Origin of the sequence: Bacillus cereus group sp. MYBK14-1, from assembly GCF_051916885.1 — a bacterium.
Classification (GTDB): domain Bacteria; phylum Bacillota; class Bacilli; order Bacillales; family Bacillaceae_G; genus Bacillus_A; species Bacillus_A cereus.
The window spans coordinates 57,672-173,014 of the sequence record NZ_JBQAHM010000009.1 but is presented as its reverse complement, the minus strand read 5'-3'; the positions used below and the strand labels follow the sequence as shown (position 1 = coordinate 173,014).

The window sequence follows — 115,343 nt, the reverse complement described above, 5'->3', positions numbered from 1 at the left end:
GAACGCACCTTTAGGTGGTTGATGATCATGCCCTTTTTTCTTATGATCAAATGCTTTCCCGCGTCCCATACAAATCCCCCTTTCTTAAAAGAAATCCGTATTAGTATGGAGAAAAGTACGTCGATATATGCAATCTCTTGCTGTATTTCCAAGGAAATACTCGAACCTTGTTTTCTACTCTCCTTACAACAACTGATCAATCCCAATAAGAATTAATAACACTCCTGCGATAACTGTCGCCCATTTCCCTAGGTATTCTGCTAAAAATCGTTTCCCTACATACGCAAAACTACTAATACAAATAAAACTAAACACCCCTGAAATAGTTGCTGTAAGCCAAAGGTTCAGGTTTGTTACTCCAGCATCAAATCCACCTGCAATATTATTAATAGACAACGCAATCCCTAATACAATTGCTTCTGAAAAACTAATTGTTTTAGAACCATCAAAATCTGCTTTTTCTGGATCACGTAAAATTCCTATAAGTACATTACCATCTTTAGAGCCTACGGTATTTCTTTGCCCCAAGAAAGGCTGGCACAAAATAAACACCCCGATTATCCCTAAAACGATTGCTCCAATCAGGTTTGCTGTAAACTCTGAAATAAATAACGCAATCCAGTTCCCAAAAAATCCAGCTAATAAAGTAAATAAAAACCCAAAAAATGCGATGATAAAATTGTTGAACCACGAAATTCTAATTTTACGAATGCCATATGCAATCCCAACACCTGCATTATCTAAATTAGAAGCAATCCCGATTAAAAAAATTGAAAATAGACCTGCCGTACTCATAAATAGCCACCCCTTTTCCTCACTTTTCCATGCATCTTATGAAAATGTTGAGCAACTGTGCCTGTCTGTTTCATATACATGTAATAAATGCTCAACATTTTTTCAACAATAAAAAGGAGTGCCTTCGCTATGCCTAAAGAAAATCCAAATGAGCGGCTTAGTAGATTAATAAAAAAACTTTTAAAAGAACGTGCCTTATCTATGCGCCAACTCGGAATGCTTACAAATATTGATCCCGCAACAATCTCAAGAATTATGAATGGTAAACAACCGCCAAAACAAAAACACCTACAAAAATTCGCAGAATGTCTGCAAGTTCCACCCCAATTGTTATTTGATGAAATGTATCCTGATTCTCCTCACATTAATAAAGAAAAGACGGATATGTACACATCTCTTGATACCATTCAGCAAACTCTGCAATCCTCTAACTTATTCGATTTCGATTACACTACAACTCGCGTAAAACAAGAACTCGAAAATTACGAACGCTATGCCCAGACAACAGAAGGCGAAAAACGTATTCATGACAGTTTTGCAAGCAAATTAGAGCAAATTGATAGTGCTGGTCCTTTTATTGAACAATTAACAGATATGTATCAACAATTTTGTAATGAAACCATTTCAAAAGAAGAACGTGCAGTTCTTGGGAGCGCATTACTTTATTTCATATTATCGACAGATATTATTCCCGACTATCTCTTTCCAATTGGCTATTTAGATGATGCGATTGCCGTTGAATTAGCGAGAGAGAAATTAATTGAAATGAAACGAAAGACATAGAAAAATAAAGAACTATTTCAGTTGTTTATATTCAACACTGAAATAGTTCACTAAAAAATCGTACAAGTATACATACCTGTACGACTTCAACATACTAATCTATTTTTTCATATGACACCATTCATATATAAATGCTGTTATTACTTTTGTAAATTCAATTAACTGCTCTACTTCTACTTTCTCATTTATTGAATGAGCTTCCTCTAATGTGCCTGGTCCGTAAATAACAGCCGGAATATGAAATTCACTAAACCAACCACCATCCGTTACCGTTGCAGACATATCTAAAATTGCGTTTTTAGAAAGAATTGATTCATGTACTGAGCTAAGCGTTTTTACAGCTGTATGTTCACTATCTATTTCTAAAGAAGGGAAAATTTCGCCACGATCCACAATCATTGATTCTCCGCCCCACTTAAATTGTGGTGGATTTTCACTTAGCCATGGATCGGCAGCTGCTACTTTACCGATATACTCTTCAATTTCTTTTATTATTTGTTCATGTGTTTCATTCGGATAAAAGTGCACTGTTATCCATAACCGGCACTCATCCGCAATAAAAGCTGCATGTCTTCCACCCTCAATAACAGCTGGATTAATTGTTGTTGTTCCAGATGGATAGCCTTCATATGTTTTCATAACTGCCCAGTGGCGCTCTAATTCTTGTAAGCTTTGCACAATTTTCATCATTTTTTCAATCGCACTCGCTCCAAATAAACATCCTCCAGCATGGATCATTTGTCTGCGCGTTGCATCATGAAACGTTTGCGGACTTTTCACTGTAATCCATCCAGTAATGACACTGCCTTGTCCTTGCATATGTAAATCGCTCGTATCCACTACTACTGCAAAATCAGCATCGTAACCTCGCCTGCAGCATTGAAGTGTACCTGCCTCTCCAACTTCTTCTCCAATTACGGATTGAAAGATTAAATCTCCAGGTAATTCAATACCAGCTTCTTGTAAAAGTTGAATGGCAAATAGCGCTCCAGCCAGCCCACCTTTCATATCTGCTGCGCCACGTCCAACTAACCAGCCATCTTTTATAAATGGATCAAATGGATTCGTTTCCCACGCCTCATCTGCTGACACTTCAGCTACATCCATATGACCATTAATAATAAGACTTTTATATGAGTCACTTTTTATTCCTTTTTTAACTCCGACAACGTTCGGATCATTCGGATATACATCCCATTTATCAATACTAAAATTTCGTTTTCTTAAAAAATCTGCAACAAATTCTTGCGCTTCATTTGTATTTCTCGCTGGTGGTGCTGGTGTTTCAAAACGAATTAATGTTTTTGTAAGTTCTAACAATTCCTCTTTCCTTGAATCTATTTGTTTTAACAACTGCGAAACTTCTGGATTCATCGCTAATTCCCCTTTGCATACATAGTATGTTTCCAGCTTTATTTTCACAAAAAAAGAGACTGTTTACAAATCTTACAGTCTCCAAATTAATTCATATTATAAGCTCTCTACTTCCGTCGTATTTGTCTTTTCAATATGTTCTACTTTACGTGCCTTATTTCTTGTTGCACGGTAAAACAGTAAACAAACAATCATAAATGGAATACCACAATACAATGCCATTCTTTGTTCTGGAATAAAGGCCATTCCAACGATTACTGTTAAATTTAATACTAACGCAAGAAGTGGTACAAATGGATACAATGGTGTTTTAAATTTCAATTCTTTCACATCCCCGCCCTGCTTTATGTATGACCTTCTAGCTAATAAGTTAGATAGAGCAATAGATGCCCAAACTAATATCGCCCCGAACCCGGCAATAGAAAGTAGCCATAAATAAACTGTATCTTCCGCATAAATACCTGATAGTAATGAAAGGCAGCCTACAATTGTACTTACAATCAATGCATAAATAGGAACACCGTTTTTAGATAACTTACCAAAAATCGGACTAATCATTCCTTGATTAGACATAGACCATAGCATACGAGAAGTTGCATATAACCCTGAATTCGCAACGGATAGCACTGCTGTAATGATAACAAAATTTATAATATCTGCTGCATAAGGAATACCAATTTTATCAAATACAACTACAAATGGACTTTCAATTACTCCCGCTTGTTGCCAAGGGAATAGTCCAGCAAGAATAAAAATAGATAGTACAAAGAAAACAAGTATACGCCAAACTGTATTGTTAATTGCCTTCGGGATTGTTTTCTCTGGATTTTCACTCTCACCTGCTGCAATACCAACTAATTCTGTTCCTTGGAAAGAAAAATTAACTGCAATCATCGTAATTAAAATGGCTGATAATCCATTGGGGAACAATCCACCATAATCAGTAAAACTAGAGAACATCGGTGCTGGTTCATTTCCTTTCATATCTAGAAAACCAAACATTGCTGCCCCACCTAAAATAATAAATGCAATAATCGTAATTACTTTAATACTTGCAAACCAAAATTCAACTTCCGCAAAACTTCTTGAAGATAACGCATTAATAGCAAAGAGGAGTACCGCAAACACTACGCACCAAATCCATGAAGGTACATCAGGAAACCATCGTTTCATTAAAATACTAACTGCAATTAGTTCAATCCCTATCGTAGCTGACCAGTTTAACCATGACATCCATCCAACTACATAACCTGCTGCAGGGGAAATATGCTTCGTAGCATACGTTTGATAAGATCCTGCGTCAGGCATTGCAACAGCTAACTCTCCAAGACAGAGCATCGTTAAATACATAACAAATCCTCCAACAAGATATGCTACAATCGCTCCTCCAGGCCCAGCTTCATGAATTGTATACCCAGATCCTAAAAAAAGACCGGTACCAATAACGCCTCCAAGTGCAATCATAAATATGTGCCTGCTTTTCAATTCTCTTTTTAATCCTTGATTTTGATTCATCATATAAATCCCCCCTTTTCACTTTGTAAACCCATTTAATGTAAGCGTTTTTAAAATTATTCACCGTAAAAATAATGATTTAAAAGAGCAAAAATACACGTCACTTACATTAATCACTGCCTGTTACTAAAAGGTCATCCCTTACTGTTATTAATAACTTTTGATCAGCAATAGCTTGTCCTTCTACTACTTCTAATGATTCAATATAACCACTGATCCCTATCTTAATTTCTACTTTCTGTTTATCTATTGTTTCAATTAATGCTAATTTCTCCCACTCGTATACGTAAGAACTTTCCGTAACAAATAACTTCTCTACTTTCCCGTAACAAGGACTATACACGCATTCTATAACCGTCTTCACTTTATACACTCCTCCTTCTTATTAGTTGGTACTGAAACGTTGCATATCCCTCCTTTAGATATATCAATTATTATTTATGCAAAATGCGTACCAATCTCCAATTCCTATTTAAAATGAAGGTTTCTCAAAAAAAAAACTTCATAACCGCAAAATTTTTCTATCATTTCAGAGATTTTAAAAGGAAAATAGCAAAAAATTTTTGCGATTTTATAAGAATTTTAATAAAATTATAAAAAGTCAGTCTTCATAGGGTGGAATGAGGAGAAGATAATCTATGCGTACAGAAGAAATTAATTTAAAACAGATCATTGAAATGAATATGCTATATGAAACTTTACTCAATGAACTCGACATCGGAATTCATATTATTAATGAGGAAAGTAAGACGATTATCTATAACCGCAAAATGATGGAAATTGAATCAATGGAGCGCTCAGATGTGCTATATAAAAGTCCTTTAGAAGTATTCGCATTTGAGGAAAATAAAAATAGTACTCTTATAGAGGCATTAAAATTTGGAAAAACAAAGAAAAATATAAAACAAACGTATTTTAACAATAAAGGACAAGAAATTACAACGATTAACGATACTTTCCCTATAATAGAACATGGAAAAATTAAAGGCGCTATTGAAATATCAAAAGAAATTAGTAACTTAAAGCAAACGATAAAAATAGGTCCTTCTCGAAAACAAAGTACTAAATTTACCTTTGATCACATAATTGGTGATTCTGAAGCCATTCAATCAATCATTACAGAAGGAAAAAGAGTAATTCGTACATCTTCCTCCATACTTCTAGTAGGAGAAACAGGCACTGGTAAAGAACTATTTGCACAAAGCATCCATAATGAAAGTCAGCGTTCAACAAAACCCTTTATTTCACAAAACTGTGCCGCTATACCTGATACCTTAATGGAAAGCCTACTATTTGGCACAAATCGAGGTGCCTTTACAGGAGCAATAGATAAATCAGGCTTATTCGAAGAAGCAAACGGAGGAACTTTGTTATTAGATGAAATCAATTCATTAAGCCCAATACTTCAAGCTAAGTTGCTGCGGGCTATACAAGAAAAAACAATACGAAGAATCGGAGGTACACACGAAAAAGAAATTGATGTTCGCATTATAGCAACTATCAATGAAGATCCCTTTGAAGCCATCGCACATAATCGATTAAGAGAAGACTTATATTACCGATTAAGCGTCGTTACTTTATGTCTTCCGCCTTTACGTGAAAGAAAAGAAGATATTCCAGCTCTTGTTCAGCACTTTATTGAAAAATATAATACTCAATTCGGGCTCAACGTAACCGATGTAGATGTAAATGTAAGAGAATTTTTCTATGCCTACGATTGGCCTGGAAACGTACGGGAGTTGGAACATATAATTGAAGGTTCCATGAACTTGATAGAAGATGAAACCATCATTACAGCGTTTCATCTTCCTACTCGCTTTCGCGAACGAATAAAAACAGAATTCAATATGCAACATGCACTAACTACTCACAATACTGATGCACCTAAAACTTTAAAACACACAATAGAAAAAATGGAAAAGAACTACATTAACCAAATTCTTAAAGAGAATCATGGCAACATCTCACAAGCTGCAAAATTTTTAGGATTAAGTAGGCAAAACTTACAATATCGAATTAAAAAACTGCATTTACACATATGAAATAAACATGTCTCCAAGTGTAAAAATTACTTGGTAAAATATGTTATAATAAACATATAACATGCTAGAAAGGGGCTATATATATGAGTAATGATAAAAAATTAAAGTTATTACAATACTTATACTTTTTCCCTGCCATGCTCTGTATGATGTTATTCATTAATGCCGATGTAAGCAGCTCTCCTTATGCAAAGCTATTAGGAACAATTTTTGGCTCCTTTGCAGCTATTATGCTTGCTGCTTTTTGGAATTTGAAGATACGTATAAAAAACGAAAAATCTTCTTAATACTAAAAAAATCGAGCTACTTAGCCCGATTTTTTTATTTGCCATTAAAACTCAACATTCTCTAAATACAACCCACTTGCCTCAGCAAGACAATTAATTTGATTGCGCTGCTTTTCCTCTAAAATGTTTGGAATTGCTTCAGCATCTAATTGTCCTAATCCAACTTCAATTAATGCCCCGACAATTTTTCTTACCATATTATGAAGGAAGCCGTTACCACTTACTCTAATTTGTACAAACCCTGCCTCTTCCATCACATCAAGTGTATATACTTCTCGAACCATAGATTTTTTCTTTGATTTCGCATTTGAAAAAGCAGTAAAGTCATGTGAACCAACTAAATGTTTTGCAGCTGCTTTCATGCTTTTCACATTTAATTTTTTATTCACATGCATGCTGTATTTACGCATAAATGGATTTGTATGCTCTTCATTCCAAATTTTATACAGATATGTTTTTGCTTTAGAATTGTAACGAGCATGGAAACGATCATGTACTTCTTCCACATTCGTAATGCTAATATCGTTAGGTAAATATTGATTTAAATATTTTTTCACTTTATGTTCCACTAACTTCTCATCACTTTGAAAGTTAGCAACTTGATTCAAAGCATGTACACCAGCGTCTGTTCTACTACAACCGATAATTTCAATTTCTTTTCCGACCATTTCAGATATGACACTTTCGATTTTTCCTTGAATTGTATTATCGTTATTACCAAGACGTTGCCATCCTTTAAAACGTGCGCCGTCGTACTGAATCGTTAATTTATAATTATGCATAATATTCTCCTTCATAGAAAATATTCCCTCATACCATGAGGGAATATTAATAAACTTTACTTTCTAACAAGCTTCACTACATTTTCTACGTGAGCTGTATGCGGGAACATATCAACTGGTTGCACATACTCCACTTCATAGCTCTTCATTAATGCTTGTACATCACGTGCTAATGAAGAAGGATTACAAGACACGTACACAACTTGTTTCGGCTTCACTTTTAAAATTGTTTCCAGTAATTTATCATCGCAACCTGTACGTGGTGGGTCGACAACAATTACATCTGGACGCCATCCTTCTTTTACCCATTTCGGTAACCATTGTTCAGCTTTACCTGCTTCATATTTCGTATTTGTAAATCCGTGACGCTTTGCATTTTTTCTTGCATCTGCAATTGCTTCTGGAATTACATCCATACCACGTACTTCCGCTGCATCATTTGCAAGCCAAAGACCGATTGTACCGACACCACAGTACGCATCCACAATCTTCTCGTTTCCTGTTAACGCAGCTGCTTTTTTCGCTTCATTATACAAAACAACTGTTTGCTCTGGATTCAACTGGAAGAATGCACGTGCTGATAATTCAAATGATAAATCGCCAAGTGTTTCTTGAATGACTTCTTTTCCAGCTAATTTAAATGTTTTGTCGCCAAAAATAACAGATGTTTTACGCCAGTTTACATTTTGCATAATTGATTTAACCGCTGGCATCTGTTTTTGTACTTCTGCAATAAATTGTTCTTTATTTGGTAATTCTTCTTTTGTTGTAATAAGTGTAACTTGTACTTCCCCTGTTTGAACTGCAGTACGTGTTACAATTGTGCGTACTAAACCTTTTTGCTTTTTCTCATTGTAAATAGAAACATTTAATTTTTCTAAAATACGTCTTACAACTTTTGTCGCTTCATTCGTTGCTTTATGTTGAATCATACAGTGAGCGATATCAATTAACTGATGTGAGTTTTGTTTATACAGCCCTGTAATAACCTTTTCGTCTTTACGCCCCACTTGTAATTGACTCTTATTACGATAATGCCATGGATTTTCCATGCCAAGCGTTGGGCGAATTTTCTCTTCCATACTATTTTTCATGTACTTCTCAAATGCTTGTACAACGATATCACGCTTTTGATTCAATTGTTCTTTATAATCTAAATGTTGCAGCTGACAACCGCCACACTCCTCATATACTGGACACGGTGCTTTCACACGATGCGGTGAAGCTTTACGAACTTTTTTCACTTTCGCTTCAGCGAAGCCACGCTGAATTTTCGTTGTTTCTGCAACAACTTCTTCTCCTGGTAATGCCCCTGGAATAAAAACAACTTGTCTCTTAAAATAACCAACGCCTTCTCCGTTAATCCCAAGACGTTTAATTGTCACAGGAAACGTTTGACCAACTTCCAACTTACTCTCATGTTGCTTTTGTATCATTATTACACCTCTACTCTATACTTTTCCATAAATATAACGCTGCATAACTGCAGTATGGTTCACACTCTTGTTTCACTTTTTCTAAAAATGCATCATCAGGTTTATCATCTAATTGAAATATACCTTGCACTGCACGCTGAATCCCAATGTCCGCTTTCGGGAACATATTTTTCCGTCCAAGCCCAAACATTAAAAAGTTTTGCACTGTCCATGCACCAATTCCCCTAATTGGCAACAATTGTGCTGAAATGTCTTCTTCCGTCCCATTTTCTATACTCGCTAAATTTAATGTACCACTGACAATACTTCGACCTAATCCTACTATATATTCAGCCTTTCGCTGACTAAACTTCTGCTCTCTCAATTCTTCTATTGAAATATTTGCTACTATTTCCGGAGTGGGGAAAAAGAATACACCGTTCTTCTCTGTTCCATACCGTTTCACAAATTGTTCTGTTAACACAGTAGCAAATTTCAAATTTATTTGTTGGTGAATGATACAGCGAAGCAGACAAGCAAAATAATCAAATTCTAAAATAATTGGAGTATAAGCATATGTTTCAAATAGTGGACGTAATGATGTGTTTAAAAAATGATTTTGTATATCTTGAAACGGTTCATTCCAATGAAAAATGGCCCTCATTCGTTTCATGACTTTCTCTGGATCTCCTGTCTGACTAGAAATCCAAAACTGTGGATTTTGAACAGTACCAATCCCTTGTAAGCGAACAACAACCTGTTCCTCGTCTATACAAAGCGGGATATAAATAACTTTCTCATCTAATTGAATGACGTTAAGAGGATCAAAAGATAAACGTTTTAATACTTCTTCAAAATGATACGGATACTCTAACGTAACATGTTCGCTCCACATACGTTTCCCCATCCTTTTTACACATCATTATAGCATGAGAAAACCGTAAGCATACATGCTTACGGTTGATTGCCTTTTACTAAGTCATCTAGACTTTTAAAATGATACCCTTTCTCGCGCAAATCATCAATGATTTTCGCAAGTGCTTCTGCATTATCTTTTGATATTGCATGAAGTAATAAAATAGATCCTGGATGAATCATCGTCATAACATTATTATGCGCATATTGCCATCCTCTTTGCTGATCCACTTTCCAATCCAAAAATGCAAGTGACCAAAATACATTATAATAGCCCATTTCTTTCGTAAGAGCTAACGTTCTTTCACTAAATACACCGCGCGGAGGACGTACATATTTCACTTCTTTTTGCCCAGTTACTTTTTTAATTTCTTCCGTTACACTTGTTAATTCTTCACGAAGTTTCTCATCATTTACCGCTGTAAAATCAGGATGACTCCAAGAATGGTTTCCAATAATATGTCCTTCATCCTTCATTCTTAACAATAAATCTTTTTGTGTTTTAATGTAATGCCCCGTTACAAAGAAAGTTGCTGGTACTTTTTTCTCTTTTAATACATCTAATATTTTCCCTGTGTATCCATTCTCATATCCATTATCAAATGTTAAATAAATATCTTTTTTCTTCGTATCTCCTAAATAAAACCCGCCATTTTTTTGTAGTAAATCTGTATATAACTTTCCTGCATCTGGTACTGTTTCATTTTTAGGACGCGGGATTCCCCAGTTATGTGGAGTATTTGTATAAGCCAGTGCTGAAACTGGAACAAGTGCCATCATAATTGAAAAAATGAGACCGATATATAACCATTTATATTTCATAAATAGTCTCCTTTCCATATATAATCGTACTTGTAGTTTCTGTTGCTACACATTCTTTCATGCTGAACATGTTTTTCTATATATACCAAAAAAATGCATCTCGAATCATTCGAGATGCATTTTTTATTTACTTAAATACTGGCTCTTTAAAGCTAGCTAATTTTTCAAGTGATGTTTTATCAACATCTGCATGTAAGCTATTACCATGAGAGTCCATCGTTACAACTGCTTTAAACCCGTCGATACGTAAATGCCACATTGCTTCCGGAATACCAAATTGTAAGAAATCAACATCTTTCACTTCTTTAATACATTCAGCATAATATTGCGCTGCACCACCGATTGCGTTTAAATATACACCGCCGTGTTCTTCTAAAGCCGCTAATGTTTTCGCACCCATACCGCCTTTTCCAATGACAGCGCGAATACCGAATTTCTTCATAATATCGCCTTGGTACGGTTCTTCACGAATACTTGTCGTTGGACCTGCCGCTTTAATTTGCCAATTGTCATTTTCATCTTTCACAACAACTGGACCACAGTGGTAAATAATTTGTCCATTTAAATCTACTGGACAATCATTATCCATTAAATGCTTATGGATTGCGTCACGACCTGTATACATCATGCCATTAATTGTTACAACATCACCAACGCGAAGTTCACGAATTTGCTCTTCTGTAATTGGTGCTTGTAATACAATCTCACGTTGCTCTGTTTTTTCTTGTACTTCATGCTGAAGTGTATCTTCACCTTCTTGATATAGCCAATCCATAATGTCTCCTGTTTCAGGATGGATTTTCACACCAAGGCGACGATATGCCCAGCAATTATACGCAACAGATACATAGAAACTAGCTGGCAAACGATTATAGACGCCAATTTTACAACCAAGTAAAGTTGTTTCTCCGCCAAATCCCATCGTACCAATGCCAAGCTTATTCGCATTTTCTAATACGTACTCTTCAAGATGTTGTAACTCTGGTACTGGATTGACATCATCTAATGTACGGAATAATTGATTTTTTGCCAATTCATAACCTGATGTGCGGTCTCCCCCGATACCAACACCAATTACACCAGCGCTACATCCTTGCCCTTGTGCTTGATATACTGCATGAAGAAGGCATTTACGAATCCCTTCTAAATCACGGCCAGCTCGTCCAAGTCCTTCTAGTTCACACGGTAAGCTATATTGAATATTTTTATTCTCACAGCCACCACCTTTTAGGATTAAACGTGCATCAATATAATCTTTTTCCCATTGTTCAAACTTAATCACCGGTGTACCTGGTCCTAAATTATTTCCACTATTATCTCCAAAAAGAGAATCAACAGAATTGGGACGAAGTTTACCATCTTTTGTCGCCCGCTCAAGCGCATTATAGATAGCTTCCTTCAACTTTAATTGATTCACACCAACTGGTGTATAAATTTTAAACGTTGGCATCCCTGTATCTTGGCAAATCGGCGAGATGTTATCATCAGCCATTTTAATATTATTTGTAATTGTGCCAAGTGCCATCGCAGAACGAGTCCCTGCATTTTCTCGCTCTTTCGCTTGTTGAATCGCACGACGAACATCTTTCGGTAAGTTCGTTGACGTTTCAACAATTAGTTGATACATGCTTTCTTGAAGCTTTTCCATTGTTACTTCCCCCTCAATTGTGAACGCTACCAAAACGTTATGAGCTGAAAATTCAATTGTTATGCTCTTTAGCTATTTATTTGTTTCACGCTATTAGAGCATAAATGAAATTTTTCACAACTTGATTATACCTCTTTTTCTATCGTCCTTCTATTACCCGAACAGAAAAAGGCTACCAAATTGGAATTGGTAGCCTTTTTAATATATTATTCGTCTTTTTTAAATTGCTCACATTTTAATTCTAATTCATCTAACATTGCAAGAAGACGATCTACATCTTCTAATTCAACTTCTTCAGGTTCAATTGTATCAATTACTTCAATGAACATATTTAAACGTTCTTTTAAATATACTAATTGTGTATCTTTATCTTGAATTGCTTTTCCCATGAAGGCACTCTCCTTTTAATTCGAGTTGCTTTTATTATACCGCAAAAACGATTGCTATGGGCATGAAATTTCATCAATTTTGTCACAGTCATCCACTATAATGTAAGCCCTCTCTCTTTCCATGCTAAAAAGTTTCACTTTATAAAAAGCACATATTCTTCTATTATAGAGAATGGACAAATTGTTATTTCAATAGTCAAAGGAGTATTTCATATGACGATATCACAAAAAATGAAGCCGATTACTCCTTCTTACGATCCATGGGAAGCGTATATGGACCTTGAAGAGTACGGCAAACTACTATTAACAAATGTTGAATTTACAACGACGACGTTATGCAACATGCGCTGTGAGCATTGCGCTGTTGGTTACACGTTACAGCCGAAAGACCCAAATCCGCTTCCGATGGATCTTTTATTAAAACGATTAGATGAGATTCCTCATTTACGTTCTTTAAGTATTACTGGCGGCGAACCTATGCTTTCAAAAAAATCCGTCGACAACTATGTAACACCACTCTTAAAATATGCCCATGAACGAGGCGTTCGCACTCAAATCAACTCTAACTTAACTATAGATTTAGCACGTTACGAACAGATTATTCCTTATTTAGACGTATTGCATATATCTCATAACTGGGGAACAATTGATGACTTCGTTGAAGGCGGATTTGCAATGATGGAGCGTAAGCCTACTTACGAACAACGTGCAAAATTATTTGAAAGAATGATTACAAATAGTAAGGCTCTATCAGATGCAGGTGTACTTGTATCGGCCGAAACAATGCTAAACAAAAGAACTCTACCACATATTGAACATATTCACCGCCAAATCGTCGAAGAGATGGGCTGTAAACGTCATGAAGTTCATCCAATGTATCCAAGTGACTTCGCGAGTAATCTAGAGATTTTAACAAAAGCTGAAATTCGTGATGCGATTGAACATTTACTAGAAATTCGCGATGAAAATGTATGGATGCTATTTGGAACTTTACCTTTCTATGCTTGTAGCGATGACGAAAAAGACATAGCTACATTTAAAAAATTGCAAGAGAGCAAAAATGTAACTGTTCGTAATGATCCAGATGGCCGTTCTCGTTTAAATGTAAATATTTTCGATGGAAATATTATTGTGACGGACTTTGGTGATGTTCCACTTCTAGGAAACATACAAACAAACACATTACAAGAAGCGTATGAAAAATGGAGCACTTCAAAAACAGCAAAATCATTAAGCTGCCACTGTCCTGCAGTAAAATGTCTTGGACCAAATGTTCTTGTAAAAAACAGCTACTATCCGACAGAAGATTTCTTATCAAAAACAGCAAACATTACATTATAAAAAAAACGTCAGCTTATAAGCTGACGTTTTTTATGTTATTGCGAGTGAGAAGAAGAAATAAATTTAAAAAACAAATGATCATGAATTGGAATTGCCGCTCCAATTCCTTGAGAAGTAATATTTTTCACAACAAGTCTTTTTTGATTTCCCTTTAATACAAGATACACTTCTCCAAATGTTACTTTTCCCTTTTCATTTACTGCTGGTGTATAAGCGTATAAATATCCAAGTTGACTCGGACTAATATTATACACACGCTCATGTCCAGTACCATAACCAATAGTTGTCTTAAACGAAAGAGGTAATTGTACTTTTTCAAGTGCTTTGAGAAGCATCATTTTTTTCACATCTGCAGCATCTTTCATATCTGCTGTTAAATCGCCTTCAACCGTCTTTTGTGTTTCTTGCTTATAGCGAAGTGGATATAAACGGTCTCCTCCGCGATTATCATACACATTTCGATTCACTTGTTTATATTCCCAATTAATCGATGTGTCTACTGATTCATAATGTAAGGCCCATTGACCTAAATAAATTTTTGCCCGATACCCTACTGCAAGTGGCGCATTTGAAATTGTCGTTTCATTAAACATCCGAATTAAGTCTGGATTTTCAATTTTAATATTAGCCGTTTTCAATAGCTCTTGAGCAAATTTACTTGGTTGTAAACGTGGCAAATCTTGCGCATCATTTGGAAATGTATTGTCTTTTGAAATATTTAAAACAGATGAAGGCATTTTTGTTCCTACTGTTGTCTTTGCAAAACTCATGTTAGGAAATAATAAAATAAACGAGACCATAGTTGAAAGACATATGCTGTATACTCGTTTCACCTGTCTGGCTCCTTCCTATGTAGGTATATATACTACTTCGTTTATTGTTTTCTCTGAGCGCAATTGTTATGCCTATTTTTCATAATAAATAAAAACCAATTCCCATAATGACATACGCCGCTAGTAAAGTGCCTCCTTCAAACCAGTTTGTATCTCCATCATTGGAAATCGCAATCGTTAAGAAAACGGCTGTAATCATAGACACAAGTTCTGGTATGGTAAATACTAAAGGCATCCTTTGCGCGAAGAACATAGATAGTAATACTAATACAGGAGCAACAAACATGGCGATTTGTAATGTAGAGCCTATTGCAATTTCAACTGCAATATTTACTTTATTTTTATAAGCCATAATAATTGCAGACGCATGTTCCGCTGCATTCCCAACAATTGCAACGATAATAACCCCTATAAATAACTCTGACCAGCCAAATGACTTTGCAACAGTTTCAAAAGTATGCACGAGTGCCTCTGACACATAAGCTACCGCTAGTGTTGCTATCGCTAAAATAAGTAGCGCCTTCCCTTTCGACCACTCTGGCTCTTCTTCATGCGCTACTTCGTCACTTTTATGTTGATATACACCACGGTGCGTAACTAACTTAAATAGTAATGCAGCAAGGTACATGATAATCATAATAATAGAAACACCTATACTTAATTGATACGTCTTGCCAGCGTCCATCTTCATTGAAAAGATCTCTGGAATAACAAAGGCCACAACAACAGCAAATATTAATAAAGCTGAATTATGCCTTGCATCATATACATTAAAACTTTGTCTTTTGTATTTAAGACCTCCAACAAAGAAGGATAACCCTCCTACTAATAATAAATTTCCAAGTACAGATCCCGTTAAAGAAGCTAACACCACTTCAATTAACCCTGCTTGAAGTGCAAAAATTGAAATGATAAGTTCAACAGCATTACCGAAAGTAGCATTTAATAATCCGCCTATTCTAGGACCAGAAACAATTGCTAGACTCTCTGTTGCTCTACCCATAAAACCAGCTAATGCGATAATCGTAACACAATACACAGCGAACATAATTGTTTCTGGCCAATGAAGTGTTTTTCCAAGTACAGATAGTGGTACACCTATAAGCGCTACTATAAGAAATATTTTATTAAACATGTTTTTCATCCTTCCATCGTATGTATTTCTCCTCAATATTATTATTATTCTTCTCCTAACTTGTCCGATTTCATCACAATTACGTTTAAAAAATCGGATTGAAGAAAACAGTATGAAAGATATTTAAATTATCTTGTTTAAACAGACAGAATTATAAATTGTGAAAAGGGGTTAAAATTATGCACTTAAAAGAAAAAATCGCAACTATTATTCAAGGTCAACGTACTGGTGTATTATCTACAGTACGAAATGAGAAACCTCATAGCGCCTTTATGATGTTTTTCCATGAAGATTTTGTACTGTATGTTGCAACAGATCGACAATCAAAAAAGATAACAGATATTGAACAAAATCCTAATGTCCATGTACTACTCGGACGAGAAGGGAAAAAATTAGATGAAGATTATATTGAAGTTGAAGGATTGGCTTCAATTGAGGAAGACTCGACATTAAAAAACAAGTTTTGGAATAATAGCTTAAAACGTTGGTTACTCGGCCCTGAAGACCCTAATTACGTATTGATAAAAATCAACCCCGACACAATTTATTACATCGATGGTGCCGGTACGACGGAGCCTGAGTTTTTACGACTATAAAATAAAACAAGCCCCCCTTAGGTGGGCTTGTTTTGTCGAAAAGTTCTTTTGAAAAAAACAATAAAATAGGTGGAACTTTCTAAAGATTCTGTTATATAATAGCATTAACTTAAATAAACTGTATTAAAACAGATTGAGAGGAGAAATAAAATTGATGAAGAGAGAAGAACGCAAAAACATGATTGAGTTTATTGAAAAGAAAAAAGGGATTGAGCGTGACGAATTACTGTTTATGACAGACGATGAAGTAGAACATATTTATAATGTAACGTACTTTTTATATGAGGAAATTGCAGAGTAGTATAATAATCCCCACCTTATTAAAAATATAAGGTGGGGATTATTTCGCTATTTAGCCCACTATTTACAGGCAGTAAAACTCCCACCTTAAAATTCAGGTGGAGCAAGAAGTTAAGTTGAAGTCGTGCTTCCTATAAGCTCAATTGCTTCAACTTTATACATGAGAATCATTTTCATGTATAATACTGTAAGATTGGAGGAATTTTACTATGAGTTCGTGGCTCTTATTTGCACTATTATCAGCAATTGCTGCTGCCCTTGTATCGATTTTTGGAAAGTTTGGTTTAGACGGCATCGATGCAAACGTTGCAACAACAATTCGATCTATTATTATGGCATTATTTATGATAGGCGTTATTATCATACAAGGTAAATTTCAAAATATCGGCGACGTACTGCTAAATAAAAAAGCACTGCTATTTATCACATTAAGTGGGATTGCAGGTGCTTCTTCATGGCTATTTTATTTTCTTGCCCTCAAAACAGGAAAGGTTTCACAAGTAGCTCCTGTCGATAAATTAAGCGTCGTATTTTCTATCATTCTTGCTATGATTATCCTCGGTGAAAAGTTAAACTTTATGACCGGCGTTGGTGTAGTCTTTATTACAGCTGGTGTATTATTTATTGCTTTCAGCTAAAAAAACCGCTATTAGCGGTTTTTCTTTTTCTTTATGTACAACCATACAAAACATGTAACAACTGCTGAAATTAATAAAATCCATATTCCATAATGATGTAAACTATACTCAACGAAGCGCCACTTCTCGCCTAACTTCCAGCCAAGCCCAATAAAAACACTTATCCAAATGAGCGCACCACCGTAAGCGTACAAACAAAAACGCCAAAGTGTCAAATTTGATACCCCAGCAAAATATGCTGTTAAATGACGTACGCCCGGTATAAAATAACCAATCATTAAAAGAAATGGCCCATATTTTTCAAATAAAATATGTGTTTTTTCAATGTGATGTTCTTTAATTCTAATTTTCGGCCCATATTTCTTTAAAACAGGGAGCCCAAGTTTTAAACCTAATATGTAGCTTAACGTGATCCCTAACATCGCACCAGCCAGCCCACTTAAAAAAGCAGCAGTTCCTGACATAACTCCTTTTGAAACATTATAACCAACAAAGGTCAATAAAAACTCGTCTGGTATCGGTAATCCGACAATCCCACCAGCCAAAGCTATAACAATTCCAAAATAGCCATAATGCGCGATTAACTCGCCAATATGTTGTTCCATTCGGAAGACACATCCTATGCACGGTCGTTATTCCACATTGTACCCTTTCTATCTTTAAGGCAAACATGGTATACATATTCACTATACATTGTTTTTATAATGAACTCTACTTCTATTCTTTCCTTTAACAGAGATAAAGAAAAACTTTACTCAGTGGGAGTTTTGTTCATCCTCTACTAATTATTAACCTATGCCAATCTTGCTTTTACAGACATCCCGACTCCACATAACCCACTTACATTCACCAATTTTGAGATTAGATTCTTATTGCCCGCAAATAACCCGATAAAAAATAAAAATTCATATGCGTGTTTTTTTGTTACAATAAAGGAAAGTTACTTTTCGCAACGGTTTAACTCTCAAGAAAAATGATATATCTAGCAAAAACATAGTTTGGTCTATATAATGCAACTTCTACCTATTAAAAGAACATACACCCTTTTACATACAACATCATTTTTCTAAATTATACAGGGGGGAACGAACATGACCATTGAAAATCAATTTATTCAAAAAGTTTACTATAAAACATTTTTAACAGAAGAAACTTCTACTCCTGCATCGGAAGTACTCGGTGAAGCATATATAAATGAATCTAAAAATGAATTCTCCAACATTTCTAATATTCGATTTGCTCAAGGTGAATTTTATTATCAAAATAAAGATTTTGAAGCAGCTATATTTAAATGGGAAAAAGTAAATAATGCTCTTGCACTTTGGGCGACAAAAAATATTGCAGATGCTTATTTTGAACTAGGATTCTTACCAAAGGCAGAAGAAATTTATCAATCTATTCAAACGGAAGATACGACTCTTACGATGGAGGTTTCCTTACAACTTCTTTCTCTTTATATCGAACAAGATCGTTTAGGACTCGCTTTTAAGACGATTAGTGAAGCTGTTGCATTCCAACCGGATTACCCAAATATTACTGCAATTGCACGTTCTTTCTATGAAAAACAAGAAGATTGGAACAACGCTATCGAACTAGCTGTTCAAGAAGGTATCCGAACACAATCTTTACACTGGTTTGATACGTTAATAACTTACATAAACAAAGGATTTACAAAAAATATTAAGCCTGAATATTTCTATGAGTCTTTAAAAGCTCTATATGCTGTTGATCAAGCTCAATTTAAAGAACTTGTTATTGCTCTTTGGAATAGCTATCAACATGAATCCTTATACCTTCCTTGGATTCAAAGTATTAATCATTTATTCTTGCATATTGAAACAGACAATAATGACGATTGGAATGAAATCTCTACTCGCTACCAAGAAACATACTTTGCATTAATTACCGGAAATCATTTTATGCATGAATTAAACGGACTTGTACCAAATTTATTAACAAATTGGTTCAGTTTAACGAAAGCAAAAGATTCTCTAGTTGTCTCTGCAGCAGTGTTAGCATGGAATGAAGTCTCACCTACAACTTTAGAATCATTACTCGTAAAAAGTGCTGGATCCTTACTTTCTAATACATCAGCTGAAGCAGATGTAAATATGGAAACAGTTTCTCATTTATTCGAAACAATCGCTGTATGGGCTGAGAAAAATGATGTAGATTTAAGTCATCAATTTACGCTACTCGTCCATGAACTATGTGATTTAAATGTCACACCAATACTAATAGCTGGAACTAGTGACCATGATAAAACATCATTTGTTAATTCAATATTGGGAGAGAACATCTTAACTGAAACTTTAACAACTCCTATTCTATTTAAAGACGCTAGTCAAACTGAAATAACAGAATTTACCGAGTTAGATATAAGAAATATCCCTAACCTTGATGAATTCCATCAAATAACGGCTACATCTGCTCAGTCAGAACTTGAGAAAAAATGTATAGAAATTAAGCTACCAAGTAGGTTTTTAAGAAAAAATAAGTTTACATTTCTTATTACACCATCTATTCAAGGACAATTGGATAAAAACAATGCATACTTTGAATACTTACAAGCAGCAGATAGCCTTGTATACGTATTAAATTCTTCTTCACCATTGCATAGTCAAGAAATTGATACGTTAATTTATTTACGTGAACAAGTACCAAACTTACAAATTCACTTCGTATCACACACAAATAATACGACTACTGATGAAAAACTAATTAGTAAACTTAAAGTACATTTTCCAGATGCACAATTCTTCCCATACTCTCCTTCGCAAGAGAGTAGCCAGCAACTTGGAGATGTAACAGAATCTATTCTTTCTAATCTTGCAAAACGCGATATAGAAAAAGAACGTATAGAAAAGCTAATATGGTTTACGCAAAAGACAATTGCTTATCTCATAAATGAACGTGTGGAATTAGAAAATACATTAGTAAAATCCGTACGCTGGAATAAACACATCTCAGTGAAACTTACTGGATTTATTAATAACCTTACTGCTCTTGAAAAAGATAAAATTCGTTCTATTACCGAATCCTATCTTTTAACGAAAGAAGAAATTACACGAGATATACATTCTCAAATTCCTGAATTATTACAGAGCTGCTCTGATCTTGTTCAAGAAGATAGTGATTTCAAATTAGTTCATGAAGAATTAAATGCTGCAATGAATGAACGAGTTCAAAAGCATGTACAACAGGTACTTCTTCCTAAATTTACTGGGTCTATTCAAGAATGGATTGAAACAGCACATAATGAATTTATTCAAGCTCAAGCTTATTTAGATGAAATGAGTGAAACGTTTAATAAATTATATAAAGAAGAACGTATGAAACTTCCTTGCGATTTCAAATTATTAGATGATTGGAATCGAGATGTTGTACGAATGACAAATCGAATTACAGTAACGAACATCAATATTTTATTACGCTTTACACCGACACAGTTTTTCTTAAAAAGTGCCGGAAAATTATTTGGTAATATGCAAAAAAACCAATCTATGCTCGCCAACAAATATAAACAATATATTGAAACAGAAGACTATACAGAAATTGCTCACACAATTTCAAAACAATTCTTCCTTCAATTTGAAGTATTTGAAGGTGCATTAGAACGTGATATCATGATGTTCTTCAAAGATCCACTTAATATATTGAAACAAAATGTAGATGCAGCTCAACTTGAGATAAAGGAAGACGAGCAAACATTAGCAACGCTAAGAAGCAATCCAGAAACATATCATGATCCTTTGGCGTTATTTAAACTACAATTGCTACAACATAAATTCGTTTTAAGTACTACAAAGAAACATGAAGATATTTTTGTATCAAACGAATCTCCTACTGTTTAACCAAAAAAACCAAGCAAACTAAAATTTGCTTGGTTTTTTACTTTATTATTTTCATATGTTCAAACGGATAATAAATGCCTGCTAACTTTCCTAACACATCTTCTCTATCAATAAAACCTAAACCATTTCTACTATCTTTACTTATTAAGCGATTATCTCCCATAACAAAAATCTTATTTTCGGGAACTGTAATTGGTCCAAAGTCCTCTGTTAAATTCATAAGTTTTTTTTCTGCTTGTTTTTTATTACTATCCAAATACTCTTCATCTTTCACTTCAGAATTTACATATAATTGATCATTTCTCATCTCAATTATATCTCCAGGTAATCCAATCACTCTTTTGACATAAAAATTATCTGTTTTCATAACAATAATATCTTCTCTCCCATAGCTTTCAAATTGTTTTGCTAGCTTATTAACAATCACCTTATCTCCATCTTGCAACGTCGGCCTCATGGATGCTCCTTTTACATTCGTCGGAAAAAACACAAAAATTTTCGCCAAAAACACCAATAAACATGCAATTGCAATAGTTCCAAAGAATTCACGCCAACGTTTTTTCTTTTGCATCATTTCACCAACTCATCATCTTTTTACTTTCATTATAAATAATACGACCGATGATTTTCTACAAAATTCTGAATTATAAAATTATAATATTAGAAATTTCAAAATGGTAATACTGATCAAATTAAACAAGCAAAAAAGATACTCTCAAAATAGTCTATTCACTATTTTGAGAGTATCTTTTTATAATCCCACATATACAATACACATTTGAGCAGCTACATATGTAAACCAAATCCAAAGTGGCTCATACTTCAATTTACGTCCTCCGATATCTGTCACGCCAATAATAAAATCAGAAATCACAAACAGTAAACCACCAAACGCTGGTATCCACCATATTCCTGTATTTTCATAATATAAGGCGAATGCAAAGCAAGCCATTCCTCCAACCCACAATCCGTAAATTAGAGCTCCTATCGTAAACAATTTATCCTGTTTATCATTTCGGATAAAGAAGAACCATCCTACAATTAGAAAGAGCCCATATACGAGTAAGCCAATCCAAAAACCATTCCACGAAATTCCTGTTTGCAAAAATGCTTTTACATAAAAACAATGAGCAAGAGCGAAAGTAACCATCCCACCAATTAACCTGTGACCAATTGGAATCAGCCCAGCCATAAACAAATCTCCCACAGTCGATAAAGTCATACCAAGTGCAACCCACGTACTATACTCTACAGATGGATCTTGTAACCATATCCAAATTGCACTACCTGTTAAAGAAAAACTAAGAATAAGACGGATTGCTAAAGGTAACGGCATATTATCTTTCGTTCTTTTTGTCTGCCGCATTGCATAAATTGCACCAATTAAAAAAAGAAGTATTTGCCCAATTAACACCACGTAAAGTAGATTCATAATATGTTCTCCTCAATAAATGCTTTTTGTATCTTTTTTCGTTACACTTAGTCTATTATCCTTTTTCTATAAAAAAAGAAGAACAGTACTGTTCTTCCATTGTAATCGCTTTTCTGCTTTCTATGCTACTTGTTTTTCTTTCTCTATTTTTTGCTTAGCTGGCGTCCGATTTACCACAATAATTCCCGCGGCTACACATGCTAAACCGAGTAACACAAATGAATGAATTGCTTCACCTAAAATCATGCTCGATAATAACACACCAAATACGGGTATAAAGAACATATACATAGATACTTTTCCAACCTTATTGTACTTCATAATTGTATTCCAAATGCAAAAACCAGCTGCAGATAAGAAAGATAAATAAATCAGCATAATTAGTGCATGTAGACTAAATGTAAATGGCATTAATCCAACTTGTAAAGCCCCTATACATAATAATCCTATAGAACCAAACATCATTTGGTATGCTGTCATATAGCCAACATCTAACGTTTTACTACCTTCTTTCGCTAATATGTTTCCATATGAATACAGCATTGCTGCACTAAGAAGTAATAAGCTTCCAATTCCAAAATGAAATGATAAGCTACCATCACTCGGCACATTTACTAAAATGACGCCACAAAAACCAATCGATACCCCAATTATTTTTCTTATATTGAGAGCATCATCTTTATATAAAAAATGGGCGAGTAAAATTTGAAAGAATGATGATGTCCCTGAAATGATAGCTCCTTCAATTCCTGAACTATAACTCATTCCAATGTAAAAACAGATATATTGAAGAAACGTTTGGAATAAACCAATTTGTATTAACTGTTTCCCCGTTCCTTTTTTGAAGCTCATATCTTTTCCTAACACTTTAAAGAATAATAAGAGCATGACTCCAGATAACAAGAAACGATAACCGGCAAATAATATTTGCTCTCCAACTTCTTGTGGTTGAATTCCAAGTTCAACATAACTTAATTTAATAAAAGGAAATGCGCTTCCCCATAAAAAAGTTGCTACTATTGCAGCAATAAATACGCCAATCGGATGGGTAAAAAATTTCTCTGTCTTCACTTGTTGTCTTCCTTTCCGACCTTTTTATGAACAATATTCATATATACCAAAGGAATTGCGAAAACACAAGTTTTCCGTTTATACTTGAAACAAAACCGTACCATCTCATAAAAACATATGATATACTATAGAATAATTACAACATAAGAACGATTAAAAACAGATTCAACAGAAATGCTGCTATCCATTATGGATGGCAGCTTTCGTCGTTTTATAGGGGTTTCGATTTTGATTATTTTTCTCAATAAGAATTCGGAAGGAGCGAGTAGTAATGAACTCAGAAGTAAAAACGTTACACGCAAAAGAAACAATTTCTCATCCCTCTTTATGGGACACATTAAAAAAACATTATGAACTTGTATTTGCAGTGGCATCTGGTATTTTTATTTTAGCTGGCTGGCTATTCACAAAGAACGATGCAATGAATATAGGTATTACTTGCTATATCCTTGCTTATATAGTTGGTGGATATGCAAAAGCTAAAGAAGGCATTGAAGATACGATTGAAGAAAAAGAGCTAAATGTTGAAATGCTAATGCTCTTTGCAGCTATCGGTGCTGCAATTATTGGCTACTGGGCAGAAGGGGCTATTTTAATCTTCATCTTTGCGCTCAGCGGTGCTATGGAATCTTATACATTAAGTAAGAGCCAAAAAGAAATTTCCGCTCTTCTTGACTTACAACCCGAAGAAGCATTACGCATTTCCAACGGAACAGAGGAACGTATTCCTGTTGGAGAGTTACAAATTAACGACATTATTTTAATTAAACCAGGTGAACGTGTTCCTGCTGACGGTACGATTCATAACGGTGAAACAAATATCGATGAAGCAGCAATCACGGGAGAACCTATTCCAAATGAGAAAAGATATGGCGATGAAGTATTTGCAGGTACTGTAAATTTACGTGGTGCTATCGAAGTTAAAATTACGAAGCCGAGCGATCAAACATTATTCCAAAAGATTATCCGTCTCGTACAAAGTGCACAAAGTGAAAAATCACCATCACAACTATTCATCGAAAAGTTTGAAGGAACATACGTAAAAGGTGTACTACTCGTTGTTGCGCTTATGATGTTCGTTCCTCATTTCTTACTTGACTGGAGCTGGAATGAAACGTTTTATCGCGCTATGATCTTACTTGTAGTCGCATCTCCTTGTGCACTCGTTGCTGCCATTACACCAGCAACGTTATCAGCCATTTCTAACGGAGCAAGAAATGGGATTCTCTTTAAAGGTGGCATACATTTAGAACGTCTCGCTTCAGTAAAAGCAATCGCCTTTGATAAAACAGGAACATTAACAGAAGGAAAACCTACCGTAACAGATATATATGTTCGAGAAAATATGACAGAAAAAGAAGTACTTTCTATTACAGCATCAATTGAAAGTCACTCTACACATCCTTTGGCTGAATCTATTGTTAAATATGCACAACATGCGTACGACATTACATTAAAAAAACCAGAAAAGGTTGAAGATGTAACTGGTTTTGGGCTAAAAGGAATATTCGAAAACAACGCTTATAAAATAGGTAAAGCTGATTTTATCGGTGAAGAAACAAAAACATTTCATAATGGTATTTCTGCCTCACTTGAAAAGGAAGGTAAAACTGTCGTTTATATTAGTGATGAGGGAGGCATTCTTGGACTTATCGCTTTAAAAGATACGCTTCGCCAAGAAACAATAGCTGCTATTCGTGATTTACAAAGCATTGGTGTCGAAGCAATTATGATTACTGGAGATAATGAAGAAACGGCAAAAGCAATTGCCTCTGAAAGTAATATAAAGGAATATTACGCATCATGCTTACCAGAAACAAAAGTTGAAACGATTAAAAAGTTAAAAGAAAAATACGGTACAGTAGCAATGGTTGGAGACGGTATAAATGATGCACCTGCCCTAGCTACTTCTAGCATTGGTGTCGCAATGGGAGAAGGAACAGATGTAGCTTTAGAAACTGCAGATGTTGTACTGATGAAGAACGAACTATCTCGCCTTTCCCAAGCAATTCGTTTATCAAAACGAATGAACCGTATTGTGAAGCAAAACGTAATCTTTTCGCTAGCCGTTATTGCCATGCTAATTTGTTCAAACTTCTTGCAATTTTTAGCTCTTCCATTCGGTGTTATTGGTCATGAAGGAAGTACGATTCTTGTCATTTTGAATGGCTTACGATTACTAAAAGGAAGCAAATAAAACGGGTCCCTCATAGAGGACCCGTTTTTTTTAGTGATAGCTATTATGACCGTTCGCACTGCTACTCGTTTTATGCTTTGGATGCGAACTGCTCTTTTGTTTATTATTACTTTTATTATTATGGTTCTTTTTATTATTACTCATGAAATATCCCCCCTGTTCCTTTTTATTATGGAACAAGAACTCATTATTCATTACGGGAATTATTGTCACCGGTTCTATAATGGTGGAGTAAACCATTAATTTCACCGCCAAGTAAAATTACCCATCCAGTTAAATAAAACCATAACATTAAAATAATGATACCACCAAGACCACCATATGTATTGGCGTAATTTGCAAACTTATCTACATAATAAGCAAATGAGTACGATACCACAATCCATCCTACAGTAGCAAATAACGCCCCTGAAATAACTTCTCTTCTTTTTAACTTTCGATCTGGTGCAAATGTATATAAGAAACTAAACAAAGCAAATAGCACGAAGAAACTCGCTACTAATCGTGTAATGCTCCATACGAAAGAAAAACTATCTGATAAACCGAGTGCTTTAAACACTGCTGCTCCAATAACTTGTCCGAATACCGGAACAATTAACGCAAAGACAATCATAAAAATAATAGCTAATGTAAACACAATTGATAACGCTCTTGTTGTAATAAAAGAACGTGTTTCCTTCACGTCATAAGCACGGTTAAAAGCATTCATAACCGCATTAACACCATTTGAGGCAAACCATAACATGGATAATAAACCAAATGATAATAAACCACCATTTTGCTGGTTTACAACTTTATCTACATTTACCTCAATTAAGTTCATTGCATCATCTGGTACATAAACCTCTAATAAACTAAGCACATCCTCTGTTTGAATGGGAATAAATCCAAGAAGCGTAATTAAGAAAACGAGCCCAGGAAAAATTGCAAGCAAGAAGAAATAAGCGAGCTGTGCTGCCAAGCCCGCTACATCATCGCGCATCGTCCGGTCATATAAATCTTTACCAAACGAATAAGTACGATTTCTTCTCACCTTTTCTAAAATTTTTCTCATATATGTTTAAACGCTTTTCTTCTCTTCTTTATCTTGCTTTAACTCAATGTACGCTTCAGTTTTTTTTTCCACTGCATTTGAGTCTTTCATAAATAATTCACGCGCTTCTTTCATACCACCATCTTCAGCAACTATTGGCTCTTCTTCTACTTTCAACTCATCTACCTTTGGAGATACAGCTTGAATTTCAATCGTTTCTGGCTTTTCTTCTGGCTCAACTTTTTTCTTACTAAAAATTTCTTTCGTTTCTTTTAACGTCTCTACAACAGATGGCGTTAATTTTTTAATTTCTGCTACTTTCGCTTTTACCACATTGAAATCTGCAAGTTCGCGTCCTTTATCTGTAACAGTTTGCACTTTTTCTTTGATCTTTGCATTTTCACCAATTTCAATCATCTTTGTTTTTGCTTTTTCTGCTGTATTTTTTACTTTTTCGCGGTTTTCTTTCTTTAACATGGATACAGCTACACCTGCAGCTACACCAATCGCAATGTTTCGAGCAATATTATTTTTCTTTGCCATATTCCTTCACCCTTTCATTTCTTATGTTAGAAAGTATTTCTTTCTAAGCTTCCTCATATTCCTTGTTCATTTCGAATGAAAGCTAATAGCTTTGCACACCCTTCTGTTACAAGGTCATATACTTCTTGGAAATTCCCTGTATAGTAAGGGTCAGGAACGTCTGTCCAGCCACCGTCTGGAACAAAGTCGGACAGCCTACCAATATAGCCTCCAGTTTTACCTAAACTTTTTAAATCTGCTATATTCTTGTTGTCCATGGCAATAATATAATCAAACTTTGTTAAGTCTTCTTTTTCTACTTGCCTTGCTTTAATTCCTTCAAAAGTGACTGCATTTTCTTTTAAAATTTTTTGTGTTCCTTTATGTGGCGGATGACCAACATGCCAATCTCCAGTTCCTGCAGAATCAATGACAATTTTCTCTTCAAGTCCCTCTTTTACGACAAGATTTCGAAAAATCGCTTCTGCCATCGGAGAACGGCAAATGTTCCCAAGACAAACAAACAATACTTGAACCATGTTTTTGTTTCTTCCCTTCTTGGTGCATTTCTTCATATATACTTATAGTATAAACAACCAATTATGAAATATAAAGGAAATCCCTACTAATTTAATAGGATTGAAAAGATCCATTAACGAAAATGATAAAAAATGTTAAGATAGCCTTATGTTATTTTAAAGGGGGACACTTCGGTGGATTTATCCGTAAAGTCAGAAGAAAACGTTGAATACATGGTCGAAGCTATTAAAGAAAAATTACGTATGGTTAATGCTGGAGCGATGAGAGCTGCTAGTTTTAACGAAGAAATGTACGAAGATTTACGTGACATTTATGATCATGTTATGAAACGTGAAACATTCAGCATTAGTGAAATGCAAGCTATTACAGAAGAATTAGGTACATTAATTAAAAAGTAAAAAAGCCTCTCTTATTATGAGGCTCTTTTTTATTTCCAACAAATTCATGACAACTCTTCTCTTTCCCTCAACCAACTGTAAAATATTGTACAATAGAAGTAGAACCTCACCTTAGATTTTTTCTCCATACATACTACTCACAAATAATAGCAACACTACCATTGCTAACTGTTTTTACTGGAGGTGCTTACTTATGAGCAATTGGTACAGTAAGACGAAAGATCAAACATTGATTGACCTAGAAACAAACGAACAAAACGGTTTAACAGATGAGATTGTAAGTGAACGTTTAAAGCAATACGGTTCTAATGAATTAGCTACAAAACAAAAACGCACTTTATGGCAGCGTATTTTCGCCCAAATTAATGACGTCCTCGTATATGTCCTTATTATTGCTGCCCTTATTTCTGCCTTTGTAGGTGAATGGGCGGATGCCAGTATTATCGCGCTTGTTGTAGTTTTAAATGCTGTTATCGGTGTTGTCCAAGAATCGAAAGCAGAACAAGCTTTAGAGGCATTGAAAAAGATGGCAACACCTAAAGCTATCGTCAAGAGAAATGGTGAACTAAAAGAAATTCCATCTGAGCACGTCGTTCCAGGGGATATCGTTATGCTCGACGCCGGACGATATATCCCATGCGATTTACGCCTTATTGAAACCGCAAATTTAAAAGTTGAAGAATCTGCTCTAACTGGTGAATCTGTCCCTGTTGATAAAGATGCAATCTACCACCCTTCCATGCAACGTGATGAGCAAGTACCACTCGGCGATCAAAAAAACATGGCCTTTATGTCTACTCTTGTTACATATGGACGAGGCGTCGGTGTTGCTGTTGAAACTGGAATGAACTCACAAATTGGTAAGATTGCTACCTTGTTACATGAAGCTGACGATGATATGACACCACTTCAAAAAAGCTTAGCACAAGTCGGAAAGTATTTAGGCTTTGTTGCTGTAGCTATTTGTATCGTGATGTTTCTCATAGGCTTTTTACAAGGACGAGATACACTAGAAATGTTTATGACTGCAATTAGTTTAGCCGTTGCAGCTATTCCAGAAGGTTTGCCAGCTATCGTTTCCATCGTTCTTGCAATTGGTGTGCAACGTATGATTAAACAAAACGTTATCATTCGGAAACTACCAGCTGTTGAAGCCCTCGGTTCTGTCACAATTATTTGTTCAGATAAAACAGGTACGTTAACGCAAAATAAAATGACCGTTACTCACTTTTATAGTGATAACACATACGATCGCTTAGAAAGTTTAAATGTAAATAATGATGCGCAACGTCTATTGTTAGAAAATATGGTGCTATGTAATGATGCGTCTTACAATAACGAATCACAAACGGGAGACCCGACTGAAATTGCTCTTCTCGTTGCCGGAACCACCTTTAATATGCAAAAAGATCATTTAGAAAAAATACATGAACGTGTAAATGAGCTGCCTTTCGATTCAGATCGTAAAATGATGTCAACCGTGCATACATATGATGAAAGCTACTATAGCATGACGAAAGGTGCTATCGATAAACTCTTACCTCGATGTACCCACATATTTAAAAACGGTAAAATCGAGGTTCTAACAGATGCTGATAAAGATCAAATATTAGAAGCCGCTGGTTCAATGTCTCAAGAAGCTTTAAGAGTACTTTCATTCGCATTTAAACAATACGATTCAAACGATGTGGATATAAATCATCTTGAAAAAAATCTTATCTTTATTGGTCTTGTCGGTATGATTGATCCACCACGAACTGAAGTGAAAGATTCAATTAAAGAATGTAAAAAAGCCGGTATTCGCACAGTTATGATTACTGGTGACCATAAAGATACCGCCTTTGCAATTGCCAAAGAACTTGGCATTGCTGAAGAAATATCGGAAATTATGATTGGAACTGAATTAGATAACATTTCTGATACAGAACTAGCTAGCAAAATTAATCATTTAAATGTATTCGCTAGAGTCTCTCCAGAGCATAAAGTGAAAATTGTAAAGGCATTACGCGCGAAAGGAAATATCGTTTCTATGACTGGTGATGGTGTCAATGATGCACCATCTTTAAAGCAAGCTGATGTTGGCGTTGCGATGGGCATTACAGGAACAGACGTTGCAAAAGGGGCAGCAGACGTCGTGTTAACAGATGATAATTTCTCATCTATTGTGAAAGCCGTTGAAGAAGGTAGAAATATTTATCGTAACATAAAAAAATCAATTCTCTTCCTACTCTCTTGTAACTTCGGAGAAATTATCGCTTTATTTTTAGCGATTTTACTCGGCTGGGCAACACCACTACGACCTATTCATATTTTGTGGGTGAATTTAATTACAGATACACTGCCTGCATTATCACTTGGGGTTGATCCTGAAGATCCAGATGTGATGAAGGAAAAACCACGACATGCGAAAGAAAGCTTATTTAGTGGCAGCGTTCCTTTCCTGATTTTCAATGGAGTTATCATTGGACTTTTAACTCTAATAGCTTTTATCGTCGGAGCAAAATTCTATACTGGAGATACAAATTTATTTCCTCTTTTCCCAAAGCGAATTGATGACGATGCTCTATTACACGCTCAAACGATGGCATTTGTCGTTCTTAGTTTTTCTCAGCTCGTTCATTCATTTAACTTGCGTTCAATAACGAAATCAATTTTTTCAATTGGGATCTTTACAAATAAATATTTAGTTTTCTCCCTTCTTATCGGTGTTCTTATGCAAGTTTGTATCATCTCCATCCCGCCCCTTGCAAATATATTCGGTGTACATGCATTAACGATGCGAGATTGGGGATTTGTTCTCTTATTAAGTATCATTCCACTTATTCTGAATGAGATTATTAAATTAGTGAAGAGAAACTAAAAGGCAATGAGGAATAGTCCTCATTGCCTTTTCATTTATCCTACTATTTTCCGTGCAGTAAAACTCCCACCTCAAAATTCAGTTTGAGCAAAGAAGTTAGGTGATGGATTAACTGCCCATAAATGTCCAATTGGTGAAGGCTAATAATCGGTGGGGATGAACAAAACCCCACTGATTAAAGTTTCACTTTATCCTTGTAATTCTTTTTTGATATTCTCTGTTAATGTAGCCATACGCTTGCGGCTTTCTTCACGCTCACGTTTATTTTGTTCTTCAATTTGTTGTGTTTCTTGCATACCTCTTGAAATAATGTTCCAAGTTTCCTCAAGTGTTTCCATCTTAATACTAGAAGAACCTGATAATCTCGCTACTTCTACACTTTGCGTTGCGATATTTTGTGCATTTTTCTTAAGTAATTCATTTGTACGGCGATCCAGTTCAGCCATAGAATCTGCAACAAGCTTTTGGCGCTTGGCATTTACCGCTTGAATGATACCATTTTTAAAGATAGGAATCGTTGTAATAAATGCTGTATTGATTTTACCAATTAATTTATTATTACCACGTTGAATCATACGAATTTGTGGTGCTGTAAGTAACGCAACCATACGTGCTTTTTCTAAATCGTCAATACGCTGTTCTAAAATTTCAACAGAGTTTTTAAGCGACTCTAATTCAATACCTGCTAATTGATCATTATTACGTACACGCTCTTCATACATCGGAACTAACTCTGTATTTAAACGCTCTAATAACATTTCTCCTGCTACTACGTACTTCTCTAAGTCTAAATAATATTTTAAGTTTTGCTCATACAAGCCATCTAACGTACCAATTGATTTTTTCATCTCATCTTGGTACTTCGTAATTTCCACATAAACTTTATCAATTTCGCGGCCCATCGTTTGATATTTACTAAAGATTTGTTCTATCATTTTATCCGCTTTTTTGAACATACGTGAGAAGAAACCACTTTTTTCTTCCGCAAAGTCTTTACTATCAAATCGGTCCATAATTTTACCAAGCTGTTTTAATAATTCACCAGAATCTTCTATCTTTGATAATGACATTGTATGTAAAATTTGATCAGCAAAACGTGAAATTTCCATAGAAGGTTCTTTTCCAAGTTCAATTAATTCTAATTGATCTTTAATATCTACCGCATTATAAATACGTTGTACATCCGCATCTTGTCTAAGTTGTAAGCGAACATCTTGTGCTGTTTGTTCATTTAATTCTGTTTTCGGATCTAGTACGACTGGGTTATTCATATGGTATTCTCCCTTTCCTTATAAAAATGGACGAAATAGTCCTTTTATTGTTTGTGATAAATTTTTATAGGCTGATGAACCATGAAACTCAAGATCGAAATTAACCTCTTCAAGCCAATGTGAATCAAATGCCCCCGCTTCAATATACGGTTCAATATCGTTTCTTCCCGTTGGATTGAAATGGAATACATCTACTCCAATTTGATTCAAAAATAGTAATAAAACAGCGTCAGAACGAGTTAATTCTCCGCTCTTCTCATTATTAAATATAACAATTTTCGGTACATCTTGTGAATAATCAAATTTCTCAAGCTGTTCTAAAATATTCGGTGGTATTTGAGAAAGTTGTGCGAAAACATATAGCGCTACATCTTGTTTCGTCTCTTTCGCAATTGGTTTGCACATTTCACTTTCGCACGTATGGATAATCGCCTCTGCAATCCCATGCTGTAAACCTTCTGGTAAACGCTTATGCGGCCACCAATGGCTATTCATAATTAGATCAGGATGCAATTTTCCAGCTCGGTCCAATGCATCTCGATAATGATATTGGAAGTTTGCTTTTTGCTCTTTCGTAAACGGGAATGTATTAATTAATAAACTGTTATCAAATGATGTAACAGCCTTTAATCGTTGAAAATATTCTTTATCATTCTTTGAAACGCCTGATATTTTCGCAAATAAAGAAGGAATATAAATATGTTTATTTTCAACAAAGAATGTTGGGCGTACAAATGCCTTTTCTTTCGTAATTAAAAAGAGTTCATCATATGTCGTTTTTAACGTACGAGCTACAGGCGTATAGGAACGGAATTGCCACGGCTTGTACAGCAGTGAATTATCGTGGTGAAGTACTTGTTCAATTTCTTTCGAAGCTTGATACGCTACTGTTGCAACACGCTCACGGCGACGATCAGGGAATGGTTCAAGCGAAATGCGACTTGAATGAGATACAACAAAAGTTCTTCCCTCTTCATCAATATTTTCAAATCCATCTTTTCCTTCTGGGTGATAATAAAGCACATCACAACCGAGCATAATAAGAAAGTATAAGAAATATATACGGCTTTCCTGTGCATCACCGTACCAAATGATACGCGGCATTTGTTTCTTATAATTAATCGTAGAGAACCACTTCGCTACGTAATTTTCGCTTAGTTTAATTATGTCGATTAAGAAACGACGGAAGCCTTCTGTCTTTAACGACTGATTATGTTGCTTCTCATATAATTTCAATAGTGAAATAAACGTCGTATGTATGTAATGCTGTAAATCAGGATTGTCTACTTTCGGTAAAAGTTGTTTCCCAGATAAGTGTGCAACTAGCCTATTTACTGTCAGACCATTTGGTGCTTCTTGATGTAATCCGAACACTTCTTGAATATGACGAAGCTTTTCCGAATCAATCACTTTGTTTAAATTTTGTTCGTGTAAAACTTCGATTCCTTTCGCTTCACTATAATCAAACAGTTCATTAAAATATTCATCTACATCATTAGGAACGCCAAGGATTCGACATGCTATATAACTAAATTTCATCTCATTCTCTGTCAGCTCATATTGTGGGCGTTTTTCTAAAAGCGTTTCAAATTGCTTTAAATCTGATTCATCTTTTAATGCATATGGTTGAAGTGTAAAACGTGAAAACACAACAGTTCACCTCCAAAAACATTTACGTTTTTTCTAAGTCCTTCTTCTATTATAAACTATTTTTGGTTATAAAAAATGGGCGCTCGCAAAACGAGCAAACCCATTTCAATTATTTATTGTCTTCTTTAGTAGCTGCAACTTCTTCTCTAGCTTGTCCAGAATTCTTCATGTAGTGAAGTATAAATGTTGCTCCAAATGCTACAACTAAAATAATAAAGAATAGTGTATGACTAATCTCAATCTCGATTAAAGACAGTAACATTTTTGCTGCAATAATTAAGATTAAAATGTATGCTGTCGTTTCAAGCTCTGGAATACGCTCTAACAATTTTAAGAATACACCAGCAATACCACGCATCATTAAAATACCTAGCATTCCGCCTAATAGTAAAATCCAAACTTCATTAGATACACCAAATGCAGCAAGTACGCTATCTACAGAGAATGCGATATCCATTAATTCAACCATCGCAACTGTTCCCCAGAAGACACCAAACATTCTAAAGAGAATACTATTTTGATTCATACCGTGAGCTTCGTCTTCTTCACTTGCACCTTTACGCTTATCAATAAAGTATTTTACTGATAACCAAGCAAGGTAAAGTGCACCAAGAAGTTTTACCCACCATAATTTAATTAAGAACATTCCGATTCCAATCGCAATAAAGCGGAACACATAAGCTCCAATAAGTCCATAGAATAATGCTTTTTTACGTTTTTCTTCCGGAAGATGTTTTACCATTACCGCTAACACAAGTGCGTTATCAGCAGATAATAATCCTTCAAGTACAACAAGTGTACCAATTAATCCCCAAGATACTGGATCCTGCAACACTTTAATCCACATGTCCAAGTCGAAAAACTGAGCATACGTATCAAGGATTCCTTGCAAAATACTCATCTTACCTTTATCCCCTATTCTTTGCTAGATTTATAGAAAGGTCAAAAAAAGGAAACGAATATCGTTTCCTTTCTATGCATCCAAGCCATACGCTCTTACAAGCGCACCTAAACCACCTTGGAATCCACTTCCTACTGCATTAAACTTCCACTGTCCATTATGACGGTATAATTCACAAAAGACAACTGCTGTTTCGATGGAGAAATCTTCCCCTAAATCAAAACGAAGAACTTCTTCACTCGTTTCTTCATTCGCTAAACGAACAAACGCATTTCCTACTTGCCCAAAGTTTTGACTACGGCCTTCTGCATCATAAATCGTAACTGTAATAGCAATTCTGTGCACATCTGCTGGAACTTTCTTCAAATCCACAACAAGTTGCTCATCGTCACCTTCACCTTCACCTGTACGGTTATCTCCTGTATGTAAAACAGATCCACAAGGAGACTGTAAATTATTATAGAAGATAAAATCAGTTTCCTTCGCACATTTTCCGTTTGCATCTAATAAAAAGGCAGATGCATCTAAATCGAAATCGGCTCCGCCGTCATAAGATTTAATATCCCATCCAAGACCAATTACTGCTTTTGTTAAACCAGGGCTTGTCTTACCTAAATCGATTTTCTGGCCTTTTTGTAATTGAATAACCATCTATATTCACCTCTATATTTTTATCTTTAAAAATATATCCATCAGTAAACATACATTTCACCGATGGATATATAAATCAAATCTATTACTCTACATCTAAACCAAAGTTATTACATAGAGACGCTAATCCACCTTGGAATCCACTTCCGATTGCATTGAATTTCCAATCACCTGCATGACGATATAATTCACCTACTACTACGGCTGTTTCAATAGAGAAATCTTCTCCTAAATCGTAACGAATTAATTCTGCATTCTTTTCTTCATCAAGAATACGTACGAAAGAATTAGAAACTTGTCCGAAGTTTTGGCTACGGCCTTCTCCATCATAAATTGTAATTGTGAAACAAATACGTTCGATGTGAGCAGGAACATTTTTCAAATCTACTTTAATCGCTTCGTCATCGCCTTCACCTTCACCAGTGCGGTTATCTCCTAAATGCTCTACAGCACCATTCGCACCTTTTGGATTATTATAGAAAACGAAATCTTCAGCTCCTGAAACTTTACCATTCGCGCCTACTAAGAAAATACTAACATCTAAGTCGAAATCGTTTTGTCCGTCATAACGATTCGTGTCCCAACCAAGTCCTACAAGAACTTTCGAAAGACCTGGATTCGTTTTTGTTAAGTCTACCTTTTGTCCCTTTTTCAATGAAATTGATGCCATATACAATTCCTCCTCGGTTATTTTATTGATAACGTGATACAATCTCACTTAAGTTTTTATCTTGCGTGCCTTCTCCAACTGCTGAAAACTTCCATTCACTTCCGTGACGATACATTTCACCTGCAATTAGAGTTGTTTTGCCAGCATAATTATCCGATAAATTATAGCGTGCTAATTCTTCACCAGTTTGCGGGTTTTGAATACGAATATATGCATTACGAATCATCCCGAAATCTTGACGACGATTTACACAGTCATAAATATTTACAACGAATACTAAACGATTAATACGGCTTGGAACTTTATGTAATTCTACGAAAATTGTTTCGTCATCACCAGCGCCTTCACCTGTTAAATTATCTCCTGAATGAATAATACTACCACAAGTAGAAAGTTTATTTCCGAAGTAAACTAAATCATTTTTGTTTAAAAAACGATCTCCTTCTAACATAACAACAGATGCATCACAATCTACATTTGGTTTACTTCCAAATAATGAAGACAGAAATCCACCTGATTGCCCAATTGGATCCCAGCCTAAGCCAACCTGTAGTTTTGCTACTTTTGGTTGTCCTTTCGTTAAATCGATCTTTTGACCTTTTTCTAAAATAATAGGCATGAAGTTTCTCCCTTTCTACAAAGCATTTTCCGAATCGGAAAATATTGTATTCTTCTCTTATATTGTAGCATTATTTACCTAGCGATAAAAAGGATAAATTCTCAGTTATATGAAAACATTCATATAATTTACTTATGATGATGTAAGAAGTGGTAAATAGCACCAATCATTCCTGCACAATTACCGTTTTGCGCAAGTTCAATCTCACAATTATTATAAATCTCTTGATTTAAGTATTTACTGACCTCTTCTTTTACTTCTTTTAAAAACTCATTTCCTCTATCGGTAATTCCTCCACCAATAATAATCGTTTCTGGATTAAAAATATAAGCAAGATTACTAATTCCGATTGCCAAATGTTTAAAGAAAATCCCAACTGCTTGAGCAACTTCCCGATCTCCTTTATCATACAACTCGAAAATTCTTTTCCCATTCCACTTGCCTTTGCCTTTATATTTGCTTACAAGTCGAATTAATCCTGAAATCGAAGCAACCTCTTCAAACGTTTTTTCTTCTATTAACATATTCCCCCATTCACCAGCACTAAATGAATGTCCTCGGTACAATTTTCCATCTATAAAAATTGCTCCCCCAATCCCTGTTCCAAGGGTGAGCATAATAAAGTTATCTTTCTCTCTTCCACTACCATTCCACTTTTCTCCAAACGCTGCACAATTCACATCATTGTCAATCGATACTGGAACTTTTAATATCTCTTGCAATCTATCAATAATAGGAATAGTACTATATCCCGGAATATGATCCGCACCTCCCGTCACAATTCCTTTATTAATATCAACAATTCCCGCAGTGCTAATACCGATTCCGGCAATAGTATGTTCATTCATTATTTTTTTGGATACATATATAAGTTTTTGAATAATTTGTTCTCCGCCTAAATGAATTTCTGTTGCAACTGTTTGACGCTTTAATACTCTCCCTATTTCTGAAACAATACCATACTTAATTTGCGTACCGCCAATATCAAACGCTATATACTCTTTCATCTGCTGCCACTTCCTCTACCGTTATGAATGTAAATTCTCCCCCTCTACTATTTGTAGGAAATCTACATTAACCCTTTTCTGCTTTGACAAATACACCACCTTTTTCTATATATAGTTTTTTTTGCATAAAACTCTTTTTCCTAAGAAATATTACAAAGGGATGTATTTTAGATGGAACATTAATCTCTTAGGAGGAAAACCATGACGAAAATCTTCATTTTAGCATCAACACTCTCTTTATCTTTTTTTAGCGGTTTAAATATCGGTAATGCTGCAACTGAAAACTTCCAACCATTAACAAACGCTATTGTACAAAATAGCGATCATTTTGCAGAAGGAAACTCAAAGGATAATAATATACCTCCAGGAAATAACGGCTCTCAGGACGATGCTGGTTCTGGTGACAATGGTTCTGGCGGTAACGGTTCTGGTGGCAATGGTTCCGGCGGTAACGGTTCTGGTGACAACGGTTCCGGCGGTAACGGTTCTGGTGGCAATGGTTCTGGCGGTAACGGTTCTGGTGGTAGTGGCTCTGACGGCAGCGGTTCCGGTGGCAATGGTTCTGGTGGCAACGGCTCTGGCGGTAACGGTTCTGGTGGTAGTGGCTCTGACGGCAGCGGTTCCGGTGGCAATGGTTCTGGTGGCAACGGTTCTGGTGGCAACGGTTCTGGCGGCAGTGGCTCTGGTGACAACGGTTCTGGCGGTAATGGTTCCGGCGGTAACGGTTCTGGTGGCAATGGTTCTGGCGGTAACGGTTCTGGCGGCAACGGCTCTAGTGGCAATGGTTCTGGCGGTAACGGTTCTGGCGGCAATGGCTCTGGTGGCAATGGTTCTGGCGGTAACGGTTCTGGTGGTAACGGTTCTGGCGGCAATGGCTCTCAAGGCGGCAATCGTGTTAAAGGTGATAGCAGTTCTCAAGGGGGTAATGGCTCTCAAGGTGGCAATCGTGTTAAAGGCGATAGCAATTCTCAGGAGGGCAACGGTTCTCAAGGGGGGAATGTAAAAGATAATACGAAAAAACAAGGTGATAAATTACCTAATACTGCAACGCATTACCCTATATCTATTTTAATGGGGCTTTCAACATTCCTAATTGGTATGTTACTGTTTATTCGTCGTAAAAACGTAAAATAAGAACAACATCCTTCCATCTAAAAAGTACATGAAATACTGTATAAAACTAAAAAGGACTTTGGATTACATTTTATTATGCAGCCCAAAGTCCTTTTATCACCTATCAGAAAAAGTATTAATACGCTTTTCCCCAATACACCATTTGTTTAGCTTCTTTACCACAACAAATACATTCTTCAGCTAAATGCTCTTGCTCAAAAGGCATACAACGTGAAGATACGCCAACTTCTTCTTTTAGTTTTTCTTCACAAGCTAATTCCCCGCACCACATTGCCTTAATAAAGCCTTGCTTTTCATCAGCTATTTTTTTCATCTCTTCGAAATTTGTCGCAACATACGTATTCTCATCGCGAAATGCTTTTGCTTTATTAAATAAAGCAATATGAATTTCTTCAAGTAATGCTGGAATACGTTCTTCTAATTGATCCATTGGTACAAACTCTTTTTCCTTCGTATCTCTTCTTACAAGTACAACTTGATTCTTTTCAATATCTTTAGGGCCAACTTCTAATCGAATTGGAATCCCCTTCATTTCATACTCATTAAATTTCCAGCCTGGTGTTTTATTACTAGCATCTATTTTTACTCGTGCAACCTTTTGAATATGTGCTTGTAACTCTGTTGCTTTTGCTAAAACTCCTTCTTTATGCTGAGCAATTGGTACAATAACAACTTGCACTGGAGCGACTTTTGGTGGCATTACAAGTCCATTATTATCACTATGAACCATTATTAGCCCGCCTATCATTCTTGTTGATACACCCCAAGATGTTTGGTGCACATATTGCCACTTACCGTTACGATCTAAAAACTTAATATCAAATGCTTCTGAGAAATTCGTCCCAAAGTTATGAGAGGTTCCTGTTTGAAGTGCTTTTCCATCATGCATTAAACTTTCAATTGTATAAGTTGCCTTTGCTCCAGCAAACTTCTCTTTTTCTGTTTTTTGTCCTTTAATAACTGGTATTGCTAAATAATCCTCACAGAAAGAAGCATATAAGTTTAAAATATTTAATGTTTCAGCCTGCGATTCTTCTGCCGTTTCATGGATTGTATGACCCTCTTGCCATAAAAATTCAGTCGTACGAAGGAACGGCCTAGTTGTCTTCTCCCAACGAACTACTGAACACCACTGATTATATAACTTTGGCAAATCATTATAGGATTGCACAATTTTTGAAAAGTGCTCACAGAATAAAGTTTCAGATGTAGGACGTACACAAAGTCTTTCCGCTAACTTTTCATCTCCGCCATGCGTAACCCATGCTACTTCAGGAGCAAATCCTTCAACATGATCCTTCTCTTTTTGCAATAAACTCTCTGGGATAAACATTGGCATATATACATTTTCATGGCCAGTTTCTTTTAACTTCTCATCCATCACCTTCTGCATATTCTCCCATAAGGCATAACCATACGGACGTAAAATCATGCATCCTTTTACACTTGAATAATCAACAAGTTCGGCTTTTTTTACAATATCGGTATACCACTGCGCAAAGTCCTCTTCCATCTTCGTAATGGCTTGCACTTGTTCTTTTGCCATAGTCAGTCTTCCCTCCTTCTAGAAAATACAAAAAAGCCCGCGTCCCTAAATAGGGACCGAGCTTTGTCGGCGTTACCACCCTGATTCATGCACAAAAATTGCGCATGCTCTCTTTTTGATAACGGGAAATTCCCGCTGCATATGCAGAACTCAAAGGCAGGTTCCATATTGCCTTTTTAAGAATCTTTCAGCCTGACGGATTCTCTCTCTGCTAAAAAGGTTGAACATGTACTAGTCCTTTTTCATCGTTATAACGAAATAAATTTGTTGATTATCATAATACAAATTCTTTTTTAAAACAATAGCTAATTTTCTTATTTTTATATATTCTTTTCATTTTTTGCAGTTTTATACGTAGCTTTTCCGCGTAATTTTCACAAGTTGATGTGCAATCATACCGATAAGTGTACCAAGTAGGACGAAGAAACCAATAAATCCATATCCCATTCCTTCCCACCCACCAATAACAATCATTGTAACGGGAAAGGACGCTAAGCAAAGAAGTATTAAACTAAGTGCAAATATAATATCGAACTGTTTGTCTGGAAACCGTTTCTTTAGTAAATATGAAATAGCAAATACAAGGATAATCGTGATTCCGCCAATGATGTAAAAGATACCAAATCCATCTAACCAATCCATAGTGTTTCCTCCTTCCATAGATTCCCTTATACTTAATTATATGTTTAATTTTTCTGAAAATAAATAATAAATTTTCACATAAAAATATATTTTTATTACTAGGTATTAATAGTAATATATAAGAATAGGTTTTATATAATCAGGAGGGAACTTTATGGATAAAGCATTAACAAACCATGTCATTATTTTATCATTCGACTGTTTATCAGCTTTAGATTTTCCTATACTACAAAAACTACCTCATTTCGAATCTCTAATAAAAAAGGGCACGGTTGTCGAAAAAGTAGAACCAATTTATCCTTCTGTAACATATCCAAGCCACTCAACAATCGTAACCGGTAATTACCCTAACAAGCACGGTGTTGTTAGCAATACGTTACTTCAACCAGGGCGTGAATCACCTGATTGGCATTGGTACCGAAAATCAATAAAAGGAACAACATTGTATGATGAAGCGCGCAAAGCAAATTTAACGACAGCTGCCCTTCTATGGCCTGTTACTGGAAGAGCGAACATCGATTACAATTTACCAGAAATTTTTCCAAATAGACCTTGGCAAAATCAAGTGTTAGTTTCCTTATTTAGCGGTAGCCCACTATACCAATTAGATTTAAATCGTCGTTTCGGCCATATAAGAAATGGTTTATCACAACCAGAGCTGGATGATTTCGTCCTCGCCTCTGCTGTGCATACAATCCAGACGAAAAAGCCTAATATCATGTTCGTACATTTCACCGATCTAGACACACAAAGACACTATCACGGCTTTGAATCTAACGAAACAATAGCTGCTATCCAGAGACACGACGAACGTCTAGGGAAAATTATTCAAGCACTAAAAGAAAGTGACTTATACGAAGAAAGTACAATTATTGCCCTTGGTGATCATAGCGCTTTAAGTGAAAACAAATCCATACAATTAAATGTGCTATTCCATCAAAGAGGACTTATATCTCTTAATAAAAAAAGAAAATTAGTAGACTGGAAAGCCTATTGCCAAAGTTGCGACGGCTCTGCCTATGTATATGTAAAGGACAAAAATGATACGGATACAATTCGGGAGGTACAACTACTCCTTGAAGAGCTACTTCAAAATAAACAAAACGGAATTGAATTTATACTTCATGATGAAGCTGCGAAAGACTGCGGTGCAGACGGTAATTGTTTATTCATGTTAGAAGCACGAGAAGGGTATTATTTCACTGAAAACTATACAGGAGATTTTATAAAAGAAATTACCGAAAAAGATGTTACGCCTAGTAAAAAATATACATTTGGTACGCATGGATACTCTCCAACAAAACCTAACTATGAAACAATTTTTATCGCTGCTGGGAAAGGAATAAAAAGTGGCGTTACCGTCCCGTATATGAGACTTATTGATGAAGGTCCAACTATCGCTAGACTACTCGGTTTACACTTAGGTGAAACAGACGGAGCAATTGTAGAGGATTTACTCCAATTGTAAAGAACAGTGTATATATGTAAAAGTTATGTAAAATTCATCACTGTTTCTCTTTTTATAATTTTTATTTTTGTACACTGTTAGTAAAACAAATTTAAGGGGGAACATTATATGAAAAAAATGTCCAGACAAGAAAAAAGCTGGATATTATACGATTGGGCGAACTCTGTATACTCGCTCGTCATTACAACTGCATTATTTCCAATTTACTTTAAAGCAGCTGCAAAAGAAGCTGGACTATCTGGGGCAACTTCAACAGCATATTGGGGATATGCAAACTCATTCGCAACACTTTTAATTTCTATACTTGCTCCTATTCTTGGCACAGTTGCTGATTATAAAGGATTTAAAAAACGTTTTTTCACATTCTTCTTTGGACTCGGTATCGTATTTACAAGTATGTTAGCAGTCGTTCCAACCTCTCAGTGGTACTTATTGCTAGGGTGCTATATGCTCGCCTTAATCGGCTTTGCTGGAGCAAACATTTTCTATGATGCATTTTTAGTAGACGTCACTTCTGAAGATAGAATGGACCGAATTTCTACAAGAGGATTTGCATTAGGTTATATCGGGAGTACAATTCCTTTTATCGGTTGTATCGCTCTTATTATTCTTTCCCAAAAAGGAACTATTCCCTTATCGGTCGGCATTGCTAGTCAAATTTCCTTTGCAATAACAGCTCTTTGGTGGGGATTATTTACAATTCCAATGCTAAAAAACGTAGAGCAAACACACTATATTGAGCGTCATCCAAGACCTATTAGAATGAGCTTCAAACGTCTTGCTGATACTTTTAAAAATATTAAAGAATATAAAACTGTATTTATGTTTCTAATCGCTTACTTTTTCTATATTGACGGAGTCGACACAATTATTACTATGTCTACCGCTTACGGAACCGATCTCGGTATTAGTGCAACGAATCTATTAATCATATTATTTGTAACACAAATTGTCGCTTGTCCATTTGCTTTACTATACGGAAAATTATCTGAAACATTTACTGGTAAAAAAATGTTATATGTCGGTATCATTATTTATATCATTATTTGCACATATGCTTATTTTTTAAAAACGACACTTGATTTTTGGATTTTAGCAATGTTAGTTGCTACATCTCAAGGTGGTATTCAAGCACTAAGTCGTTCATACTTTGCAAAACTAGTACCTAAAGAATCTGCTAATGAATTCTTCGGATTTTATAATATATTTGGCAAGTTTGCCGCAATTATGGGTCCGGTATTAGTCGGTGTTACAACCCAATTAACAGGAAAAACAAACGCTGGTGTTCTTAGTATTATTGTTCTGTTTATTATCGGAGGATTCTTACTAACTAGAGTTCCAGAAAATAATACATCCGTTACACCACCTAGTCCAAAGACTAAAACGCTATAAGAAAAGATCCTCTTCTCATAAGAAGAGGATCTTTTTTATTTTTAAAGGTGCGACTTATAATGAACGACTCTACTGCTTGTACAAAAATAATTTATCAACAGTTGTTCCTAATACTTCAGCTAAACGGAATGCTAACGCTAAACTTGGATCATATTTATTATTCTCAATTGCATTTATCGTTTGTCTAGAAACCTTACATTTATCAGCTAATGCGCCTTGTGAAATATTATTTTCAGTGCGTAATTCATAGATTTGATTTTTCACACCATTGCTCCTAACCTGTAAAATCGTTTTTACAACATCAGTATATAATTGGCTCATATAGTTGTCAAAAGTTCCTCAAAGAAAAAGGGAGCAATATTGCTCCCTTACAATAGTTATTTCGAAGCTAACGAATTTGTTAGTGCCTCTTTATTAGCAACATCTTCTTTTTTTATTTGCATACGTAGAACTGGCCCTATCGCTAATAAAATAAGTGCCATTGCTATACAAAACACAGTAACTAGTGAAGTTAGTTCCTTTAATCCTCCAGCTAGTGAAGTTCCAATTAGCATTGCCCCCATAAACAGTGGTAAAATCGTCCCATTTACTCTTCCAACCATATTTTCTGGTACAAGTTGAATCATAAGCGTACCGACAACAATATTAACACAAGCTAAACAAATACCTGTTCCAAACCTCATGAAACTAGTAATCCAAAATGATGTAGATAGCCCTTCTACTAAAAATGACATTGCTAATATGCCCATACCGAATACAAACATTTTTTTCGGATTCACTTTTGAAGCGAAAATTGCAGCAACAATACCACCAATTAACATACCTATTCCATCAGCTGCAGCTAAATATTGAACTGCTTCCTTTTCCATTCCAAGGCGTTCTATTACAAGAAACACCTCTAATGGAGTTGTTAATCCAACAGCTAAGCCTATAATGGTGAAAGTGATCGTAATCATACGTAAATTTTTCGTATGAAGAACATACTTCCAACCTTCTTTTATATCATTTTTTAATGAATCTCTCGCCACTTGCTCTTTTTCAACCCATTTTGGTAAAAATGAAAGGGCGATAGCAGATAACAAAAATAAAATGATTAAGCTATATAGTGACGTAAATAAACCAAGTTGTGTATACACAAGCGATCCTACCACTGGTCCAAAAATTAGAAATAATGACTGTAATGTTTGGTTAAATGCAATCGCATTTGCTACCTGTTCTTCTTTTACATAGCGCTTAAATATACGCGAAGATGAGGGCTGAGAAAACTGACCTACAATCGCGGAAATGAGTGTTGCAAAAAATATAGCCTGCCAATAATCCAGCTTTAACAACAGGACAATTCCTATAATAGACAGTACACTCAACACATCTCCAGTGACCATTGTTCTTTTCGGATTCCAGCGATCAGCTAGCGCACCACCGATAAACGAGAAAATAAAAATAGGTGCATATTCCATAACTGATAACAAAGAAACAGAAACCGGATCATTATTCGTTCGCTCCATTATAAAATACAAAAGAGCCATATTTCTGATCCAAATTGCAAATTGTTGTAAAATATCAGACGCCATAACGAGCATAAATGCTCGGTTTTTAAATAAAGCGTTCATTTTCATTCCCCTTTCACAAACCGACCGTTCAGTCTAATTTATTTTGTAAGAAAAGCAACTGACCTATTATTCAGCTGCCATTCCTTTTAACAATACATCTATTGCCTTTTTATAAATACGCTTCAACTCTTTATAATCTAGCTCGTAGTAAAGTACTCCAAGCCCTGATAATAATCCATTCACAATATACATAAGATCACGAGTATTATCTTCACGGAACTCTCCAGACTGTATACCTGCTTCAATTAATTTCTCAAACATAACATATGATTCTCTAGTTAAAGCTAATAGTTCCTCCAAAATCTCTTTACTTACAACTTGACTCATAGAGAATTCCTCTATGGCATTTGAAATTGGTTGCTGTATGTCCTCTACATGATATTCCGCGAGACCATATAGTTTTTCAGTACTAGTGCTATACAACTTCTCTTTTTCATTCCATTTTTCAAGCCAATCATACGTATGCTGTTTCACTACAAATAAAAATAATTCTTCTTTACTTTTAAAGTGATAATAAATACTTCCTTTACTTCGCTCTGTAATTTCACAAATCTCTTCCATAGATGTAGCTGCGTAGCCCTTCTGTGAAAATAGACTTTCTGCTTTGTATGCAATTTCTTTCTTTATCTCTTCTGCGCTTCTTCTCATATTCACACCTCTTTAAACCGACCGTTCAGTCTAATAATAACAAATCAAAAACCTCTATCGCAAGAGGCTATATTCCTTATTTAAGAAAACGTACTTTCAAACCAAGTTCGAATCATATGTATTGTTCCAAATTTAAATGCTAATTTAACAAGAAATACGCCTCCCGCAGCTAATAAAAATAACACTACTTTCCCCTTATTTTTCACTTTCGGTTCCCTTTTCATTTCCATTCCCCTTAGTATGTTAAAAATATTAATCAAACGTTTGTTTAACTGTGTTTATGTATATGTAAGCCGACTAATCAAACGTTTGTTTAAAAAGAAATACGCCTATATAAGGCGCATTTTCATCAATCCCCACCGCCACCGCAGCTTCCTCCGCTATCTCCCCCAAAAGAGCCTCCACAATCATGTGAACCGCCATCATGCGAGCTATCATTATCCGATCCAGCAAAGAAAAATAATGGTGATGAGCTGTTAGATGAATTATGTATGTTATTTTGTTTCGCCAAGTTCACCTTCTTTTTGTTCGATCGAACTGCTGTTACGATTATTCCAACTACAACAAATAATAGTATGACAATAATAAATCCCATATAAAAGCCTCCCCTATTCCTCGAATAATTGAATGATTCTCTCTAGATTTTCAAGTGAAATGAAGCGTGATTCACGAAGAATTTCTTTTCCATTATGAAATAATAAAATTGTTGGCCCTGTAAATACTCCATATCGCCCCGCAATCTCTTGCATGTCTTGTAGTAATATCTCTATTTTCTCTACGTAATCATAATTCTCTAATACGCAATTTACTTTTCTTAGCATAACATCACAAACACCACAATTTTCCGTTTTAATAAACAGAAGTACCAATTGTTGTTCTTCGATATAGGTCGCTAATTCTTCTATCGTTTTAAATGTAGTCATCTTATCCCTCTTAGCGTAATTTACGAAATAATTTGCCTTGATACATACGAAAAGCTGAACTATCTTTAATCTTTCTCTTTTCCATTACCTGCTGAAAACGAAGAGTTTTTGCTGTAAACTCTTCTCGTAATTTCTTTCTCTCTTCTTCATCATAACAGCAAGCAATTAGATCCTCTATTTTTAATATATCTTTTTGTAGTTCCATTTCTGGTGGAATCATTCCCGCATTTTTTTAAATTTTATAACTCATTCTAAGTTCTGGAGGTACCATTGAAAGATCTTCTAATTGTAGTGGTTTTCCTTTTCCCGGAAGATAATCAAGATCACCATTCCGTATTGCTTGTCGAATTTTTTCTTCAGCAATGTTCAAAAACACATCCACACTATTCCCTCCTTTACATATTTTTACTATTATTTTACATGATATTTCCTGATCTTTCTACGTCTTTAATAATTGGCTCCATACAATTTTTTCTCAAATTTATTTATAATGAGCTTTTTCTTCCCATACCAATCTTTAGTTTTCATATATAGTTTGTATTCAAGCCTTTTTGTATTGAGAAAGTCTTTTTCAACTTAATAAAGCGTTTACACTAAATCTTACATTTGTTACGATTTAATCACCCCCAGCTCCCTTGTATAGACTTCGTGATGTCTGATCATTTTATCTAGATGTTTCATACGTCTAGATTCATTTTGGTTTATTGGCGTATGCCTTTAAATATATCTTTTATTTTGAAAGGAGAAATGGCTATGAGGTCTCAAAAATTCACACTGCTATTACTATCTCTACTACTTTTCTTACCTCTTTTTCTCACAAATTTTATTACTCCAAATCTCGCATTAGCAGATTCACCAAAGCAAAGTCAAAAAATTGTTGGGTACTTTCCTTCGTGGGGCGTTTACGGACGTAATTATCAAGTTGCTGACATTGATGCATCAAAGCTTACTCACCTTAACTATGCTTTCGCGGATATTTGTTGGAATGGAAAACATGGAAACCCTTCTACTCATCCTGATAATCCAAATAAACAAACGTGGAACTGTAAAGAATCTGGTGTACCATTGCAAAATAAAGAGGTTCCTAATGGTACTCTCGTACTCGGTGAACCATGGGCTGATGTTACCAAATCGTATCCTGGCTCAGGGACAACTTGGGAAGATTGCGATAAATATGCCCGTTGCGGAAATTTCGGGGAACTAAAACGATTAAAAGCTAAATATCCTCACTTAAAAACAATTATTTCCGTTGGTGGCTGGACTTGGTCTAACCGCTTTTCTGATATGGCCGCTGATGAAAAAACAAGAAAAGTATTTGCTGAATCTACAGTAGCTTTTCTTCGCGCATATGGGTTTGATGGCGTAGATTTAGACTGGGAATATCCGGGCGTTGAAACGATTCCTGGTGGTAGTTATCGTCCTGAAGATAAACAAAATTTCACTCTCCTTCTTCAAGATGTCCGAAATGCTTTGAATAAAGCAGGTGCTGAAGATGGCAAACAATATTTACTAACAATCGCTTCAGGCGCAAGCCAACGCTACGCTGATCATACAGAGCTAAAGAAAATTTCTCAAATACTCGATTGGATTAATATTATGACATATGATTTCCACGGCGGATGGGAAGCTACTTCTAATCATAATGCAGCTCTATATAAGGATCCAAATGACCCAGCAGCAAATACGAATTTTTACGTAGATGGTGCTATAAATGTTTATACAAATGAAGGTGTTCCAGTCGATAAACTAGTATTAGGCGTACCCTTTTACGGACGTGGCTGGAAAAGTTGTGGCAAAGAAAATAACGGACAATATCAACCTTGCAAACCAGGTAGTGATGGGAAACTTGCTTCTAAAGGTACTTGGGATGATTATTCTACCGGTGACACAGGTGTGTATGATTACGGTGATTTAGCAGCCAATTACGTTAATAAAAATGGTTTTGTACGCTACTGGAATGACACAGCTAAAGTACCTTATTTATATAATGCAACTACAGGCACATTTATTAGCTACGATGACAATGAATCTATGAAATACAAAACAGACTATATAAAGACGAAAGGTTTAAGTGGAGCAATGTTTTGGGAACTAAGCGGAGATTGCCGTACAAGTCCAAAATATAGTTGCAGTGGTCCAAAATTACTTGATACGCTAGTAAAAGAATTACTTGGTGGACCTATTAGTCAAAAAGATACTGAGCCACCAACGAATGTTAAAAACGTTGTAGTTACGAATAAAAATTCAAACTCAGTTCAATTAAACTGGACTGCATCTACTGATAACGTAGGAGTTATGGAATATGAAATTACTGCTGGAGAAGAGAAATGGAGTACAACAACAAATAGCATTACAATTAAAAACTTAAAACCTAATACGGAATACACATTTTCAATAATTGCCAAAGATGCTGCTGGAAATAAATCACAACCTACCGCTCTTACTGTCAAAACGGATGAAGCTAATACGACACCTCCTGATGGAAATGGTACTGCTACATTTTCAGTCACTTCGAATTGGGGCAGCGGTTATAACTTCTCGATTATAATCAAAAATAATGGAACGACTCCTATTAAAAATTGGAAATTAGAATTTGATTATAGCGGTAATTTAACACAAGTTTGGGATTCTAAAATTAGTAGTAAAACAAATAATCATTATGTAATTACGAACGCAGGATGGAATGGTGAAATTCCTCCTGGTGGATCTATTACAATTGGCGGTGCAGGAACAGGTAATCCTGCCGAACTTTTAAATACCGTCATTAGCGAAAACTAGACGTAATATCCATTAATTAATTCACTAAAGTTTGAATTTAGGTTTGAGCAATACCTCCTAAATTCAAACTTTTAATTTTACGAAAAATCAAAAATATCATAATAACCTATTATAATTATATTTAATTTCTAATATGAAGTTTATATGAAGTTCATTTGAATTTTACATGAATTTCCTTTAATTTCTATTGTCTTCCTATAATATCCATATTATCCTTTACATAAAGGAATTATTTTCATTCCATTTTGAACTATCTATATATATAAAGAAAGATAGTCACCTGTTAGGGAAAGGCTTTCGTATTATAAATATAACAAAAGAAAAAGCACGCTTATAAGCGCACCATAAGAGTGCTTCTTCATACAATTCTCATGTAAGAGTTCTCGAAAATCATGTTAATCACAAAGAAAAGGCATTAGCTCCTAAAAGCTAATGCCTTTTCTTTATTCATATTGTTCAGTATTCCAATCTTCTATATTCCATACTTTTGTTATCCACGATTCATAGAAAGAAGGTTCATGTGAGACAATTAAAACCGTTCCTTTGTATTGTTGTAACGCTTCCTGTAAAGCCATCTTAGTTTCTACATCCAAATGATTAGTCGGTTCGTCTAAAATTAAAACATCAGCTTTTTCTATTTTTTCATATAAGGAGCTAACACACTTAAAATCTCTTCTTTATCCTTTTTTAATTCGAGTGATGTTAACATATCCATCGTTCTCGGCCTAGGTAATTTCACTTGTACCTCGCCAACTATTGACGCTGGTCTTTGAGATAAAATAAATACGCGATCTGAAAGCAAGATTGCCTCATCTAAGTCATGTGTCACCATAACGATTGTTTGCTTTTCTTGATGCCAAGAGTTTAAAAGCCAGCTATGTACTTCCATTTTTGTAAATGCATCTAATTTACCAAAAGGCTCATCCAGCAGCATAATTGGCTTTTCACATAAATATGTGCGCAGAAAACTAATTCTTTGACGCATACCACCAGATAATTCATCTGGATAATGGTCTGCATATTCATCTAGTTGGAACTGCTTTAATGCTTCCATTCCTTCTGTCAGCCTTTGTTTTTTCGGCTTTCCTTCAATTTCTAACGGAAGAACGATATTTTGCAAAGCTGATCGCCACGGTAGTAATAAATCTTGTTGTGGCATATAACTAACAACATCTTGCTCTTGTACTTGCTTATCGTTATACGTTACGTTCCCGCTTGTTGGTTTTTCAACATTTGCAATCATGTTTAATAATGTGCTTTTCCCGCAACCACTTGGTCCTACAAAGGAAACAAACTCTCCCTCTTGTATAGAGGCACTAATATTCTCTAATACATTCTTTCCGTCAAAAGATTTCACTATATTTTTTATTTGTAATCCGCTCATTTTTCACTTGGAAGGAATTCATTTGTAAAAGCATCTTTTACATCGATTTTCTTTTTAATAACTTTGTTGTCATATAAGAAATTCATGTAATTCGTCCAAATTTCTTCCTTCTGTACTCCCCATGCTTTAGCATCATCTTGATACTTCGTACTTAACCATTTTTGGCTTTCTTGAACTAAATCTTTATTTACATCTGGAACAGCTTTAATTAAAATATCAGCAGCCTCTTTCGGTTCCTTAATTGCAAAATTATAACCTTCTGTCGTTGCACTCATAAACTTTTTCACAAAGTCTTTATCTTGCTTCGTATGTTTTTCACTCGTAATAATAACAGGACTATAGAAATCAAGCGCTGGATCTAAGTCCTTCACCATAATCGTATTTAACTCTTTTCCTTGGCGCTTCGCTTCAATACCATCCCAACCGTAATAAATCCATTCGAAATCTGCATCACGACCGATTGATTTAAAGAAATCTGTTTGTCCTAAGATGATTTTTTCAACTTTATTAAAATCAGCTTGATGTTTATCCATAATCGTCTTTAATGTCGCTTCTTCCGCTGGTCCTCCCCAGCCGCCGTAACGTTTACCTTCAAAATCTTTCGGTGACGTCATATTATCTTTCTTAAGCGATGCAAACGCTGAAGTGTTATGCTGAATAATCGCTCCTACAGATACAACAGGAATTCCTTCCACACGAGCTAACGTTACATTTTCTTGTGCGCTTATTGCGAAGTCTGCTTTTCCTGATGCTATCATTTGCTCTGCTGTTACATTGTCACCTGGTTGAATAATTTCTACATCTAATCCTTGCTTTTTGTAATAATCTTTCGTTTGCGCTACATACAAGCCAGTATGATTCGTATTTGGAAACCAATCTAATACTACTTTTACTTTTTGATCTTTACTTGCACTTTCTTCTTTCTTCGCCGGATTACATCCAGCCACACCTACCGCTACTAAGGCAGCTAACATAACTTTCAAACCTTTTTTCATTTTCTGCCGTCCTTTCTATATATCCATGGTGCTGTTATTCTTGCCATAAACTCTACGATAAAATACAGGCATAATGTCACCATAACGATGATTGCTGCAACACCAAATACTCGGGCAGTCAAAAAGGATTTTGTAGCCCTCGTAAGCATAACGCCTAATCCTTCACTTGCACCGAGCCATTCTCCGATAATTGCCCCCATTACACTATATGTAACTGCAATTTTTAAACCTGAGAAAAAGTATGGAAGCACTGCTGGAAATTTTACTTTCTGGTAAACTTGCCATTTTGTCGCCTTCATTGTTTGTAACAGTTTCAACATGTTTTTATCTACTGTTTGAAAACCTTCTAAAATACTAAGCGCAATTGGGAAGAAACAAACGAGTATTACGACCATTACTTTCGGCAACATCCCATATCCAAACCAAATAATAAATAGCGGTGCAAGTACAACAATTGGAATTGTTTGCGAAATAACGAGCAATGGATTTATTAAAATACGAAATAACGGTATAACGTCCATAATAATTGCGATGCTCGTCCCCAATAAAATTGCAAAGAATAGTCCAATTATAACTTCCTGCAGTGTTTGCATCGTATTTGGTAATAGTAAATCTTTCATCCCAATTAATTCTTGAACAATGGCAGAAGGCTTTGGTAAAATCCACGGTTCGATTTTAAATAATGAAACAGATCCTTCCCATATCGCAATGAGAAGGATAAGCCAAATAGTTGTAATAAGTTTAGATTGCTTCTGGTTTTGCATATTCATCACGGTACTTCCAAACCTTTTCATCTATCGTTACACCAGTGCTTGGACGATAATGGATTTTAATAGAAGTAATCACTTCTTCTGCTCCAGCATCGACGCAAGCTTGTTGCGCACGTTTAACGACATCAAGAAGTACATCTAATTCTCCTTCCAAAGTTGTTTCCATTGCCCCTACTTCATAACGAACTCCCGATTGTTGCACAACTTCAATTGCTTTATCGACAACAGAATATACATCTTTCGTTTTTGCTTGTGGTACTACTGAAAATGACATTGTAACTTGTTGTGACATAATAAAATCCCCCTTATAAAAATAAATTTCAAAAATAAGAAAAGGCTTTCCTACTGCGTAGGAAAGCCTTGTATGCAAGTTATTACAGAATAACATATGCTACATCACTTTAAGTAACTCCCTACGCTGGCATTATCCAGATCAGGTTGAGGGTCGATGTTTACTTACATCCTCTCAGCCAATTGGCTCCCCGGTCCTTAATTCGTTTTCATTGTAGCATGATTTATTTTATTGAACAAACAAAAGCATGCATAATCATTTCATTATTTTTGGAAAATAACCAACTTTTTCACCATGAGCTAATAACTGCTGAATAAATTCTTTATTAATTGCTGGTACTATCAATTCTTTTTTCTTAATCCATTTATTCGTTCTACGCGTACCCATTACAATTTCAGATTGCTGCGCTCCATCTCCTGCAACTTGAGAAGCAATTAACTCTGCTATTACTTCATTTCCCTTCGCTAATGCAAGTCCGGTATTTACATATTCTGAAAGTGGAACCATTTCAAGATTGTATCCACACTCTCCAATTAGCTGTATAAATTGTTCAAACTCAATTTGATGTGGATGACAAATATGTAACGTCTCTCCTATAATTTGCGCATCTTGCAAATACGATACAATTGATTTACTAGCAAAATCAATTGGTGTGAAATCAACTTTCCACTTCACATTTGGTGCTTTCCCAATTAATAGCATTGTTTTAATAAGACGATAAAATGCGTTTCCTTCAATATTTTGTTGGAACGAACCTGTTTCTGAATGACATGCTAAATTACCTGCACGATAAATATTTCCACGCAAACCATTTTTCATTGCTTCACGAACAATGTTTTCCGCTTGTAGTTTACTATTTGAATATACATTCTCTAAGTCTACACTGTAATTAAAATCACCAGTTTTCATGTATGTATCCCATTGATCTACCGCTAATTCTAACGGGATACCAATTGTAGAAATAAAATGGAATGTAGCACCTTTCTCCGCTAATGTTAGCATACGGCTAGTTCCTTGGACATTTATATTTTCAAATTGTTTTACATCTCCAAAATGTCTTACATCTGCACCGCAATGAATTATCGTATCCATCTTAGAACTGATGAACATAAATTCTTCTTCGCTCATCCCAAGATACTGTTCTCCAAGATCACCAGCTACGGCCTGTATACGCTGTAACCATTCTTCACATATATCATTAAAGTAGCCTGTTAATGTATCTATAATTCTTTGCTGCACATCTTTAGTTGGTCTTACTAAACAATAAATAGTAGCAGATGTATCTCTCAACAATTCATATAATATGTGTGATCCTAAATAACCAGTAGCTCCTGTTAAAAAGACATTTGAAATCTGGTTTTCTTCCAAAACGTTTGCATACGTGATAGTATCTGGTTCGTGAATCACTTTATATTCACGAAATACTTCTTCTTTCTCTACTTTTACTTCTCGCTCAATTCGAGCTAATCCATATATCGTTCTTTCTTTAAAGAAATCTTGAATTGTTAAATGTGAGAAATCTTCTTTTAACAATGTTAAGACTCGTAATACTTTTAATGAATGTCCACCAATTGTAAAGAAATCATCATGCACTCCAACTTTTGAAATTCCTAATACTTCCGCCCAAGCGTTCGCTATTTGTTTTTCTGCTTTATTAGAAGGTGCAACATATTCTTGTAGCCGAACCGGTTCATACTTTTCTTCTAACTGAGCTAACTTCTTAACATCAATCTTTTTATTAGGTGTAAGTGGTAATTCATTAATATAAATTAGTTTAGATGGCACCATATAATCTGGTAATTGCTCTTGTAACTGATAAACTAATTCTGTTATTTCTTTTTTATTTAAAGTTGTATAGAACGCGATTAAATATTGGCTACCTTCCTTACTCTTCTTAGCAAAAACAGCATTTTCTTTTATATTATGATTTTGAGAAATTTTACTTTGGATTTCGCCTAGTTCAATACGATGTCCTCTAATTTTTACTTGATCATCTTTCCGATGTAAAAACTCTATATTTCCATCCTCTAGCAACTTAACGATATCACCTGTTTTATATATATTAACTATAGGATTAAAAGGGTTCGGAATAAAAGCTTCAATTGTTTTATTAGGCTTATTAAAATACCCTTTTGCTAATCCCACTGAATCTATATATAATTCACCAGGTACACCAATTGGACAAAGATTCATATTCTCATCCAAAATCATAACTTGATAATTAGCACATGGTTTACCAATGGGAATACTCGCAACATCCTCATTTAACTGACTAGGTATTTTATAGGTTGTCGTCACTACAGTACATTCTGTCGGTCCGTATACATTATGAATTTCAACATTTGTACCTATTCTTTCTCTCCACAATTTAATAACCTCTACAGGCAACATTTCACCGCCAATCGCAATTCTTTTTAGGGAAGCTAGCTTATATATATCTTCTTCTGCTAAATAAGTTGCTACTTGTCGAACAAAAATTGTTGCTAATGCCAAGATTGAAGTTGCTTTCACTTTATAGATTGCATTTGCAAATGCTTCTACAGACAATCGCTCTTCCTCTAATAGTACATATAAGTTTCCTCCACAGAATAAAGAAGCAAATGACTCCCATACAGAAGCATCGAAACTAAAGGAAGGAAATTGGGCAAATACATCCTCTTCTGTCAATTCATATTGCTTTTTCATCCAAGTATACAGATTAACAACGCCTCTATGAGCTAACATCGTTCCCTTTGGATTCCCTGTTGAACCAGATGTATAAATCATATAAGCTACATCATCACAATGAATAGACAACTTTACATCTGTATCTTCATAAGTTTCACTATCATACATTGAAACTGTTTGAACCCCATCACATGTTATAGGCGTCTCTTTCATCAATATAACTTTCGCTTGGCTATCTTGAATAATGTACTGTATTCTACTTTCCGGATAATCTGGATCAATCGGAACATACGCTGCACCAGCTTTTAATATAGCTACCATACTTACTACTGTGTCTATGCTACGTTTCATAAATATTCCAACATAGTCTCCTAATTGGACGCCGTTTTTAATTAACATATGAGCTATTTGATTACTTTTTTTATTTAGCTCCTCATAAGTTAAAGTACCTTCCCTTGAAGATAAAGCTATACGATTTGGAAATTGAGTAACAGTATTATAGAACATATCGACGATACTTTTCTCAGGATATACTGCTGTCGTATCATTCACTTGACTATAAAGTGCCATCTCGGCCTCTGTAATAACATTAAAATTATTTATATGATTATTATTATTTTGTGATTTATTAATTAAAACACCTTGTATTTGTTGTGCATAACGAGTAATTGTTGTCTCTTTCCAATTAACACTATTAAATATTATTTCTACACTTTGCATATTTTTACTAAATACAAATTGTAATGTATTCGTGTCTTTTAGCTCATAATATGTTTCACCAATAATAATAGGTGACATTTCATATAACGTATTACCGTTTTGAAACTCTTCTATTTCTTCCTCATTCATTTCTTTAATTTGCTCCAGTTGCTCTTCAATTTGTAAATTTAAACTTTCATAGGAGAGAAAATTAGAAACTTCAATAGTAATCGGAAATAAACTTCCTCTTACATGATAAAGCACGACAATATGTTTTTCTTTAGAAATATGATATAACCACGTTGCAGTCGCTCCTATTAAATCTACAATGTGAGTCAAATTTGAAAACAGTTCCGTTTTCCTTTTTATCCTAAGTTCTGTTCCTTGCACATCTTTAGGTATTTTAATACTTCCTTCTACTTTTCCTAAAAATTCTTTTACCATCTCACTATAAGAAATTGCTAATTTCATATTTAGGTAAATTCCTCTCTTAAATATAATAAAGGTGTGAAAATTCACACCTTTTTTATCCCTTATTAAAGGGCAGATTCGTTCAATTCATAATCAGTAGCGGAGATACCCCCTTGATTAGAATTGAACTTTCTCCTTATTCGCTTTTAAACTCACCAATAAGCTCTTGTAATTCCTGAGAGAGCCAACTTAAAGAAGTCGCTAATTCTGCAATATCTTGTACTGATATTTCTTGCTCTTTCATGCTTTCTTCAACATTACTACTGCTGTTGGCATAAGTATTTGCAATATGTGATAATTCATTTACGACTTGAACGATATTCTGGCTATTTTGTAAAATATCACTCGAATTACCCGAAACAGCTTTTACTTGATCTGTAACAGATTGCGCTGATTTGGAGATTTTTTCGAAGAAATCTCCACTACTTTGAACAAGTGAAATTCCAGTTTCTACTTCTTTTGAACCTTTTTGCATGGAAACTACAGCATCTTCTGTCTCAGCTTGTGTTTCACCAATTAATTTCGCTATATCTTTTGCAGACGCTTCAGTTTGTTCTGCTAATTTTCGTACTTCATCAGCAACAACTGCAAACCCTCTTCCAGCTGCTCCAGCACGTGAAGCCTCAATAGAAGCATTTAAAGCTAATAAATTTGTTTGATTTGAAATACCTGTAATTACAGTTACGATATCACTAATTTCTTTTGACCTTGTTTCTAACGAATAAATGATGGAAGATAAATCTTGTACTGCATTTTGAATTAAACTCATTTGATTAATAATTTGTCCAATCACTTCATTACCTTCAATTGAATGTTGCTCCATACCTTCAGAAGCAACCGCAACTTGTTTCGCAGCCCCAGTTATCTCTTCTACCTTATCTTCCATTCCATGTACAATCCCTAAACATTGTTGTACTGAAGTTTTTTGAGACTGTGCCCCTACTCTTAAACCTTCAATAGAACTTGCAATCTCTTGAACTGCCATGCTGTTTTCCTCTGTACTCGCCGACAATTCTTGTGAAGAAGAAGAAACTTGCTCAGCAGTTTGCCTTACTTTATCTATAATCCCTTTAAACTTTTCAATCGTGTTATTGAAATAAACATTAATAATTCCAATATCATCTGGTCTTTCTTTTAATTTAATACTCAAGTCACCTTCACCAATTTTACGTAACCCTTCTCGTAAATCTTTTAATGGAGCTAGCGAGTGACGCACGATAAAGAATTGAGTAATAGTCGCAATTGCTAATGAAATAATGATAAAGAGTAAACCCTGTATCATAAACTTCTCTTTTGTAATAGGAACAATGGAAGCATCTAAGTCAGCGGCAACAATTGCAATAATATTGTTTTCTCCATCTGTAATTGGTTCTAATATTGTCACCCACGAACCTATTTCATCTTCATATACTTCTGTCATTTGAGCCTTTTTCGTATCAATCACTTTATCGTATGCCTTCATCCAATGAGCGGGTTGTTCATAATAATCTCCCGGCTTTATAGGAAACGCATTTGTTAACTCTGTAGTCAAACCAACGAGTTGTAATTCTCGCTTTTCATTCGGCTTTGCTCCTGTAACATACGTTTGTCCAACGCTTTTCAATTCTTTTGATACTTCATCTAATTTCTCTGTTAACTTTTCTTTTTTCACTTTTTCGGCTGTAGGATCTTTCGCCATGTCTCTAACTAATTCTACATCCAGTTTTTTCAATACTATTTCTCCTGTTTCAATAGACTGCCTTTCAAATAAAGACATCATACTATTTTGAAACATATTGAAACTTAGTGCACCCATACTTCCAACAAGTGTCAAAATAACTAATACGGTTAATAAGACGTTCTTTTGAAGGAACGATAACTTATGCCAATATTTTTTCATTAATATCCACCTTCCTTAATCAACACAAACAAAAAAACAAAATATATGGATATTTTGTTTGAAAATGTTTCTCAATATGTTCGAGAATAAAAAAAAGCCAATGTAAAAGCATTGGCCAAGACCAACCCTATCCGTCCGGTAACTGGCTAGCGTAGCCTTTCGACCTTAGCTCCTGTAGTTTTGCGTCCTCATGTTTCCATCAGTTTGCCTTTCTCGCTGAACGAGTTGAACGATATGGGAGTTCTATGAGAATTAATTTATTCTCTTTCAAAGATTACAACATATAAATCAAAATGTCTACTTATTTAGAGATATAAATACAAATTTTTAATGCATTGCTTTTTCGAAATAATTTCAAAAAGTACGTGAATGTTACTTTTTTTGTGTTATATAATAAAAAATGTATAAATAACAAGGATTTCTTCGGGTATTTATTTAATTTTCATTCAAATTAAACTATTCGAATATATCTTAACTAATGAATTTCGGAGGTAGTTTATCATGTTTTGGCTACAATTTCTTACCTTGTTACTCTGTATTTTTATTGGTGCACGCCTAGGCGGAGTTGGTTTAGGAGTAATGGGTGGAGTTGGTATGGCAATACTCGTTTTTGTCTTCCACCTACAACCAACCGCGCCTCCTATCGATGTAATGCTTATGATTTTGGCAGTAATTACAGCTGCTGGTGCTTTGCAAGCTGCTGGAGGAATGGACTATCTTGTTCATCTAGCTGAAAAGGCATTACGAAAAAATCCAAAGCGTATTACTTTTTTTGCTCCAATTGTTACTTATTTATTCACACTATGTGCAGGTACTGGTCACGTTGCCTATTCTGTACTTCCTGTTATTGCAGAAGTCTCTCGTGAATCAGGGATTAGACCGGAACGCCCAATGTCGATTGCCGTAATCGCTTCTCAACAAGCAATTACAGCTAGTCCAATTTCAGCTGCCACAGTTGCTCTTTTAGCAATGTTAGCTGACTATAAAATCACCTTATTAGATATTTTAAAAGTAAGTATCCCTTCTACTTTCATCGCTTGTATGATAGCTGCATTCGTTGCTAGTAAGATGGGAAAAGAATTAAATGAAGACCCTGAATACTTAAAACGATTAAAAGAAGGAATGATTCCTAAGCTTGAAGAGAAAAAAGCATTTGTAGGTGTAAAGGGCGCAAAATTATCAGTTATCCTTTTCCTAGTAGGAACCTTCCTTGTTGTACTTCTTGGTTCATTTGAAGCACTTCGTCCAGGATGGATAGTTGATGGGAAGTTAGCTCGTCTTTCCATGCCGAACACAATTGAGATGGTTATGTTAACTATCGCGGCTCTTATTATTATTTTCTGTAAACCAAATGTAGAAAGCATTGTGTCTGGTAACGTCTTTAAAGCAGGAGCAACAGCAGTTGTTGCTATTTTCGGTATCGCTTGGATGGGAGATACTTTCTTTAACGGAAACTTAAATATGATTCAAGGATCCATTCAGCATTTAGTAACAAGTGCACCTTGGCTATTTGCCATCGCACTATTCATTCTATCTATTTTACTGTACAGCCAAGCAGCAACAGTACGTGCCTTAATGCCACTTGGACTATCTCTTGGCATTCCACCAGCGCTACTGATTGCTATGTTCCCTGCAGTAAATGGATATTTCTTCATTCCAAACTATGGAACAATCGTTGCTGCTATTAACTTTGACCGTACTGGTACAACAGGTATCGGTAAATACGTATTAAATCATAGTTTTATGATTCCTGGCCTAATTGCAACATTTACTTCTATCGGAATTGGAATGCTCTTAATTTCAATTATGTTTTAAAGAAAAAGCACAAACCTTTATTTAAAAAGGTTTGTGCTTTTTTAATCAAATGTTTGTTTAAATTTTGGGGCAGTCTATTTCTCCATGTAGCACTTAAAATACTACACGTCCTTCCCTACAAACTTCTCTTTACTTCTTCAGCTAATTTTCTCGTACTTTCATACGCAGATTCAGCTAAACTAATTGCTGAAATAACTGAAACACCGTCCGCACCCGCTTCTATAACTGCCGCTGTATTTTCAATTGTAATCCCACCAATACCAACGATTGGCACTGTAATTCCTTGTTCTCTAAAATAGGCTAATCCTTTCGTTCCTTGAACCGCTTTCGTATCTTTTTTCGTACTCGTTGGGAAAATAGGTCCAACGCCTAAATAATCTGCTCCATTTTCGATTGCAAAGCGTGCTTCTTCAATTGTATGAGCAGATACGCCGATAATTTTATCTCCCATTTTTTCACGAACAGATGTAATTCCTTCATCATCTTGTCCTACATGAACACCATCTGCATCTAATTCAATGGCTAATTCTACATCATCATTTACAATGAAAGGAACACTATATTCCTTACAAAGCGTCTGCAATTCTTTTGCAAAGCGCACTCTATCTTCTCCGATTAAAGAACCTTCCCCCTTCTCGCGAAACTGAAAAATTGTCACTCCACCATCTAACGCTTCTTTCAATACAGCTAAAGGATCCCTCGTGCAGTTATTACTTCCCATAATAAAATACACTTGCAATAGCTTAGACATTTTATCTATTTCAATGCGTGCCATTTCTTTCACTCCCTCTTACTCTAACTCCTCAATCTTTCCATACTTCTCAATATCACTAGAAGTAGTATTCGCTAACTGATTTAAAAATTCAATTTGGAAACTACCAGGTCCCTTTTCCACGGTCTTAGCAGCTGCCAGTTCCGAAGCTACACCATAAAACGTTAATGCTGCTACTGCTGCTTTTACATAATCTTTTTCCACTGCTACAAATGCTCCTATTACAGAAGTTAGTAAACAACCTGTTCCCGTAACTTTCGTTAAAATAGGGTGACCATTTCGAATAACAATAGTTCTCTCTCCATCTGTAACAACATCTTCTTTTCCAGTAATGACCGCAACTGTATTTAGTTCATCTGCTGCCTGCCTTGCAATACTTACAACATTGCCATTTCCAGTACCAGCGTCTACCCCTTTAATTTCCCATCTCTCATTAATAACGTTCGCTATTTCAGCTGCATTTCCGCGAATACTCGCTAATTCAATTTCAGCCGGAATATGTCTCGCAACTTCTGTTCGATACGATGTTGCTCCTGCACCAACTGGATCAAACAGTACTGGTACATTGTTCACATTTGCTGATTTACCGGCAAGTAACATCGCTTCTACTTCTTCAGGACGAAGTGTTCCCATATTTAATACTAACGCTCCAGCAATGCTAGCCATTTCTGCCACTTCTTCTTTTGCATACGCCATTACAGGCGATGCCCCAAGTGCCAACAAACCGTTAGCAGTAAAATTTGTTACAACAACATTTGTAATATTATGAACGAGCGGATTAGATTCTCTCACCAAATCCACTACTTTACTAATTTCTTTCATATTCATCCTTTTCATCTCCTAACTATAATGATGGGAGATACACAAAAAGACACTTTGCGCGTACGCAAAGTGCCTGAACATGTGCTTTTACACTCTCCCTACGCTGGCATTATCCAACAGGTTCAAATGGTCAATGACGGACTAGTAGCCATACTCTCAGTTTGTATCCACAAACTCCCATGTGTTTCTTATTCATCTACTTCAAAGTCTACTCTTATTCTAGTAAAATAACAAGTTCTTTACTTTTCTATTTAATATAGAAGCAACTGATAAAGTGAAACTTTAATCAGTTGGGATTTTGTTCCCTCCATTAAAAACAACTCAAATATGGAGCGAAACTGAATCTCAAGAAGATGTATGCTATATTTAACTTATGGAAATTTGAAAGGATGTTTTTAATATGTCAAAAAGCGTTGTAATCGCTGAAAAACCTTCCGTTGCACGAGATATTGCTCGTGTACTGAAGTGTGATAAAAAAGGAAACGGCTATCTTGAGGGTAGTAAATATATTGTAACTTGGGCTTTAGGTCATCTCGTTACATTAGCAGATCCAGAAAGTTATGATGTGAAATATAAAAAGTGGAATTTAGAAGATTTACCGATGCTACCGGAGCGTTTGAAATTAACGGTTATTAAACAAACTGGGAAACAATTCAATGCTGTGAAAAGCCAGCTATTTAGAAAGGATGTAAATGAAATTATTGTAGCGACAGATGCTGGACGTGAAGGAGAATTGGTCGCTCGCTGGATTATTGATAAGGTTCGCATTAATAAACCGATCAAACGTCTATGGATTTCATCTGTAACCGATAAAGCAATTAAAGATGGTTTTGCAAATTTAAAACCAGGTAAAGCCTATGACAATTTATACGCTTCAGCAGTTGCGCGTTCAGAAGCTGACTGGTATATCGGTCTTAATGCAACTCGTGCTTTAACGACTCGCTTTAATGCCCAGTTAAATTGCGGCCGTGTACAAACCCCTACTGTTGCTATGATTGCTAGTCGTGAAGATGAAATAAAGAACTTCAAAGCTCAAACTTACTACGGCATCGAAGCTCAAACAATGGAGAAGCTCAAACTTACTTGGCAAGATGCAAATGGCAATAGCCGTAGTTTTAATAAAGAAAAAATCGATGGTATTGTAAAAAGTTTAGATAAACAAAATGCTACTGTTGTGGAAATTGATAAGAAACAGAAAAAGTCATTCTCTCCTGGTCTTTACGATTTAACTGAATTGCAACGTGATGCAAATAAAAAGTTCGGTTACTCTGCTAAAGAAACATTAAATATTATGCAAAAATTGTATGAACAGCATAAAGTACTAACGTACCCTCGTACAGATTCACGCTACATTTCATCTGATATCGTTGGAACACTTCCAGAACGTCTAAAAGCATGTGGTGTTGGAGAATACCGTCCCTTCGCACATAAAGTATTACAAAAGCCTATCAAACCTAACAAATCATTTGTTGATGATAGTAAAGTAAGCGATCATCATGCGATTATTCCAACAGAAGGATACGTTAACTTCTCAGCATTCACAGATAAAGAACGCAAAATTTATGATTTAGTTATAAAACGTTTCTTAGCTGTTTTATTCCCAGCATTCGAATACGAACAACTAACGTTACGCACAAAGGTTGGCAATGAAACATTCATTGCACGCGGAAAAACGATTTTACATGCTGGTTGGAAGGAAGTATACGAAAATCGATTTGAAGACGATGATGTAACTGATGACGTAAAAGAGCAGATTCTACCTCACATTGAAAAGGGCGATACATTAACTGTAAAGTTACTTATGCAAACATCAGGTCAAACGAAAGCACCTGCACGCTTTAATGAAGCAACTTTACTTTCAGCAATGGAGAATCCTACAAAATATATGGATACGCAAAATAAACAACTTGCTGATACGTTAAAATCGACTGGTGGATTAGGTACTGTAGCGACACGTGCAGATATTATCGACAAACTTTTCAACTCTTTCTTAATTGAAAAACGTGGTAAAGATATTCACATTACATCAAAAGGTCGTCAATTACTTGATTTAGTACCAGAAGAATTAAAATCACCTACACTAACTGGTGAGTGGGAACAAAAACTTGAGGCAATTGCAAAAGGAAAACTAAAGAAAGAAGTATTCATTTCGGAAATGAAGAACTATACGAAAGAAATTGTTTCTGAAATTAAATCGAGTGATAAAAAATATAAACATGACAACATTTCAACGAAGTCTTGTCCAGACTGCGGTAAACCAATGCTAGAAGTAAACGGCAAAAAGGGAAAAATGCTCGTATGCCAAGATCGTGAATGTGGTCATCGTAAAAATGTATCTCGTACAACAAACGCTCGCTGTCCGCAATGTAAGAAGAAGCTAGAATTACGTGGTGAAGGTGCAGGTCAAATCTTTGCATGTAAATGTGGCTATCGCGAGAAATTATCCACATTCCAAGAAAGACGTAAAAAGGAATCTGGAAGTAAGGCTGATAAGCGCGACGTTCAAAAATATATGAAACAACAGAAAAAAGAAGAAGAACCATTAAATAATCCGTTCGCAGAAGCTTTAAAGAAATTAAAATTCGATTAAACAAAAAGGTTCCTACCGCTCTCGGTAGGAACCTTTTCTTAGTGAATGATTTTACTTCCTTTTGCATTCTCAACAAATTTTTCACTTGATTTGTTAATTGGTGTTTTCAGTAATAACGCAGCAACAATCATAACTACTACGAAAGCACTTAACACAAGTAAATCTCGCGTTACGATATCCCATAGCATTCCGCCTACTGTTTCACGAATTGCACTAATTGCATATGTGAACGGTAAGAATGGATAAATTGCTTGGAAGAATGCTGGTGTCATTTGGATTGGGAATGTTCCGCCCGATCCTGCTACTTGTAGTACAAGTAAAATGATCGCCATCGATTTCCCAACGTTTCCGAAAATAGAAACGAGTGAGTATACGATACAAACGAAGACTCCACCAATAAATAAACTAAATAACACAAACCAGAATTTATCGACTACGTACGTACCGAGTAAGAATATATCTCCCATCGATACGATAAACGCTTGTGAAAGACCTATCGTTAAGAATGTTAATAAACGTCCGAAGTAAATTTCATGGCTCTTATAATTCGCGCCCTCTTCGTGTACTTCTACCGTTAATAATGAAACCATTAATAATGCGCCTACCCATAATGCAAGCACTGTATAGAATGGTGACATCGCTGAACCGTAATTCGGCATCGCAAATAATTTATTTTCTTTTAAATTTACTGGATTCGCAAAGTAATCGCTTTGCTTTTCAACATCATTTTTCAATAAACGTATGATGTCTTTTAAATCCTCTTCAGATTCAAAATCACGAATTTTATCTGCTAATTCTTTAATCTTTTTCTCAGTAGCTGGCATTTCAGCTTTAATGTCTGCTAATTTCTTTTTACCATCTACTAAACCTTTTGATGAATCTTCTAGTAATTTTTTAACATCTGGAAGCTTTTTGTCTGCCTCTTTTAAAATTTGAGATGTGTTTTTAGACATCTCTTTTGTGCGAGCAATTGCTGCATTGAAATTTGGAGTGATTTCTGAGTCATATTTAGCTAAAATGTCACCAATTTGGCCCGAAACACTTTTAGACACTTGATTAATACTTTCAATAACATCTGCTGCTGGTTTTTGACCTTTATTAATAGCGTCAATTCCTTTATCAGTTAAATCGATTCCTTTTTGGAAACCATCTTTTACTTTATTTAACTTAGCGATTGTGCCATTAAGATTTTTATCACTATTCACATCAGCTAACACTTTATTTGTACTTTCCAGAACTGGAATCATGTCATTAACTAAATTCCATCCTGCTTTGAACTGTCCATTCACATCATTTAAGGCTACTTTTGTAGAATCTAATCCATTAACACCTTTGTTACTTAAGTCTTCTCTTGCTTTTTCAAGCTCCGTTTTTAATCTACTGTAATCATTTACAGCTTTATCATATTTCTCTCTACCATTGTTTAATATCTCATTAGCCTTATTTATATCTTGATTTAAATTGCCTCTAAGCTGCTGTGCATTTTCTTGCGCATTTTCAGCCTTACTTTTCAGTTGCTCAGCTGTACTTACTGCTTTTTCAAAATCAGCTACAAACGTTGCATTATAATCCTTTTCAGCTTGATTTACTAAATTATTTACTGCATCTAATTTTTGATTTACAGCATCTCGCACATCTTGTTTAACTTCTTGTCCGGAACTAATTAAATCTCCTACATGCTTAACCCTATTGTTAGCATCCACCATAGAATTTTTAAGCACTGTTAAACTTTCCACTCTGTTTCCAAAGAACTGTTTACCGAATTCCGTGGAAGCTGATTCCTTGAAAGCTGTAAAGAAATCAATCAAATATGAAACACTATCGATACGCTCTTGGAGGAGCTTTGAAGCATCCTGCACATTTTTCTGTGCTACAGCTGGATCCACGCCTTTATTTTGAAGGCCATCCATAACACTCTTTACATATGCCGTTCCAACACGAGTAGAATTGAAAACAGTGTTTACAGTTTGATCAATATTTTTAGCAATATTTTTATACCCTTCACCATTCACTTGTGGTAATGCTGGAATCTCTGGTATTTGTGGAATAGTTATATTAGGTAAGACTGGTAATTTAGCTGGATCTGGCAATGTCAGATTAAAGTCAAATGCCGGATTTTTTAAGTAATCCGTAATTTTCGCTGCAGCATCCAATCCCTGCTGCATTACTGTTAAATTATTTTTAATAGTTCCCGGAGCGCGATTCAATGTTTCATCATTTCTAGCAAAGAATTTATCTAAATTCCCTAACGCTTCTTGCCCATCATTCATAACACTCTCTACAACAGGCAACTCTTTTTGCGCTACTTTCACAACATCCTCTGCTCGAGTCGCATCATCTAACGCCTTATCCATCAATGTATTCATTTCTGGGAACTGCGCTTCTAACTTAAAGACAAGATCTTTTACTTTCTCGATACTTGGTAAGTTTGTTTCTAAATCGATTCCAAGGTCATTGAAGATTTTAAAAATCTCACCGTTCGCTGTTTTAACGAAGTTTTTACTAATTTCTTCCGTAATACCTGATGCACCTTTTGCTGTAATTTTCGGTGCAATCGCATTTACCTTTTCATTTACATAGTAATCAAGTTCTGGTTTCTGTGGATTTTCATCCAGAACAGTTGCAATTTTTTCAGAGAAGTCTTTTGGGATTGTAATGCTTGCATAGTAATCCCCGCGTTCAACTCCGTAAATTGCCTGCTTTTCGTCTACAAACTTCCAACCAAGATTTTTGTTTTTCTTCAGAGAATCTACAATCTCGTCCCCGATATTGATATCTTTCCCTCTTAAATTAGAGCCTGCATCTTGGTTAGAAACTGCAATGGGAACCTCTTTTGTATTTCCATATGGATCCCAAGAAGCTTTAATGTTAAACCATGCATATAACGATGGTAAAATCATTAATCCTAAAACAATAACAATTGCAGCCCAATGTTTGGCTACATTCCGTAAATCTGTCTTATAAATACGCCAAATCTGTTTCATAGAAGTTATCACCTAATTATATATTTTTCCTTCTTTAGAAAATGATACATACATTTTGCAATTATATCACTTTCTACATCGTGTATTAACCAAAAACGTACTATTTTTTCCCATTAACTTTCACTTACTTCATTATATAACGAAGTGAGTCAAAGTATGAATACAAAATGACCAAATCGGTTTTACATTCAATAATAACAAATATATATGAAATGTCATAAAAAATACAAGTATTTTCTCTTGGAAATACTTGTATTCCTAAAAAAAATCCTCACAGCTTTTATTCTCTGTGAGGATTTCTTCTATTATATATCCAATTGAACCTCTACACCGAAATGATCTGAAATTACATTTCTGTTTGTACCATTAAAAATAACTTTTGAAGAATGAACTTTTTTACTTTGGTTACACAATATTAGATCGATTCGCAAATTATGTTTATTTTCATCCCAACCAGCAATCTCACCTTGGACAGTCGTTCCTTCATCCTTCTCTATTGCTAATTCATATGTGTCATACAACCCTTTTTGCATCATATACTCATAACCTTCGCCTTTCAATCGAGCATTATTATTAAAATCCCCCATTAAGAAGGCGAGCTTATTGCTATCTACACGCTCCATCAAACGATCGACTTGACCTTTGAATGACTCTTCTTCATCATTCCACCAACCGAGATGACAAGAGTAAAACGTTATATCCTTACCATTATAAGCAATTGTTGTACTTACAATTTTACGCGTTTTCCAATACGTTGTATCCTCGTTTTCTGAAATGAAGAACGTATCTTCTTTTATAATATTATGCTTCGTTATAATCGCTAATCCTTCTTCGTACACGTCATAACCAATATGAGAGAAATCCCAAGTAATATTGTAATCTTTTACATGTAGCGCTTTTAACTCTTCTAATAGTAAAAGTCCAAAATTATCTTCTTTCTTGTTACCGCATACATTTTCAGCTTGTATGGACTGACTTACTTCTTGCAATGCGATGACATCGTACTCTTCTTCTTGAATTACTTTAGCAAGGTATTGTATCTTTTCTATTTGATTCTCTTCTTGCCAAGAATGACAGTTTAAAGTTAGCAATTTCATATTATTACGCACCTAACATATCTTGAATGTCTGACTTTAATACGTCAGCTTTCGGACCATATACCGCTTGTACACCTTTATCTTTTACAATAAGCCCTAAAGCACCATTTTGTTTCCACTGTGCTTCTGGTGCAACAACATCTAAATCTTTTACTGTTACACGTAAGCGTGTCATACAAGCATCTACGTCAGCAATATTTTCTTTTCCACCTAATAAATCGATAACTTTTGTTGCTAATGAACCGTCTTGTACATTTCCTGTTCCTTCTGATGCCTCATCTTCATTATCAATATAGTTACCTGCACGCCCTGGTGTTGGTAAATTGAATTTTTTAATTAAGAAATTAAATAGTGTAAAGTTAAGACCGAAGAACACTAATGAAACAATAACAAAGTTGATTAAGTCTCTTGTTAAACCTGCGTTAACCATCATTGGCGTACGAGTAATTAACTCAATAAATCCAAATGCATGAACACGTAAGTTAATTAAATCAGCTAGCGCGAATGCAAGTCCTGTTGTAATAGCATATACAACATATAATACTGGAGCAATAAACATGAACATGAATTCAATTGGTTCTGTTACACCTGTTAAGAATACTGCTAATGCTGCTGATAAAAACATTGGTTTATATTTTGCACGCTTTTCTTTATCAACGTTACGGAACATCGCAAATGCAATTCCCATTAAAGCTGCTGTTGAGCCGATAACTTGTCCAGCTTTGAAACGAGCTGGTACAACGTTATTTAATAAATCGTTATATGCCTTCGTATCTCCATTTGCTAATAAATTATTTAAATCTGTAATCCATGCAAGCCATAATGGATCTTGTCCTGCTACAACTTGTCCAACTTTTGAACCAGTTAGCATCGTATATGTTCCGCCTAGCTCTGTATAGTTCATCGGAATCGTTAACATATGGTGTAAACCAAATGGTAATAATAAACGCTCTAACGTTCCATATACAAACGGTGCAACAACTGGTGCACTATCTTTTGAAGCTGCAATCCAGCGACCAAATTCATTTAACCCACTTTGGATGAATGGCCATAGAAGTGATAATACAATCGCAGTAACTGTAGACCAAAGAATTACAACGAATGGTACAAATCGTTTTCCATTAAAGAATGCTAATGCCTGTGGCAGTTTATTATAGTTATAATATTTGTTATATAAAGTAGCTCCTAAGAAACCTGTGATGATCCCTACGAACACTCCCATGTTTAATGCAGGTGCACCAAGTACAGAAGTAAAGTAATCTTTTACAATTAAATCTCCCGCTATTACTGAAGAAACTTTCGCTTTTGAATCCGCTAACATTTCAGCGTTTACCCCAAATATAGCTCCTGTAATTCGGTTTGTTAAGACGAATGCTAATAGCGCTGCAAATGCACCACCCGCGCGATCTTTCGCCCAAGATCCCCCAATTGCTACTGCGAATAAGATGTGTAGATTTGTAATGATTGCCCAACCGATGTCTTCCATTACGCGAGCGATTGTATGAACTGCGTTAACATCCCCAGCAGACATACCAATTAACTTACCGATGGAAATCATTAAACCAGCTGCTGGCATTACGGCTACAACAACTAATAACGCTTTCCCGAACTTTTGCCAAAAATCAAAAGACGTAATTTTCATCTGTTCTTCCTCCCCTTTATTTATAAAAACATAATGATTTAAATTATAATTTCTGTTCCCTTTATGAAAACGATTCCTTATGTTACTTTATTTTTATCCTTTACGCAACCGTTTTCATAAATCTATTTTAATAAAAGCGTTTTCACTTTGCAATAGAAATTTATTTTTTTTCATAAAAAAAGATGCTCAAAGAGCATCCTTTTTTATTATGAAATGCGATAAACCCTTGTTTCATAAGGCTTTAAAGCAATTGTTGTTACTTCTTCATGTTCCGCAACTTCATAGTTATTTAAAAGCAAACGTTTGCGTTCTAGTGCAAATGAACCCTCATTATACACAGCTTCCTCTTTTGAGATATTACTAATTACAATGACTTTTTCATCCTGTAACGTACGTGTATATGCATAAATTTGTGGATCGTCTTCTAAAAGTAAATCATACGTACCATAGTTCAGTACATCGTGCTCTTTTTTCAGGGCAATCATTTTCTTATAGAAATTAAAAATAGACTTTTCTTCATTTTTTTGCTTTTCAACATTAATTTCTTTGTAATTTGGATTCATGCTAAACCAAGGTGTACTTGTTGTGAAACCAGCATTCATCTCATCATTCCACTGCATAGGTGTACGTGAATTATCGCGGCAAGAAGCCCATATAATCTCCATCATATCCTGATGTGGTACGCCCTCTGCAATTTTCTCGCGATATAAATTTTTAATTGCTACATCATCGTAATCTTCAATATTTGGTAACTGAACATTTGTCATACCAATTTCTTGGCCTTGATAAATAAAAGGTGTACCGTGCATAAAGAAATACATCGCCCCTAGAGCTGTTGCACTTTCACGCCAATATTGTTTATCATCTCCCCATGTTGAAACGATACGTGGTTTATCGTGATTCTCAATATATAAAGCGTTCCATCCTTTATTTTCTAATCCTTTTTGCCATTTCGTTAATACTTTTTTCAATCCTACAACATCAAGGTCTTTCTTCTTCTCTGCATCCCATAAACTTAAATGTTCAAATTGGAATACCATATTGAACTTACCTTGCTCTTCTCCAACCCAAAGCTCAGCATCTTCAATCTTAACACCATTTGCTTCACCAACAGTCATAATATCGTACTTAGAGAATGTATTTTCTTTTAGCTCTTCTAATAAAGGTTGAATACCTTTCACATTCATATGTTTATCAAAAGATGGCACATATTTTAACCCTTTTGGATTTGGCATATCCTTGAGGCCTTCTTCTTTTTTAATATGACTGATCGCATCAACGCGGAAACCATCAATACCTTTATCAAGCCACCAATTAACCGTATCGTATAGTACTTCGCGAACTTCTTTATTCTCCCAGTTTAAATCTGGTTGTTTACGTGAGAATAAATGTAAATAATATTGTTCTGTTTCTTCATCATATTCCCATGCCGAACCATTAAAAATACTTTCCCAGTTGTTTGGCTCCGCACCATCTTTACCATCATGCCAAATATACCAATCACGCTTCGGATTATCTTTAGATGAACGTGATTCAATAAACCATGGATGTTCATCACTCGTATGATTAATAACTAAATCAATAATAAGCTTCATATCACGCTTATGAACTTCATCTAGTAAAGCATCAAAGTCTGCCATTGTACCAAACTCATCCATAATATCTTGATAATCACTAATATCATAACCATTATCATCATTAGGCGACTTATACATTGGACAAATCCAAATTACATCTATACCTAAATCTTTTAAATAATCCAGTTTTGCAATAATACCTTGTAAATCTCCAATACCATCACCATTTGAATCCATAAAGCTTCGTGGATAAATTTGATAAGCAACCGCTTCTTTCCACCATGTCTTATTCATAGTCATTCTCTCCTTTTGCATCCCATCGGAAATTTTATGCAAACGTTTTCGTAACACTATCATAACAAAATATGAACAGTTTGCAACTGTTTTCATTGAACTCTATGTAGATTCTTTATTCTTATGCTTTATTTATTTCTCACAAAGGTAAATCTCATTCTTCACCTCTCCTTGTCCACGCGTATTACAGACATTTTTCATATATTAATAAAAAACTCTGATTATTTTAGAAAGGAGTAATAAATTGAAGCAAACAAAATTAACAGGTCGTATCGTTGTTCCCACAGATCCTGACTACGACGTAGCCCGAATGAATTTAAATTTAAGTATTCCAAAACTCCCTTGTATTATTGTTTTTTGTCAAAATAACAAGGATGTCTGTAACGCCTTAAAATGGGCACGTGAACGTCATATACCATTTCGGTTAAGAAGTGGACGTCATAGCTATGAAAATTTTTCTCTTTTAAATAGAGGACTTATTATTGATGTGAGTGAAATGCATCGCATTACTGTTAATACAGAGAAATTAACAGCAACAATTGAGGCTGGTGCAAATCTTGGCACTGTTTATAAAGAACTTTGGAATTACGGTGTTACAATTCCTGCTGGTACAAGTGCAAGCGTTGGAGTTGTTGGATTAGCACTTGGCGGTGGTATTGGTATGCTTTCGCGCTTATTTGGATTAACATGTGATCAATTAATGGAAGTGGAAATGGTACAAGCGTGTGGAAAATTTGGTGCAAAACTCATTCGTGCAAATGAACAAGAAAACTCTAACCTTTTTTGGGCATGCCGTGGTGGCGGTGGTGGAAACTTCGGAATTGTCACTTCCTTAACTTTTCGAGTCCACCCGATAAAAAATGTATCAATTTTCTCAATTACATGGGAATGGGAAGACTTTATTGCTGCATTTCAAGCGTGGCAAAACTGGGCACCTTATATAGATGAACGTCTCACTTCATCGATCGAATTATTCGCCAAGCAACGAAATAAAATTGAAGCACAAGGCGAGTTTGTCGGTTCTCCCTCTGAACTCCATTCCCTATTATCCCCTCTTCTTGAAACTGGTAGCCCCTCTCTCTTTATAGAAGAAGTTCCTTATATAAAGGCTGTTGAATTTTTTAATGGAGGTAACATCCCTGAAAATTTTAAGCGCTCTGGTTCCTATGTCTATAAACCTATTCCCCTTAAAGGCATTCAAATCATGCAATCCTTTCTTTCTCATGCACCAAATAAAGATGCTAGTATTTGGCATCAATCGCTCATAGGTGCTGTTGAAAATATTTCGCCGAATGAAACGGCTTATTTTCATCGTAAAGCAATTATTGCTCAAGAATACATTACCTCTTGGAAATGCGATGATGAAGAAAATCGAAATATACGCTGGGTTAAAGGTTTACGAGAAAGCTTAGATCCTTATACACTAGGTGACTATGTGAACTGGCCCGATATCGACATTAAAAATTGGCAAACTAGTTATTATGGCTCTAACTTTCACAGATTACGTAAAGTAAAAACCATGTATGATCCTTGTGATGTTTTTCATTTCCAACAAAGTATTCCTCCTTTTCATACGTGAAAAAAGGGGATAACATAAAAAAATCATCCAATATACCGTTACCTCGCAGTATGTTGGATGATTCAAGTTGATTTTCTATATCGTTTCAAATTCTTGCTCCTACTCATAAACTTTTACTTACAGATTAATTGTATTTCGTATCATTTTCATGCAATGAATGTAATTTAATATTTGGTACTTTATCTTTTTCAATACCTCTATTATAAGAAACAGGAACTTGAAATTCAAATTGCTTTGTCTCATGTTTTTGTAAATAGACTGGTTTCGGTACTGGATAGCTTTTTGAATTCTCGTTTGCATTATCATATAAAACAACTTTTAATGCTTGTGAATGATTACGATAATTTTTTAAAGTAACAATGCACTTCGGTTGGATATTCTCTCCATTTTTCTCCATTCTACACTGGCTATCTTCTTTTTTATATTCTATTGCTTCTACCCCTGTTTTTCCTGCATAATACCATGTTTTATTCAATGTCTGGAGGATTGTATTTAAAATAAATGGCATCATTACAATCAAAATACTAGTACCTACTACTTTTATTTTATTCATTTTTCTAAATGTACTAGACTCCTTTTTTCCTAGCCATTTTAAAAATAATATAAATGCAATTACATGTAGTATGAAAGAAACAATCAATATATTTGAGACTTTATAATCCATATAAACATACGTATGTATCGGAATCTTATAGACATTGAATAGTTTTTCCCCAATTAATTCATTATCATTTGGAATTTTTAATAATAACAAAACCCCTATACTGTAACAAATAGCTACTAATCGATCATACTCAATACGAATCATTCTTTCTCCCCTTCACTTTGTATTTTATTATCGATTTTAGCTATTATTACCATACTATACAATCTTTTTATAGAGGATAACGTAAAAAAGTTCCTTATAAATATATAAAGAACCTTATTAATATACACTACGAATTAAAAAATCAATATACAATTTTCACATAGAGATTTCTTCAAAATATGTTGGATCATGTATTGTAATTTTTTTATCTAAAATTGTAACAATGCTATCATTTTTTAATTGTTTTAATACGCTGCTAACTGTCTCTCGAGATGTTCCAGATATTTTGGATATTTCAATTGTTGTAAGTGGACATGAAATTACAATCTTTTCTCCACTCTGTTCTCCTAAATCCTGCATTAAATAATTTAACGTTTGGATAACACGATCTTGTGCATTAGGAATTGTAATATTTTGCACTCGATTTTCGTTCAATTTTAATATAGATGATAATTGCTGAACAACGTACATCAATTGTGTTCTGCTGGACTTTACCATATCTTCAAAGATTACCGTTGGAATATAATATACCTCCACATCCGTCATTGCTTCTGCTGTATAGTTATATCCTCTGTCTGTAAACATACCACCATAAGGAAAAATAGAATACCGCTTTACATAGTCATCGTATAATAAGTTCCCATTTTGATTAACCCGCTCTAACTTTACAAAACCATCTAACATGAAGTAAATTCTTTCCCTTGAATCCCCTTCTAAAAATAAAAATTGACCTTTTTTATAAGTTCGCCAATAAACAAACTCTGTTAAGCCTTTCAATTTTTTTTCTGTTAAATGAGCAAATAATTCGAACTGCTTTAAGTCTTTCACTACGTTCCGTCTATTCATAAAATTCCCTCTCTCTTGCTGTATGTTGGAGCGAAAAATCAAGAAAGCGTATTCAATTTGAATTTTATCATAATTAACTTGTATATTCAGATTTCATCATGAAAACTTTATGAACAATGAGTACAAAAAATATTAATAAATAAAAAGAATGAAGTTATTAACCTCATTCTTTTTTTACTACTAAGTAGCGTACATAATAATTTAAACATACATGCATACATTCTGTTTTGAAATAATAGTACCGGCTTTTTCTTCTAGTGCTTCATATACTTTTTCTAAAGACGTAATAATCGTTTTTCTTTTTGGATTTGTATTAACAAAATTAATAGCAGCTTCGATTTTTGGAAGCATGCTTCCCGCAGCAAATTGTTGTTCTTCAATATATTCTTCTAATTGATTCACTGTGACATGCTCTAATTTTTTTTGATTCGGTTGATTATAATTTACATACACATAATCAACTGCAGTTAAAATAACGAGCGTATCGGCATCTACTAATTCTGCTAATTTCTGCGCAGCGAAATCTTTATCGATAACCGCTTCAGTTCCTTTTAACCCTTCTTCAGAATCAATTACTGGAATTCCACCTCCGCCCACAGCTATCACTATGTTTCCATCTTCGACCAAAGAATTAATCACTTTATGTTCATGAATACTTACAGGCTTCGGTGATGGAACAACACGTCTCCATCCTCTACCAGCATCTTCTTTAAACACTGCTTTTGTTTCATCCATTAATTTTCTGGCCTCTTCTTCTGTATAAAAAGGACCAATTGGTTTAGTTGGATTTTTAAATGCCTCATCTTTTTTATCCACAACAACACGTGTTATAACCGTTGCTACATCTTTGTTTATATTCCGTTTTTTCAATGCCTTTTCAATTGCATTTTCCATCCAATATCCAATCATCCCTTGGCTCATTGCCCCACAAGTATCTAATGGCATTGCAGGTGTCTTTTCCGTTTCTGCAGCTTTTTGCTGTAATAAAATATTCCCCACTTGTGGGCCATTTCCATGCGCAATTACTATATCCACATCATTTTCCATTATTTTCACAAGTTGTTCTGCCGTTTTTTCCAACGCTTCTTGCTGCGCTCCCGCAGTAGCTTCTCCAGACTGTATCGCATTTCCCCCTAGTGCAACTACAATTTTTCTTCGTGCCATATTCCAGCCCTCCAGTTGATTTCGCTTTCACAGCGCTTTATAAAGTAATACTGCCTGTAATTAATCCATAAATCGCAAAGAATGCTAAAGCACCAATTGCTACGGATGATGCTAATTCCACTCGAGTAAATATTTGCTTCGAACTCTTTTGCTTTTGAACATTGTAAAAAATAAAAATACCTGGCGCATATAAAGTCATTGTTAATAATAAATACTCTAAACCGGCTGCATAAACTAACCACACGCCATAAATACTTGCGATCAAGCCAATTATTATATTTTTATTTCGATCTGCTTCTTCAGACTTTAAGCTATGCTTCAGTTGATAAAATGCTGAAAAAGCATATGGGATTAAAATAGCTGAAGATGCTAAAGAGAATGCAAAGTTATACGCCTGATCAGAAACGACGAATGTTAACAAGAATATTTGTATTAAACCATTTGTTATCCATAATGAATTTACTGGAGCCTTATTTTTATTTTCTTTTGCGAACCATTTTGGAAATACTCCATCTTTAGCCGCTAAATATGGAATTTCAGAAGCGAGCAAAGTCCAACCTAACCAAGCACCTAATACAGAGATGACTAAACCTAAATTAATAAAGATAGCACCCCATTTTCCAACAACACTTTCAAACAAATAAGCCATAGCCGGATTTTTCAAACCTGCAATGTCTGCTTGCTGCATAAGTCCAAGAGACAATAATGTGATTAAAATGTAAATGATGAGTGTACCAATTAAGCCAATAACGGTTGCTTTCCCTACATCACTTCTATTTTTTGCTCGACTGGATAAAACAACAGCCCCTTCTACCCCAATAAATACCCATAAAGTTACAAGCATTGTACTTTTAACTTGGCTGCCAACTGCTCCCCATGAAAAAGAACCAGTTTGCCCCCAAAATCCATCTAAGAACGTATCAATATGAAACGCAAAGATTCCTATGACAATAAATACAAATACAGGTACTAATTTTGCGATTGTAGTTACTAAATTCACAAGGGCTGCTGATTGAACTCCACGTAAAATTAACATGTGAACACACCATAATAATACGCTTGCACCAATAATGGATTCTACATTTTGACCGCCTTCAAAGATCGGGAAGAAATATCCTAATGAAGAAAACAATAATGTACCGTAAGCTACATTCCCAAGCCAAGCAGATAGCCAGTATCCCCACGCACTATTAAACCCCATAAAATTACCAAACCCTGCTTTTGCATAGCTAAAAATACCACCATCTAAATCTGGCCGTTTTACAGTTAGATTTTGAAAAGATAATCCGAGTGCGATCATCCCAATTCCTGTTATAACCCAGCCAATAATAATGGCTCCAGCACCAGCACCTTTTGCCATATCACTCGCTAAATTAAAGGCTCCACCGCCAATCATAGACCCAACTACAAGAGCCGTTAGTGTAAACAACCCTAATTTCTTATCTTCACCCATTCCACTCACCTCTCTTTAATTGCAATAACAATACAAAAGCAATAGTGAATGATAGTGTCTAAAGGAGGAGAAAGAAGAAAGGAAGACTCCCTTTCTTCTTTACTCCATGTTTCCTAAAGTAGCTGCCATAACCGCTTTAATTGTATGCATTCTATTTTCAGCTTGATCAAATACTTTTGAATGTTTACTGCGGAATACTTCGTCAGTTACCTCCATTTCTTTCAACCCATATTTCTCATAAACTTCTTCGCCATACATCGTTTCAACATCATGAAATGCAGGTAAACAATGTAAGAAAATCACGTTTTCATTCCCTGTTGCTTTAATCATTTTCATATTTACTTGATAAGGTTTCAATAACTCGACACGTTCAGCAAATTTTTCTTCTTCCCCCATAGACACCCATACATCTGTATAAATTACATCTGCATTCGCAACAGCTTCTTCCACATTACTTGTTATCATTACTTGTTCATTATATTTTTTTGCTAAATCAATTACTTCTTGTGCAGGCCATAAAGATTCCGGTGTACAAATACGTACATCCATTCCAACGATTGCTCCACCAACTAGTAAGCTATTAGCAACATTATTTCGCCCATCGCCAACGTAAACGAGCTTCACATTTTTCAATTTCCCTATATGTTCTCTAATTGTTAATAAATCTGCTAGTGTTTGTGTTGGATGCCACATATCTGTTAATCCATTCCAAACTGGCACACCAGAATTTTGTGCTAAAGATTCTACAGTTTCATGATTAAATCCACGAAACTCAATTCCGTCAAACATACGCCCTAACACTTTTGCTGTATCCTCTACAGATTCTTTTTTCCCAAGTTGAATATCACCTTTCCCTAAATATTCAGGATTTGCCCCTAAATCTGTACATGCTACTGTAAATGCACAACGCGTACGAGTAGAAGTTTTTTCAAATAAGAGCGCTACATTTTTACCTTCTAAATAATGATGCGGGATACCGTTTTTCTTTTTCTCTTTTAATTCTGCTGCCAAATCTAGAAAATATAACAATTCTTCTTGTGTAAAATCTTTTTCTGCTAGAAAGCTTCTTCCTTTTAAATTTGGTCTAGTCATTAACATAATTCATCCCTACTTTCTCCGTTATTTATACTAAATATCTTTACGAACAATTGGCATACTCATGCAACGTGGACCCCCACGACCACGAGATAATTCCGAACTTAGCACCTCAATCACTTCTATACCGTGTTCACGTAATAACGTATTAGATACATAGTTACGATCATATGTAACAACTACACCTGGCGCAATTGCTAATGTGTTCGAGCCATCATTCCATTGTTCACGAGCAGAAGCAATTACATCTCCTCCTCCACATGGAATAAGAACTAATTCACTTAAGCCTAATACCTCTTTTAATGCTTCCATTAAAGAAGTACGATGTGTAATTTTAAGAGTTTCCTCATCTGATCCTTTTTCTAAAATATAAATATTCATATTCCCTTTTGGCCCTTGAATGGCTGGGTGAATTGTAAACTTGTCATAATCAACCATTGTAAATACTGTATCTAAATGCATAAATGCTCGACATTTTGGAATTTCTATTGCTAACACTTTCTTAATTTTATTTTGTCGGCTAAAAAGATTTTTAGCTAAACGTTCAATTGCTTTAGCTGAAGTACGAGCAGATACTCCAATCGCAATTGTTTCTTCATTTAAAATTAGCTCGTCGCCACCTTCAATTGGAAATTTATAATCACGATCTAACCAGATTGGTACATTATGTTTTGCAAATCTTGGATGATATTTAATGATGTACTCCATGAATAATGATTCACGTCTACGCGCTGGTTCTCTCATCTTATTTATCGTTAAGCCATCGCCCACGCTAGCTGCTGGGTCACGAGTAAAATATAAATTAGGCATTGGATCTAAGTAAAACGGATAGTGATCTTCCATTAATTCATATAAATGTGTCTTCTTACTTGTTTCAATTTCGTTTTTCCGTACACCGCCCATAATTTTTTGAATTAATTCTTCATTTGAAAAGGAAAGTAAATATTCTTTTAAAGTTTGATGTGCAACATTTACGTCGGCCTGTCCTTCTTTTAAAATACGATCAACAAATTCTTCTCGAAGTTTTTTATCTACTAACGCCTCAGCGGCTAGTTTTTCTAAATAAAGAACTTCAACACCCCGATTGCGTAACGTTTGTGCAAAATAATCATGCTCTTTTTGAATAATTGGTAAGTATGGAATATCGTCAAATAATAATTGCTGCAAATAATCTGGCGTCAAGTTTTCCACTTCTTTACCCGGTCGTTTTAATAAAACCGTTTGTAATTCCCCAATTTCTGAAGTAACATGTATCGGATGTTTCATTTGTTGTACCTCCTTTTAAATATGTTTGATGTCTTACAAGTACATAATAAATGCTCTGTACTTTCATCTTTGTGAAAGCATCCACATTATCATTGTGAAATATTAAACAAGTTATTTTTTTAAAATCATACGAATATGTATTTTTATAACAAACTATCTTGCTTTCTCAATAAAAAATACATATATTACGCATATATATTGAATATTTAACTTCCGTATTTAAACAAAAATCCTGTTTTTAATTTTATTAAAAACAGGATTTTTGCATCTAAATAATTAAATTTAATCTTTCTTCTATAATCTCCCTATCTGATTTCGACTGTGAAATTATAAGGCATGTATCATTTCCACATATACATCCTATTTTTTCTTTCCAATCTAACTCATCAAATAAAACACCAATAACATGTGCATTACCAGGTAATGTTTTAATAACCATTAATTGATCTACACAATCAATTTTTACAACAACTTCTCGTAATTTTTTCTTTAACTTTATATCAGTTTGTAAATGCTCTTCTGAGAAAACTTTATATATCATTAATCCTTCTTGAGAAGGTACCTTCGTTAAGTTTAACTCACGAATATCGCGAGAAACCGTAGCTTGTGTTACTAATACATCTTTTTTTGCTAACAATTCTACTAATCTTTCTTGCTTATCTATTTCATACTCCTTTACAAATTGTTTAATTAACCGTTGTCTTTTTTCTTTTTTCATAAAAGACACCCCTTTTAATATTATAGCTCGCTATAATTTTCATCCGAAAGGGACAGAAAAGAATGTTGCGGAAACGTTCATAGTTTAACTGTAAATATTAAATCAAGCTAAATAAAAAAGAGAAGAACAATATTCTGTTCTTCCTTTTACATTGAAAATCGTTCAATTGTTTGTTTCAAATCAGTTGCTTGCTTCTCTAAATCCTTTAATAATTGATCGATTACTATCATATTTTTAGATTGTTGTAGCGTCACACGTGCTACTTCTTGCGAACCAGCTGACGTTTCTTCAGCAATTGCTGCTACAGCTTTTGTTTGTGCTCCTGTTTGATGAATGTGGCTCACTTGTTCATTCATATAACTACTAATTTGCTGAGTTGCATCGGCTACTTCCATAACACTTGATGACATTTCTTTTAAAATTAATTCCGTAGCTTCCCCACGTTTCGCCTCTTCTTTAGCTATTTTCACTTGTTCTGTCATTTTCATTGCAACTTGTTGTACTTCATCTTGCATATTCCGTAATAACTGCGATATGTTTCTTGCAGAATGATCACTTTCATCAGCAAGTTTACGTACTTCTTCCGCAACAACCGCAAAGCCTCTTCCATGCTCTCCTGCGCGAGCTGCCTCAATAGAAGCATTTAGTGCTAATAAATTCGTTTGGCTAGCAATCGCACTCACAACAGACACAATATGTTCTACTTGTTTCATTCGTTCTTCTAACTTCTGTACATTTTGCATTGAATCTTCATTTTCTTTTGCCAATGTTTGAATACCTTGAATTAAAGACGTAAAGACACGAGTACTATGCCCTAAAGCTTCAACCATTTCTGAAGACAATGTATCAGACTGCTTCGCTTTTTCTTCTACTTCACTTGCAATAGAAGTCGTTGTATCAACAGCAGAAACAATTGCTTGAATTGATGCCGCTGATTGCTCAGCGCCTGAAGAAATCTCTGCAAGTGTCTCAGATACACCTTGCGCTTGTCTCGTTGCTTCGCCTGTTTGTTTTCTAATCTGCTGTACTTGATTATTTGTATACGAAAATGTTGTATCAATATTTTTTACCATGCCCCTTAAGTTTCCTAACATCATATTAAATGCAACACTTAAAGATTTAATTTCATCATCTGTCTTCGGTAATGGAACATCTTCACGAATATCACCCTCAGCTGCTTTTCTTGCCGCTTCCTCTAACTTGCGAAGCGGTTTAATTAAAAATACGGCTGCTCCATATGCTAAAATTCCAGACCATACTACCCCTAATAACATAACAATAATATTATATACAGTTTGACTTACATAACTTTGAAAATAATCGTATATCACGTAAATAAAAAATATACTTGTTGAATATGTAATGAAAGCTAAAACTGTAGTGAATAGCATAAGTTGTGTACGTAATCCAAAAGAAAATGTTTTTCTTTCTTTTTCCATCTTCCCTTTCCCCCTTTTTATAAGCAATATAAATACTACCTATATATTATTATCCATATTTTCATTATAGAAGGATATAGAGATTTTAAAAATCATTATTTCTTTGAATATCAAATTGCACGAAAAAAATAAAGGATTCTGACAATTTATGACTAATAACAGAAATACAGGGCAACATTTGTAAAATATATTTTTAACTGGGGGTTTTGTATGATTCAAGTTCGAAATCTAGTAAAATCATTCGGTTCACTTGATGTGTTAAAAGGAATTGATTTAGAAGTAAAAGAAAAAGAAGTTGTTGTTTTAATTGGTGCCAGTGGTTCTGGTAAAAGTACATTACTTCGCTGTCTTAACTTTTTAGAAATGTACGATGAAGGCGAAATTCACTTACAAGGTGAGCGAATTGATCCAAAGCATTCAAATTTAAATAAAGTCCGCGAAAATGTCGGCATGGTTTTTCAGCACTTTAACCTCTTTCCTCATATGACCTCACTAGAAAACATCATAGAAGCACCTATTCACGTAAAAAAATTAGAGAAAGCAAATGCAAAGGATATTGGAACTCAACTTCTCCAAAAAGTCGGCCTTCAAGATAAAGCGGATGTAACTCCTCATCTTCTTTCAGGTGGTCAAAAACAGCGCATTGCCATTGCACGAGCTCTTGCAATGAGCCCTAAGATTATGCTATTTGATGAGCCTACCTCAGCTTTAGACCCTGAACTTGTTGGAGAAGTATTGCAAGTTATGAAAGAACTTGCTGAAGAAGGGATGACAATGGTTATTGTTACTCATGAAATGAATTTCGCAAGAGATGTAGCTGATCGCGTCATCTTTATGGATGATGGAAAGATTGTAGAAGATGCTCCGCCAGCACAATTTTTTTCAGCTCCATCACATGAACGGGCAAAACAATTTTTACGCAACGTTTTATAATGTAACTTCTGTTTCAAACCAAAAGGAATACATTCATACGGTGCACAACTAATCATCCAAATAAAATATTTCAATAACATACTAAAAAACCATCCGTATGATCAATATATAGGAGGGGTTTTATGAAAAGGAAACTATTAACCATCGTTGCTAGCATTACACTATGTACATCTTTCATACTAGGAGCTTGTAGCAAAGAAAGCTCTACTACTTCAACAAATGGTGAAAAAGAATTTCGCTATGCGATGAGTGGACTATACAAACCTTTTAACTATAAAGAAAATGACGGCAAACTTGTCGGTTTTGATGTAGAAATCGGTGAAGCTCTTGCTAAAAAGATGAACATGAAGGCTACGCCAGTTACAAACCCATGGGAAACGCTGATTCAAGGTCTTCAAGCGAAGAAATATGATGTAATACTGGGTAGTATGGCAATTACAGAGGAGCGCTTAAAAGCTGTTAGTTTCTCAAATCCGTACTATCGCTCTGGCGCCCAAATTTTTGTAGCTAAAAAGAATAACGCTATCTCTTCTCCAGAAGATTTAAAAGCTAAGAAAATTGGTGTTGTAAAGGCTAGTACCTTTAAAAATCTTGTTGCAAAATATACAGATCAAATCACAGAATATGACAGCGATATTACTGCTCTTATGGATTTAGAGCCTGGGCGTGTTGACGCAGTAATTACAGATCAAATGGTTGGTCTACGTATGATAAAAGAAGGAAAATCGAATATAAAAGAAGCTGGAAAACCATTAAATCTTGATGAAATGGGAATTGCTATTCGCAAAGATGATAAAGAAATGGTTGAGAAAGTAAATAAAGCGTTAGATGAAATCATTAAAGATGGTACGTATGAAAAGATCAGTAAAAAATGGTTCGGGCGTAATATTCTCGGTGAAGAGGAAAAAAACGAAGTAAGTTAGCCATTCAAAAGATTCATAAACAGTGCCCCACTGATTAAATGTTCATTTGATGTGGGGCACTTCATTCTCTACTAAAATCTATACAATATGAGGTGAAACGCATGTTTGAAATTTTTATCTCTACCTATCCCACACTCTTAAAGGCTACTATTGTCACATTACAATTAACATTAACCTCCCTAGTACTCGGTTCATTAATTGGATTATTATTTGCTTTCTTTCGAATCTCGAATAATAAAGTTTTAAATAGCATTGCTCATATCTATATTGCTATTATTCGTGGTACACCTTTAATCGTTCAAATCGCAATCCTCTATTTTGGCATTACATCTGTCATTGTTTTCTCCCCTTTTTGGGCAGGAGCAATCGCTTTAGCAATTCATAACGGTGCATATATTACGGAAATTTTCCGAGGATCCATTCAATCCGTCGACCGGGGACAATTAGAAGCCGCTCGCTCCTTAGGTATGCCTTACCCTTTAGCTATGCGCCGGATTATATTACCACAAGCATTTCGTCTATCTCTTCCTCCTCTAGGAAACCAATTTATTATCGGATTAAAAGACTCTTCACTTGTCGCTTACGTAGGACTGTCCGAATTATGGGGATCAGGTTTATCAATTGCAGCAGGTAACTTCCAACAATTAGATACTTACATAATCGTTGGTATATACTATCTCGTACTTGTTCTTCTATTTACTTATTTTGTTAATCTTTTAGAAAAACGACTACAACGAAAAGAAACTAACTCCGTCCAAGTCCATAAAAAGAACAAAAAGGAAGTTTCTTTATAAGAAAAAGCAAGCCTGAGATGGCTTGCTTTTTCATTGCAAAAATATATTAATTTTTACTGATTTACTTTTTTAATACTCTTTTCTTCCTCTATATGTTCCTCACGATATGAAATATTATGAGGATCTAGTCCATTTCCTAAAGAACCATAGAAATGCTCTCTATGCGGATCCACTAATTCACTTCCTTGATAATACACACGTGGTGTATTCCATAGCGCTGCCAAAGCTTTTGTCATCGGCATCTCATGATAGCGTTCCGGCCACATTTCTTTAATCTTCTCTTTTACTAACGGATAGTATTTAGAACTCATAGCGGGAAACAGATGATGTTCTGTATGATATGAGAAATTGAAATGTAAAACGTCTACCCAGCGCGGCACTGTTACTGACAAACAGTTTGCTAACGGATCATTTACTGGAACAATTGGATTTAAGCGGTGATTTGTTGCGATATATGCCATTACAATAAAGTTAGCAATTAACAACGGAATGACATATGCAAATAACCATTTTCCAGGTCCCATAATAAACAATAAACTAATCCAAACTGTCCAAGGCAAAAGAAGTTGAAGCCATACAGATTTTTGATTGGATGACTTGAACTCTTTTATAAAATGAAAGAACATTCGAGTCGAATGCAATGTAAATTGAATTGTTAGTGACAGAAAACTAAAGAATGAACGTACATGTAAAGGCATACGATATACCCAACTCAAAAACTTACTCTTCTTAAGTTTCTCAAGTGTCGGCCATGCATCTGGATCATTCTCTTCATGCTGTGTATGAACATGATGCGTTGCATTATGCCACTTTCTCCAAAGCTTTGGCCCTGTTGATAATGGCATAAATGCAATCGCGCCTAAGAAGTCACGAAGCCATGCCTTTCTTACAACAGTTCCATGTAAAATTTCATGCCCTAAAAATCCTAGTGAAGCAAAACATAATCCAAGAACAATCGCAATTCCTAGATTCGCCCACACATTCAATTCAAATACACCAATCGATATTAATCCCGCCAATGCCACAAGCAAATAAGCCAGTCCACCAAATAAACGAGTAGGCACTGGTTTAAATGCTTTTTTCGGCAAATGTGGTGATACACGTGCTGCATACCACCCAAACGTATGAAGCTCCTTCATCCTTTTGCTCCTTTCTTATGCCGCGCCTTGCGCAACTTACATATATCAATTCTTGCTTCCAGATTGATTTTACTAGATGATCCAAAAAGCATCTATTATAAGGAAAATATACTCACTCTATCGTCACTTATTTTTCGCTTTTATTATCAATGAAAAACATTTCTCTTTTTACTCTCTATCAACCTTTCCACATGATGAATCATAACAATAGAATTTCTATATTGTCAACACCTTTTATGACCTAGTAATAAAAGGTGGTTATATTTTTATAATCATACTTTATTTCACTAAAGAAAATGTATAGATTCCATAAGGATTTACCCACTATATATAGACATTTTCTTAAACGCCATAGACTCTATCTCATTCAATAACTCCCTATGTAATCAACAAACAGAATCACTTGAATTTAGTTTTATATAAATCCTACTACATCATAATGCCCCACCTAATTAATTATATTAAAATAATTTATAACCTCTTTTAATAAAAATAGACTACTTCTAAAACAACACACATGAATTTCATATAATATGGAAATATTAAAAGGAAAATTGTTCTAAAATCAGGAGGTTTCCGCAATGACAAGTGATACATTTCCACAACTGCCGCTATCTTATTGGATTGAATCTACTCAGTTTCCTACTTTCCCTCGTTTATCCGAAAATATAAAGACGAAAGTTGCTATTATCGGTGCTGGTATTACAGGTATTACTACTGCCTATTTACTTGCAAAAGAAGGCATCGATGTTGTTTTAATTGATTCTGGTCGTATTTTAAATGGAACGACTGGGCATACAACAGCGAAAGTAACAGCACAACATGATCTTATTTATGATGAATTAATAAATCATTTCGGTGTAGAAAAGGCCCGGCTTTACTATGAATCAAATAATCAGGCTCTACAATTCATAAATAAAACTGTTCAAACATATAAAATCGACTGTAATTTCTCAAATGAAGATTCATATTTATATACAACTACTGATAACGGATTAAGAAATTTATCGAAAGAATATGAAGCTTATCAAAAATTAAATATACCTTGTGACTATGTTCAATCTCTATCGATTCCTATTCCAGTACAATCTGCGCTTGTAATGAAAAATCAAGCACAATTCCATCCCCTTCTTTATTTAAAAACACTTTTAGAAAAGTTTGTGGAGATGGGCGGAAAGGTCTACGAACAAACAACAGCTATGGATGTGGAAAAGGGCGATTATTCACAAATAATTACAAAAGAGGGCCATCATATCACTTGTGAATATGTCGTCTCTTGTTCACATTTTCCTTTTTATGATGCGAATAGCTTTTTCTTTACGCGAATGTACGCAGAACGCTCCTACGCTCTTGCAATAAAAGCAAAAACGGAGTATCCAGGTGGCATGTATTTAAGTATTGATGATCCAAAGCGCTCCTTACGCTATATAACAAACAATGGAGAAAAATTAATTTTGATTGGCGGAGAGAGTCATAAAACAGGTCAGGGAATAAATACGATGCTTCATTATGAAGCACTCTATTCTTTTGCTGAAGCCACTTTTGGAATAGATGAAGTTCCTTATAGATGGTCAGCACAAGATTTAATTACTCTAGATAAGCTTCCTTATATCGGACATATTAACGAAAGAAATCCAAATATATTTGTTGCAACTGGATATCGCAAATGGGGAATGACAACTGGAACTGCTGCCGCTCACCTACTGAAGGACTCCATCCTAAAAGTTCACAGTCCCTATAAAGAACTGTATGCACCATCACGCTTCCATGCAAATCCAGATATAAAAACGTTCCTCTCCCAAAACATTGATGTTGCGAAACATTTAATTGCAGGAAAGATTGAAACCGCATTACGTAAGCCAGAAGATCTCGAAGTTGGTGAAGGATCTGTCGTACATGTTAACGGTAAACGAGCAGGTGCTTATAAGGACAAAGAAGGAAAATTACATATCGTCGATACAACTTGTACACATCTCGGCTGTGAAGTTGAATGGAATAATGGTGATTGTACTTGGGATTGCCCTTGCCATGGTTCTCGTTTTTCAATTGAGGGAGACGTTCTTGAAGGCCCAGCAGATCAACCGTTAAAACGAGTTGATAATGAGTAAACAAATAAAGAAGTTCAACAAAATTACTGTTGAACTTCTTTATTTGTTATAAACCCTTTTCAGATAAAATTCGACACAAGGAGGAAAATATTAACATTAAATAAAATAATATATTCATCTACAAATTAAAAGGGGTGAATATTATGCAACCTTCAGCTCCACCTCATCTAGAATCTACAGAAACTATCTTTCCAAGCTCTATTACAAAACTTGTTGTTTTTATTTGTTGGCTAGCCATTTTAGCTGATGGATATGATTTAGGTATTTACGGTGCCGTTCTACCAAAGCTCCTAGAAGACAAAAGCTGGGCGCTATCACCAGCGCATGCTGGTACAATTGCAAGCTATGCTTTATTTGGGATGTTTATTGGGGCTATTCTAGTTGGAACGATTACAGATCTAATTGGGCGTAAATGGACGCTTATATGCTGTTTAGCACTTTTTTCTATCACAATGGGTTTAGCGGCTATCGCTCCTTCTCCTGAGTTATTTGGATTATCTCGATTTATAGGAGGAATCGGATTAGGCGGTGTTATCCCAACAGCTTCAGCACTTACTGTTGAATATTCACCAAAAAAAAGGCAATCTTTTATTTATGCTCTTATGTTTACTGGCTATCCTTTAGGTATCGTGTTAGGTGCTATTTTGTCCATGCTTATGTTAGAAGATTTCGGATGGAGAATTATGTTTGGTATCGGAATGATTCCACTACTCCTCATCCCTTTCATTATTCGCTATTTACCCGAGTCCATTCAATTTTTATTATCACGTAATCACCAAGAAGAAGTGAACCAAATTCTTAATCGTTTTCAAATTGAATTTCATGTAAAAGATAAAACTCATCAAGACCCATCTACTATACGAAAGAAAAATGGATTTTTTACTTTATTCTCAAAAGAATACATAAAAGCAACGCTACTTTTTTGGATCACTTATATAATGGGAATGTTTTTAATATATGGTTTAAACACTTGGTTACCACAGATGATGCGCCAGGCAGGATATCCTCTTGGGTCTAGTCTGTCATTTCTACTTATGCTAAATATTACCGCAGCTATCGGCGCACTATTCGCTGGAGCAATTGCTGATCGTATAGGAGCAAAAATTGTTATTAGCATCTCTTATCTTATGGCAGCCATATGTATCGGACTATTAACAATCAAACCATCTGTTACAATCATTTATCTTTTAATTGGCCTTGCTGGTATTGGATCAGTCGGTATTACTCAAATATTAAATGCATATGTAACACAATACTTCCCATCACATATCCGAGCTACCTCCTTAGGCTGGGGACTGGGGCTTGGCCGAGTTGGTGCAATTGCTGGCCCAATTCTCGTCGGTATTATTATGACAATGCAATATGACTTAGCATGGAATTTTTACTTATTCTCCTTTGCAGGTCTTATCGCAGCTATATCTGTTTTCTTCATTCCTACAAAATAAAAAGAGCACAAACTTACTTGTGCTCTTTTTCATATGCTTCAAACAACATATCTCGAAACAATGTATTTAAACTCTCAATATCGATTCCTGATCCCTTTTCAATTCCTTTTACATATTGCTGATAGTAATGAATTTGTTCTTCTAAAAATTGATTTAGCACCTTAATTTTCAATCCAACATCTAATTCAGTACCTGCTTTTTTCTTTATTAACAACTTTTCAATTTCATCTAATACGCTACGTTCTAATGATAATTCTGTAATTAATCGATCAAATTCTACAGGAGGTAAAGTCGTTTTCTCTTCTAGCCACTTACAAGCTAAAATGGGACGTAATACATAAAAGTACTTTTTCAGCTTTACATTCTCACCTTGCAAAAATTCACGATAATTTTTCGACGCCATATGTAAATAATGATATATCGTTGCTTTTGGATCAAAATTCTTCTCACTCATCTGTTGAAGTAGTTCTGGAAAATTAGAGTTTTTCGAATAAAAAATTGGTGATCGAATCCACTCAAGTAAAGCAGGATTCGACTTCGCGAATAGTTGCAACGCCTTTTTAATATCCCAACCACTTATATCTAAATCATCACTAATTGGATATTCAATTACATCTCGTTTGTCATGAATTGATAAATACCATTCTACCGGATGTATATAAACAAACCTAACATCATAATCGCTATCTTTCGATGGAAACCCCCAAGCACGACTCCCTGATTCCACCGCAAATAAAATTTTTACATCATTCTCTTTTTCAATTCTTTCTAACTCCAACTCGATTTTCTCTCTCATTTCATAACATCTCCATTTTTTGATTATTTCCTTGGAAATTCGACAATACACTATTAATTTTACTACATACTAAAAAAACTGTCAGAAATTACTGACAGCCTAATGAAACGTCTATTGTTGCTTTTCAATTACAGTAGCAGCAATTCGTTCAAACTCTTTTTGAATCTCCTCTTTATATGCATCTACTATTGAAAAATCCATAGCAGCAATATAAATTCGTTCTAATTTATCACGAACCGATTTTGCTTTCGCTAAGAAAGACATCGCCTCATTCATTTTTGCTTTATATTGAATGGAGACATCACGAATTTCCTTCGCATATTTCTCATCCGTCCCTGGCGTAACAATAAGGGCATACATATCAATAATTTCATCACCCTCGCGACTTGGAAAATATTCATGTGGTGCGGTGCTATCAAAAATTGCAAATCCTAATTCTCTTACGATAACCATATCAAGACTATTCGGGTCAAATCCGCAATGATATACTTCAACTTCAAACCCTTTTTCTTCAGCTGCCTTAGCTAACTTTTTGAGCATCGTTGATTTTCCAGAGCCTGGGCGCCCTTTTATGAAATAACGATGTGGTAACCCTTCTGTTAAATTAGGAACAAAATCAACTGCTCCTTTCGGTGTAGCAGCTCCTAAAAAACGATGTTTTACAAGCGATTGTCTCCCGCTTTTATCTGCAAATAATTTCTGGATTAGCTGATTGGTTAGTTCATTTGCTTTATTAAAATCTATATTATCAATATATATCTTCTCCCACTCATCATGTATAACCAATGCCTCTTTAAAACGTGCGTAAGCAAACTGAAAAGCTTTGCTTGCTTCTGAAACAAATCTTTCAATTTCTAACTTCTGCTTTCTTAGTTTATCTGAGTCCCAAGCAATTCCTAAATTTATATACTCTTCAACAACTCCTGGCATTTTTGGCTCAATAACATGCGGCGATGTCCCATCAACAATTCCTACTTTTAATTTTGGGATAATTACACCATCAACCGATTTATTATCAGAAGAACAATGTAAAAATTCAATATCATATCCTTTTTCAATCCATTCACGACCTATTGCCTTTATTAAAGAAGATTTTCCCGTTCCTGGGCCACCCTTTAAGATAAATAATCTGTCTAATCCTTTTAAATTCTCTTCGTATAAATTGTGAAATCCCCTAGCTGTATTACCACCAGCATAATAATTTAATACATTTCCTGTCACTGCACTCACTCCTTCGCAGCATTCTATTTACATAAGCTACAATATGCGAGCAGCTTTATTTGGGTGAATACCTATTTTGTATTGCACGCAAAAAGGAAATGAATTACAATTTAACTATCGGAAAATTCCGATTTTAAAAACTGAATACTTCTTTATCAAGAGAGGCAGAGGGACCGGCCCTTTGAAGCCCAGCAACCTCAGTTTATACAAACTGAATAGGTGCTAATTCCTGCAAAATGCAATGCATTTTGGAAGATAAAACTCAACTAGCATGTAAAGCTCATCTTTCTTGATACTGAAGGATGAGCTTTTTATTATTTGAAAAACATATATTGGAGGTATGTAAAATGAAAGTAATTGATTTATCACAAACATTTGAAAATAATATGTCTCAATTTCCTGGAACACCTAAAATACAACTAGAAGCTGTTACAAGTGTTGAAGAATCAGGATATCAAGTTACAGATTTTCATTCTGTCGTTCATGTTGGCACGCATTGTGATGCTCCTGCGCATTTTATTTCAGGCGCAACGACCATCGATCAATTACCGCTGGATCAATTTGTAGGTGAAGCTGTTCTTATAGATGTAACACATATTCAAGAGCGAAAATTACCTAAGACAGTATTGCATAATACTGACATAAAAGAAGGTGATATTGTTATTTTTCATTCTAATCTATCCACAAAATGGAATACAGAAGCTTATGAGAAGGAAGCATTTTATCTTTCTGAAGAATTAGCTAAAGAACTAGTGCGATTAAAAGTAAAATCTATCGGTTTAGATTTCATTTCTCCTGATGAAGTCACAACAGAAACATCACCGATTCATCACATATTACTAGGGAATGATATTTACTTAATTGAAAACTTAACAAATCTAGATGCTATCGAAGCAAAACGTTTCTTTTTCTCAGCAGCACCTTTAAAAATTAAAAATAGTGACGGTGCTTTCGCAAGAGCATTTGCTGTTATTTTTTAAACATAGCCTATAAAAAAAGCAAAGGCCACTACTGGTCTTTGCTTCTATATTTTCTATTTAAATTAAGAAAGAATTGTTCCACACGAGGACGCACCCAAGCTAAACAATCTATCTCTTTCTTCTTTGTGCAAGCTATCTCTTCTCCATCTACCATTTCAACAAGTTCTAGTTCTAACAGTTGCCTCGTGAATGCTAACATATTCACTTCTTCGGATGGATACTCTTCTTTTAATTTCTCCTCAATTTCCCCCAATAAAAAACCGTCACGCATCATTGCCAATGCATCAATCCAAAGTGGCGGCATTTCATATTTTTCTCCTGTAATTGTATCTTTTACAATATAATTCTTTTGCTCTTTTCGAAATTGAATCGTGTGTAAACATACAGTCGAATTTAATGTTAATTCCATCATACCACCTCTTTCATAATATCTGCATAGAAAAAAGGATGCGTGTGCACCCCTTCTTATCTTTTCATAACACTACTGAACCGCTACATGAGCAATCAATCTCATGTCGATATTTTCCTCCATTATAAACGAAGTATTTTATAAAAAAAACCCTTCTTGAAACATTTTATAAAATGTTTATATTTACACAACAAGAACACTTTTCTGAAAAATCTTTTCTCCCAATACATTAAAAGGTCGGCAAAAAAATTTCTACTTTCGTTCCTACTCCTACACTACTTTGGATCGTGATACTCCCTTGATGTTCCTTAATAATTTTATATGTAATCATTAATCCAAGTCCTGTACCAGTCTCCTTTGTTGTGTAAAACGCCTTGCCAATTTTTTCTAACTTCTCATTCTCTATACCAAATCCTTGGTCTTCAACAGAAATACACAAATGTCCTTGCGTTTTTTGATATGCACGGATATGAATTTCTCCACCCTCTGGCATTGATTCTATTCCATTTTTAATGATATTTAATAACACTTGTTTTAATTGCTTATCATCACCGTTTATAGCCGGTAAATTCCCATCTACTTGTAAATGACATTTAACTCTATATTGCGTTGCATAACTTTCCATTAGATGCACAACATATAGAAGGATGTCTCGTATATTACACCTTTCATAATTTGTTGGCTTTGGTTTTCCTAACAACATCAATTCACTAACAAATCCATTGACTCTTTCAATTTCTTGTAGCATAATGTCGTAGCTCATCGTATCAGTTGGATTTCTTTCTTTTTGCATTTGCGTAAACCCTTTTAACGCTGTTAACGGATTTCGAATTTCATGAGCAATTGTTGTAGACATAGTCCCAATCACAGCTAAATTTTCCGTCTCTTTCATATTGTTCATCATTTCAACCACTGTTCTTACATAAGATTGAAATCGTTTTAATAAAGAATGTGAAATAATGAAATAAAATACACATAAAACAAGTGGAATTATCACTTTTAAATCTTGTAATAGCAATGTGAAAAATACGTACTTTCCAATTACACTAAAGGACACTAAATAAAAGTATTTTCTATTCACGAAAACTGGGGCAAATAAAATTAATAACATTTCTACCATACTGCCATGTTCAAAAGGTCTATCCGTTCGCAAATAAATCATTAAATTATTCACAAGATTGATAAACATGTACCCAAATAAAAATAAATATTTTACAGAATATACATACCCTCTTTTTTGAAGATATATAGAAATAGGAAATAATGCTATTACAAATATAGGCACACCTATCCCAAGACTACCTTCTGGCCAACCTACCGCTGTTCCACTAATATTCATAGCAGGATATACAAAATAATATATAGCGTCATATAAAAAGAATATAATATAAAATAATAATATAAATACCTTTAAGGCTCTTCTTTCTTCATAAATCAAGCTCTTGTATTTATTCATATAAAAACTCCCCTTGATCGATACAAAAAACTTTCATTGTTATCTCCTTAAAGTATAAGTATGAAATTGCTTTCAGGGCAATATTTAACCTTATAATACTGAAAGGAAGGAGATCTCTCCTTCCTTTTGGTAACAACTTACATCCATCTTACCCTGTCATGTAACAATCCATCCGTAAAATTATTATGCCCCATTACAAAATCCTTCATATATAAATTTAAATACTCACCGTACTTACTTTCTGTATTTAATAACAACTCCTCGACGTAATAAGCACCTTGTTCAAATTGATCTAAAAGTAAACTGGACAAGCCCGCATAAATCCCGCACCCTACCTGAAAATACGTTGCATTCGTTTTATATTTACGAAAAACTTGGCTACTATTCATCACATTATACATATATGTCTCACTATTTTCATAAACGAGTAACACACCGACCAAGTCCTCTCCAGCAACCTCTTCTTCCGCTGGATTAAACACTTTACGATTCCAGTTCCATAAATCTTCTACTTGATCTAAGTTCTGTCTAATTATATTTGTTGTATACTCATTAATTCGATAAAGAAAACCAACTTCCATATTGAAGTTTTTCCCTAAAATTAATACTTCCTCATGTGGCATTAAACAACCATAGAATTCTTTTTCTCCTAACTTCACTTTATACTCTGAAGAATATACATCTTCATAAAAGTAAAGAGGACGATGATGACTCATATACATCGGATAACTCCAGATCGCTTCATCTAAAAATCGCTCTACTGCCCATGAAGCATAAAGTGTATGTGGCTTTATAAGTGCTGTATCATTCAAAAATGATGTGTCATGTTCTACAATATAACATGCTCTTGGCCTTTCATTTGGTCGTTCCTTCATAAGCTCAACAACCATCCATTGAACAACACCTGGATTCATACCTGAACCTATAATCGCTTTTGTATTTGTAAATTTCTCTTTCTCCTTCTCAAACCTTGTATATCTTTCCGTAAGCTGAAAACCGATTAAGCTATCGTCCTGATCTACTGCCTCATTTTCCAAGGCTGAATTAATATAACAAATTCCTAGTTCATTACAGCAGCTTAATACTCTAATTGTATCTGCCCCTGAAACATCAATCACAACACTCGTTCTTTTTTCTTTTAAATGTTTTTTAAATTCCACTACATTTTGAAGGTTTATTTCATATAAATATAATTGATCTTTCAAATTCGAAAACAACTCATCGTAATAATTCCTATCTTTTTGTTTTATATCCACCAAATGAAATTTAGCATTCTTTAATACTTCATAAATTGGATCTTTTTCATTTGCTATCGCTTGATTTAAAATTGCTAAAACTGCTTTTGCTGCTCCACCAGCACTACCAAGCAATGTAATTGATAACGAATTCGGAAACTGCTCCACAAACAAAACCCCTTTAATAAATTAGTTGAGCAGCTCCTCCTCAAAAAATAAATTGAATATATAATAAGATAGCTCGTACACAATGTTTATAAGTTAGTGCAAAGTTACCTTTTAAAAAATCACACTATACTATGCTTATATTCAATTCATTTTCCCCTCATCTCCAAATTAAACTAAAACAAATAGGCTCGACCTTTTCTTCTGCATATAAAAGAAAAAGCCAGCCCTTTCAACTAGCTTACGGACAATGGACAGATTTTACATGTTGAATATTTACATACATTTTCGCATCACGTGCTTTTGATATTTCAATATGACCTTCATCAATTTTCGCCATTTTTCCAATTTTATTGGACTCCTCACCTAAATCGAACACCATAATTTTCCCAGCCATTTTAATAAGCTGTTCTTCAAACGTTCGAGCTAACGTAATATTTAACGGATTCACGGGGAGTTCATTTTTATTGAGGGCATAAGGCACTTGATTTTCTTTATACGGAATTAACCATTTCAAGTGTTTTAAAGATATATATACAGTTTTATAAACTGGACTATAAAAAACAATATAATCGTTCATCACACTTGTAACATAACCATGTATTGGAGCATTTCCGGCTACATAAATTTCCGTAAAAATCCCTTTAGATGTACTTAATACTTTCCTCAAAGAAATTGAAGGAGACTCTCTCTTAATTACAGAATCCACATCTGGTTTTGAGATTTCTTCATCATTTGATCTTAAAAACTTATAATATTGTACATGATATAAAGATATATATACGTAGTCTTGTCCATTGTAAAGAACAACGATATCATTTCCTACATCAATTAATACACCTTTAAATCTTTTTTCACCGATTAATTTAACATATATATTTTCTCCAATACTTTTGTTTAACTCATTCATCTATATCCTCCTTCCTACGAATTTCTTCTTATCTGTCTTCCATTTCTAAAAAAATAATCAGGGCAAAGTTCTGTTTTAATAGTAAGTAATTCCTTTTCATACTATCGAAATAAGAAATTGTTCTTCTCTTTCCCTCATAATGCCCCTCTTATTTATTAAACATTATTCATCTTCATTCTTTTTACATTTAACTACTTGACTCACACTCTTAATATGAGACTTAATTACATAAATAACTTCATCACCGTTTACTAGTGTAATACAGCCATGGTGTACCTCACTTAATAAACCTTCCACACACTCTGGACCGCCACGATTAATTTTTACCCACTTATACTTCAAGTCTTTTAATATATCTAAAAAAGTATCCTCATCAGAGCAGAAACATGAACTATAGCAATCGCCACATTTACTTTCTTTCACTTTCTTCACTAGACTCTTCACATGTTTCAACTGATAATATACTAATTCACCATGAGGTAACTGTAACGTTAGATAATCTTTTCCTAACGATACGAGCTCACCAACTCGACTTTCTGGTCCACGAAGGTTTACTTTTACAGTCTCACCAACTAAACATTTAATTTGGTCACAGCATAATACATTCTCCAATTTCGTATCCCCCTTTCTTATTATCTTCCTCTACTTGATTGTCTTTGTGCACGAGCACGACCTGAATTATCGCTACTTTCCTTACTATTGTCGCTCTCATCGCTCTCTCCGCATGCTAAAGCATTATAGTTAACACTTTTAATATGCTTTATTGCAATTAATATAATTTCTTCTTTTACGATTAATGTTACGAAGTCACAAGAAACATCTTGCAAAATGCCTTCCACTTTCTCTGGACCGCCGCGATTAATTTTCACCCAGCAATATTTGAAACTTTCAAGTAGTGCTTCAAAATCTTCTGCACAGGCGCAATCTTCCCACTCACAATCACTTGATCCACATTCTTTCGCATTTTTTGTAATACTTTTTAGATGTTTAAGTTGATAGTAATAAAGCTCACCTTTTTCATTCTTCAATACGAAGTAGTCCTGACATACTGATATTATTGTTCCTTTTTGAGATTCTGGACCACCCCTGTTTACTCTCACAAAAGATCCAATTAAGTCTTTCAAAAAATCACAATGAAATAAACTCACGAGAAAACCCCTTCCATTAATTTATAAGCTTTTGCACTGATAGTATATGTATCTGTACAGGTTACGTTCTCTATGTTTGTCCTAGCTAGAAAAAAATATGCTTTTAACATGGTAGACTACTACCTATCAAAATTTGAAGAAAGGCTAAGAACTCCTTATGTTTTTGATATCTTCAAACAAAAAATCCCTTATGAAGATACATTTCTGCATATCTTCATAAGGGATTTCCCATAGTTTAATCTTCGTCTTTAACATCCATATCTTCTGGAATTGGTTCGTTCAATATTTCTTCCACTAATTGCTTATATTTCTCCATTTGTTCTAAATGCGTATTGAATTGTTCTTTATTTACTAAATATTGCTCTCCATCGAATAGCGCACGAATTTTCTTTTGCTGAATTAACTCTTCAATATACGATTTTGGTAAATTCAAATACTCCGCAGTCTCTTCTACTGTTATATACAATGCGTTCATTCCTTTATTATTTTTTCATCTATACTGTATCTTACTTTACTTTATTTTTGTAAACAAATAAAAAAGATTTTGTAAATGCAGTTCAAAAAGCAGGTAGATGCATTCCATATATTGTATAGTATTATATAGTAAGAATTTTTTAAATATAGAATGGTATTACCCATTTACACAAAGGAGAGTTAACATATGGCTACTCGTCACATCATTACAATGTTAGAAAAAACACTACAAGTTGAAACAGAAAACACAATTTCTCATTTGAATGTATCTTTATCTGATCGTTTTCTTTCTCAAAGCACAGCAATACATGAAAACAATTGTTATCATACAATTGGTGAATGGTACAAAAATCATTTCTTATTCCAACAAGATGATTTCCTTTGGGCTAAATATGCTTTCTATGACGCATATTGTGAAGCCATCAAAAAACAAGGCCATCTTACAAAACGCGTCCGTCAAATATTAGAATCATTGGCTCGAAAACATGGAAAACAATATATTGCTTCTATACTAAATATGCCATTTCCTAATAAACGCGCTAAAGGGACAGCGTAATTTAGCCATGTTCTGCGTAAGCAAAACATAGCTAAATTGTTTTCTAAGATGCTTTACCAATAAAAATGTTCATATCATATGAACTGATGAAACCGGTGTCATTATAATGATTGAAAATATAGTAAACAGGAAAACCCCCACGTACATCTCTCATCCATTTGAATAGAGAAGTATGTGGGGGTATACTTGTTCCTTATTATTTTATCATCTGCTTAATCAGTTCGCGATTTCTCTTCTTAAATACTTCATTATGAGAAGAAACCATTCCGTACTCACTTGCATCTGGTTGGATAAATTGCTTTGCTTTATTCACAGCATTTCCAGCATCTTGGAATGCACCTGCAATTAAGTGTAGTTTCCCTTCGTGCTTTAAAATATCTCCAGCAGCATATAATCCATCTACTGAAGACTCACTATTTGCATTACCTGCAATATAATAATTATCTATAATTGCAACGTCTAACTCACTATTTTCTAATAATGTAATGTCGCGTTCATATCCATGATTAATAATAACTTCATCAATAGGTAAGTGAGAAACCTCACCTGTTTCATGATTTGTTAATTCTACATATTCGATCGCTTCATGATTATCACCAGCAATTAATTTTGTAATCGATGTATTAAAGAAACACTCCGCTGAGCTGTTCATAAGTTGTTTTACTTGTGCTTCATGACCAGATAATTCTTCTTTTCTATAGGTTACATACACTTTTTTCGCAATTGGTTCCAATTCATTTGCCCAATCAACAGCAGAATTGCCTCCACCGGAAATAATAACTGTTTTACCTTTGAAACGCTTTAAAGATTTAACTGTATAATTTAAATTCGATACTTCAAATCGCTCAGCACCTTCAATAGATAACTTTTGCGGTTTCAATATACCACTTCCTGTTGCGACGATAACTGTTTTTGAAAAGTGTTCTTCGCCAGTACTTGTTTTTAATGTAAAAGTACCATCTTGATTACGAATAATCGATTCTACTTTTGTATCTAATACAACTTCCGGCTTAAATGTTAACCCTTGCTGTACAAGTTGTTCAATTAACTTATCACCTGTAACTGGCAATAGTCCTCCTACATCCCAAATCATTTTTTCCGGATACACATGTATTTTTCCACCTAAATGTGGTTGAAATTCTATTATTTTTGTTTTCATTTCTCTGAGTCCACTATAAAAAGCTGAATAAAGCCCTGCAGGTCCTCCGCCTATCACGGTTACATCAAACAATTCTTCTCGATTCATTCGTGCTCACTCCTCAGCTATTAATCATTGATTATCATTCTCAATAAAATATAACCTGTTTCCGCAAAATTTACAATCAAAATTACTATTGACAATACACCTATATAAAATTATATTATTTAAAGAATCAATAGTGATAATCATTATCATTTTGTTAATAATTAGCAAATTTGAGATTACATCTTCTTTTATTAATATGGTTAATACTATATTATAAAATCTCATATTCAAGATTTTTAATAAATCATTTTGCTTTACCACTACTCTTTCAAAAAGATTGCAGTTAAACAAATTATTGTATACACATATCATCTATGTTAAAGGAGAAAGACGATGAAAAAGTTATTTATTTCACTAACAGTTCTTTTCGTTCTTGTTATGAGTGCTTGTAGCAATGGCTCTACAGACAAAAAGAACGATGCAAAAGGTAGTAAATCAGAAACAATTACATACCAATCTGAAAATGGTAAAGTAGAAGTTCCTGCAAATCCAAAACGCGTTGTTGTACTATCATCATTCGCTGGTAACGTAATGTCATTAGGTGTAAATCTTGTTGGGGTAGATTCATGGTCTAAACAAAACCCACGTTTTGATAGCAAACTTAAAGATGTTGCTGAAGTATCAGATGAAAATGTTGAAAAAATCGCTGAACTAAATCCAGATTTAATCATTGGTTTATCAAATGTTAAAAATGTCGATAAGTTAAAGAAAATCGCTCCTACTGTAACATACACTTACGGAAAAGTTGATTACTTAACACAGCATTTAGAAATTGGTAAGTTATTAAACAAAGAAAAAGAAGCAAAAACTTGGGTTGATGACTTCAAGAAACGTGCACAAGAAGCTGGTAAAGAAATTAAAGCAAAAATCGGTGAAGATGCAACAGTTTCTGTTGTAGAAAACTTCAACAAACAGCTTTATGTATACGGCGAGAACTGGGGCCGCGGAACAGAAATTCTGTACCAAGAAATGAAATTAAAAATGCCTGAAAAAGTAAAAGAAAAAGCATTAAAAGAAGGTTACTACGCATTATCTACTGAGGTATTACCTGAATTTGCTGGTGATTACTTAATCGTAAGTAAAAACAAAGATACTGATAACTCATTCCAAGAGACAGAATCATATAAAAACATCCCAGCAGTAAAAAATAATCGCGTATATGAAGCAAACATGATGGAATTCTATTTCAATGATCCACTTACATTAGATTTCCAACTAGACTTCTTCAAGAAGAGCTTTCTTGGTAAATAATACAAACATGAGGAATTCTTAATTTAAGAATTCCTCTTCCTTTATTCTATGAACAGAAAAGATGTGAAACGAATGACAAAAGATCATGACAATCCACGTTCTATAGCTTTTACATACAAACTAATTTTAAGCTTAATTGCATTCTTTCTTATTTTTATGGTTGCAATGGTATTAGGTGCTGCAGATACTTCGATAAAAGATGTATGGTTAGCACTCACTTCCTCCGCTAAAGGAGACAAAATATCTATTATTCGAGAAATACGTTTACCACGTGAAGTTGCTGCTATTTTTGTAGGAGCTGGATTAGCCGTTTCTGGGGCAATTATGCAAGGATTAACACGAAATCCACTTGCGGATCCTGGATTATTAGGGCTATCTGGTGGAGCAAATGCTGCGCTTGCACTGACACTTGCTTTCAACCCTTCCATCAGCTATCTTTACTTAACATTAGCTTGCTTTATCGGTGCTGCAATTGGCGCAATTATGGTATTTGGAATTGGTATGGTGAAAAAAGGCGGCCTTTCTCCTCTTCGAATTGTATTAGCGGGCGCTGCAGTTTCAGCATTTCTACTCGCAATTTCAGAAGGAATCGGCATTTACTTTAAAATTTCACAAGATGTATCACTTTGGACTGCTGGGGGCGTAATTGGAACAACTTGGAGCCAATTAAAAATTATTATTCCGGTCATTTCAATTAGTATCTTTATCGCTATCTTACTAGCAAAAAAATTGACAGTTCTTAGTTTCAGTGAGGAAGTGGCTATTGGACTAGGTCAAAAAATTATTGTTATTAAAACTATTTTATTTATCATTATTATCTTACTTGCAGGTGCATCTGTAGCGCTTGTTGGAAATATGGCATTCATCGGCTTAATGGTACCTCACATGGTACGCCCAATTGTCGGTCCAGATTACCGATTTGTTATACCGATGTCAGCAATTGCTGGAGCTTCCTTTATGCTACTTGCAGATACAATCGGACGTACTATTAACGCTCCATACGAAACACCAGTTGCGGCAATTGTCGCGATTGTAGGGTTACCATTCTTCCTATTCATTGTACGTAAAGGAGGAAAAACATTCTCATGATGCAATCTATTTTAAGAAAACAGCGTCTCATTATACTCGCTTTACTTATAGTAATCATCACAACCATTGTAGTTGGAATGGGACTTGGTTCAGCATCTTTATCTTATGATCGACTACTCCCAACATTAATGGGGCAAGGGACTTTTAAAGAGGAGTTTGTTTTATACTCTTTAAGACTACCTAGAATTGTCATTACGTTATTAGCTGGTATGGCTCTTGCTTTATCAGGGGCTATTCTGCAAGGAATTACCCGAAATGATTTAGCTGAACCTGGTATTCTTGGTATTAACTCTGGGGCTGGTGTTGCTGTTGCTATTTTCTTTTTATACTTTCCAATAGACGTAGGTTCATTTCTTTACTTACTACCTGTCGTTGGATTTATTGGGGCATTTCTGACAGCTGTTCTAATTTACGTGTTTTCATATAGTAAATCAACTGGACTTCAACCAATCCGATTAACATTAACTGGTATCGGTTTTGCATTTGCACTATCTGGAGCGATGATTGTCCTTATTTCATCCGCTGATCGTATGAAAGTGGACTTTATCTCAAAATGGATTGCCGGAAATATTTGGGGAGATGACTGGATTTTCGTTTTAGCAATGCTCCCATGGTTAATCGTATTAATTCCGTTTGTTTTCTATAAAGCAAATCGATTAAACATTTTAGCATTAAACGAACCAGTCGCAATTGGCGTTGGAATTGAAATTGAAAAAGAACGCAGGTACTTATTAGTTGCAGCCGTTGCACTTGCAGCCGCAGCTGTTTCCGTAACAGGAGGAATTAGCTTTATCGGATTAATGGCTCCTCATATCGCGAAATCTTTAGTAGGTCCAAGACATCAAATCTTCATGCCTATCGCCCTTTTAATCGGCGGATGGCTATTATTATTAGCAGATACAATCGGACGAAATATCGTTGATCCTAATGGCATTCCAGCAGGTATTGTCGTTGCTTTAATTGGGGCTCCTTACTTTATGTATTTGTTGCTTAAAAAAGCTTAAAAAACACCCTCAAGATTTCTTGAGGGTGTTTTTGTTTCATTCTACTGCTGCCCATACCCTTCAAACTTCTTCGCCAAATTCTCCATCTCATCTTCTGGCAATAGCTTTGGTTCCCCAATGCTTTTCGTTTGATAATAAATTTGAGCACAAAACTCAATCTCTTCTGCAACAGTAAACGCCATTTTTATATTATTTGCACCAGCAATTAAACCGTGATTTGCAAGTAAAACAGCACGGCGATCAATCATGCCTTCAAAAGCAGCCTCCGCTAATTGCTTCGTACCAAATGTTTCATACGGTGCACAGCGCACATTCGGTCCTGCGAAAGCAATTAAATACGATACAGCAGGAAGCTCCCATCCTAATGATGCAATCGTCTTCGCGTAAGGAGAGTGTGTATGCACAAGCGCATTTATATCTTCACGCTTCCTATAGTAAATAAGGTGCATATCTAATTCACTTGATGGTTTTCTCTCTCCTTCTACTACTTCACCATCTAGGTTTAATATAACTACATCTTCAGGCTTTGTTTCATAATACTCTAAACCACTTGGGCTAATCGCAACAAGACCTTGTTCACGATTAAAGATACTAATATTACCGCCCGTTCCCTTTGTTAAACCACTAGAAATCATTTTCTTTCCATACGCTACAATTTCTTCTCTTTCTTTTTGTAATAACATATACATCCCCCTAAGTATGAAGCTTATGATGACTGACTTTTACATTTATCTACTTATTGAAATAGCTTTTTTAAATTCTCCGTAAACGGTGCCTTTACAATCCCTTTTTCTGTAATAATCGCTGTTACATTTTCATGTGGAGTAACATCAAATGCTGGATTATATACTTTACTTTCTTTCGGAGCTGAATATTTTCCGAAGCGATTAATCACTTCAGAAGCATCTCTTTCTTCAATCGGAATTTCTTTTCCTGTCGGTGTTTTTAAGTCGATTGTCGGCGTTGGCGCTGCTACATAAAACGGAATGTTGTAGTATTTCGCTAAAATAGATACGCCTAATGTTCCAATTTTATTTGCTATATCACCGTTCGCTGCTACACGGTCACATCCAACAATTACCGCATCAATCTTCCCTTGTGACATGACCATAGCTGCCATATTATCTGTAATAACAGTAACGTCAATGCCTGCTCGCTGCAGTTCTAATGCTGTTAAGGTTGAACCTTGTAATCTAGGGCGTGTTTCATCAGAATAGATTTTTAAGTCCCATCCTTTTTCTTTCGCTAAGTACATGGGAGCTGTCGCGGTACCATACTTAGTTGTCGCTAACGCACCAGCATTACAATGTGTTAATACTCCCATTCCATCATGGAATAATGTTAATGCATGTTCTCCAATTTGACGGTTAATTTCTTCATCTTCTCTATGAATCTCTTTTGCCTCTTCTAGTAATCTATTTTTCAGCTGTGAGATTGATAAATGAATATTATCTGTCGCTACACTTTCCATTCTTTCAAGTGCCCAAAATAAATTTACGGCAGTCGGTCTTGATGTCGCCAAGTATGTACATACCTTTCTTACTTCATCCATAAATCCTTCTTCCGTACTTTCAGCAAATTCCTTTATCCCTAAATACACTCCATAAGCAGCTGAAACACCAATCGCGGGTGCACCTCGTACTTTCATTACTTGAATCGCATCCCACACACTTTCAGCTGTTTTAAAAGATTCATAGACAATTTCATTTGGTAATAACGTTTGATCTAACAAAACTAAAGCATCATCTTTCCACTGAATTGGTATTAATTGCTCTTCCATCATATTCTCCCCTTACTTCGCGTAGTGCATTGACTGTTCTTTTAACGTTTCTACAAAACTTGTGCCCGTTCTATATTGATTCGCTCGTAAAATAAAACCCTTCGCTACTTGAAGACAAATTCGCTCCGCTCTAGCACGTGCTTCCTCATTCCCAATACAAGTAATATCTTTTACTTTCGCTAATCCAACAATACGGCGAATTAATTCCAGACCTGTCACTGCAGCTGTATCCTCTAATACAGATTGCAAATAGACTTCGCTAAAGCCTTCTTCCTTCGCCATAATCTCGGTCACATGAATATCCCAAGCACCTAAAAACTTCTGCTTAAATAAATCAATTACCTCTACCATCGTAGTTTGTAACCAATCCATATACGTATCTTTCTTAGCTCCAGGTGACATCGTTGCATCTGCATTCACCCAAGCAAACATTAAATTCGCCATTACATTCCCAACGTCATATCCCATAGGTCCATAAAAAGCAAACTCAGGATCAATAACCTTTGTAGAATCATCTCTTACAAAAACAGAACCAGTATGTAAATCACCATGAAGTAATGCCTGTGCATTCGTCATAAAAGAAAATTTACGTTTCGCTACTTCCATACGAAGCTCTTTATCACTATAAATATGTTCCCTAATCCATCCCTCATTTAACTGAAATAACTCATTACGCTTATTATGATTTGTAAATGGTTCTGAATATACGAGGTCCTCTGTAATCTCACATAATTCAGGATTTATATAATTCTTCACAAGTTCCTTCTTCTCTTTATGATTCATTACAACATCCGATGTTAATAAAAGTGTATTTACCATAAAAGTAGTTAAGTCGTCAGCAAGCCTCGGAAATATTTGATGATTTATAAGTGCTGTACGTAATATTGTGTGATCCGATAAATCTTCCATTACGCAACAATTCATCACACTATCAAATAAATACACCTTAGGAACAAGTCCAGGTGCTAACTCATCCTCTAACTGCAAAACATCTGATTCTATACGAATACGATTCGTCGACAACTTAAACTCATCTGAAATGCGAGCTGTATCCCCAGCTTGCTTTACGATGACAGACATGTTCTCTTTTTCATCCCAAACGCGGAACACATAATTTAAATTGCCATCACCTATTTCTTTACACTGTAACCCCTTTGCATGTTCAAACTTAGATAATTTCTCTTTCACATATGCAATCACATCTTTAGCTTCCATTAAAAAATACTTCATGAACTTAGACATGGTTTCCCCTCCACACTAATTGTAAGCGTTTTCTAAAAGCTATAAAAAATAATAGGATTAAATCTTTCATCCTAAAATATATGATCTTCTTTTTGAAATGTATATCTAGGTTTTATTATATCTTGTTAGCACTTTGAGTCAATGTTTCTAACTATTATCGTAATATACTTCCTAATTATATATTTGAGATGACAAAAATTGTTCAAAAAATTTCCGATTCATTTTATTTTATTTATCACAAAATTCTTTGTAAAATAGAAGTAAGCAGTTCCTTTTCAAAACCACAACTTCTAAGAAATATCTCCTTCCTAAGAAATTAAACTTACACACTATCTCTAACATACACACTAAACTTTCAACTACTCATCTAAAATTTATAGACTTAAAATTACCTTTCCATTCCCTGTTAGTCTTAATTGAGAATAAATATTAATTAAATTGGTATAAAGTTGGTTTATTCTCTTGACAAAATAACCACTTCTATATGATAATTAATATCGAATTAGAATTATTATAGTTAATTAAAAAATATATTTTATGAGCACACTATTTTTTGATGCTCAAAACCAACATTTAGGAGGAATTTTAACATGTTATTAATCGGCACAGAAGTAAAACCGTTTAAAGCTAATGCTTACCATAATGGAGAATTTATCCAAGTTACTGACGAAAGTTTAAAAGGAAAATGGAGTGTAGTTTGTTTCTACCCAGCTGACTTCACATTCGTTTGCCCAACTGAACTTGAAGACTTACAAAACCAATACGCAACTCTAAAAGACTTAGGCGTTGAAGTATACTCTGTATCTACAGACACTCACTTCACTCACAAAGCATGGCATGATAGCTCAGAAACTATCGGCAAAATCGAGTACATCATGATTGGTGACCCAACTCGCACAATCACTACAAACTTCAACGTTTTAATGGAAGAAGAAGGTCTTGCTGCTCGTGGTACATTCATCATCGATCCAGACGGCGTTATCCAATCTATGGAAATCAATGCTGACGGTATCGGCCGTGACGCAAGCATTCTTGTTAACAAAATTAAAGCTGCTCAATACGTACGTAACAACCCAGGTGAAGTTTGCCCAGCTAAATGGCAAGAGGGTTCTGCGACACTTAAACCAAGCCTTGACCTTGTAGGCAAAATCTAAGGAGTTCGATCAAAATGATACTAGATGCAGATATAAAAACACAACTATCCCAATACCTTCAATTAATGGAGAACGATATTTTACTTAAAGTAAGCGCAGGAGACGATAACGTATCTAAAGATATGTTAGCTCTAGTAGACGAATTAGCTACTATGTCATCTAAGATTACAGTAGAAAAAGTTGAATTAGAGAGAACACCAAGCTTTAGCGTAAACCGCCCTGGTGAAAACACTGGTGTCGTATTCGCTGGTATTCCATTAGGACACGAATTTACATCATTAGTGTTAGCTTTACTACAAGTAAGTGGACGCGCTCCAAAAGTTGAACAAAAATTAATCGATCAAATTAAAAACATTCAAGGCGAATATCATTTTGAATCTTATATCAGCCTAAGTTGTCATAACTGTCCTGATGTTGTACAAGCTCTTAACGTAATGAGCGTTCTTAACCCTGGTATTACACATACTATGATTGATGGCGCTGCATTCAAAGAGGAAGTAGAAAGCAAAGACATTATGGCAGTACCAACTGTTTACCTAAACGGCGAATCTTTCGGAAGCGGTCGTATGACACTTGAAGAAATTTTAGCTAAAATGGGTAACGGTCCAGATGCATCAGAGCTTTCTGATAAAGATCCATACGATGTTCTTGTTGTTGGTGGCGGCCCTGCTGGTGCAAGTGCAGCAATTTACGCAGCACGTAAAGGCATCCGCACTGGTATCGTTGCTGAGCGCTTCGGTGGTCAAGTAATGGATACTATGGGTATTGAGAACTTCATCAGCGTAAAAAAGACTGAAGGTCCTAAGCTAGTAGCAAGCCTTGAAGAACACGTAAAAGAATACGACATCGATGTAATGAATCTACAACGTGCGAAACGTTTAGAGAAAAAAGAACTTATTGAAGTGGAACTTGAAAACGGCGCTATTCTGAAAAGTAAGAGCGTAATCGTTTCTACAGGTGCTCGCTGGCGTAATGTTGGCGTACCAGGTGAAGCTGAGTTCAAAAATAAAGGTGTAGCATATTGCCCACACTGTGACGGTCCATTATTCACTGGAAAAGACGTAGCAGTTATCGGTGGAGGTAACTCTGGTATTGAAGCAGCTATCGACTTAGCAGGTATCGTTAAGCACGTAACTGTTCTTGAATTCATGCCAGAATTAAAAGCTGATGCTGTATTACAAGAGCGTCTTAACAGCTTACCAAACGTAACTGTTCTGAAAAACGTTCAAACGAAAGAAATCACTGGTACTGATAAAGTAAACGGTATTTCTTACATCGATCGTGAAACTGAAGAAGTTCATCACGTTGAATTACAAGGTGTATTCGTACAAATCGGTCTTGTGCCAAACACAGACTGGTTAGGCGAAACAGTTGAACGCGTTCGCGGTGAAATCGTAACAGACAAGCACGGCGCTACAAACGTACCAGGAGTGTTTGCTGCAGGTGACTGTACAAATAATCCGTACAAACAAATCATCATCTCTATGGGTTCAGGTGCAAACGCAGCTTTAGGTGCATTTGATTACTTAATCCGTAACTAATAAAAAAGACGCGCTACCTATTGGTAGCGCGTCTTTTTTATTATATTTCATGTAAATAGTTATCAAGTTCCTTCCAACTCATTACTGTATAAGGTGTACCTACATTCAATACTACTTTTACATTTTCTGCTACTATTTGCATTCTCTTAGTTGGATTATCTCTTTTTCCTGAAGGATAAATAGCAAGTTTCATCATTTCTTGCTTTCCATCTTCATAAATCCTTTTCTTTAAACCAAATTGGTTAATTTGTTCCTTTGAAGGAACTTCTTTGCCTTCCCAGTCACATATTTCAAATAGAGGATACCTATCTCCGTGCCATTCCTCAATAATCTCAATGACTTTAAGAATAATACAACTCCCTGATACTAATTCATAACTAACAGCATCACCTGCTTTTAAAGAAGTATTAGCTATAAATCTTTTCGGCACTTTTTTAGCTTCTGGCTGCCGAGAATGTAACTGCTCTCTTAGTTTATTTAAAACTACTTCACGTTTCTTCTGTAATTTAGGTTCTTCTTCCCAACGGGCTAAATCTGCACCACTTTCTATTATTTGCAATGCCTCCTGCTTAACATTCTCTTGAAGTCTCCCTAACCTCCATTGTATGGAAGCAAATACTAACCAAAAAACAATAGTCTCTTCATTATCTAATTCATTCTTGTATTCCTCAATTACAATCCTACTTGCGTCCTCATTTGAATATTCATTTGCTAACAAATCCTTATACAGTAACTTAATATCTTCAGCAATATCGTCTGATAATATTGCTACTCCCCAAGCCCCCATACATTAACACTCCAATCTATAAACTAAAAACCTCTCATTCCCATTCTTCTCATAAGCACCTGGCAATCTAACTTCTTTCTTCAGCTCAAACGCAGTCTGATTTTCTAAGAAGAAAATATAGTCCTCAGAAGGATAATATAAAATAATATCCACTTCTCTCCCCGTTTCTTCTACTGAAAGCAAAATGTTATTTACTACATTCATAAACACTTGTACAGAAAATGGATTAAAGAAATAAAACCTATTATCATGTGGATCAATCTCATATTCCTGCGCTAAACAACATTGGAATTGAATTTTCCCCTTACTGTTTCGTGCCTTTCGTGCATAACGATCTCGATTATCCATCGCTTCTTTATAAAACTCTTCATTCATTTCAATTCCAACTGCTGAAGCACCACATTTATGATGCATATAAAAGTTTAATCGCCCTTTTCCGCACCCAAAGTCTACAATTCGGTCGCTACTTCGTATTTCATATTGATTCAATAACTCATCTAACCCGCTATACGGTGTCGGTTCATAGCGATGATAATGCATAGACTTGTTAAACCCTTTTTGCTCACCGACTGTTTTTATATGTAAAACTGCATCGTAATATTGTTCGTTCATTCGTTTTCTCCTATTAAAAAATGGTACTTATTATTATACACCATGTACTGGAGGCTCATTTTTCATCAAATTAATAGGTACGTGAAATTATATTAACGATTTTCTTAATATATCTATCGTAACTTCAAATATATCAACGATTTTCTCAATATATCTATCATAACTTCAAATATATCAACGATTTTCTTAATATATCTATCATAACTCAAAATATATCAACGTTTTTTCAAATATATCGATTTGCCGACAATTCACGACAAAAAAACAGGAGCTCTCTAGCCCCTGTCTTCTAACACTTTCAATACAGTTTGTTTCAATATTTCTACCCCATCCATAATACAACTATGATCAAACCTCATATACGGATGGTGCAATCCAGGTTGTAGGTCTGCTCCTAGTCCAAGCATGACAGCTTTTAAATGTGGTCTTTTCACTGTATAGTAATGGAAATCATCGCTTCCTGTCGTATAGAGAGGCCCTGTGCATCTCTCTTCCCCATACACTTCGAGAATACCTTTACGCATAAAGCGCTCTGCTTCTTCGGAAACCTCTGCTCCTGGTGCAAGATCCATCCATTCGTATGAAGTTTTTGATCCCATCGATGCAGCTGATTCTATTACATGCTCAATCTTTTTCTTTAATTCTTCTAATAGTATATTACTCTCTGCTCTTACATCTAAACTGAAATGACCATTTCCCGGAATAATATTTAAATTATCACCACCAGCTTGGCATCTCGTCATTTTTACTGAATAAGAACTTTGCGGTGGCAGCCAAATATTTTTCAAACCGATATTAATCATGGAAATGACATCAATTGCATTCACACCTTGATGTGGTCTTGCCCCGTGTGCATCCTCCCCATGAATCATACCCTCTAAAAATCCTGCTGCTCCATGACGAATAGATGGGGCTGCTTGTTTCAAAGATAGTTCTTCAATTGGTCTTAGATGGACGCCAAATAAGAAATCAGCATCATCTACAGCACCTTTCTCCACCATCTTCAAAGCACCATTCCCCTTCTCTTCTGCTGGCTGAAAAATAAATCTAACCGTACCACTTTTCCATCTCATATTTTTCAATTGTAAAATAAGTCCCATTACAATGGTCATATGAGCATCATGGCCACATGAATGGTTCGCTTTAAATTCTCCATTTACTTCTTGCCAAAGTGCATCCATATCAGCACGAATCGCAATAACTGGATTCCCGCCTCCAATCTCAGCAATTACACCTGGACAATCATCAAATGTTCTATATGAAATTCCTTCTTCTTTTAAAAAGTCAGTAATATACGCTGTCGTTTCATATTCTTTCCAACTTACTTCAGGGTTTTCGTGTAAATGCTGAAAAATCTCCGTTAAGCGCTCTTGTAGTTCTAATGTTTTCAACGTTCCAGTCTCCTTCCCACATTACAAACGATTCGGGTTAATTATACTTATGAAAAACAGATGTTTTTATGAACATATTGAATTTTAAGAAAAAAGTCAATTATTTATTTTTAAATACTTAAAAAGCTTACTCTGCACTTATATTACAAACTAAACAAACAACTAGAACATTCCTTATTTTCTGTTTTTTATGTTGACGCTTACATAAACTTTTAGTTATCATAACCTAATAAACGTCTATTTTACGACAATTCTAAAAATACAAACAAACATACGTAACAAGGAGGAACTTTATGAAAAAAGAAATACCTTTTGGAATAGCGATTATCCCTATTATCATTACCGTTGCAGTTATGATGGTTACAATTGTTGTATTAAAACAAACCCCTCACGTTCCACTTATTATTGGTACAACCGTTGCTTCTATTGTCGCTTGGCGTTACGGTTACAAATGGAATGATCTTGAAGAAGCAATGTATAAAGGGATTCGTCTTGCATTACCCGCTATCGTCATTATTATTCTTGTTGGCTTAACAATTGGTGCTTGGATTGGCGGTGGAATCGTCGCAACGATGATTTATTACGGTTTAAAACTTTTGACTCCATCACTATTTTTAGTTTCCATTACCGTCATTTGTTCTATCGTAGCATTAGCAATTGGTAGCTCTTGGTCTACAATGGGCACAATTGGTGTTGCTGGAATGGGAATTGGCCTAAGTATGGGAATTCCAGCTCCAATGGTTGCTGGTGCCATTATTTCAGGCTCTTATTTTGGCGATAAAATGTCACCGCTTTCAGACACAACTAACTTAGCCGCAGGATTAACAAATACAGATTTATTCGCACACATTCGTCATATGTTATTTACTACAGTTCCAGGTTTAATTATTACTCTTATCGTCTACGCAGTCTTAGGAAAAAGCTTTGGCGCTAACAATATTGATGCGAAGAGCATCGATCAAACGTTACAAGTATTGCAACAAAACTTTGTTATCTCGCCTTTTCTACTCATTATACCCGTAGTCGTTATGGTATTGGTCGCTAAAAAAGTCCCTGCTATACCAGCGATTCTCGTCGGTATTATTTTAGGATTCTTATCACAAGTCTTTATTCAAGGTGGTTCTGTCTCAGCATCTGTCGGTGCACTCCAAGCTGGATTTGTTATAGACACTGGAAACAAGCTAGTAGACGAACTATTTAACCGCGGTGGCTTAGATTCGATGATGAATACAGTCTCTATGACAATTGTCGCTATGACTTTCGGAGGAGTATTAGAACATACAGGTATTCTTCGCTCAATTGTAAATCAAATTTTAAAGTTAGCGAAATCAGCAAAAGGGCTTATCGCTTCTACTATCGCATCTTGTTTTGCAACAAACCTTACTTGCTCTGAACAATATATTTCAATTGTTGTCCCTTCAAGAATGTACGCAAATGCCTACACGGAAAAAGGACTACATTCAAAAAACTTATCCAGAGCATTAGAAGATGGTGGAACATTAACTTCTGTCTTCGTTCCTTGGAATACGTGCGGTGTATTTATTCTCGCAACACTTGGCGTAGGTGCATTTGAATATGCTCCTTATGCTATTTTGAATTTCATCGTACCTATTATCTCAATCATTTATGGTATAACAGGCTTCACAATTGTAAAACTATCAGACATTGAAAAAGCAGAACTACTAAAGAAACAAAAAGCTCAACTAGAAGCTTAAAAATAGCGGTAAATTCAGTTCATATAGTGCGCGAGGTCGCCCTTGTTGATAGGGCATTTCCTCGCCGCAAATATGAGCATACCCGTAATCAGCTAATTTCTTTAACAACCTTTCTGTCGATCTTCGAGTTACTTGTAAGTACTCAGAAAGGTCAGCTGCTGTAAACTTCAATGACGGGTGCGATTGACTAAATTGAATGATTTTTGACAAGTTGGCCGGACTAAGCTTTGTTTCCTTCGCTATTTTCATTAGTTCCGGATTATCATTTTTCAAACTTTGTACTCTCTGTTCTTT

103 protein-coding genes, 4 pseudogenes, 4 riboswitches and 1 other annotated feature (2 of these 112 cut by a window edge) are annotated in these 115,343 nt (G+C 35.1%); of the genes and pseudogenes, 31 read left to right on the top strand and 76 right to left on the bottom strand.

The genetic code is table 11. The annotated features are described in order from the left end of the window. Together ACTFR3_RS21530 and ytaF are read right to left on the bottom strand one after the other, a co-directional pair. Nucleotides 1–69 carry the 5' end (the start) of a hypothetical protein gene (locus tag ACTFR3_RS21530; protein ID WP_000532409.1) on the bottom strand. The gene continues 90 nt to the left of window position 1, outside the view, so the window shows 69 of its 159 coding nt (coding positions 1–69); it begins with the start codon at nucleotides 67–69; its stop codon lies off the left edge, out of view. A 114-nt stretch (nucleotides 70–183) separates the two neighbouring features. Then, on the bottom strand, nucleotides 184–795 hold the full coding sequence (ytaF, locus tag ACTFR3_RS21525) for a sporulation membrane protein YtaF (protein WP_088053922.1): 612 nt from the start codon (nucleotides 793–795) through the stop codon (nucleotides 184–186). A gap of 129 nt (nucleotides 796–924) precedes the next feature. Here ytaF and ACTFR3_RS21520 point away from each other — a divergent pair, with 129 nt between their 5' ends. Then, nucleotides 925–1,578 (top strand): helix-turn-helix domain-containing protein, encoded by a 654-nt coding sequence (locus ACTFR3_RS21520; protein WP_001123716.1) that lies wholly within the window; start codon nucleotides 925–927, stop codon nucleotides 1,576–1,578. Between the two features lie 99 nt (nucleotides 1,579–1,677). Here the strand turns inward: ACTFR3_RS21520 and ACTFR3_RS21515 are convergent, their stop codons facing one another. From ACTFR3_RS21515 to ACTFR3_RS21505, 3 genes are all read right to left on the bottom strand, one after another. Next, nucleotides 1,678–2,952 carry an acetylornithine deacetylase gene (locus tag ACTFR3_RS21515; RefSeq protein WP_440044805.1) on the bottom strand — a complete coding sequence of 425 codons (1,275 nt, stop codon included), beginning with the start codon at nucleotides 2,950–2,952 and terminating at the stop codon, nucleotides 1,678–1,680. A 96-nt stretch (nucleotides 2,953–3,048) separates the two neighbouring features. Then, nucleotides 3,049–4,470 carry an amino acid permease gene (locus ACTFR3_RS21510; protein WP_000981865.1) on the bottom strand — a complete coding sequence of 474 codons (1,422 nt, stop codon included), beginning with the start codon at nucleotides 4,468–4,470 and terminating at the stop codon, nucleotides 3,049–3,051. Nucleotides 4,471–4,576: 106 nt separating this feature from the next. Further along, entirely contained in the window at nucleotides 4,577–4,831 is a 255-nt protein-coding gene (locus ACTFR3_RS21505; protein WP_000859480.1) for a biotin/lipoyl-containing protein, read from the bottom strand. A 274-nt stretch (nucleotides 4,832–5,105) separates the two neighbouring features. On the opposite strand from ACTFR3_RS21505, the gene ACTFR3_RS21500 reads away from it, so the two are divergent. Further along, complete coding sequence (locus ACTFR3_RS21500; RefSeq protein ID WP_063219947.1) at nucleotides 5,106–6,509, top strand: sigma-54 interaction domain-containing protein; 1,404 nt, start codon at nucleotides 5,106–5,108, stop codon at nucleotides 6,507–6,509. Nucleotides 6,510–6,592: 83 nt separating this feature from the next. After that, nucleotides 6,593–6,796, top strand: a complete 204-nt coding sequence (locus tag ACTFR3_RS21495; RefSeq protein ID WP_000063860.1) for a hypothetical protein — start codon at nucleotides 6,593–6,595, stop codon at nucleotides 6,794–6,796. A 44-nt stretch (nucleotides 6,797–6,840) separates the two neighbouring features. Here ACTFR3_RS21495 and truA read toward each other — a convergent pair whose 3' ends face one another. From truA to ACTFR3_RS21465, 6 genes are all read right to left on the bottom strand, one after another. Further along, nucleotides 6,841–7,578 (bottom strand): tRNA pseudouridine(38-40) synthase TruA, encoded by a 738-nt coding sequence (gene truA, locus ACTFR3_RS21490; protein WP_000553118.1) that lies wholly within the window; start codon nucleotides 7,576–7,578, stop codon nucleotides 6,841–6,843. A 56-nt stretch (nucleotides 7,579–7,634) separates the two neighbouring features. Beyond that, nucleotides 7,635–9,014 (bottom strand): 23S rRNA (uracil(1939)-C(5))-methyltransferase RlmD, encoded by a 1,380-nt coding sequence (gene rlmD / locus ACTFR3_RS21485; RefSeq protein ID WP_000615206.1) that lies wholly within the window; start codon nucleotides 9,012–9,014, stop codon nucleotides 7,635–7,637. A 10-nt stretch (nucleotides 9,015–9,024) separates the two neighbouring features. Continuing rightward, on the bottom strand, nucleotides 9,025–9,888 hold the full coding sequence (locus ACTFR3_RS21480; protein WP_000269422.1) for a DNA-3-methyladenine glycosylase family protein: 864 nt from the start codon (nucleotides 9,886–9,888) through the stop codon (nucleotides 9,025–9,027). A gap of 59 nt (nucleotides 9,889–9,947) precedes the next feature. Further along, the gene (gene pdaA / locus ACTFR3_RS21475; protein WP_000875956.1) at nucleotides 9,948–10,730 is read right to left on the bottom strand and encodes a delta-lactam-biosynthetic de-N-acetylase; all 783 of its coding nucleotides are present in this window, start codon (nucleotides 10,728–10,730) and stop codon (nucleotides 9,948–9,950) included. A 127-nt stretch (nucleotides 10,731–10,857) separates the two neighbouring features. After that, nucleotides 10,858–12,378: a class I fumarate hydratase gene (gene fumA / locus ACTFR3_RS21470; protein WP_000413523.1), complete on the bottom strand. Its 1,521-nt coding sequence runs from the start codon at nucleotides 12,376–12,378 to the stop codon at nucleotides 10,858–10,860. A 206-nt stretch (nucleotides 12,379–12,584) separates the two neighbouring features. Continuing rightward, complete coding sequence (locus tag ACTFR3_RS21465) at nucleotides 12,585–12,767, bottom strand: SE1561 family protein (RefSeq protein ID WP_000513558.1); 183 nt, start codon at nucleotides 12,765–12,767, stop codon at nucleotides 12,585–12,587. Nucleotides 12,768–12,980: 213 nt separating this feature from the next. Here ACTFR3_RS21465 and yfkAB point away from each other — a divergent pair, with 213 nt between their 5' ends. Then, nucleotides 12,981–14,108: a radical SAM/CxCxxxxC motif protein YfkAB gene (yfkAB, locus tag ACTFR3_RS21460; RefSeq protein WP_000156016.1), complete on the top strand. Its 1,128-nt coding sequence runs from the start codon at nucleotides 12,981–12,983 to the stop codon at nucleotides 14,106–14,108. A gap of 35 nt (nucleotides 14,109–14,143) precedes the next feature. On the opposite strand, the gene ACTFR3_RS21455 is transcribed toward yfkAB, so the two are convergent. Both ACTFR3_RS21455 and cax read right to left on the bottom strand, forming a co-directional pair. Next, nucleotides 14,144–14,941 carry a YfkD famly protein gene (locus tag ACTFR3_RS21455; RefSeq protein WP_002083605.1) on the bottom strand — a complete coding sequence of 266 codons (798 nt, stop codon included), beginning with the start codon at nucleotides 14,939–14,941 and terminating at the stop codon, nucleotides 14,144–14,146. A gap of 79 nt (nucleotides 14,942–15,020) precedes the next feature. Beyond that, nucleotides 15,021–16,076 (bottom strand): calcium/proton exchanger, encoded by a 1,056-nt coding sequence (gene cax, locus ACTFR3_RS21450; RefSeq protein WP_000482137.1) that lies wholly within the window; start codon nucleotides 16,074–16,076, stop codon nucleotides 15,021–15,023. Between the two features lie 179 nt (nucleotides 16,077–16,255). On the opposite strand from cax, the gene ACTFR3_RS21445 reads away from it, so the two are divergent. From ACTFR3_RS21445 to ACTFR3_RS21435, 3 genes are all read left to right on the top strand, one after another. After that, nucleotides 16,256–16,672 carry a pyridoxamine 5'-phosphate oxidase family protein gene (locus ACTFR3_RS21445; RefSeq protein WP_000550220.1) on the top strand — a complete coding sequence of 139 codons (417 nt, stop codon included), beginning with the start codon at nucleotides 16,256–16,258 and terminating at the stop codon, nucleotides 16,670–16,672. A 154-nt stretch (nucleotides 16,673–16,826) separates the two neighbouring features. Then, nucleotides 16,827–16,973 (top strand): BH0509 family protein, encoded by a 147-nt coding sequence (locus ACTFR3_RS21440; RefSeq protein ID WP_000817786.1) that lies wholly within the window; start codon nucleotides 16,827–16,829, stop codon nucleotides 16,971–16,973. A 208-nt stretch (nucleotides 16,974–17,181) separates the two neighbouring features. Continuing rightward, entirely contained in the window at nucleotides 17,182–17,610 is a 429-nt protein-coding gene (locus tag ACTFR3_RS21435) for an EamA family transporter (protein ID WP_000100295.1), read from the top strand. 11 nt (nucleotides 17,611–17,621) lie between these two features. On the opposite strand, the gene ACTFR3_RS21430 is transcribed toward ACTFR3_RS21435, so the two are convergent. Continuing rightward, nucleotides 17,622–18,215: a DedA family protein gene (locus tag ACTFR3_RS21430; protein WP_000434872.1), complete on the bottom strand. Its 594-nt coding sequence runs from the start codon at nucleotides 18,213–18,215 to the stop codon at nucleotides 17,622–17,624. Nucleotides 18,216–18,701: 486 nt separating this feature from the next. Between ACTFR3_RS21430 and ACTFR3_RS21425 the strand changes: the two genes are divergently transcribed. Next, nucleotides 18,702–21,464, top strand: coding sequence for a tetratricopeptide repeat protein (locus tag ACTFR3_RS21425; protein ID WP_000151418.1), 2,763 nt, complete (start codon nucleotides 18,702–18,704; stop codon nucleotides 21,462–21,464). 37 nt (nucleotides 21,465–21,501) lie between these two features. Here ACTFR3_RS21425 and lepB read toward each other — a convergent pair whose 3' ends face one another. The 3 genes from lepB to ACTFR3_RS21410 all read right to left on the bottom strand — a co-directional run bounded on the left by lepB (nucleotide 21,502) and on the right by ACTFR3_RS21410 (nucleotide 23,967). Then, entirely contained in the window at nucleotides 21,502–22,038 is a 537-nt protein-coding gene (lepB, locus tag ACTFR3_RS21420; RefSeq protein ID WP_000983303.1) for a signal peptidase I, read from the bottom strand. A 177-nt stretch (nucleotides 22,039–22,215) separates the two neighbouring features. Beyond that, nucleotides 22,216–22,896, bottom strand: coding sequence for a lysoplasmalogenase (locus ACTFR3_RS21415; RefSeq protein ID WP_001051080.1), 681 nt, complete (start codon nucleotides 22,894–22,896; stop codon nucleotides 22,216–22,218). Nucleotides 22,897–23,016: 120 nt separating this feature from the next. Then, a complete protein-coding gene (locus ACTFR3_RS21410; RefSeq protein ID WP_000845713.1) occupies nucleotides 23,017–23,967 on the bottom strand; it encodes a DMT family transporter in 951 nt (316 codons plus the stop codon). 271 nt (nucleotides 23,968–24,238) lie between these two features. Here ACTFR3_RS21410 and ACTFR3_RS21405 point away from each other — a divergent pair, with 271 nt between their 5' ends. Next, complete coding sequence (locus ACTFR3_RS21405) at nucleotides 24,239–26,164, top strand: heavy metal translocating P-type ATPase (protein ID WP_063219948.1); 1,926 nt, start codon at nucleotides 24,239–24,241, stop codon at nucleotides 26,162–26,164. A gap of 187 nt (nucleotides 26,165–26,351) precedes the next feature. On the opposite strand, the gene ACTFR3_RS21400 is transcribed toward ACTFR3_RS21405, so the two are convergent. The 3 genes from ACTFR3_RS21400 to ACTFR3_RS21390 are packed head-to-tail and all read right to left on the bottom strand — an operon-like array spanning nucleotide 26,352 to nucleotide 28,258. Then, the gene (locus tag ACTFR3_RS21400; protein WP_001226536.1) at nucleotides 26,352–27,218 is read right to left on the bottom strand and encodes a YihY/virulence factor BrkB family protein; all 867 of its coding nucleotides are present in this window, start codon (nucleotides 27,216–27,218) and stop codon (nucleotides 26,352–26,354) included. Nucleotides 27,219–27,224: 6 nt separating this feature from the next. Continuing rightward, nucleotides 27,225–27,740, bottom strand: a complete 516-nt coding sequence (locus ACTFR3_RS21395) for a DUF4075 domain-containing protein (RefSeq protein ID WP_001085389.1) — start codon at nucleotides 27,738–27,740, stop codon at nucleotides 27,225–27,227. A 53-nt stretch (nucleotides 27,741–27,793) separates the two neighbouring features. Next, nucleotides 27,794–28,258: a low molecular weight protein-tyrosine-phosphatase gene (locus tag ACTFR3_RS21390; protein WP_000250916.1), complete on the bottom strand. Its 465-nt coding sequence runs from the start codon at nucleotides 28,256–28,258 to the stop codon at nucleotides 27,794–27,796. Nucleotides 28,259–28,432: 174 nt separating this feature from the next. On the opposite strand from ACTFR3_RS21390, the gene ACTFR3_RS21385 reads away from it, so the two are divergent. Beyond that, entirely contained in the window at nucleotides 28,433–28,657 is a 225-nt protein-coding gene (locus tag ACTFR3_RS21385; RefSeq protein ID WP_000366196.1) for a DUF1128 domain-containing protein, read from the top strand. A 193-nt stretch (nucleotides 28,658–28,850) separates the two neighbouring features. Beyond that, on the top strand, nucleotides 28,851–31,517 hold the full coding sequence (locus ACTFR3_RS21380) for a cation-translocating P-type ATPase (RefSeq protein WP_074047958.1): 2,667 nt from the start codon (nucleotides 28,851–28,853) through the stop codon (nucleotides 31,515–31,517). A gap of 188 nt (nucleotides 31,518–31,705) precedes the next feature. Here ACTFR3_RS21380 and ACTFR3_RS21375 read toward each other — a convergent pair whose 3' ends face one another. From ACTFR3_RS21375 to ACTFR3_RS21345, 7 genes are all read right to left on the bottom strand, one after another. Next, nucleotides 31,706–32,788, bottom strand: coding sequence for a toxic anion resistance protein (locus ACTFR3_RS21375; protein WP_001064409.1), 1,083 nt, complete (start codon nucleotides 32,786–32,788; stop codon nucleotides 31,706–31,708). Between the two features lie 18 nt (nucleotides 32,789–32,806). After that, a complete protein-coding gene (locus tag ACTFR3_RS21370; protein WP_000492859.1) occupies nucleotides 32,807–34,438 on the bottom strand; it encodes a YceG family protein in 1,632 nt (543 codons plus the stop codon). 109 nt (nucleotides 34,439–34,547) lie between these two features. Continuing rightward, the gene (locus ACTFR3_RS21365) at nucleotides 34,548–35,339 is read right to left on the bottom strand and encodes a TerC family protein (RefSeq protein WP_000025704.1); all 792 of its coding nucleotides are present in this window, start codon (nucleotides 35,337–35,339) and stop codon (nucleotides 34,548–34,550) included. A gap of 72 nt (nucleotides 35,340–35,411) precedes the next feature. Further along, nucleotides 35,412–35,990, bottom strand: a complete 579-nt coding sequence (locus ACTFR3_RS21360) for a TerD family protein (protein ID WP_000236641.1) — start codon at nucleotides 35,988–35,990, stop codon at nucleotides 35,412–35,414. A gap of 85 nt (nucleotides 35,991–36,075) precedes the next feature. Further along, nucleotides 36,076–36,660 carry a TerD family protein gene (locus tag ACTFR3_RS21355; protein ID WP_000146726.1) on the bottom strand — a complete coding sequence of 195 codons (585 nt, stop codon included), beginning with the start codon at nucleotides 36,658–36,660 and terminating at the stop codon, nucleotides 36,076–36,078. A gap of 22 nt (nucleotides 36,661–36,682) precedes the next feature. Beyond that, on the bottom strand, nucleotides 36,683–37,279 hold the full coding sequence (locus ACTFR3_RS21350) for a TerD family protein (RefSeq protein WP_001121586.1): 597 nt from the start codon (nucleotides 37,277–37,279) through the stop codon (nucleotides 36,683–36,685). A gap of 128 nt (nucleotides 37,280–37,407) precedes the next feature. Further along, nucleotides 37,408–38,286 carry an ROK family protein gene (locus ACTFR3_RS21345; protein WP_000666116.1) on the bottom strand — a complete coding sequence of 293 codons (879 nt, stop codon included), beginning with the start codon at nucleotides 38,284–38,286 and terminating at the stop codon, nucleotides 37,408–37,410. A gap of 201 nt (nucleotides 38,287–38,487) precedes the next feature. Here ACTFR3_RS21345 and ACTFR3_RS21340 point away from each other — a divergent pair, with 201 nt between their 5' ends. Further along, entirely contained in the window at nucleotides 38,488–39,420 is a 933-nt protein-coding gene (locus ACTFR3_RS21340) for an LPXTG cell wall anchor domain-containing protein (RefSeq protein WP_440044804.1), read from the top strand. 115 nt (nucleotides 39,421–39,535) lie between these two features. Here ACTFR3_RS21340 and proS read toward each other — a convergent pair whose 3' ends face one another. Beyond that, a complete protein-coding gene (proS, locus tag ACTFR3_RS21335; protein ID WP_001040977.1) occupies nucleotides 39,536–40,966 on the bottom strand; it encodes a proline--tRNA ligase in 1,431 nt (476 codons plus the stop codon). A 48-nt stretch (nucleotides 40,967–41,014) separates the two neighbouring features. After that, nucleotides 41,015–41,221 (bottom strand) — a binding site (T-box leader). A 93-nt stretch (nucleotides 41,222–41,314) separates the two neighbouring features. Beyond that, complete coding sequence (locus ACTFR3_RS21330; RefSeq protein WP_000383850.1) at nucleotides 41,315–41,608, bottom strand: YesK-like family protein; 294 nt, start codon at nucleotides 41,606–41,608, stop codon at nucleotides 41,315–41,317. Nucleotides 41,609–41,762: 154 nt separating this feature from the next. Between ACTFR3_RS21330 and ACTFR3_RS21325 the strand changes: the two genes are divergently transcribed. Next, nucleotides 41,763–43,076 carry an alkaline phosphatase family protein gene (locus ACTFR3_RS21325; RefSeq protein ID WP_017673773.1) on the top strand — a complete coding sequence of 438 codons (1,314 nt, stop codon included), beginning with the start codon at nucleotides 41,763–41,765 and terminating at the stop codon, nucleotides 43,074–43,076. Nucleotides 43,077–43,184: 108 nt separating this feature from the next. Further along, complete coding sequence (locus ACTFR3_RS21320) at nucleotides 43,185–44,468, top strand: MFS transporter (protein WP_000738812.1); 1,284 nt, start codon at nucleotides 43,185–43,187, stop codon at nucleotides 44,466–44,468. A gap of 69 nt (nucleotides 44,469–44,537) precedes the next feature. On the opposite strand, the gene ACTFR3_RS21315 is transcribed toward ACTFR3_RS21320, so the two are convergent. The 7 genes and pseudogenes from ACTFR3_RS21315 to ACTFR3_RS21285 form a co-directional block, all read right to left on the bottom strand. After that, on the bottom strand, nucleotides 44,538–44,789 hold the full coding sequence (locus ACTFR3_RS21315; RefSeq protein ID WP_002023181.1) for a helix-turn-helix transcriptional regulator: 252 nt from the start codon (nucleotides 44,787–44,789) through the stop codon (nucleotides 44,538–44,540). A 56-nt stretch (nucleotides 44,790–44,845) separates the two neighbouring features. Further along, the gene (locus ACTFR3_RS21310) at nucleotides 44,846–46,078 is read right to left on the bottom strand and encodes an MFS transporter (RefSeq protein WP_000992579.1); all 1,233 of its coding nucleotides are present in this window, start codon (nucleotides 46,076–46,078) and stop codon (nucleotides 44,846–44,848) included. Nucleotides 46,079–46,144: 66 nt separating this feature from the next. Next, entirely contained in the window at nucleotides 46,145–46,726 is a 582-nt protein-coding gene (locus ACTFR3_RS21305) for a TetR/AcrR family transcriptional regulator (RefSeq protein ID WP_001254439.1), read from the bottom strand. Nucleotides 46,727–46,806: 80 nt separating this feature from the next. Further along, entirely contained in the window at nucleotides 46,807–46,950 is a 144-nt protein-coding gene (locus tag ACTFR3_RS21300; RefSeq protein ID WP_000817981.1) for a hypothetical protein, read from the bottom strand. A gap of 125 nt (nucleotides 46,951–47,075) precedes the next feature. Continuing rightward, nucleotides 47,076–47,321 (bottom strand): hypothetical protein, encoded by a 246-nt coding sequence (locus ACTFR3_RS21295; protein WP_000505774.1) that lies wholly within the window; start codon nucleotides 47,319–47,321, stop codon nucleotides 47,076–47,078. 13 nt (nucleotides 47,322–47,334) lie between these two features. Beyond that, the gene (locus tag ACTFR3_RS21290; RefSeq protein ID WP_000206515.1) at nucleotides 47,335–47,649 is read right to left on the bottom strand and encodes a thioredoxin family protein; all 315 of its coding nucleotides are present in this window, start codon (nucleotides 47,647–47,649) and stop codon (nucleotides 47,335–47,337) included. 10 nt (nucleotides 47,650–47,659) lie between these two features. Next, a pseudogene (locus tag ACTFR3_RS21285) lies at nucleotides 47,660–48,031 on the bottom strand (DUF1992 domain-containing protein). A gap of 371 nt (nucleotides 48,032–48,402) precedes the next feature. On the opposite strand from ACTFR3_RS21285, the gene ACTFR3_RS21280 reads away from it, so the two are divergent. Further along, nucleotides 48,403–50,427: a glycosyl hydrolase family 18 protein gene (locus tag ACTFR3_RS21280; RefSeq protein WP_001257487.1), complete on the top strand. Its 2,025-nt coding sequence runs from the start codon at nucleotides 48,403–48,405 to the stop codon at nucleotides 50,425–50,427. A gap of 443 nt (nucleotides 50,428–50,870) precedes the next feature. Here the strand turns inward: ACTFR3_RS21280 and ACTFR3_RS21275 are convergent. From ACTFR3_RS21275 to ACTFR3_RS21245, 7 genes and pseudogenes are all read right to left on the bottom strand, one after another. Further along, a pseudogene (locus tag ACTFR3_RS21275) lies at nucleotides 50,871–51,065 on the bottom strand (ABC transporter ATP-binding protein); the annotation flags it as partial. After that, a complete protein-coding gene (locus ACTFR3_RS21270; protein WP_000016088.1) occupies nucleotides 51,062–51,811 on the bottom strand; it encodes an ABC transporter ATP-binding protein in 750 nt (249 codons plus the stop codon). The gene ACTFR3_RS21270 and the pseudogene ACTFR3_RS21275, both read right to left, overlap by 4 nt. Then, a complete protein-coding gene (locus tag ACTFR3_RS21265) occupies nucleotides 51,808–52,806 on the bottom strand; it encodes an ABC transporter substrate-binding protein (RefSeq protein WP_000715573.1) in 999 nt (332 codons plus the stop codon). The genes ACTFR3_RS21270 and ACTFR3_RS21265 overlap by 4 nt, the downstream gene beginning before the upstream one ends. Next, on the bottom strand, nucleotides 52,803–53,576 hold the full coding sequence (locus ACTFR3_RS21260; RefSeq protein WP_001057166.1) for an ABC transporter permease: 774 nt from the start codon (nucleotides 53,574–53,576) through the stop codon (nucleotides 52,803–52,805). Before ACTFR3_RS21260 ends, ACTFR3_RS21265 begins: the two co-directional genes overlap by 4 nt. Continuing rightward, nucleotides 53,548–53,868, bottom strand: a complete 321-nt coding sequence (locus tag ACTFR3_RS21255; RefSeq protein ID WP_000082906.1) for an MTH1187 family thiamine-binding protein — start codon at nucleotides 53,866–53,868, stop codon at nucleotides 53,548–53,550. The genes ACTFR3_RS21260 and ACTFR3_RS21255 overlap by 29 nt, the downstream gene beginning before the upstream one ends. 101 nt (nucleotides 53,869–53,969) lie before the next feature. After that, nucleotides 53,970–54,071: riboswitch (TPP riboswitch) on the bottom strand. A gap of 52 nt (nucleotides 54,072–54,123) precedes the next feature. Further along, nucleotides 54,124–57,705: a non-ribosomal peptide synthetase family protein gene (locus ACTFR3_RS21250; protein WP_440044803.1), complete on the bottom strand. Its 3,582-nt coding sequence runs from the start codon at nucleotides 57,703–57,705 to the stop codon at nucleotides 54,124–54,126. Nucleotides 57,706–57,841: 136 nt separating this feature from the next. Then, nucleotides 57,842–59,584 carry a methyl-accepting chemotaxis protein gene (locus tag ACTFR3_RS21245; RefSeq protein ID WP_000761079.1) on the bottom strand — a complete coding sequence of 581 codons (1,743 nt, stop codon included), beginning with the start codon at nucleotides 59,582–59,584 and terminating at the stop codon, nucleotides 57,842–57,844. A 134-nt stretch (nucleotides 59,585–59,718) separates the two neighbouring features. Then, nucleotides 59,719–59,803: riboswitch (cyclic di-GMP riboswitch) on the bottom strand. Between the two features lie 282 nt (nucleotides 59,804–60,085). On the opposite strand from ACTFR3_RS21245, the gene ACTFR3_RS21240 reads away from it, so the two are divergent. Further along, nucleotides 60,086–61,399: an anaerobic C4-dicarboxylate transporter family protein gene (locus ACTFR3_RS21240; protein ID WP_000498700.1), complete on the top strand. Its 1,314-nt coding sequence runs from the start codon at nucleotides 60,086–60,088 to the stop codon at nucleotides 61,397–61,399. A 115-nt stretch (nucleotides 61,400–61,514) separates the two neighbouring features. On the opposite strand, the gene thiE is transcribed toward ACTFR3_RS21240, so the two are convergent. Then, nucleotides 61,515–62,174 (bottom strand): thiamine phosphate synthase, encoded by a 660-nt coding sequence (gene thiE, locus ACTFR3_RS21235; RefSeq protein WP_000090960.1) that lies wholly within the window; start codon nucleotides 62,172–62,174, stop codon nucleotides 61,515–61,517. Between the two features lie 15 nt (nucleotides 62,175–62,189). Then, a complete protein-coding gene (thiM, locus tag ACTFR3_RS21230; RefSeq protein ID WP_001056115.1) occupies nucleotides 62,190–62,999 on the bottom strand; it encodes a hydroxyethylthiazole kinase in 810 nt (269 codons plus the stop codon). 72 nt (nucleotides 63,000–63,071) lie between these two features. Continuing rightward, a riboswitch (TPP riboswitch) is annotated at nucleotides 63,072–63,184 on the bottom strand. 209 nt (nucleotides 63,185–63,393) lie between these two features. Here thiM and topB point away from each other — a divergent pair. Beyond that, nucleotides 63,394–65,583 (top strand): DNA topoisomerase III, encoded by a 2,190-nt coding sequence (gene topB, locus ACTFR3_RS21225; protein WP_440044802.1) that lies wholly within the window; start codon nucleotides 63,394–63,396, stop codon nucleotides 65,581–65,583. 38 nt (nucleotides 65,584–65,621) lie between these two features. Here the strand turns inward: topB and ACTFR3_RS21220 are convergent, their stop codons facing one another. The 4 genes from ACTFR3_RS21220 to ACTFR3_RS21205 form a co-directional block, all read right to left on the bottom strand. Then, nucleotides 65,622–68,567, bottom strand: a complete 2,946-nt coding sequence (locus ACTFR3_RS21220) for a YhgE/Pip family protein (RefSeq protein WP_234574333.1) — start codon at nucleotides 68,565–68,567, stop codon at nucleotides 65,622–65,624. A gap of 305 nt (nucleotides 68,568–68,872) precedes the next feature. Beyond that, complete coding sequence (locus ACTFR3_RS21215) at nucleotides 68,873–69,664, bottom strand: endonuclease/exonuclease/phosphatase family protein (protein ID WP_098391834.1); 792 nt, start codon at nucleotides 69,662–69,664, stop codon at nucleotides 68,873–68,875. Nucleotides 69,665–69,668: 4 nt separating this feature from the next. Further along, nucleotides 69,669–71,306 carry a PTS transporter subunit IIBC gene (locus tag ACTFR3_RS21210; RefSeq protein WP_000705560.1) on the bottom strand — a complete coding sequence of 546 codons (1,638 nt, stop codon included), beginning with the start codon at nucleotides 71,304–71,306 and terminating at the stop codon, nucleotides 69,669–69,671. A gap of 206 nt (nucleotides 71,307–71,512) precedes the next feature. After that, nucleotides 71,513–73,177: a glycoside hydrolase family 13 protein gene (locus ACTFR3_RS21205; RefSeq protein WP_001044710.1), complete on the bottom strand. Its 1,665-nt coding sequence runs from the start codon at nucleotides 73,175–73,177 to the stop codon at nucleotides 71,513–71,515. Nucleotides 73,178–73,421: 244 nt separating this feature from the next. On the opposite strand from ACTFR3_RS21205, the gene ACTFR3_RS21200 reads away from it, so the two are divergent. Further along, nucleotides 73,422–74,756: an FAD-dependent oxidoreductase gene (locus ACTFR3_RS21200; RefSeq protein ID WP_000814898.1), complete on the top strand. Its 1,335-nt coding sequence runs from the start codon at nucleotides 73,422–73,424 to the stop codon at nucleotides 74,754–74,756. Nucleotides 74,757–74,880: 124 nt separating this feature from the next. Here the strand turns inward: ACTFR3_RS21200 and ACTFR3_RS21195 are convergent, their stop codons facing one another. The 9 genes and pseudogenes from ACTFR3_RS21195 to ACTFR3_RS21155 form a co-directional block, all read right to left on the bottom strand. Next, complete coding sequence (locus ACTFR3_RS21195) at nucleotides 74,881–75,564, bottom strand: hypothetical protein (protein ID WP_000619186.1); 684 nt, start codon at nucleotides 75,562–75,564, stop codon at nucleotides 74,881–74,883. Nucleotides 75,565–75,720: 156 nt separating this feature from the next. Further along, nucleotides 75,721–76,410 carry a Crp/Fnr family transcriptional regulator gene (locus ACTFR3_RS21190; RefSeq protein WP_001081905.1) on the bottom strand — a complete coding sequence of 230 codons (690 nt, stop codon included), beginning with the start codon at nucleotides 76,408–76,410 and terminating at the stop codon, nucleotides 75,721–75,723. Between the two features lie 201 nt (nucleotides 76,411–76,611). Further along, the gene (gene arcC / locus ACTFR3_RS21185; protein ID WP_000113951.1) at nucleotides 76,612–77,574 is read right to left on the bottom strand and encodes a carbamate kinase; all 963 of its coding nucleotides are present in this window, start codon (nucleotides 77,572–77,574) and stop codon (nucleotides 76,612–76,614) included. A gap of 37 nt (nucleotides 77,575–77,611) precedes the next feature. Continuing rightward, nucleotides 77,612–79,027: an arginine-ornithine antiporter gene (gene arcD / locus ACTFR3_RS21180; protein WP_000503412.1), complete on the bottom strand. Its 1,416-nt coding sequence runs from the start codon at nucleotides 79,025–79,027 to the stop codon at nucleotides 77,612–77,614. 99 nt (nucleotides 79,028–79,126) lie between these two features. After that, the gene (gene argF, locus ACTFR3_RS21175) at nucleotides 79,127–80,125 is read right to left on the bottom strand and encodes an ornithine carbamoyltransferase (RefSeq protein ID WP_000930289.1); all 999 of its coding nucleotides are present in this window, start codon (nucleotides 80,123–80,125) and stop codon (nucleotides 79,127–79,129) included. 30 nt (nucleotides 80,126–80,155) lie between these two features. Continuing rightward, entirely contained in the window at nucleotides 80,156–81,388 is a 1,233-nt protein-coding gene (arcA, locus tag ACTFR3_RS21170) for an arginine deiminase (protein ID WP_000682331.1), read from the bottom strand. 268 nt (nucleotides 81,389–81,656) lie between these two features. Further along, nucleotides 81,657–82,106, bottom strand: a complete 450-nt coding sequence (argR, locus tag ACTFR3_RS21165) for an arginine repressor (RefSeq protein WP_000711826.1) — start codon at nucleotides 82,104–82,106, stop codon at nucleotides 81,657–81,659. 146 nt (nucleotides 82,107–82,252) lie between these two features. Next, nucleotides 82,253–82,825: pseudogene (locus tag ACTFR3_RS21160) on the bottom strand (methyl-accepting chemotaxis protein); the annotation flags it as partial. A gap of 369 nt (nucleotides 82,826–83,194) precedes the next feature. After that, a pseudogene (locus ACTFR3_RS21155) lies at nucleotides 83,195–83,380 on the bottom strand (HAMP domain-containing protein); the annotation flags it as partial. A gap of 375 nt (nucleotides 83,381–83,755) precedes the next feature. Between ACTFR3_RS21155 and ACTFR3_RS21150 the strand changes: the two are divergent. From ACTFR3_RS21150 to ACTFR3_RS21140, 3 genes are all read left to right on the top strand, one after another. Then, nucleotides 83,756–84,478, top strand: a complete 723-nt coding sequence (locus ACTFR3_RS21150; protein ID WP_000616925.1) for an amino acid ABC transporter ATP-binding protein — start codon at nucleotides 83,756–83,758, stop codon at nucleotides 84,476–84,478. Between the two features lie 122 nt (nucleotides 84,479–84,600). Continuing rightward, nucleotides 84,601–85,401 (top strand): ABC transporter substrate-binding protein, encoded by an 801-nt coding sequence (locus ACTFR3_RS21145; RefSeq protein ID WP_440044801.1) that lies wholly within the window; start codon nucleotides 84,601–84,603, stop codon nucleotides 85,399–85,401. A 101-nt stretch (nucleotides 85,402–85,502) separates the two neighbouring features. Beyond that, complete coding sequence (locus ACTFR3_RS21140; protein ID WP_063220695.1) at nucleotides 85,503–86,195, top strand: amino acid ABC transporter permease; 693 nt, start codon at nucleotides 85,503–85,505, stop codon at nucleotides 86,193–86,195. Nucleotides 86,196–86,248: 53 nt separating this feature from the next. Here ACTFR3_RS21140 and ACTFR3_RS21135 read toward each other — a convergent pair whose 3' ends face one another. Next, the gene (locus ACTFR3_RS21135) at nucleotides 86,249–87,334 is read right to left on the bottom strand and encodes a fatty acid desaturase family protein (RefSeq protein WP_000661226.1); all 1,086 of its coding nucleotides are present in this window, start codon (nucleotides 87,332–87,334) and stop codon (nucleotides 86,249–86,251) included. Between the two features lie 581 nt (nucleotides 87,335–87,915). On the opposite strand from ACTFR3_RS21135, the gene ACTFR3_RS21130 reads away from it, so the two are divergent. Both ACTFR3_RS21130 and ACTFR3_RS21125 read left to right on the top strand, forming a co-directional pair. After that, entirely contained in the window at nucleotides 87,916–89,442 is a 1,527-nt protein-coding gene (locus ACTFR3_RS21130; RefSeq protein ID WP_000199986.1) for an FAD-dependent oxidoreductase, read from the top strand. Nucleotides 89,443–89,585: 143 nt separating this feature from the next. Next, entirely contained in the window at nucleotides 89,586–90,887 is a 1,302-nt protein-coding gene (locus tag ACTFR3_RS21125) for an MFS transporter (protein WP_001183078.1), read from the top strand. 13 nt (nucleotides 90,888–90,900) lie between these two features. Here ACTFR3_RS21125 and ACTFR3_RS21120 read toward each other — a convergent pair whose 3' ends face one another. Together ACTFR3_RS21120 and ACTFR3_RS21115 are read right to left on the bottom strand one after the other, a co-directional pair. Next, nucleotides 90,901–91,683 (bottom strand): nucleotidyltransferase domain-containing protein, encoded by a 783-nt coding sequence (locus ACTFR3_RS21120; RefSeq protein ID WP_001208237.1) that lies wholly within the window; start codon nucleotides 91,681–91,683, stop codon nucleotides 90,901–90,903. Between the two features lie 111 nt (nucleotides 91,684–91,794). Then, complete coding sequence (locus ACTFR3_RS21115) at nucleotides 91,795–92,904, bottom strand: PRK06851 family protein (protein WP_000147458.1); 1,110 nt, start codon at nucleotides 92,902–92,904, stop codon at nucleotides 91,795–91,797. A 149-nt stretch (nucleotides 92,905–93,053) separates the two neighbouring features. Continuing rightward, a riboswitch (SAM riboswitch) is annotated at nucleotides 93,054–93,166 on the top strand. Between the two features lie 85 nt (nucleotides 93,167–93,251). On the opposite strand from ACTFR3_RS21115, the gene ACTFR3_RS21110 reads away from it, so the two are divergent. Further along, nucleotides 93,252–93,884, top strand: a complete 633-nt coding sequence (locus tag ACTFR3_RS21110) for a cyclase family protein (RefSeq protein ID WP_006926178.1) — start codon at nucleotides 93,252–93,254, stop codon at nucleotides 93,882–93,884. Nucleotides 93,885–93,912: 28 nt separating this feature from the next. Here the strand turns inward: ACTFR3_RS21110 and ACTFR3_RS21105 are convergent, their stop codons facing one another. The 7 genes from ACTFR3_RS21105 to ACTFR3_RS21075 all read right to left on the bottom strand — a co-directional run bounded on the left by ACTFR3_RS21105 (nucleotide 93,913) and on the right by ACTFR3_RS21075 (nucleotide 99,682). Next, nucleotides 93,913–94,293: a hypothetical protein gene (locus ACTFR3_RS21105; RefSeq protein ID WP_000424116.1), complete on the bottom strand. Its 381-nt coding sequence runs from the start codon at nucleotides 94,291–94,293 to the stop codon at nucleotides 93,913–93,915. 229 nt (nucleotides 94,294–94,522) lie between these two features. Continuing rightward, on the bottom strand, nucleotides 94,523–95,749 hold the full coding sequence (locus tag ACTFR3_RS21100) for an ATP-binding protein (RefSeq protein WP_001046103.1): 1,227 nt from the start codon (nucleotides 95,747–95,749) through the stop codon (nucleotides 94,523–94,525). Nucleotides 95,750–95,886: 137 nt separating this feature from the next. Then, nucleotides 95,887–97,152, bottom strand: a complete 1,266-nt coding sequence (locus tag ACTFR3_RS21095; protein ID WP_000434716.1) for a hypothetical protein — start codon at nucleotides 97,150–97,152, stop codon at nucleotides 95,887–95,889. 238 nt (nucleotides 97,153–97,390) lie between these two features. Beyond that, nucleotides 97,391–98,059 (bottom strand): hypothetical protein, encoded by a 669-nt coding sequence (locus ACTFR3_RS21090; RefSeq protein ID WP_001004284.1) that lies wholly within the window; start codon nucleotides 98,057–98,059, stop codon nucleotides 97,391–97,393. Nucleotides 98,060–98,221: 162 nt separating this feature from the next. Beyond that, nucleotides 98,222–98,671: a spore coat protein B gene (locus ACTFR3_RS21085; RefSeq protein ID WP_000432509.1), complete on the bottom strand. Its 450-nt coding sequence runs from the start codon at nucleotides 98,669–98,671 to the stop codon at nucleotides 98,222–98,224. Between the two features lie 20 nt (nucleotides 98,672–98,691). Next, nucleotides 98,692–99,207 (bottom strand): spore coat protein B, encoded by a 516-nt coding sequence (locus tag ACTFR3_RS21080; RefSeq protein ID WP_000051527.1) that lies wholly within the window; start codon nucleotides 99,205–99,207, stop codon nucleotides 98,692–98,694. Between the two features lie 235 nt (nucleotides 99,208–99,442). Then, nucleotides 99,443–99,682: a helix-turn-helix domain-containing protein gene (locus ACTFR3_RS21075; protein WP_001998970.1), complete on the bottom strand. Its 240-nt coding sequence runs from the start codon at nucleotides 99,680–99,682 to the stop codon at nucleotides 99,443–99,445. A gap of 186 nt (nucleotides 99,683–99,868) precedes the next feature. Between ACTFR3_RS21075 and ACTFR3_RS21070 the strand changes: the two genes are divergently transcribed. Then, nucleotides 99,869–100,237, top strand: a complete 369-nt coding sequence (locus ACTFR3_RS21070) for a hypothetical protein (RefSeq protein WP_213746756.1) — start codon at nucleotides 99,869–99,871, stop codon at nucleotides 100,235–100,237. Nucleotides 100,238–100,433: 196 nt separating this feature from the next. On the opposite strand, the gene ACTFR3_RS21065 is transcribed toward ACTFR3_RS21070, so the two are convergent. Then, on the bottom strand, nucleotides 100,434–101,483 hold the full coding sequence (locus tag ACTFR3_RS21065) for an NAD(P)/FAD-dependent oxidoreductase (RefSeq protein ID WP_001078267.1): 1,050 nt from the start codon (nucleotides 101,481–101,483) through the stop codon (nucleotides 100,434–100,436). A gap of 333 nt (nucleotides 101,484–101,816) precedes the next feature. Between ACTFR3_RS21065 and ACTFR3_RS21060 the strand changes: the two genes are divergently transcribed. Genes ACTFR3_RS21060 through ACTFR3_RS21050 form a run of 3 tightly spaced genes read left to right on the top strand, consistent with a single transcriptional unit; the run spans nucleotide 101,817 to nucleotide 104,827 of the window. Further along, nucleotides 101,817–102,734, top strand: a complete 918-nt coding sequence (locus tag ACTFR3_RS21060) for an iron-hydroxamate ABC transporter substrate-binding protein (protein WP_000732579.1) — start codon at nucleotides 101,817–101,819, stop codon at nucleotides 102,732–102,734. A 48-nt stretch (nucleotides 102,735–102,782) separates the two neighbouring features. Next, a complete protein-coding gene (locus tag ACTFR3_RS21055; protein WP_002025239.1) occupies nucleotides 102,783–103,823 on the top strand; it encodes a FecCD family ABC transporter permease in 1,041 nt (346 codons plus the stop codon). Continuing rightward, the gene (locus ACTFR3_RS21050) at nucleotides 103,820–104,827 is read left to right on the top strand and encodes a FecCD family ABC transporter permease (RefSeq protein ID WP_000983752.1); all 1,008 of its coding nucleotides are present in this window, start codon (nucleotides 103,820–103,822) and stop codon (nucleotides 104,825–104,827) included. The genes ACTFR3_RS21055 and ACTFR3_RS21050 overlap by 4 nt, the downstream gene beginning before the upstream one ends. Before the next feature lie 41 nt (nucleotides 104,828–104,868). Here the strand turns inward: ACTFR3_RS21050 and ACTFR3_RS21045 are convergent, their stop codons facing one another. From ACTFR3_RS21045 to mtnK, 3 genes are read right to left on the bottom strand one after another with little or no spacing between them, the layout of a single operon-like run. Continuing rightward, the gene (locus ACTFR3_RS21045) at nucleotides 104,869–105,510 is read right to left on the bottom strand and encodes an L-fuculose-phosphate aldolase (protein WP_000926557.1); all 642 of its coding nucleotides are present in this window, start codon (nucleotides 105,508–105,510) and stop codon (nucleotides 104,869–104,871) included. 53 nt (nucleotides 105,511–105,563) lie between these two features. Next, nucleotides 105,564–106,610, bottom strand: a complete 1,047-nt coding sequence (gene mtnA, locus ACTFR3_RS21040) for an S-methyl-5-thioribose-1-phosphate isomerase (protein ID WP_439962933.1) — start codon at nucleotides 106,608–106,610, stop codon at nucleotides 105,564–105,566. Nucleotides 106,611–106,619: 9 nt separating this feature from the next. Further along, nucleotides 106,620–107,849, bottom strand: a complete 1,230-nt coding sequence (mtnK, locus tag ACTFR3_RS21035; RefSeq protein ID WP_000033073.1) for an S-methyl-5-thioribose kinase — start codon at nucleotides 107,847–107,849, stop codon at nucleotides 106,620–106,622. Between the two features lie 590 nt (nucleotides 107,850–108,439). On the opposite strand from mtnK, the gene ahpC reads away from it, so the two are divergent. Then, on the top strand, nucleotides 108,440–109,003 hold the full coding sequence (gene ahpC, locus ACTFR3_RS21030; RefSeq protein WP_000924420.1) for an alkyl hydroperoxide reductase subunit C: 564 nt from the start codon (nucleotides 108,440–108,442) through the stop codon (nucleotides 109,001–109,003). 14 nt (nucleotides 109,004–109,017) lie between these two features. Further along, nucleotides 109,018–110,544 carry an alkyl hydroperoxide reductase subunit F gene (ahpF, locus tag ACTFR3_RS21025; RefSeq protein ID WP_000599508.1) on the top strand — a complete coding sequence of 509 codons (1,527 nt, stop codon included), beginning with the start codon at nucleotides 109,018–109,020 and terminating at the stop codon, nucleotides 110,542–110,544. A gap of 40 nt (nucleotides 110,545–110,584) precedes the next feature. On the opposite strand, the gene ACTFR3_RS21020 is transcribed toward ahpF, so the two are convergent. The 3 genes from ACTFR3_RS21020 to ACTFR3_RS21010 all read right to left on the bottom strand — a co-directional run bounded on the left by ACTFR3_RS21020 (nucleotide 110,585) and on the right by ACTFR3_RS21010 (nucleotide 113,334). After that, a complete protein-coding gene (locus ACTFR3_RS21020; RefSeq protein WP_000501503.1) occupies nucleotides 110,585–111,331 on the bottom strand; it encodes a hypothetical protein in 747 nt (248 codons plus the stop codon). Nucleotides 111,332–111,334: 3 nt separating this feature from the next. Continuing rightward, on the bottom strand, nucleotides 111,335–111,943 hold the full coding sequence (locus tag ACTFR3_RS21015) for an SAM-dependent methyltransferase (protein ID WP_001005624.1): 609 nt from the start codon (nucleotides 111,941–111,943) through the stop codon (nucleotides 111,335–111,337). 275 nt (nucleotides 111,944–112,218) lie between these two features. Continuing rightward, nucleotides 112,219–113,334 (bottom strand): M20 peptidase aminoacylase family protein, encoded by a 1,116-nt coding sequence (locus tag ACTFR3_RS21010; RefSeq protein WP_000853516.1) that lies wholly within the window; start codon nucleotides 113,332–113,334, stop codon nucleotides 112,219–112,221. Between the two features lie 293 nt (nucleotides 113,335–113,627). Here ACTFR3_RS21010 and nhaC point away from each other — a divergent pair, with 293 nt between their 5' ends. Continuing rightward, nucleotides 113,628–115,049 carry a Na+/H+ antiporter NhaC gene (gene nhaC / locus ACTFR3_RS21005; protein WP_000711522.1) on the top strand — a complete coding sequence of 474 codons (1,422 nt, stop codon included), beginning with the start codon at nucleotides 113,628–113,630 and terminating at the stop codon, nucleotides 115,047–115,049. On the opposite strand, the gene ACTFR3_RS21000 is transcribed toward nhaC, so the two are convergent. Further along, nucleotides 115,038–115,343: the final stretch of a transcriptional regulator gene (locus tag ACTFR3_RS21000; protein ID WP_440044800.1), read on the bottom strand. It continues 966 nt past the right edge of the window; only the last 306 of its 1,272 coding nucleotides appear in the window; the start codon falls outside the window, past its right edge; the stop codon is at nucleotides 115,038–115,040. The two genes, nhaC and ACTFR3_RS21000, sit on opposite strands and share 12 nt — an antisense overlap.

What these genes read in the sequence shown, in the direction of transcription:
- ACTFR3_RS21345 (WP_000666116.1), bottom strand. Translation starts at nt 38,286, where the DNA reads ATGAAAGAGTATATAGCGTTTGATATTGGCGGTACGCAAATTAAGTAT.
- ACTFR3_RS21210 (WP_000705560.1), bottom strand. Translation starts at nt 71,306, where the DNA reads ATGAAAATTACGTCTTTTGATTTTTGGCAAAAGTTCGGGAAAGCGTTA.
- pdaA (WP_000875956.1), bottom strand. Translation starts at nt 10,730, where the DNA reads ATGAAATATAAATGGTTATATATCGGTCTCATTTTTTCAATTATGATG.
- ACTFR3_RS21390 (WP_000250916.1), bottom strand. Translation starts at nt 28,258, where the DNA reads ATGGTTCAAGTATTGTTTGTTTGTCTTGGGAACATTTGCCGTTCTCCG.
- ACTFR3_RS21120 (WP_001208237.1), bottom strand. Translation starts at nt 91,683, where the DNA reads ATGAGAGAGAAAATCGAGTTGGAGTTAGAAAGAATTGAAAAAGAGAAT.
- ACTFR3_RS21220 (WP_234574333.1), bottom strand. Translation starts at nt 68,567, where the DNA reads ATGAAACAGATTTGGCGTATTTATAAGACAGATTTACGGAATGTAGCC.
- ACTFR3_RS21060 (WP_000732579.1), top strand. Translation starts at nt 101,817, where the DNA reads ATGAAAAAGTTATTTATTTCACTAACAGTTCTTTTCGTTCTTGTTATG.
- ACTFR3_RS21325 (WP_017673773.1), top strand. Translation starts at nt 41,763, where the DNA reads ATGGATAAAGCATTAACAAACCATGTCATTATTTTATCATTCGACTGT.
- ACTFR3_RS21130 (WP_000199986.1), top strand. Translation starts at nt 87,916, where the DNA reads ATGACAAGTGATACATTTCCACAACTGCCGCTATCTTATTGGATTGAA.
- ACTFR3_RS21105 (WP_000424116.1), bottom strand. Translation starts at nt 94,293, where the DNA reads ATGGAATTAACATTAAATTCGACTGTATGTTTACACACGATTCAATTT.
- ACTFR3_RS21190 (WP_001081905.1), bottom strand. Translation starts at nt 76,410, where the DNA reads ATGAATAGACGGAACGTAGTGAAAGACTTAAAGCAGTTCGAATTATTT.
- ACTFR3_RS21415 (WP_001051080.1), bottom strand. Translation starts at nt 22,896, where the DNA reads ATGAATCTACTTTACGTGGTGTTAATTGGGCAAATACTTCTTTTTTTA.
- arcA (WP_000682331.1), bottom strand. Translation starts at nt 81,388, where the DNA reads ATGAAACATCCGATACATGTTACTTCAGAAATTGGGGAATTACAAACG.
- ACTFR3_RS21100 (WP_001046103.1), bottom strand. Translation starts at nt 95,749, where the DNA reads ATGAATAAATACAAGAGCTTGATTTATGAAGAAAGAAGAGCCTTAAAG.
- ytaF (WP_088053922.1), bottom strand. Translation starts at nt 795, where the DNA reads ATGAGTACGGCAGGTCTATTTTCAATTTTTTTAATCGGGATTGCTTCT.
- proS (WP_001040977.1), bottom strand. Translation starts at nt 40,966, where the DNA reads ATGGCAAAAGAACAAGTGCAAGCCATTACGAAGATGGAAGAGGACTTT.
- ACTFR3_RS21075 (WP_001998970.1), bottom strand. Translation starts at nt 99,682, where the DNA reads ATGAACGCATTGTATATAACAGTAGAAGAGACTGCGGAGTATTTGAAT.
- ACTFR3_RS21305 (WP_001254439.1), bottom strand. Translation starts at nt 46,726, where the DNA reads ATGAGAAGAAGCGCAGAAGAGATAAAGAAAGAAATTGCATACAAAGCA.
- ACTFR3_RS21045 (WP_000926557.1), bottom strand. Translation starts at nt 105,510, where the DNA reads ATGTTATTACAAAAAGAAAGAGAAGAAATTGTAGCGTATGGAAAGAAA.
- ACTFR3_RS21430 (WP_000434872.1), bottom strand. Translation starts at nt 18,215, where the DNA reads ATGGAACAACATATTGGCGAGTTAATCGCGCATTATGGCTATTTTGGA.
- topB (WP_440044802.1), top strand. Translation starts at nt 63,394, where the DNA reads ATGTCAAAAAGCGTTGTAATCGCTGAAAAACCTTCCGTTGCACGAGAT.
- ACTFR3_RS21145 (WP_440044801.1), top strand. Translation starts at nt 84,601, where the DNA reads ATGAAAAGGAAACTATTAACCATCGTTGCTAGCATTACACTATGTACA.
- ACTFR3_RS21350 (WP_001121586.1), bottom strand. Translation starts at nt 37,279, where the DNA reads ATGCCTATTATTTTAGAAAAAGGTCAAAAGATCGATTTAACGAAAGGA.
- ACTFR3_RS21510 (WP_000981865.1), bottom strand. Translation starts at nt 4,470, where the DNA reads ATGATGAATCAAAATCAAGGATTAAAAAGAGAATTGAAAAGCAGGCAC.
- ACTFR3_RS21090 (WP_001004284.1), bottom strand. Translation starts at nt 98,059, where the DNA reads ATGAATGAGTTAAACAAAAGTATTGGAGAAAATATATATGTTAAATTA.
- lepB (WP_000983303.1), bottom strand. Translation starts at nt 22,038, where the DNA reads ATGATGCAAAAGAAAAAACGTTGGCGTGAATTCTTTGGAACTATTGCA.
- ACTFR3_RS21135 (WP_000661226.1), bottom strand. Translation starts at nt 87,334, where the DNA reads ATGAAGGAGCTTCATACGTTTGGGTGGTATGCAGCACGTGTATCACCA.
- ACTFR3_RS21365 (WP_000025704.1), bottom strand. Translation starts at nt 35,339, where the DNA reads ATGAGTATTTTGCAAGGAATCCTTGATACGTATGCTCAGTTTTTCGAC.
- ACTFR3_RS21440 (WP_000817786.1), top strand. Translation starts at nt 16,827, where the DNA reads ATGAAGAGAGAAGAACGCAAAAACATGATTGAGTTTATTGAAAAGAAA.
- ACTFR3_RS21255 (WP_000082906.1), bottom strand. Translation starts at nt 53,868, where the DNA reads ATGTCACAACAAGTTACAATGTCATTTTCAGTAGTACCACAAGCAAAA.
- ACTFR3_RS21520 (WP_001123716.1), top strand. Translation starts at nt 925, where the DNA reads ATGCCTAAAGAAAATCCAAATGAGCGGCTTAGTAGATTAATAAAAAAA.
- ACTFR3_RS21270 (WP_000016088.1), bottom strand. Translation starts at nt 51,811, where the DNA reads ATGAGCGGATTACAAATAAAAAATATAGTGAAATCTTTTGACGGAAAG.
- ACTFR3_RS21405 (WP_063219948.1), top strand. Translation starts at nt 24,239, where the DNA reads ATGAACTCAGAAGTAAAAACGTTACACGCAAAAGAAACAATTTCTCAT.
- ACTFR3_RS21310 (WP_000992579.1), bottom strand. Translation starts at nt 46,078, where the DNA reads ATGAACGCTTTATTTAAAAACCGAGCATTTATGCTCGTTATGGCGTCT.
- mtnA (WP_439962933.1), bottom strand. Translation starts at nt 106,610, where the DNA reads ATGATGGAAGAGCAATTAATACCAATTCAGTGGAAAGATGATGCTTTA.
- ACTFR3_RS21400 (WP_001226536.1), bottom strand. Translation starts at nt 27,218, where the DNA reads ATGAGAAAAATTTTAGAAAAGGTGAGAAGAAATCGTACTTATTCGTTT.
- ACTFR3_RS21290 (WP_000206515.1), bottom strand. Translation starts at nt 47,649, where the DNA reads ATGACTACATTTAAAACGATAGAAGAATTAGCGACCTATATCGAAGAA.
- ACTFR3_RS21435 (WP_000100295.1), top strand. Translation starts at nt 17,182, where the DNA reads ATGAGTTCGTGGCTCTTATTTGCACTATTATCAGCAATTGCTGCTGCC.
- ACTFR3_RS21195 (WP_000619186.1), bottom strand. Translation starts at nt 75,564, where the DNA reads ATGATTCGTATTGAGTATGATCGATTAGTAGCTATTTGTTACAGTATA.
- ACTFR3_RS21150 (WP_000616925.1), top strand. Translation starts at nt 83,756, where the DNA reads ATGATTCAAGTTCGAAATCTAGTAAAATCATTCGGTTCACTTGATGTG.
- ACTFR3_RS21445 (WP_000550220.1), top strand. Translation starts at nt 16,256, where the DNA reads ATGCACTTAAAAGAAAAAATCGCAACTATTATTCAAGGTCAACGTACT.
- ACTFR3_RS21070 (WP_213746756.1), top strand. Translation starts at nt 99,869, where the DNA reads ATGGCTACTCGTCACATCATTACAATGTTAGAAAAAACACTACAAGTT.
- ACTFR3_RS21300 (WP_000817981.1), bottom strand. Translation starts at nt 46,950, where the DNA reads ATGAAAAGGGAACCGAAAGTGAAAAATAAGGGGAAAGTAGTGTTATTT.
- ACTFR3_RS21295 (WP_000505774.1), bottom strand. Translation starts at nt 47,321, where the DNA reads ATGGGATTTATTATTGTCATACTATTATTTGTTGTAGTTGGAATAATC.
- ACTFR3_RS21360 (WP_000236641.1), bottom strand. Translation starts at nt 35,990, where the DNA reads ATGGTTATTCAATTACAAAAAGGCCAGAAAATCGATTTAGGTAAGACA.
- ACTFR3_RS21245 (WP_000761079.1), bottom strand. Translation starts at nt 59,584, where the DNA reads ATGAAAAAATATTGGCATAAGTTATCGTTCCTTCAAAAGAACGTCTTA.
- ACTFR3_RS21020 (WP_000501503.1), bottom strand. Translation starts at nt 111,331, where the DNA reads ATGGGGGCTTGGGGAGTAGCAATATTATCAGACGATATTGCTGAAGAT.
- thiE (WP_000090960.1), bottom strand. Translation starts at nt 62,174, where the DNA reads ATGGCACGCATTGAAATAGATAAAATGTCTAAGCTATTGCAAGTGTAT.
- ahpC (WP_000924420.1), top strand. Translation starts at nt 108,440, where the DNA reads ATGTTATTAATCGGCACAGAAGTAAAACCGTTTAAAGCTAATGCTTAC.
- ACTFR3_RS21055 (WP_002025239.1), top strand. Translation starts at nt 102,783, where the DNA reads ATGAACAGAAAAGATGTGAAACGAATGACAAAAGATCATGACAATCCA.
- ACTFR3_RS21330 (WP_000383850.1), bottom strand. Translation starts at nt 41,608, where the DNA reads ATGGATTGGTTAGATGGATTTGGTATCTTTTACATCATTGGCGGAATC.
- ACTFR3_RS21065 (WP_001078267.1), bottom strand. Translation starts at nt 101,483, where the DNA reads ATGAATCGAGAAGAATTGTTTGATGTAACCGTGATAGGCGGAGGACCT.
- argF (WP_000930289.1), bottom strand. Translation starts at nt 80,125, where the DNA reads ATGTTAATGACTAGACCAAATTTAAAAGGAAGAAGCTTTCTAGCAGAA.
- fumA (WP_000413523.1), bottom strand. Translation starts at nt 12,378, where the DNA reads ATGGAAAAGCTTCAAGAAAGCATGTATCAACTAATTGTTGAAACGTCA.
- nhaC (WP_000711522.1), top strand. Translation starts at nt 113,628, where the DNA reads ATGAAAAAAGAAATACCTTTTGGAATAGCGATTATCCCTATTATCATT.
- ACTFR3_RS21515 (WP_440044805.1), bottom strand. Translation starts at nt 2,952, where the DNA reads ATGAATCCAGAAGTTTCGCAGTTGTTAAAACAAATAGATTCAAGGAAA.
- ACTFR3_RS21280 (WP_001257487.1), top strand. Translation starts at nt 48,403, where the DNA reads ATGAGGTCTCAAAAATTCACACTGCTATTACTATCTCTACTACTTTTC.
- mtnK (WP_000033073.1), bottom strand. Translation starts at nt 107,849, where the DNA reads ATGTCTAAGTTCATGAAGTATTTTTTAATGGAAGCTAAAGATGTGATT.
- ACTFR3_RS21250 (WP_440044803.1), bottom strand. Translation starts at nt 57,705, where the DNA reads ATGAAATTAGCAATTTCTTATAGTGAGATGGTAAAAGAATTTTTAGGA.
- ACTFR3_RS21215 (WP_098391834.1), bottom strand. Translation starts at nt 69,664, where the DNA reads ATGAAATTGCTAACTTTAAACTGTCATTCTTGGCAAGAAGAGAATCAA.
- ACTFR3_RS21205 (WP_001044710.1), bottom strand. Translation starts at nt 73,177, where the DNA reads ATGAATAAGACATGGTGGAAAGAAGCGGTTGCTTATCAAATTTATCCA.
- ACTFR3_RS21140 (WP_063220695.1), top strand. Translation starts at nt 85,503, where the DNA reads ATGTTTGAAATTTTTATCTCTACCTATCCCACACTCTTAAAGGCTACT.
- ACTFR3_RS21110 (WP_006926178.1), top strand. Translation starts at nt 93,252, where the DNA reads ATGAAAGTAATTGATTTATCACAAACATTTGAAAATAATATGTCTCAA.
- ACTFR3_RS21375 (WP_001064409.1), bottom strand. Translation starts at nt 32,788, where the DNA reads ATGAATAACCCAGTCGTACTAGATCCGAAAACAGAATTAAATGAACAA.
- ACTFR3_RS21465 (WP_000513558.1), bottom strand. Translation starts at nt 12,767, where the DNA reads ATGGGAAAAGCAATTCAAGATAAAGATACACAATTAGTATATTTAAAA.
- ACTFR3_RS21260 (WP_001057166.1), bottom strand. Translation starts at nt 53,576, where the DNA reads ATGAATATGCAAAACCAGAAGCAATCTAAACTTATTACAACTATTTGG.
- thiM (WP_001056115.1), bottom strand. Translation starts at nt 62,999, where the DNA reads ATGAATATGAAAGAAATTAGTAAAGTAGTGGATTTGGTGAGAGAATCT.
- ACTFR3_RS21265 (WP_000715573.1), bottom strand. Translation starts at nt 52,806, where the DNA reads ATGAAAAAAGGTTTGAAAGTTATGTTAGCTGCCTTAGTAGCGGTAGGT.
- ACTFR3_RS21015 (WP_001005624.1), bottom strand. Translation starts at nt 111,943, where the DNA reads ATGAACGAACAATATTACGATGCAGTTTTACATATAAAAACAGTCGGT.
- ACTFR3_RS21355 (WP_000146726.1), bottom strand. Translation starts at nt 36,660, where the DNA reads ATGGCATCAATTTCATTGAAAAAGGGACAAAAGGTAGACTTAACAAAA.
- ACTFR3_RS21500 (WP_063219947.1), top strand. Translation starts at nt 5,106, where the DNA reads ATGCGTACAGAAGAAATTAATTTAAAACAGATCATTGAAATGAATATG.
- ACTFR3_RS21315 (WP_002023181.1), bottom strand. Translation starts at nt 44,789, where the DNA reads ATGAGCCAATTATATACTGATGTTGTAAAAACGATTTTACAGGTTAGG.
- ACTFR3_RS21125 (WP_001183078.1), top strand. Translation starts at nt 89,586, where the DNA reads ATGCAACCTTCAGCTCCACCTCATCTAGAATCTACAGAAACTATCTTT.
- ACTFR3_RS21395 (WP_001085389.1), bottom strand. Translation starts at nt 27,740, where the DNA reads ATGGCAAAGAAAAATAATATTGCTCGAAACATTGCGATTGGTGTAGCT.
- ACTFR3_RS21340 (WP_440044804.1), top strand. Translation starts at nt 38,488, where the DNA reads ATGACGAAAATCTTCATTTTAGCATCAACACTCTCTTTATCTTTTTTT.
- ACTFR3_RS21240 (WP_000498700.1), top strand. Translation starts at nt 60,086, where the DNA reads ATGTTTTGGCTACAATTTCTTACCTTGTTACTCTGTATTTTTATTGGT.
- truA (WP_000553118.1), bottom strand. Translation starts at nt 7,578, where the DNA reads ATGCATAATTATAAATTAACGATTCAGTACGACGGCGCACGTTTTAAA.
- ACTFR3_RS21380 (WP_074047958.1), top strand. Translation starts at nt 28,851, where the DNA reads ATGAGCAATTGGTACAGTAAGACGAAAGATCAAACATTGATTGACCTA.
- rlmD (WP_000615206.1), bottom strand. Translation starts at nt 9,014, where the DNA reads ATGATACAAAAGCAACATGAGAGTAAGTTGGAAGTTGGTCAAACGTTT.
- ACTFR3_RS21320 (WP_000738812.1), top strand. Translation starts at nt 43,185, where the DNA reads ATGAAAAAAATGTCCAGACAAGAAAAAAGCTGGATATTATACGATTGG.
- cax (WP_000482137.1), bottom strand. Translation starts at nt 16,076, where the DNA reads ATGTTTAATAAAATATTTCTTATAGTAGCGCTTATAGGTGTACCACTA.
- argR (WP_000711826.1), bottom strand. Translation starts at nt 82,106, where the DNA reads ATGAAAAAAGAAAAAAGACAACGGTTAATTAAACAATTTGTAAAGGAG.
- ACTFR3_RS21050 (WP_000983752.1), top strand. Translation starts at nt 103,820, where the DNA reads ATGATGCAATCTATTTTAAGAAAACAGCGTCTCATTATACTCGCTTTA.
- ACTFR3_RS21480 (WP_000269422.1), bottom strand. Translation starts at nt 9,888, where the DNA reads ATGTGGAGCGAACATGTTACGTTAGAGTATCCGTATCATTTTGAAGAA.
- arcC (WP_000113951.1), bottom strand. Translation starts at nt 77,574, where the DNA reads ATGGCACGAAGAAAAATTGTAGTTGCACTAGGGGGAAATGCGATACAG.
- ACTFR3_RS21495 (WP_000063860.1), top strand. Translation starts at nt 6,593, where the DNA reads ATGAGTAATGATAAAAAATTAAAGTTATTACAATACTTATACTTTTTC.
- arcD (WP_000503412.1), bottom strand. Translation starts at nt 79,027, where the DNA reads ATGGGTGAAGATAAGAAATTAGGGTTGTTTACACTAACGGCTCTTGTA.
- ACTFR3_RS21425 (WP_000151418.1), top strand. Translation starts at nt 18,702, where the DNA reads ATGACCATTGAAAATCAATTTATTCAAAAAGTTTACTATAAAACATTT.
- yfkAB (WP_000156016.1), top strand. Translation starts at nt 12,981, where the DNA reads ATGACGATATCACAAAAAATGAAGCCGATTACTCCTTCTTACGATCCA.
- ahpF (WP_000599508.1), top strand. Translation starts at nt 109,018, where the DNA reads ATGATACTAGATGCAGATATAAAAACACAACTATCCCAATACCTTCAA.